The sequence below is a fragment of the Loktanella sp. M215 genome (assembly GCF_021735925.1).
GTDB lineage: Bacteria > Pseudomonadota > Alphaproteobacteria > Rhodobacterales > Rhodobacteraceae > Loktanella.
In genome coordinates this window covers 2,290,098-2,405,440 of record NZ_WMEA01000001.1, presented here as the reverse complement: position 1 = coordinate 2,405,440, position 115,343 = coordinate 2,290,098, and the positions used below count along the sequence as shown (strand labels likewise).

Below are 115,343 nucleotides of genomic sequence, written 5' to 3'. Positions count from 1 at the left end.
CCTGTCTGAAAACCGTCGGCATAGTGACAGGTTAGCAGTGCGCGCGGTCAAGTCACGCGAAAGTTGCAGGACTACAAACGCAACCCAGTGCGGCCGCAGTTGGCTGCGCCAACCGCTTACCCGCACCGGCCTTTATCAGCGCCAAAAATGAACAGCTTAGCTGTCCATTTTCAGTGCGCTAATAAAGGCCTCCTGCGGAATATCGACTTTCCCGAACTGCCGCATCTTCTTCTTGCCCGCCTTCTGCTTGTCCAGCAGCTTGCGTTTCCGCGTCGCGTCGCCGCCGTAGCATTTGGCCGTCACGTCCTTGCGCAGCGCACTCAAAGTCTCGCGCGCGATCACCTTGCCGCCGATGGCCGCCTGGATCGGAATCTTGAACATGTGGCGGGGGATCAGGTCCTTCAGCTTTTCGACCATCGCGCGGCCCCGCATCTCGGCCCGGTCGCGGTGGACCATCATCGACAGCGCGTCCACGGGTTCGTCGTTGACCAGCACCGACATCTTGACCAGCGCGTCCTCTTGATAGCCCGTCAGGTTGTAATCAAAGGACGCATAGCCCTTGGTCACGGATTTCAGGCGGTCGTAGAAGTCGAACACAACCTCGTTCAGCGGCAGGTCATAGACGACCATCGCGCGGCTGCCCGCATAGGTCAGGTCCAGCTGCACGCCGCGGCGGTCCTGGCACAGTTTCAGCACGTCGCCCAAATATTCGTCGGGCACAAGGATCGTCGCCTTGATCCGCGGCTCTTCGATATGGTCGACATAGGTCAGGTCGGGCATGTCGGCGGGGTTGTGCAGGTCCTGCTCTGACCCGTCCTTCATGAAGATGTGGTAAACCACGGACGGCGCGGTGGTGATCAGGTCGATGTTGTATTCCCGCTCGATCCGGTCGCGGATGACCTCCAGATGCAGCAGGCCAAGGAAGCCGCAGCGGAAGCCGAAGCCGAGGGCGGCCGAGGTCTCCATCTCGAAGCTGAAGGAGGCGTCGTTGAGTGCCAGCTTGTCGATCGCGTTGCGCAGATCCTCGAATTCCGAGGAGTCGACGGGGAAAAGACCACAGAACACGACGGGTTGCGCAGGCTTGAAGCCGGGCAGCGCCTGCGTGGCGCCCTTGCGCTCGCTGGTGATCGTGTCACCGACGCGGGTGTCGCGCACCTCTTTGATCTGGGCGGTGAAGAACCCGATCTCTCCGGGCCCGAGTTCGTCCATCGGCAGCATGCCGGGTTTGAACACGCCAAGGCGGTCGATCAGGTGGACGGTGTCGTTCGACATGAACTTCACCCGGTCCTTGAGCTTGATCACCCCGTCGATGATCCGCACCAGCACGACGACGCCGAGGTAGGCATCATACCACGAATCCACCAGCATCGCCTTGAGCGGCGCATCGCGCTCGCCCTTGGGGGCGGGCAGACGGTGGACGACGGCCTCCAGCGTTTCGTGGATGCCGACGCCGGTCTTGGCGCTGACCCGGATCGCCTGGGACGCGTCGATGCCGATCACATCCTCGATCTGCGTCGCCACCCGGTCACATTCGCTGGCGGGCAGGTCGATCTTGTTGAGCACCGGCACGATCTCGTGGTCCGCGTCCAGCGCATGATAGACGTTGGCCAGCGTCTGCGCCTCGACCCCCTGCGTGCTGTCGACGACCAGCAAGGATCCTTCTACGGCGCGCATGGACCGCGACACCTCGTAGGCGAAATCGACGTGACCGGGGGTATCGATCAGGTTGAGGACATACATCTCGCCGTTGTCGGCCTTGTAGTCGATGCGCACGGTCTGCGCCTTGATCGTGATGCCCCGCTCGCGCTCGATATCCATGGAGTCCAGCATCTGCGCCTTCATGTCCCGGTCGGCGACGGTGCCGGTGGACTGGATCAGGCGGTCGGCCAGCGTGGATTTCCCGTGGTCGATATGCGCCACGATCGAGAAATTGCGGATGTGCGAGAGTTCGGTCATGGCGCGGCCCCAAGGGTCTGAATTAGAGACCGTCAATGGCCCGTAAGGCACGATTTTGCAAGGGGCCATGCCATCGCGACGGGCTTGCTTCGGTGACAAACATGTGGCGCAGGCGAAACGACATGGCCACCCCCGGCGGCGCGTCCCCCCCCCCGAGACTGTCACCACCCCCGGCCCGCCGCGCACTGCGGATGCAGGCAGTAGACAACCAGACAACGCAGGATGCGCGAGATGAAGCGTTTGTAGCTACCTGTGACAGCTTCGGCTTTTTGAAAGCAGCCAAAATTCTTATATGTCTGTTCGCTTTAATGGTGCCCAGGGGCGGAATCGAACCACCGACACGAGGATTTTCAATCCACTGCTCTACCCCTGAGCTACCCGGGCACCGGGATGGCCAACGCCATCGGGTAGCGGCGTTCTAGGTCAGCCGCGCGGGGGTGTCCAGAGGGATTTCGCGCAAATCAGTGGGGTTTTTCGGGGTCGTGCCAATCGTCGTCATCCCCCTGCTCTTCCGGCGCGGCTGGGATCGCGTAGGACCCCGTCAGCCACTTTGCCAGATCGACATCGGCGCAGCGACGCGAGCAGAAGGGTTTGTATTTCGGATCGGTATCGCGGTCGCAGATCGGGCAGGTCATGTGGGCAGACCCTGCCACGGCAGCCGCTCGCGTTTGCGCTGCAGTTCGAACAGGCCCATGGTCGTCCAGCCCACGAGGGATGTTTCCACCGTGTCGGCGCGGAAGGCTGCGCGCAGGGATTGTTCGACCTGCTTGCGGTGCGCCTTGGACATCGGCGCGAAGTCCACGGCGATCTGCCCGCCAAAGCCGCGCAGGCGCAACGCGCGCGGCAGCACGCGGGCGGCGGCAAGGTTCACCTTGAGTGCGGCCGCCGGAGAGGTATCGCCACCGGTATTGACGTCAACGGCCACCAGCGCGCGTGTCGCCTCGACATACATCGTGCCGTCGGACAGGGCGATGCGGGGCTGCGAGATATCGTCGATCTGGTCCATGACGCCAAGGCGTTCGAATCCGCCGGGTTCGGTCACGACCTCAGCCGGGATCACCCATTCGCGCCAGGCCAATGCATGCGGGCCGTCGCCTTCGGTCAGGGCTTCGGGCTCGGCCCCCTCGCCCTCGGCCATGATCGCGGCAGCAAGGTCCTGCATCGCACCGATATCCTCGGCAATCTCGTCTTCGGTCGCATGGGCGCAGGAGGAACGCAGGATCAGACCGGCGCCGTCCGCGTCATCGAAAACGCCGTGTGCGACGGCCAAGAGCGCGTTGCGCTGGTCGTCGTCGGTGATCTGGCGGCTGACGTTCACGCCCGGCTTGCCGGGGGTGACAATCGCAAAGCGGCTTTTGAACAGCACGCGGTCGGTGACGGGGACGGCCTTGCCATCCTCGGCGTAGCCCGTGACCTGCACCAGCATCGGCTGCCCGGGGCGCAGGCCCTTGGCGCTGCGCAGGAAGGCTGTGCCGCCTTCGGGCAGGCGCAGCATCATGCCGCCCTGCCCCTTCAGCGGCCGGTCGCAGACGGCGCGATAGATCGCACCGGGGCGCGGCGCGTCGGGCGTGTCGATCAGCAGATCGTCAAGTTGGCCGTCCACCAGCAGGGCGGCGGCCTCAATCCCGTTCAGATCGTCGAGGATGATGGTGCGGCCCTTCATGCGGGGACTCCGTATATGGGATAACCTGCGGCGGTCAGCAGGGTGGCGGTTTCCGCCAGTGGCAGGCCGACGACGGACGTAAAGCTGCCGTTGATCCACGGGATGAACGCACCGGCAGGCCCCTGAATGGCATAGCCCCCCGCCTTGCCGCGCCAGTCGTCCGAGGCGATGTAGGCGTCGACCTCGGCGTCAGAGAGGCGTTTCATCATCACAGTCGTCTGCACGTCGCGGGCCGTCACGCGGCCGTTCCGACGCACCGTCACCGCGGTGATGACCTTGTGACGGCGGCCCGACAGCAGGGCGAGAAAGGCGCGCGCCTCGGCCGCGTCCGCCGGTTTACCCATGATGCGCCGGCCCAGTGCCACGGTCGTATCGGCGCACAGCACGATGGCATCGTCAGGCGCGACAACGGCCGCGACCTTTTCGGCCGCAATCCGTTTGACGTAGTCGCGTGGCAACTCGGCGCGGCGCACCTCCTCGTCGATGTCAGGCGCCGTCACCGCATCCGGCACGACGCCGATCTGCGCCAGCAGTTCCAGCCGCCGGGGCGAGCCGGAGCCTAGGATCAGTTGCGGTCTGTTGATCATGTCATGCACCCGAGTGTTCGTGCCGGGTGTCGGTCGCGGTCTGCTGGACGCAAACCGCAGGCCCGCAAAGGCGCGACACCGCGCCCTTGTTTATTTGAAGCGGTAGTTGATCCGACCCTTGGTCAGATCATAGGGGGTCATTTCGACCTGCACCTTGTCGCCTGCGAGGACACGGATGCGGTTCTTGCGCATCTTGCCAGCCGTATGTGCGATGATTTCATGGCCGTTTTCCAACTCGACCCGGAATGTCGCATTCGGCAGCAGTTCCTTCACGACGCCCGGAAATTCGAGAAGTTCATCCTTGGCCATGTGGTCTCCTGTCTGGATTTTTGCCGCGTCGCAGCGGCTGCGGCGTGTAAATGCGCCTCATTTCCGCAATTTTCAAGGGCAAAAGACGCGTCACTGTTCCCATACCAAAGATGGTTTGGAAAAACCGTGCGTCAGGCGGGCAAGACGGGGGCCTTTGACGTCCCGGCCCAGCCTCGCCAGACCGGTCGGGTGGCGCGGCATATATCAAACCCACGCCAGCACAAGGGCCGCCAGCACGACATACCGCATCCCCTTGGCCAATGTCACCAGCAGCACGAAGGGGATCAGGGGTTCACGCATCACCCCTGCCACAAGCGTCAGCGGATCGCCCACGACCGGCAGCCAGCTGCCCAGCAGGGTCCAGCGCCCATAGCGGCTATACCAGCCTTGCGCGCGGTCAAGCTGCCGGTCGGACGCAGGAAACCAGCGTCGGTGCCTGAACCGCAACAGCGATCGCCCCACGATCCAGTTCACGACAGAGCCGAGCACATTTCCGGCAGTTGCCACCAGAATCAGCGCCAGTGGCGCGTGATCGCCCGCCGCCAGAAGGCCCGCAAGCACCGCCTCGGACTGCAACGGCAGCAGGGTCGCCGCCAGAAAAGCCGCGGTAAACAGGGCAACGAAAGCGATCACTGGGACCTCTGCAGACGATGGCGAGGACACACCCATGGCGCAGGGGTCCACGCGCAATCCATTCCTCTAATCTGTCGGCGGCGGACCGAATCGTTCGGTCAGGCGCGCGATGATCTGATCGCGGGTCTGGCGATACAGCGCCATGCGGGCGTCGCGCTGATCGACCATGCCGGTCGGGTCCAGCACCGGCCAGTATTCGACGTCAAGGTGATAGAACTGCGTCAGATCCAGCGCCCGGCGCTGGCTGGCGGGCGACAGGGCCAGCACCAGATCGAAGGACGACAGGTCATCGCCCCATTGCTCCATCTCGTCGAAACTGCGGGACCGGTGGCGGTGCAGCTCGACGCCGATCTCCTCGCAGACCGCAATGGCGAAACCGTCGATCTCCATGTCGTTGTTCACACCGACGGACTGGATATAGGCACGCGTGCCGTAAAGTTTCTTCATGATGCCCTCGGCCATGGGCGAGCGCACCGCGTTGTGGTCGCAGCAAAACAGAACGGACTGCGGCAGGCGGCCTGCCTTCACTCCGCCGTCATCCGCCAAAATGCAGCACGCAGATCAGGGTGAAGAGGCGGCGCGCGGTATCGATATCCACGTCGGCCTTGCCGTCGAGGCGTTCCTGCAGGACGCGGGCGCCTTCGTTGTGGATGCCGCGCCGGGCCATGTCGATCGTCTCGATCTGGCTGGGTGGCATGGTCTTGACCGCGTCGAAATAGCTTTCGCAGATCTGGAAATAATCTTTCACCACCTGCCGGAACGGGCCGAGCGACAGATGAAAGGCACCGGCATCGCCCAGTTCCGCGTCGGTGATATCAAACACCAGCCGCCGTTCGCGGATCGACAGCTCCAGCCGGTAGGGCCCGGGCGGCACGTCGCGATCGGCGCGCGGCGGCAGGACAAACGTGTTGTCTTCCAGCAGGTCGAAGATCGCGACGCGGCGCTCCTGCTCGATCTCGGGCGATGGCGCGGGAAGCCCGGTATCGTCCAGCGCGATGTGGACGATGCGGCTCATGGCCGGTTCAAACGATCAAGGCGGGCCTGCACGCTCAAGCCATGCGCCTGCAGGCTTTCGGACAGCGCCAGCCGTGCCGCAGTGGGCCCGATCGCGGCCAGTGCGGCGGGGGTCATCCGGGCTAGGGTCGTGCGCTTGATGAAATCCATGACGGACAATCCACTGGAAAACCGGGCCGACCGGGCGGTGGGCAGCACGTGGTTCGGGCCCCCAATGTAGTCACCGATTGCCTCCGGCGTCCAGCCACCGATAAAGATGGCCCCCGCGTGCGCGATCCGCAGGCTCAACGCATCCGCATCGGCCACGCAAAGTTCGAGGTGTTCCGGCGCGATCCGGTCAGATAAGGCGACAGCGGTATCGAGGTCAGGCACCGTGATCACTGCGCCGAAATCGCGCCAGCTTGCCCCGGCGATCTTGCGCCGTTCCAGAGTCTGCAGGCGCACATCGACCGCATCGGACACGGCCCGGCCAAAGGCGGCATCGGTGGTGATCAGGATCGACTGCGCGCTCTCGTCATGCTCCGCCTGCGACAGAAGGTCGAGCGCGATCCAGTCCGGATCATTGTCACCGTCCGCGATGACCAGAATCTCCGACGGCCCCGCAATCATGTCGATCCCGACCTTGCCGAACACCCGCCGCTTGGCCGCCGCGACATAGGCATTGCCCGGTCCCGTGATCTTGTCCACGGGGGCAATGGTTTGCGTGCCGTAAGCCAGCGCCGCAATCGCCTGCGCGCCGCCGATGCGATAGATTTCATCGACGCCCGCGATCCTTGCCGCCAGCAGCACCAGCGGGTTCAGCACGCCGTCCGGTGTCGGCACCACCATGGCCAGCCGTGCCACGCCCGCCACCTTGGCCGGAATCGCGTTCATCAGCACGGACGACGGATAGCTCGCCAACCCGCCCGGCACATAAAGCCCCGCCGCCGACACCGGCGTCCAGCGCCAGCCCAGGTGGGCGCCTGCGTCATCGGTCCACTGCTGGTCCTCCGGCATCTGGCGCGCGTGATAGGCACGGATCCGCGCCGCCGCCAGTTCCAGCGCCGCGCGGTCCTCGGCCCCGACTTCGGCGCAGGCCGCATCGACCTCGGCGGTCGAGATCCGCAGACGGTCCGCTGTCAGGGTCAGGCGATCGAATTTCGCGGTCAGGTCAATCAGCGCCTGATCCCCCCGGCCCCGCACGTCCGCGATGATGGCCGCGACCGCATCGTCCACATCGGGACTGTCCTCGCGCTTGGCACTCAAAAGCGCCTGAAACCGCGCCTCGAAATCCGCGTCTTGCGCGTCCAGAAACTGTGGCATGTCATGTCCTTCCGCTGCGACGAGCAGCCTTTCATCTGACCAGATAAACTCCCGCCGGAGGCTTAGAATCTTTCACGGCGGCCGCAATCAGTCCGGATGTCGCGGCGCCTTGCGCGACGGTGCGACATAGGGCCGAGTCACATCGCGCAGGATGACCTCCAGCGCCTCGACGCTGCAAGAAATCACGCCGTCCCCCGCCAGTGTCATCACGACCTCTCCGGTGCCATCCTCGCCTGGCCGAAACTCCAGCGCCAGCAGCGACAGGATCGTATCGGCATCGCCCTTGGGCACGCCCTGCGACCGCACACCCATCACATCCTCGATCAGCAGCACCGTCTGCACCCGTTCGAAATCGCGACGCCCCTGCGCCTTGGGCGCATCTTCCCACCGGAACCGGTTCAGCAGGATGGCAAAGCGCCGGTCCGCCGGGGTCCAGCGCATTTCGGACGCCGGAAACACCGCATCCTGCGCGAGGGCCGAGATGACCTGCAAATCCTCCGCATCGCGAGCCATCAGGGCCAGCGGGCGATCCACACCGTCTTCGAAACGCGCGTCTTCGGTCATGTGCTGCTTACCCTTTCGATCTGCGCGCCCACGGCACCCAGCTTGTCCTCGACATGCTCGTATCCGCGATCCAGATGATAGACCCGGTTCACGATCGTCTCGCCCTGTGCCGCCAGCCCCGCAAGGATCAGCGAGACGCTGGCCCGCAGGTCGGTGGCCATGACCGGCGCACCTTTCAGCGTCTCGACCCCCTGCACCGTGGCATGGCCGCCATGCACCTCGATCCGCGCCCCCATCCGCACCAGTTCGGGGGCATGCATGAAGCGGTTCTCGAAGATCTTCTCTTCCAGCACCGATGTGCCGTCGGCCAGGCACAGCATCGCCATCATCTGCGCCTGCAGATCTGTCGGAAAGCCTGGGAAGGGTTCCGTGACAACGTCCACCGCCCGCGGTCGGTCGCCGCGCAGCTTGACCTTCAGCCCTTTGTCAGTCTGGGTCACATCGACACCGGCCGCATCCAGCTTTTCAGCAAACGCCGCGACAAGGTCCATGCGCCCGCCGAGACACTCCACTTCGCCGCCGCAGAACACCGGCGCCAGCATGTAGGTGCCCAGTTCGATGCGGTCCGTGACGACAGGGTGCGTCGCAGCGCCAAGCCGGTCCACCCCCTGCACCGTAATCGTCGACGTCCCCTCGCCTTCGATCTGTGCGCCCATCCGGCGCAGGCACTGGGCCAGATCGACGATCTCGGGCTCGCGCGCGGCGTTCTCGATGACTGTGGTACCGCGCGCCAGCGTCGCCGCCATCAGCACGTTTTCAGTAGCCCCGACGCTCGCGAACCGCAGCGGCACCCTTGCCCCTTTCAGCCCGCCGGGCGCCTTGGCATGCAGATAGCCGTCGCGCAGCTCGATCTGCGCGCCCATCGCCTCCAGCGCCGTGACGTGGATGTCCATGGGCCGCGCACCGATGGCACAGCCGCCCGGCAGCGAGACGATCGCCTGATGATGCCGCGCCAGCAGCGGACCTAGCACAAGGTTCGACGCCCGCATCTTGCGCACAATTTCATAATCCGCGGTCGTCGAGGTCATGGCATGGCTCGACAGCACCTGCACCTTGCCGTTCTGCATCGAGGTCACTTCGACCCCCAAGGACTGCAACAGGGCTGTCATCGTCTTGATGTCGGACAGGCGCGGTGCATTGGTCAGGGTCAACGGCTCCTCTGACAGCAGGGTCGCGGGCATTAGGGCCAGCGCCGCGTTCTTGGCCCCGGCAATGGCGATCTGGCCGTGCAGGGCCTTGCCCCCGGTGACGACGATAGAATCCATGATGCAAACTTTCCTGGCTGCGGCCCGTTGGCCGCGGTGTTACCCCGCCTGCCCGGCATCGTCCAGTCGCAGGCGCCGGCACCAACAGTGGCACCTCGCATGCCGGATCCCGGACGGTCCGTCAGCGCCATGATGCCGGACAGACCCTCAGGCCGGGTCGTCTTCCACCTTGCGCGCCTTGGCCTGCGCCTTGCGCTTGGCCATGTTGGCCTTCAGGGCGGCCTTCAGCCGCGCCTCGCGCGCCTCGGCGGCTGTCTTTGGGCGGCGAACGGAAATGTCAGGTTTTTCGGTCATCTGCCATTCCTAGCATTTGCCCAAATTTTGGTCCAGACAGGGCTTGCACCCTGCCAAAAGGTCCGCTAATTCCGCGCCACGGATGCTGTGGTAGCTCAGTGGCAGAGCACACCCTTGGTAAGGGTGAGGTCGAGAGTTCAATCCTCTCTCACAGCACCATCTGGACTCTAGTCAGACCCCAGAAAATAAAGGCCTTCTAACCTTTGTCTTGCGGTGTCTGACCGCAATCAGGGGTGTGCTCTTGCGTTCACCTGTACGCAGTTCGCATGATCCTACGATTTATCTCGGTGGCACAGATCGCTTTCCTACCTTTGATCACCGTGTTTACCCTCCTGCCGATAGAGCGGTAGGCCGTCAGCGTATTTTGGTACCGTGTACCGTAGGTTCGAATCCTACCACCCCAGCCAGCGATCCTCTTAGAAAATCAAAGTGTTACAGGCAGCCTTTTCTTCGGCACGGTGCCGGACATGGCGGCAGTTTACAGTTCAGCTTACAAAGCCCGGTTTGACACCAAAATCTGATATTATCGGACGTTGGACGACATTCACGCGCTGAGAGTTTTTTTGACGCCCGTCATGTATCGCGAAGGTAATGCTGGCAGAAAAGCCAGTTGGCGGAACGGCGATCTTGATGCGCACTGGAAACCGGCGATCGGCGTCACTGGTGGCGGAGATGCGACTTAGAAACCTGAGGGCTTCCAGTCTGGATGTCATGTTCTGTAGGCATCTAACACGCTGCACATTTGCATATTTACTTGAGCTGATTAATCGAAACGTTCTGACTCTAAGAACGATTTAGGAACGCCTTATACGGAGGCTTCGATGGGCGCGAATTCGACGAACACGTGGACGACGCGCACGTTCAATCCATGGTGGGGCTGCACCAAGCTGTCTGCAGGTTGCAAGCACTGCCACGCTGAAGCCTGGGCCGCGAGGGTTGGCCGAAACGTCTGCGGACCCAAAAAGCAGACTCTCGGTTAGCCCATCAGTGGGCGCGGCAAGTAAAATACTGGAGGGGGTTCCAGAATGAAAAATGTCACCTAAGGTACGACGGAAAATGTAGTAGACGGCGATCATGGATGATGAGGCAAAGCTATCTGAGACGCCCGAAGAGTTTCTCGACGCCTTGGGTGAGAGACTTGTCAAGGAAGGTGTTGATAGGAACCTTGCTGGAGTCCTGACGAAACACGTTCTAAAAGCCACTCCTGCGCAGAATGCCGTTGTTCAAGCTAAGGACGCCATTTTGAAACTCGCCTCCGAGCGAGCGGACCCGTCGAAGACGGAGGTGGTCAATGACTGATCCATATTTTTTCCAGTCGTTGGGCCTGACTGGCTTCCGGGCCTATCTCCAGCCGAAGACTTTCGATTTCAGCAAGAAGCGATGTCTGGCGATCTTCGCGCCCAATGGGAGAGGTAAATCAAGCGTCATCGATGCACTTGAGTTCATACTGTCCAAGGACGGCACGCTTGAACGGCTCGGCCAGCGCGCCATCAATAATCAGGCCGGTCCGTTCGCTTTGGCGCACAACCTTGCCGAAGAAGCAAAAATCTCCCCGACCGTGACGATCGGCATCGTCTCAGGCAAGGATATCACGAGTGGAAGTCGCGCGGCGGCAGGTGCAAAGCGGCCGATCCCGCCTGTGGCGACCACCATCAATGCTTGTTTTGCGGTGCCGCCAATCATTCGCGGCCACGCACTCCGCACATTTGTTGAAATCCACACGGCCGAGCAACGTTACGCGGATGTCGCCAATTGGCTGCAACTCGGCCCGCTGGTCGATGTCCAGAAGAACCTTCGTTCATTGCGCACGCAGATCAAGACCGCTGCCGAAGACGAGACAGCGCTCCAGCGTGTTGATACTCAGATCGCCAAGGAGACGAGCCAGGCTGTCAAAATATGGGACGCAGCAATGGTTCTCTCCCACGCCAATATGGTGATCCTCACGCCGCTTGACCCGGCGCTCGTCTTCTCCGCCCTAGCCACGCTTGATCCGGCCTATGTCGAATTGGAGGTGCGCGCCAAAGCGGAGGAGAACAAGATCGGACTCGCCGGCTTACGGCAAATCCGCAGCGCGGCTGCCAGCTTGTGGCTGGAGACGACTGACGCCGATAGCGGTGAAACCGTGGTCAGCGGCGCAGTTCCTACCTTCGATTCCGCCGTCACGACGCTTGCGACGGCCGAAGGCAAGGAAGCAGAGGAGCGCGACAAGGCGGCTGGAGCCGTGTTTCAGGCACTCTGGAAAGCCGCTGAACCGCTATTCGCCGAAGGCGCGCCGATACCAGAGGTTTGCCCAGTCTGCCTCACACCTATCGCGGACACCGCGGCTAGCAGCGCAGAAGCGATCCGAGATCACGTCGCCAAACATCTCGAAGAACTGGCCGACTACGCAGCAGCCAAGAAGATGCGTGATGATGCTAAGACGGCGGCGACCAACGCCCATACCCAACTGGTGGCGTCGCTGCCGGGACTGATTGGCTTGCTTGGCGATAGTGACACGGCGCTTAAAGGCGAGCTGGTCGAGTATCAGGCTTGCGTCGCAGTTTGGGCGAAAAGTGCCGCGCCAGCCTCCGATGGCATTGTCGCCTCGATCTCCAAATTGCTGACGACCCTCGATAAAGCCATTTCCGACATCGAGGCGAAGCAAGGGGATCACACCTATCTCAAAACTAAAGCGAAGATTGATCGCCTGCTGGAGCTACAAGGCGAACGGAATCTGGCGCTGCGGACAAGCGAGGAGTTAGGGAAGTTGTCTGAGGCGCTTACGACGCAGGCGGCAACGATCTCGGCAGAAATCCGCAAAAAGGTCCAGGCGCTGCTCAATAAGCTCCAGACGCCAATGAACGACATCTACAAGATGATCCAAGGCGCGGGCGCCAAGCCGATCCGGCTGGAGCTACCGGGGGAAGACGATAGCAATCAGCAACGCCTCAATCTGCTGATCGATTTTGCTGCGAACCGGACCGGTGTACAGCCGGGCGGCTATTTGAGCGATTCCCAGATCCATTCTGTGGCGCTGGCGCTGCGCATGGCGGCGATCAAGCAGTTCAACGCTGACGCACCCATCATCGCGCTGGACGATATTGTCACGTCTTACGATGCCGATCATCGCCGCACCATTGCCGGGTTGATCGCCACCATGTTCGGCGATTGCCAAGTCCTCATCACCACCCATGACGAACGGTTCTTCAACTATCTAAAGGACCAACTCGAAGCGAAGACGTGGCATTTCACCCGCATCATTAGCCTCGACCCCGCTTCAGGGCCAAGATTCGCTGACCACAAGGTCAGCGACGACATGATCGAGACGCGCTGGGCGGACGGGCAGTCGGCGGCCAATGAAATGCGCCAAGCCGAAGAGGAATGGCTGCTCGGCATATGCCGTGATTTCGGCGTCAGCGTCCGTATCCGACCGCTGGAGAAGGCCTATTCCTATGAGCGTAGCGAGTTGGCATCTGCGCTCGGCGGTTTGCTCAAAGACGCGAAACTGGAACCGGCGCTGGTGCCCGGCGTGAACAACCGTTTCCTCGCGAGCCTTGCAACAGGCACGATCGAAAACTTTGGGAGCCATTTTCAGGACGTCCCTTACGGCGATGGCTCGATTGGCGACGAAAAGGCACGATGGGATGAGTTCAAGACGTTCCGCAGCCAGTTCGCCTGCAAGAAATGCAGCCGCACGAAATTCCAGCGGCCCCTCACGTTGAAGAAGCCAGTATGCGCGCATGGCGGATGTGAGACCCAGTTCGAGTTCGCAGCCGCGGGAGCAGCATAGTGGGAGGGCGATCGAAACCCGTCGAGCTGGCAACGCGCAGCTTTGAAAAGCAAGGCGCCGCGACGGCTTTCTTCAAGGCGATGCTGAACCGCTACCGTCCAGGTGAACGAGTCAACGACGAGGATGCTCTGGACGTCGCGGCTTTGCTCGAACGGCATACGGAATATGTCGCGAAAGTCGGCTGCGGCGTCAGCCACTTCCAAGTGATGATGACTGAACATGGCACGCAGTGTTTCCGCATCATCCGGACGGACGGCAGCGGTACGGATTTCTCCTATCCGCACTGCATCACACAGCGGCCGCCCAGCCGTAAGCAGGAGGTGTCGCAAGCGTTTCGCCGGGCCGTGCGATTTGATCTGTATAAAGCCCGAGACGCTTTCTTCGCGAAGCATGGCGACGCCAACGGCAACGCTACTTGCGCAGCGACGGGTGAGCGGATCACCCGAGAAGATGCCCATATGGATCATCGCCCACCGATGACATTCGAGGTAATCGTGACCACATTTCTTTGCGGTCGGGGCATATCGCTCGACGACGTTCCGCTTACGGCCGGGCAGGACGATCAAGTCTCCCCAGAGGTGACCGACCAGACGTTGTCCGAGGCGTTTCGGTTGTACCACACGTCTTTGGCGCGGCTCGATCTCGTTTGTAAGACCGTCAATCTGGCACAAGCGAGCCGACATCGTCTGAAAGACGGGCGTGTCTCCTTGACCCAATGACGCTGTCTGAGGATTTTGGGTTGGATGGCCGTCCAGTTAGCTAAGTTAAGCGCTTAAAAATAGAGGTCTCTTTGGAAATCAATGAAGAGGAAGCGAAACGAGTAACGGACCCTACACAGGTGGACGGCTCATCGTCGCCATCAGCGCAAGGACCACAAATCGATTATGCTCTTCACACTTTAGGTTGGAAGTCATTTCAAGACCTGTGCGTAGCAATCGCTCAGGAAGTGCTGAAGCGGTCTGTTGAGACATTTCTGCCCTCAAAGGATGGCGGGCGAGATGGTGCATTTCTCGGCCGTTGGTCAAATAAAGATTCAGCCGGTCGCTCGACAATCCAGTGCAAATTTACGAGCAAAGCGGATGCGCCGCTAAGCCTGAGCGCGGTGAAGGGCGAACTGAGCAAGGCCGGAGGGCTCGCAGCCAGAGGGTTGGCTGAAGACTACATCCTTCTCACAAACCACGGCGTATCGGGCTTGCAGGCCGACGCGATCGCTGCGGCGTTCGAAGCGGTGGGCGTGAAGAACTGCGTCATTCTTGGCCGTGACTGGATCTCGCAGCAAATTCGGGAATCTTCACGGCTACGGGTAATGGTGCCGAGGGTCTATGGATTGGGAGACCTTTCCCAGATCCTTGACGAGCGGTCTTATGCGCAATCTCGGGCTATTTTAAGCGCGCTTGGGGACGATCTGGCATGTTTCGTTGTTACAGATGCACATCGTCAGAGCGTGGACGCGCTACTAGATCATAATTTTGTCTTGCTGCTTGGGGATCCAGCTTCCGGGAAATCGACTATCGCCGCGAGCCTTGCTTTGGGAGCGCTTGATCACTGGCACGCGCCGACTATCCGCATAACAAGTCCTGAAGATATAATGCGGCATTGGAATCCCGCTGACCCAAAGCAGTTCTTCTGGATAGATGATGCGTTCGGCGCCACTCAGTACCAACGCCATATTGCCGATGGCTGGAATCGGCAGATGCCCCTGATGGCCGCCGCGCTGCGTAAGGGCGCCCGCTTTTTGCTGACATCCCGCACCTACATCTGGCGATCAGCTTATCGCGATCTCAAAACCAGCGCATTTCCACTTCTCGACAAATCCCAGGTGGTCATCAACGTCCAAGGCTTGGCAACCTCAGAGAAGGCACAAATCCTGTACAATCACATAAAACGTGGTGATCAACCCGCTGCGTTTAAAAAGGCAATTAAGCCTCATTTGGCGAAAGTTGCTGAAGATGCGTCTTTTCTTCCTGAGACAGCTCGTCGCCTTGGGTCCGCATTCTTCACGGCGAAAGTGACACTTGGAGAGGAGGGCTTGCTCGATTTTGCACGGCGACCCGTCGACTTCCTAAAAGACGTTCTGCGTAATCTCGATCGCGGCGAAGCGGCCGCAGTCGCACTCATTTTCATGCACGGCGGGCAACTCGCGTCACCAATCGAGAATGACGACCGTATAGCATTAATCACGGAGCTCTTGGGCGTCACCGCTGCCGAAATCCGGCTTGCGCTGGATTCACTTCGCGGCAGCCTTGCTCTGTTTGTCGATACAACAGAGGGACCAAAATGGACCTTCAAGCACCCAACTATCGGTGATGCCTATGCTGCACTCGTAGCCAATTCACCCGAACTGACCGAAATTTACCTGCGTGGCGCGAAATTCGAACGGTTGCTTGAGGAGGTCGTGTGCGGCGGGGTAGAGTTGCGTGGCGCAAGCGTCCGCGTCGGCCCTACACTGTACCCGGCGCTTCTCAATCGTTTGCTCGTCCATCCTATTGACTACCGCATCCGCTATTTTCTCGGTCAACGCTGCGACGATGCGTTCTTGCGTATGGTTGTAGATCAGGTGCCGAATGTTCTCGATCTCCGCCCTGGTGCGTTCATGGCGTACTCCTCCGAAAATCGACTATTGGCGAAGCTGCATCAGGCGGAACTTTTACCCGACGAAAAGCGCCTCAGCCTCGTAGAACACATTGTCGATACGACTCTTTCGGTCCCTGATGGTGGTGTTTTCTGCGACGAGTCTCTTCGGTCGCTCCTGACCGATGCCGAGTTTGACAATCTTCTCGAACGAGCAAGACGAGACGTTCTTAATCAAATTGACACCCATATTTCTGATTGGAAATCGAATTGCGAGAGTAGCGACCCGGATAGTCACTTCGATGAGTTGTCAAATTTTTTGAGTGGTTTCGAGGATGCGCTTCCGATTGACGACCCTGATCGAGCTAAGATTGATAGTGGACGAATATCTATCGGAAAGGCAATTGAGGACCTGAATGAGACCCGCGACCCTGATGTCGAAGATCGAGTGGAAACGCCGGTCGGCCGAGCCGCCAGCGCACGCTCGAACATCCAGGCAATTTTCGACGACGTAGATCGCTAAATGGTCTTTTTGGGCGTCGACCTGCTCCTCTGAGTGGCCACTTTAGTGAATGCCGCCTCGCGGCATCTCCAGGATCTGAACGGCCGTTGTTGGTCGTTCGCGCAGAACAATTTTTTCTGCTTTTGCAAAATGCTGCGGAACGGCATTCGGTACAGAGGGCTGGAAACAAATTGCCGCTGCAGATTCCACTTACGTCCGGCTTGAATGGGCTTTTCTTTAGACATAACTCGGTGCCACCCCCGCATCAATGGAACAAGTCCAGACCGGATACTCGAAGGCCTCCCCTGCCGGATCGCCTGTCCGGTCTCGACAACCCTTCGCTCAAAACACGTCGTTACACTTATTTCAGTTGTTTCTCCTATTACACTTGCCTGAGATACGTATCACAGCCATATCTGTCTCAAGGTTAGGGAGAACCAAAATGACTGACACGAGAGACCAGGCCGATGCGGCGGGCCTCAACACAAGGCTGCCCACCGCAGAAGAGATTGACAGCGCCGCACACGCTGCAACGGCGATCGCCGTTGCTCTGGACATCGATGGGGTCCTCCGGGTTTCCGGTCAGGATGGCCAAGACGTCCACATCGCGCCTGCCGTGGGCGAGCTCATCATCGAGCTGCTTGGCCACGTAGCCAGCGGCAACATGGTGACGCTGGTGCCAGTCGGCACGATGCTGACGACGCAGGAAGCGGCTGACATGCTGAACGTGTCGCGCCCCCATCTGACGAAGCTCCTCAAGGAGGGTGAGATCGCCTTCGAGCCAGTCGGCAAGCACAGACGCGTCCCCCTGTCCGCCCTCATGGCGTATCGAGACAAGCGCTACGCGGCGCGCAGCGCCGGCCTCAACGAGCTTGCGCGGCTGGGACAGGAATTCGACCGCGGATGAGCTTCAGGTCGAACCCCTTTGTGGCCGTTCTCGACGCCAATGTCTTGTACCCGTACCGGGTGCGGGACGTCCTACTGACATTCTGCCAGGAGGGACTGTTCAGGGCGCGTTTCACGAACCAGATCCTCGATGAGTGGACGCGGAGCGTGATCAGTACCAAGCCCTAGTTCGAGGGCAGCGTAAGGAAACAGGAGGCGATTATCCGCAAGGTTTTCGATGACTGCCTGGTGACAGGTCATGAGCCGTTCATAGACGTAATTGAACTGCCCGATAGAAATGACCGACATGTCCTCGCGGCTGCAATCCGTTCTGGCGCCCAGGTCATTGTGACGGAGAACCTGCGAGACTTCCCCGCAGACAAGCTTGAGGAATACGACATTGAAGCCCTGACGGCTGACGACTTCCTGGTGAATACTTATACACTGTTCAGGTCGGACGGCGCCCGGTCGCTTAGGATGGTCAGGAAAATGTACCAAGCCCCCCCGTTCACGACGGCAGAGTTCATCTTGGACCTTACGAAGTCTGGCTTGCCGAAGCTGGCTGCAGCGGCGCGCGTTGATATCGAGTTCCTTTAGGAATCCTTCTCTGCGTCAAGCCTCTCCCGCCGTTCTACCTTTTCCCGAACGCCATCCGTCATGTCCGGGTCAAGTGCCGCATACTTTTCGACCATCTGTGCTGCGTGTTGATAACCCCACCCCATATGACTTGCGAGCTCAGCAAGGTTACATCCCGCCCTGAGCAATCTTGTGACGGCAGTGCCCCTGGCATCGTACAAGCGTAATTCCTTTCGGATCCCGAGGCGATCCCGCCACTCTGTGATCGCACGGCCCATTGAATCCGAATTCTCGAAATCCTTGCCATCTGCGGCAGTGATAATCCGGCCTTGGTCAAACGGAAGTTTCGCAATCAGAGCGGCCATACGCCAACTGACTGGCACTGTAGCATAGTTTTTGCCGCGGCTCTTCCGCGTTTTCAAAATGATGCGCCCGTCATTGCTGTTTGACTTCTGAAAATCGGATCGCTGTAGCATCTGCAGATCACCCGGACGCAATCCGGTTTCTACCGCTGCGATCAGAATCCTGCTCACATAGCGAGGGGCATCCTTTACCATCAGATCGATCTCCGCTTGTGTCCAGATGATGCTGGCCCGGTTCGACTTCACCTGCTTTTTGATCCTCAGCAAGTAATGCTCGGAAAGCAGACCCCGTTCGTGGGCGAAAGAGACGATCCGCTGCATCGTGGACATCAGGTTGTCGCCTGTTCCAGACGTGAACTTGTCACGCCATCGTAGGATCTCCTGTCGGATCCGCTTGTCCTCGAATGCAGCAATCGGAGCCTTGCCGAATTCCTCCTCGATGCCACCCTTGCGAGCGACATTGCCCCAATTATCCTTCTTCGTCCGGTCTCCCAGCTTGGCAAACTCACTTGAGCCAAAGAATTCATTGATGATGTCTTGGAACGTCCCTTTCGTCACCGTGCGCGCCATAGTGGCATGCCGGAAGGCCTCGACGTATTCGATCGAGTTCTGGCCATAGGCCATCGATTTATCCCAAATCCGGGGACCACCGCGCCATGCATAGTGGTACTCGACCAATGTGCCGCCGGCGAGCGTCTTGCGGACGCGATGGACGCCCTTGAGTTGCACCCTGAGTTTAGCCACGACGGTTAAAATAGTCGTCAGCCAACGAGGCTTTGCAACCAATCGCATCCTGACCAGGCCTGGTCTGAAGTTGAACGCTCTCGCCTTCCACGCTGAAGCTATAGACTGTCAAACCCGCCATCTCGGCAGCACGGATCGCGCGGGTGATATCGGCAGCCGTCGCCTCCTTGCGGTACGGACCACGGCTCTTTGGCTGTGGTGACGGCGCCGCTCCGCCATGAATGTGATGGATATTCGACACGTTGATGTTCCCGATCTAAAGAAGAGGTCAGGCGGGCCGATGGGTTTGTCTGGTCAGAAGTTCGCAGGCCGACGCATCAGGTCCCGCCGCTCAGGCAGGGTGCCTGAGGTATGGAAACATGTCGGCTCATCGTGCGATCGTAGGTCTCAGGATACATGGCTGGCTCCGGTCATATCGGGGGGGCCAGCCACCCGCTGTTCAACGAGAGGTCAGGCGCGAACGCGGCTGGGTACGTGATGAACAGGTATCATGGCGAAGTCTTTCTCTGAGATGGAGAGATTCATGCGGCACCTTAAAGACGAAAGCAAGCATTCTTTCTTTTGGCCTCTTAAATTTGTCCGGGACATTGACGCGGCCGATCCGCAACGCCGCATATCGCCAATCAGCGCTTGGTCGAAAAATAATCAGGCTTGACGCGGCCGCCGGCGATCCGCATGAATATCGGCCATGCTTGGTTTCATTACACTCATACCTGCACGACGCTGAGCGCGCCCGACTGGGAGCATTTCCACGGCCTGTGCAAATTTCACACGACTGATGACCCGCATGACTTTCATTGACCAGACTCCTCGCATCCGCTGCACATTGCGTCGCCGCATACGCTGATCGCGCGTGCCGTGCCTGCTCGGGCACCGTCGCGCCGCGATGCACGTAGATGAGTGGACCGCAGGGCTGCACGGCAGGCTTCGGTCCGGACCCACCACACCCATGATGGACATGCCCATGAAATCTTTCACATTCGTTCGGGCGTCGCTGCCTGCGCCCCGCAACATGGTCGACACCCTGGAAACCCGATTTACGAAATTCCTGACGGCATACCGCAAACGCCATGCCGCGCAGCGGTCACCGTTCGAGGCACTCGCGCTGGACAAGGACTTTGATGGCGAGGTCACCTGCCCCGATTGGGATGAGCCGCCGCCCAATAGTCGCCTCACGGAGGCGCATTTAGCGATGATCACCAAGAGGGCACGGCGGGTGGTTGCCCATATCAACGCCCGGACGGACTGTGCCCACCTCGTCGACGATCAGATCAAGCGCCTCCTCCCGGCCAGCCAAGGCATGCGTCTGGTGCCTCTCCGCGATGCTCAAGCCCCTGACGAGATCGCCGGTGCACTGCATGATGAATTCCCTTGGCTCGCGCCGGCGACCGATGCCGTCTGGCAGGCGCTCCGCTTGTCTGTCGGGCGCGGCACCGAGGGCGTTCGCATCCCGCCCCTGCTGCTGGTCGGCCCTCCAGGCATCGGGAAGACAACATGGGCACGAAAGCTCGGGTCGCTGATCGGTGTGCCGACAGGCATCATCGAGGCGACATCCGAGCCCTCCAGCTTCGCCTTGGTCGGCACGCAGAAGGGTTGGGGTAGTGCCGCATCCGGCAAACCATTGGATCTGATCCTGAGGACCATGGTTGCTAACCCCGTCTTCGTCGTTGACGAGATTGAGAAGGCCGGCCGAACGATGTCGCAGAGTAGCGGCGCATATGACATGACGTCAGGTTTGCTGTCGCTCCTCGAGCGCGAGAGCAGCCAGTCGTGGCAGTGCCCCTACTTCCAGCTGCCGTTCGACATGTCTTGGATCTCGTGGATCCTGACGGCCAACGATGCATCGCGTCTCCCTGCGCCGTTGCGCAGCCGGGTAACCATCATCGACCTGCCAGCCTTGACCATCGCACAGGTCATCGACTTCACCATGAAGGAAGGCGCCCGCCGCAACCTGAGCGCCCCGAGCCTGGATGCGGCAATGATCGCCCTTCAGCGAGCAGCGACCTGCCAGACAGCGCCAAGCCTACGCACCGCACTGCGCGCCCTTGAAAGGGCCGAGGCAATGGAGGCGCGGCCGATGTTGCATTGAAATCCGGCAACGGTTGCGCGAACGGCCGCGCCGTGGATGATAATGGACAAGACGAGATACATGTGGTCAACGCTGTTCTTACCTTCGTCTTTTCTTGCTTTCGTGCTTGGAAGAATGATCGAAGAGCTGTATCGTGACGGAGATGAACAAGATGACAGACGATCGCAGCAAGCTGGCGAACGTGAACTTGAAGGTTACCGAGGATGAGAAGTGGGCCTTTAAGGCGCTCTGCGCCAAGCATCGCATGAGCCAAGTGGACGGCTTTCGGCTGGCGGCGACGCTGCTGGAAGCACACCTTGAAAAGACCGGCGGCGCGTCGGAGTGACAGAACGAAACCCAACCGGAGGCCATGCGTGAGCCGCGATACACTAAACAACCATGCGGCCTTTATCTGGTCGATCGCTGAATTACTCCGTGGTGATTTCAGGCAATCCGAATACGGCAAGATCGTCCTGCCCTTCACAATTCTGCGGCGCCTCGACTGCCTCCTGGAAGCCACGAAGCAAGACGTCCTTGATGCGGCGGCGGATCTGCCGGAAGAGATGGACGATCAAATGCGCATGACCATCCTGACGGATGTGGCGCAGGCCGGCGGGCAGATTTACAACCAGAGCCGGTTCACGTTCGCCAGCCTCCGACAGCAGGATGCCGAGCAACTGCGCGCCAACCTCGTCGACTACCTGACAGGCTTCAGCCCAAACGTGCGCGACATCTTCATCGAGAAATTCAAGTTCACGGAGATCCTGAAGGACCTGGACGACAAGGGCTCGCTCTGGATGGTCTTCGACCGCTTCAGCCAGCTGCCGATCCATCCGGACGAGGTCTCCAATCTCGAGATGGGCTATCTCTTCGAGGAGCTGATCCGCCGCTTCTCGGAAATCTCGAACGAGACGGCCGGTGAACATTTCACCCCGCGCGAGGTCGTCCATCTGCTCGTCGATCTGCTGCTGGCGAACGACGACGACGCCCTTTCCGGCAAGAGCATCATCCGCCGCGTCTACGACCCGGCTTGTGGCACTGGCGGCATGCTGTCGGTGGCTGAAGAGGCCATGAAAGCAATGAACCCGGGCCTCAACGTCGATCTGTTCGGCCAAGAGCTGAACGGCGAGTCCTATGCGATCTGCAAGTCGGACATGCTTGTGAAGGGGCACGACGCTTCGCGCATCGCCTTCGGCAACACGCTGACGCAGGACGCCCACCCCAATGAGACGTTCCACTACATGCTTTCGAACCCGCCCTACGGGGTGGACTGGAAGAAATACGCTGACATGATCCGTGAAGAGCGTGAAGATGATGGCGATGAGGGTCGCTTCGTCGGCGGCCTGCCGCGGATTTCCGACGGCCAGTTCCTGTTCCTGCAGCACATGCTGTCCAAGATGCGCGATGACGGAAACGGATCGCGGATCGGCATCGTCATGAACGGCTCACCGCTGTTCACCGGCGGGGCTGGATCAGGCGAGAGCGAGATCCGCCGCTGGCTGATGGAAGACGATCTGGTTGAAGCGATCATCGCCCTGCCGACGGACATCTTCTACAACACCGGCATCCAGACGTACATCTGGATCCTCACCAACCGGAAAGCCGTCGAGCGTCGCGGCAAGGTGCAGCTGATCGATGCCAGCAGCGCGCGGTTCTGGCAGGCCATGCGAAAGTCTTTAGGCTCCAAGAGGCGCCAGATCGGCGAAGACGCCCGGGCCGAGATCGTGCGCATCTACGGCGAGTATCTGAACGGCGACGCGGGCTTCGGCGATGTGTCAAAGATCTTCAAGACGACCGATTTCGGGTATCGTGAAATCCGCGTGGAGCGGCCGCTGAAGATCAAGGTCGAGGTCACGCTTGATAAGCTGAACCCATTGGTCACGCCATTGAAGGAAATTCACGGCGCGCCGACCCTCTATCTGAAAGGCGTCCAGGACGTCCTGAAGGCCAAGACGGCGGACCAGGCCAGGTTTCTGCTGATGTGGCTGACGGAGAAGGCCGGGGCGAACGAGAAATCCGGGACCGTCTGGATGAGCCGTGATGCTTTCATCGAAGAGCTGGAGGTTGCCGCCAAGGACGATAATGAGGTCACGGGCAAGCTGCCCAAACCGATGGTCACTGCGATCGTTTCATATTTCGGCGACAGCGACCAGGATGCGGAAGTCTGCTTGGATGCCAAGGGCAATGTCGAGGCCGACGCCAAGCTGCGCGATCACGAGCTGGTGCCGCTGGGGGAGGACTGGGAAGCCTATATTGCGCGCGAGGTCACACCCTTCCTGCCAGATGCCTGGGTGGATACATCACACACCGATCCGCGGGATGGCGGCCCGGGCCGCGTGGGATACGAGATCAACTTTAACCGATATTTCTACCAGTATGTGCCACCGCGGCCATTGGCCGAGATCGATGCTGAGTTGAAAACGCTGGAGGCGGAGATTGCCGGACTGCTGAAGGAGGTGGTGGCGTGATGACGTTGCAGCAACGCGTCCATTCCGCAAAGAGACCTGAAGGCTGGACCCTCGACAAACTTCACCGAACACTAAACGTTCGCCGAGGTAATAAAAATTCCGGTATGGTGGACAATAACCTTCTTTCCCTCAGCTACGGCCGCATTATTCCCAAAGACATTAATGCTGATGGCGGATTGCTGCCTGAGAGCTTTGAAACCTATCAAGTTATTGAAGCGGGCGACATCGTCATGCGCTTAACTGACCTGCAAAATGATAAGCGCAGCCTGCGCCAAGGCCTGGCAACGGAACGCGGTATCATCACGTCGGCCTACGACGCACTACATGTGGCTCGAGACAACGATCCGAAATTCTGGTTTTATTCCCTTCTCGCGCTTGACCTTGCGAAATACTATTACTCCATCGGCGGAGGTGTGCGCCAATCGGTGAAGTTTTCAGATTTCCCGAATGAATGGATTTACCGACCCGACCTCCCCACCCAAAAGCGGATCGCCGCATTCCTCGACTGCGAAACATCGCGGATTGATGAGCTGATCTTGAAAAAGGAACGTTTGGTAAGTCTCCTTCAGGAGCGTGGTGACGCAGCGCGAGAAGAATTGCTTTGGGGACAAGGCCCCTCCACCAAACTTGGCCATCACATTTCGATCCTGCCAGGTTATGCATTTGCCAGCACGAATTTTAGCGAGAACCCGAATGATATCCGCCTTCTTCGTGGAGCGAACGTCGGGGCGAACGAGGTGCGTTGGGATGATGTCGTCTATTGGCCGAAGGCAGATATTGCTGGTCTTCAGAGATTTGAACTGAATGCAGGTGATATTGTCATGGGTATGGATCGTCCGTGGATTTCGGGAGGCATCCGAGTTGCAGAAATTACTGAGGATGACCTTCCTTGTCTGCTGCTTCAGCGTGTCTGTAAGATCGCACCTCGCTCAACGTTGAGCGTCCGCTTCTTGAAGGCCATCATCGAGAGCAGAAAGTTTATCGCTTATTTTGAGCCGATCCTGACTGGCGTGAGCGTCCCGCATATCAGCAGTGATCAGATCGCAAACTTCCGTTTTCCTTTCATCGACAAAGATGAACAGGAACGTCGGATGACCAAATTGGAGCGCATCACGCGTTCCATTTTCCCGATCACGCAAGCCACTCAAACATCAATCGATCGCCTGCGTGAATACCGCTCCGCACTGATTGCCGCTGCCGTCACCGGCCAGATCGATGTGGACACCTACGGCAAGGCCGACGCAACCGCGACAATTCTCGACCAGATCGAAGATGAGATGCACGCATGAATACCTTCATCCTCAAGATCAACGGCGACACCCGTTGCCCCGGCGGGATCAATGTCCCCACATCGATCGATGACTGGAAGTCCGGCGAGTTCTTCGCCAAGCGGATCGCGTCTTCCCCATCTAAGTATGTCGACGGGACAGTTGGACCGGAGCCGGTTGCCCGCGATCAAATCTACCTATGGGTGAACGAACATTCTGAAAAAAGCCGTGGTGTCGGTTTGACTGCAGTCGCGTTGATAAAATCGATATCCGCGGAAGCGGACAGCTACCGCATCGCGACCTCGGATCTTGTGTTGCTGGAAAAAGCGATTTCCATGGATCGTGCTCATGCAACCTTGCCTTCTTCGCCGCTGGTCGTCGAAATGAAACGCTATCGCCACGAACGTATCTGGGCGCTTTCAGAGAATGACGTGGGAACGGTCGAAGGCCTGATTGATGGGGCGGGCGGCCTCGGTGAGCGCACGGGGAAGGATTCCCTACTTGAGGCACTGCGCGATGAGGCGCAAAACATCGAGACGGCGTTACAGGAACGTAAGGCGGCGCTGATCAAACCGCGCCCGGGCCAAGCTGCCTTCAGACAGGCAGCCATCGAACGACATGACGGCCGTTGTGTTTTCACCAGAACGAATATTCCCGACGTGTTAGAGGCCGCGCATGTCATTCCGCACACGGGTGCGGTCGAATTTGAGCGCGCTGACAACAGCCTTCTGCTTCGCCGAGATATACACGCGCTCTTTGATCTCTTCTTGCTGAGCATCGATGCTGAATCAGGACAGGTTCTGGTTTCCCCAAAGCTTGATCGATCTCTCTATGCGAAGCTGCGAGGCCGCGTCGTACGGCACAGGCTTGCCCACGCCGCTCTTGATTTTCACGCCAACCAGTTTGCGAAGTTGAGCCAATTATGACCAGCCCCGCCATTTCCCGCGAAAAGCTCCATACCGAAGAGGCCGTCGAAATCCACCTCGTCGACCAGCTTGTGAGCCGTCATGGCTGGCAGGAACGCCCCTACACGGACTTCGACCGCAGGACGGCTCTCGACCCGGAGATGATGGTTGCCTTTGTCCGTACGACGCAGCCTGACGCTTGGAAGCGCCTTTGTGACCAGTATCCCGGCAAGGAACAAGAAACGCTGACCCGCCAGGTTGAGGCGCGCCTGAAGGCCGTCGGCACGCTGGAGGTCCTGAAGCAGGGCATCACGATTGTCCCGGGCATCAAGATCTCGCTCTGCGCCTTCAAGCCGACGTCTGGCCTGAACCCCACCACACTGCGCGCCTACGATGGCAACCTGCTGACGGTCATGCGCCAGGTCCGGTATGCGATGAGCAACGAGAACGCCATCGATGTGGTTCTCTTCGTCAACGGCATTCCGATTGCCACCTTGGAACTGAAAAACACACTAACCGGGTCGACCTACCAGACGGCCGAGACGCAATACCGCAAGGACCGGTCGCCGAACGGCGAGCCCCTGCTGACCTTCAAGCGCGGCGCGTTGGTCCATTTCGCCTTGGATCAGGACAACGTGTCGATGACGACGCACTTGAACAATGGCAAGACACGCTTCCTGCCGTTCAACCGCGGCCGCGACGGCGGCGCCGGCAACCCGGACGTGGCGGACGAATTCCGTATCGCCTACCTCTACCGGGATTTCGGCGCGCGGAAGGCTGCTTTTTCGCGCGAGGTTTTCCTCGACACCCTTAATACCTTCGTGCTCGTCGATGAGGTCGAACAGCCGGGCGGTGCCGTGAAGCGCACCACGATCTGGCCGCGTTTCCAGCAGCTCGATGCCGTGCGCATGCTCGTGCAGGACGCCAAGGCCAACGGGGCCGGCCAGAATTACCTGTTCCAGCACTCGGCCGGTTCGGGCAAGTCGAACACGATCGCCTGGGCGGCGCATCACTTAGCGTCGCTGCATGACGACGCGGACAACCACATCTTCGATACTGTCATCATCGTGACAGACAGGGTCATCCTCGATCGCCAGCTGCAGCAGACGGTGAAATCCTTTGCGCGGACAGCAGGCTACGTCGCTGCCATCGATGGCACATCGCGGCAACTGAAGGCCGCCATAGAGCGTGGCGCGAAAATCATCATCTCCACGATCCACAAGTTCGCCACCGACCAGCTTTCCGTGCTGCGAAACGAGGATGGCAAGCGGTTCGCCATCATCATCGATGAGGCGCACAGTTCCCAGTCCGGCAAGCATGCCGACAGCATGGCGCGTGTGCTGGCCGACGGTGGGATGACAGAAGACGAAGCCGAGATTGACGCGACCGAACAGGCTCTTCTTGAACTGCAGCGCCTGCGCGGTCCGCAGGCCAACCTCTCCTACCTGGCGTTCACGGCGACACCGAAGAACGTGACCATGGAGCGGTTTGGCCGCATGGGGGATGACGGGCCTGCGCCCTTCCACCTCTACTCCATGCGCCAAGCGGTCGAAGAAGGCTTCATCCTCGACGTGCTGAGGAACTACCAGACCTACCGGTCCTACGCGAAGCTGGAGAAGGCGATCGACGAGGATCCACGCCTGCTGGAGCGCAAGTCCTCCCGGAAGGTGGCTCGCTTCATCGATTTCCATGAAACGTCCATGGTCCAGAAGGCTGAGGTCATCGTCGAGCATTTCCGGCGGCATGTCCTGCCCGAGATTGCGGGACAAGCGAAGGCCATGGTCGTCACATCGAGCCGGGAGCACGCTATCCGCACGCACCAGGCGATCAACGCCTACATCGCCAACAACGGCTATACGGACGTGCGGTCGCTGGTCGCCTTCTCGGGTGAGATCACCTTGGACGGCCAGAGCTATACGGAGCCGGGCATGAACGGTTTCAGCGAGACAGAGCTGCCCAAGCAGTTCGACAGCGGGCGCTACAACGTGCTCGTTGTGGCCGACAAATACCAGACTGGCTTCGATCAGCCAAAGCTGGTGGCGATGTATATCGACCGGCGCCTGAGCGGCTTGCAGGCTGTGCAGACGCTGGCGCGCCTGAACCGGATCTATCCGAGCAAGGAGCGCACCTACATTCTCGATTTCCGCAACACGATCGAGGACATCCAGACAGCCTTCAAGCCATATTACAATGTCACCAAGCTGGAAGACATCTCCGACCCGAACCAGGTCTACAACCTCGAGGCCCGTCTGAAGGCCTTCGGCGTACTGGACCAACTGGAGATCGATCGGTTCGTCGACCGCTTCATGACAGCGGCCCGGCGGGGCGATGAGCGCCCCGTGCTCGAAGGCATCGTCCGCCAGGCCGTGACGCGGTTCAGCGAGAATTTGAGCGAGGCCGACCAAGAGGAATTCCGGCAGGTGCTGGCGTCCTTCCTGCGCTTCTACTCCTTCATCGCGCAGGTCGTGAACCTGGGGGACACGAACCTCGAAAAGCTGCACGTCTACGGCTCATGGCTGAAACGGATCCTACCGACGCGCCAAGCACCGCAGGGCGAGGACGTGACCGACGACATGCTAGATATGTCCGCCTACCGTCTTCAGAAGGATGGCGACCCCCAGAATGCCAGCCTAGGAAAGGATGACAACGCGCCCTTGAGCCCGATCGACCGGTTCGGCGCCAACCCCTACACCGAAGAGGAGTCCAAGACCCTCACGGAGATCATCACCGCCTTTAACGCGCGTCACGGCACCGAGTTCTCGGAAGAGGATTACATACGCTTCGAGGCGGTCAACGAAGACATCTTGGGTGACGATGCTTGGGCCGAGATGCTGCGCAACAACGATCCGCGTGATGTCCGGCCGCGGTTTGACGCCGAGTTCATGCGCCGGGCGATTTCGGCGTTCAAGCGCGATGGCGCCATGCGGAACGCGTTCATGCAGGATCAGGAGGCGCGGGACATGTTGATGGCGTTGATGTTCCAGCGGGCGGTGCGCGGAGCGTCGAATGCAGCTTAAAGCTGTGCCAGCACTTGCAACAGTCTGTCAAATAAGCAAAAAGCGCAGCTACGAGCTGCGCTTTTTACATAGGGTGTTTAGACTCTCAAAGTGCGAGGGTAAGACCCCAAGGCTCGCAGCACCCTTGTGCCGCCACGAAGCGAGTGAGACTCAGTTAGCACCATGATGCTTCATAAGCAACCAGAATGCTTCAACGTGGATAACGATTACCTGATGGACCGTACTGCCTCATGACAATTTTTAAACGCGAGATCAGCTTGAGCGAAGTATTGGGCACGTACCTGTGCTACACGCCGGGCACGGCAGAGACGGATGAGTTCAGAGCGGACTTGCGGACCCTAAACCACACGTTGCTTCGCGATTCCATCCAAGAGTGCCACCAAGCCGAAAAGGAAAAAGACACGGCAAATGCCGGTTCCAAGAGGCACCTCATTCATCAAGCCTATACGCGAAAGGTAAAGGAACTTGCTGCATTGTATCCTTTCCTTTTTGCGACTGAAAATGCGCTTCGTGCGATTGCGAGTGAATCATATTCCCAGCTTTTCAAGGATGCCTATTGGTGGCGCGACATCCTGTCCGCAGTCAAAGCGGGACAGACTGAAGCCCACTTTCTGGCCAAGGGGGATGGGAAAAAGAGAGTCAGAAATATCCCCGTCAACTCTGCTTTCGTCAGTGCCTGCTTTTTTGCAACCACCAAATTCAGTGTAAAACAGATGAGAACGCTCGAGGACGCCGAGTGCCCGTCGACAAAGTTCTATGACGAGATGACTATCAGACACCTATTTAACTTGATCGACGCCGATCTGAGTCTTTGCCCCATCGGGAACCTGCAGCGTCAGCAATTCAAGAATCACATGATGATCATATGCGATGCGCGGAACGAGGTTTTTCACGGAAATCCTATCAAAAACAGATCATCATTGTTTACCGCTTGTGAGATAGTTCTCGACGCCGCATGTTTCCATCTGGGTGATTTCGACGAGGCATTGAGAAATGCGACTTACACCAGGCAGACGCCATCAAAAAGACGCAACGCAAAACATCTTTTGCCGCCACGTCCGATCGTGAAGGCCGCACAATAGTCAGCTGCTATTTCCGCCACTTGTCGACCGCAATTTATCCCACCACGCTACCAGATCACCCCCACCCTCCTGCTCCCGCCAGCACTTGTACGCCCGCCCTAAATCCAGCGGCACAAGGTCATACCCGGCGCGCTTCAAAGACATGCTGAGCGACGGATTGGAGAACGGCTTATCGTAGCCTTGGCGGCTCGGGAAGACGTAGCCCTCGGTCACGCCATGTGCGAAGCCCGAGACACGTCTGAGGATCTCGATCAATCCATCATGCAGGGCAACCTCGGCCACGACTCCACCGGCCTTCTGCATGGCCGGAAAGCGCAATATCCGGCCCGCCATATCGATCTGTGACCATGTCGCCAGGCGGCACTCCATCGGGTGGCGTGCGGTCAGCAGGCAGAACCGGATCAGCAGGAACGAGGCCGGTCGCCGCGGGTCCTGCTCGATGCGAGAAAGAAAGGCCGGCAATGCATTTAGCAGGGCGCGCCATTCGTGGGCCTGATCAACGCGCACTGGAACGAGCCCGGGTGCCTGCAGCACTTCATCTGACCGCGCCGGGTTTATCTCTAACAGTCCCTCAGCTTCCGCATCAGTGAAGATTTTCACAAGTTCTGCCCGAACCCACCGGGCCGTCTCGCGGCTTGTCTCTGCCAACGCCTCAAGCAGATCCGCCACGGCATCTGACGTGACCGTCGTCAGTGCGCGCCGGCCGATCACGGGGTTCACATGCTTGCGGATCCTCGCGTAAGTCCGCTCTGCCTCGTCCCGACGCGTAGTGACCGCCCGAAGCCGCCTGTACCGGTTGGCGTTGTAGGCCGCGAAGGTGACAACACGGCCCCTGCCCTCTTTCAGGCGTTCAGGCTGACGTTCATCACGCGCAAGGGGATTGCCGCCTGCACGGACCATGTCCCGGTTCGTAATGGCTGCTTTGCGCGCCTGGGCTGGAGTGATGAGATGGGCCGAACCCAAGCCCACATCGCGCCGCCGGCCGTCTATCGTGATCCGCTGGCTCCAGCTTTTGCCGCCGCCCGGGCTGACCGTCAGGATCAGTCCATCCCGGTCGTAGTAGCGTCCCGGGGTTCGGACGCACCGCAAGAAGGCGAGTGTGAGGGGGCCCGAACCCGTCCGAAGCCAGCGGCTTGCAGATCAAGCCCGTCAACGAATGCGTCGATAAACCGGACCACGTTGTCCGGCCCCACATAGTCGTCCACAGAGTCCGGCAAAAGCAGGAGCTGGGACCGATCATCACCTGAAATATGTGCCATGCGGCGCAGAAACGCCGGGTCACAGGCATCGATGGAATTGGTCGTCCACAGTGTCGGGATCGGATTGGTTTCCAGCAACCGGTTCGTGAAGACCTTGGACATTTGCGGTGCCCGAAAGAAGGCGGAATGCGCCCCTCCGAAGAGATCCTCCATTTCGTCAAGTATGAGGATCGTATCCCGCCGCGTGGCCAGCATGCGCCCGGCGAGTCCAAGATCGGTCAGGCGATCGTGGCGTGACGGCTCCTGCCCTTCGTCGTCAGTTTCCCCGATCGTTCGTAGATGCGCACCAAGGTGCTGGGCCAGCACCTTGCAGAACTCGGTCTTGCCGGTGCCCGAGGGACCATAGAGCAAGATATTCACGCCGGCAGTTCCGGTAGCGAGCGCCCGCTCCATGAGGTCGCGGATCAGATCGGCATCTGCACCGAGCCCTGCGAAGTCGCTCCACGCGGCCACGGGCGGTGGCGCTGCACGGAATACCAGATTGATCAGTTCGTCGACGTCACTGACGTCGATCAGCATCGTCACCGCCAGCCTCTGCGACACCGCATAGGGAATGTCCTTGTCGAACCTGCGGCCCGTATCTCGCTTCAAAAGGCCGGATGTATTCAGCCGTCCCGCCTGTCGCAGCGCCATTCTTATCGCCGCCTGATCGACACCACAGAAGCCCGCAGCCAGAAGCGGCATCGTCACCTCCTTCGTGCGCAGGGCCTGATCGACGACGTGCTCGAACATGTCGAACACCTGATAGTAGGCAAAGAAGGCCAGCAGGCGCGTTTCGACAGGATCGAGTGCAAAGTGGGCGCCGAAGCGCTCAACATTCGCTTCGACTGCGTTACTATCATGCGTATCCTGCTCCTGTCGGAGATCGTCCAGCAGCCTGCGGATCTTGCCCCACCACGGCGCGCCGGGTCGCGTGCGGGGCCGTTCAGGGCACTCGACGTTGGTCAGATACTCGATCCAGTCAGGCACTTCCTGCGCAACTTTGCTGCCGGGGCCGAACCGCCCCGCCAGTTGCGCGACCAGATCGAGGGCGAGGAATTTTTCATGGGACATGCTGTTTCTCCGTTGCTGAAGATACATTCATCTACGAACACGTCAGATTCGGACGTAGGTCAGTCCCGCGGCTCGATTTGGGTCGCTATTTCGGGTGACGCACCGCTTCAACTTGCGGTAGCGTCTGACCAAGGCATTGCTGGAACATTCATTGCAGCCTGCCGCGGGCGTCGTTCACTCAGGCGACCGGATCCATAATAAGACGTCATTTTCAAAGGTTCAGCCATGTTCTATCCGTTCGACGTTGCCGACCCCCAGTCCGGACTGCATTATCGCCTGACCGATACACGCCTCGCGGACCTGTCTCTCGCGCCACTTCCGGAACCCTTTGCGCCAGGCAAGGTCATCGCCGCGCAACCGGACCCGGTCTGGGCCGAGAGCTTTGCCAACGCCCCGAGCGAGACCATCGCCGCCGTGTCAGGCGCCCTGCGGGATGTCATTCTCGGGACTGCCACCCTGCAGCCACCGGTCGTCGACGCACTGCCCGACGGGCGAGCGAAACGGCACTTGTCGGCTCTCGTGGCGCTCTGGCGTGACATGGGCGATGCCCTTCCCGAAGGACTCGCCACGGCGCGACACGTGCTGGACCTGCCACATCGCCAGTTCCTCTCGGACCTGCCGGTCGTGGATGGGTCACTCGACCCACTGGCGCCGCCCGCGATCAAGGCCCTGCATGACCGGCTCAAGGCCGAGTTCGGGTCCGTCTTGGCTAAGCCCATGCCGGCGCAGCGATCCGATCGCCTGATTGACGCGGTTCAGTCCGGGCTGACGCGGCCCGACATGCCTCAACTGGCGCAGGACGCGACGCTGGCCGTCTGGGGCCTGCGGGATCCGGCCGCCTGCGCCGATTTTGCCGCCGCCCGCGCGCGGGCGCTGATCGACGACGGTGTGCCCACCCGCCAGATCGCGGTTCTGACGGCAGGCGATCCGCAGGATCTGGCCCGCGCCTTTGCGGCACAGGGCGTGCCCCTGTCCGGCCTGCCCGACGCCCTGCCGTCCCGCGATGTGGTGGGCGAGACGCTGCTGCATATGCTGCTGGCAAAGCGGCCGCCGACCCCTGCGATGGTGCTGGCCGGGCTGTGCCTAACACCGCTGATGCCGTGGGGCGCGCAGACCGGTCGCGATCTGGCCGAAGACGTGATGGGCGGGCATTTCTCGGGTCGTATCCTGGCTGCAGATCCGGAGCATCACGCGCTCTGGACCGACCTGCGTCAGCCAGCCAGCAGTCTGCCGCAACTGCGGCTGTTGCTCGACTTCATCTGCAACCGGCTGCCGCACTCGGATGCGCTTCGCCAACGGATCCTTTCCATGCAGGCAGTTCTGGCCGGCGACGGGCCGCCCGACTGGGACACGATACTGCGGGCCGTGCAGGTCGATGGTCCCGTTGCGGGCGACCCGGTGCGCACACTCGAAGGCGTCAGCCTCTGGTCTGCCCATGAAAGCCCCTGGCGTCCCTGTAAGCACCTGCTGATCGTGGACTTCAGCGAAGGCCTCTATCCCATGCGACCACGCGCCAACGCGCTGTTTCTCGACAGCGAGATCGCGCAGATCGCCGCCACGACCGGCGTGCAGCTATGTGGCCGCACCGAGGGTCTGAACCGCAGCCTCGCGCTGTTCGAGGCACAGCTGGGTGCGGTATCCGACAGCGTGACCTGCCTCGTCCCCTACCGCGATCTGGCAGGCGGGCGACTGGCGCCCTCGGCGGGCCTGTCGCTGATGGGACGGGCCGTCGCCGAATTGAAGGCCGCATCGGACCTGATCGTGGACATATCGCGCGTGCCGCCCGCCGACTGGCCGGTTGCAACCCACCCCGTCTCGCCCTGCCCTGCCCCGTTGCCGGTGCCGGAGGCTTTGTGGTTCAAGGATCACCTGCTGCTGGAACTGCGCCTCGACGACGATGGCGTGTCCCTGCCCCAGTCGCCCAGCCGTCTGGAAAACCTGCTCGTCAGCCCGCTCGCCTGGCTGCTTGATGAGATCGGCGCGGGCGACATGGGCTGGCAGGCGGAAAGCCTCGACATCATGATAAAGGGCAATATCGCCCACCACGTCTTTGAGCACGTCTTTCTGCCCGCGGTTGATATCCCCGACGCCGCAACCTTGGAAGCCGCCCTGCCGGAGGCGTTCGATGCGGCCCTGCGCAAGACCGCTCCCTTCCTGCGCGCCGGCGTGTGGGAGATGGAGCGGGCAACTCTGTTGCGCGAGATCACGGCCGCGGCCCACCGCTGGCGCATCGATCTGATCGCTTTGAACGCCCGCATCCTCGGGAACGAGACTTGGCTTCACGGCAATGCCCACGGCATCCGAATCCGGGGCAAGGCAGACACGATCCTCGGGCTGACCGATGGCACGGTAATCATCGTCGATCACAAGAAAAGCGGGACCGCCGGACGGCGACGGCGGATGAAAAAGGGATGGGATCTACAGGTCGGCCTTTACGGTGCAATGCTCGCCCTCCCGTTCCGGCGCGACGACGACGGACTGGACGCCGTCATCGGTCGCCCGCTCGGCATTGCCTATCACCTGATGAACGACGGCGGCGTGCTGACCAGCGGTGTTGACCTGACGGCGGCAGCCAAGGCGCGCGACATGGGGGATGAGGTGAACATTCACGCCGTGACGCGCCTGACGGAACGTCTGGAGCAGGTCAAGCGTGGGCAGATTGTCTTGAACACCACCTTTGACGAAGACTTTTTTATTAAGGAGGCCGGCTTTACCCCCTACGCGCTGCAGAACTCCCCCCTGATCGCCGCCTTCATGCGCGAGGATGACCAATGAACGCCCCTACCCCGACGCCCCGCACCGCCGATACAGGTCTGACCATCGTCCCCGCCGGGGCCGGTGCGGGCAAGACCCACCGGATCAAGACGACGCTCGCCGACTGGGTCAAGCGCAAGCTGGTCCGCCCCGACCGCATCCTTGCCGTCACCTTCACCGAAGCCGCCGCGAGCGAATTGCGCGAACGGATCAGGGCCGGGCTTCTGGCCGAAGGCCTCGTCTCGGAGGCTCTCGCGGTCGAGCGGGCCTATGTCTCGACCATTCACGGACTCGGACTGCGCCTGCTGACCGAACATGCGCTGGCGGCGGGCGCGTCGCCGCAACCGCGCCATCTGGGCGATGCAGAGCGTGACCTGCTGATCCGGCAGGCCCTCGCGCATGCAAAGGCGCTGGACCCGGTCAAGGCCGACCCGGAACGGTTCGGCTATGTCAACGACTTCGGACGCAGCATCTCAGCAGAGGACGGGTTGCGCGGACGTGTGCTGGCGATGATCGACCTGTTGCGGGGCCTTGGCGATACCGGGCAGGATCCGGGCCTGATCAAGCCTGCGCTGGACCGGCTGGACGTCATCTATGGCGAGGTGCTGGCTGATCCCGAAGCGGCCCGTCAAACTTTGGTCAAAGCTGTCGCAGCCATGCTGGCCAAGTTTCCCGACGGCGTGGCCGAGACCGTGACGTCCGATACGGCGCGGAGTGCGCTTGAACAGAACCTGTCATGGTTCCGCATGGCGCAGACCGATCCCGACCGTCTGACCACAGACTGGACGCTCTGGCAGCGGCTGCGCCAATTGCGCCGGTCAATGCGCGGCAGCGCCCTGCCGGACGGCTATGACGATCTGGCGACCGCCATCATGGAAGCCGCCGATGTCCTGCCGTCCCATCCCGGCCCCCTTGCGGATGCAAGGCTCCACCTGTCCTGCCTGATCGCCTGCGCGCAGGAGGTCATGACCGCCTACGAGAGCCGGAAACGCGCCCTTGGCCTGATCGACTATGCCGACATGATCGCAGGGGCGGAACGCCTGCTGCGCACCCGGCCCGGTGTCCGCGAGGCCGTGTTGGGCGAGATCGACTGCGTGATCATCGACGAGTTCCAGGACACGAACCCGGTGCAGTTCGCGCTGCTGTGGCAGCTTGGCGCCCGCGCCGACCGGACGCTGCTGGTCGGTGACGTGAAGCAGTCCATCATGGGCTTTCAGGGGGCCGACCCGCGCCTGTCCGCGGCCCTGACCGATGCCCACCCGGACGCGACCGACCCGCTCAGCCAGAACTGGCGGTCGACGCCTGCCGTGATGGACTTCGTGAACGCGATGGGGGCTGCTCTGTTCGGGGCTGGCTACAACCCGCTTGCGCCGACCCGCGGACCCGCCGGCGACGTCTCGCTGGAGGTGATGAACATCACGCAGGGCCGTAGCACCCGCAAATACTCAAAACCCCAGGAACACGTCGCCGAGCGGATCGTCCGCATCCTCAAGGACAAGGAGACGATCACCGACCGGCACAGCGGCGTCACGCGCGCCGCGCGTCCGTCCGACATCGCCTTGCTGGTCTGTCGCCATACCACCGCAGGCCGCTACGCCGAAGAGCTGCGCCTGCGCGGTGTGCCTGTCCGGATCAGCGAAGACGGCTGGAGCACCAGCGCTGTCGTTCAGGCCGCGCGCGCCGCGCTGTCCTATGCGGCGAACCCGACCGATATCCATGCGGCGTTGCTGCTCCGGACGCTCGGCCCCGATCCCCTCAGCTTGCAGGACGCCGTGACGCAGCAGTTGGACGACCGCCTGTCTGAAGATGCTGCGCTGATGCGCCTTGCCGGGCTGTCAGGGTCGCTGGCCAGCCTGCCTGTCGCGACGGGTCTGAACCTGATCCTCGACGCCGCCGATCTGCGCCATTGGGCCGAAAGCCTGCCGGACCCCGCACAGGCCCGCGCCGATCTGCTGCGGCTGGAGGCCGAAGCGCAAGAGTTCGACGGGGCCCACCGGGACCTGAAGGCCGCCGCCGGGTTCCACGGCAGCACGGTCAAGGTCTTCCTCGGCTGGCTCGACAGCCGCACCGGCGACCGCGACGCCGACCGCCGCCCCGATCCCGCCGGCGACAGCGCCGAGGCGGTCGAGATCGTGACATGGCACGGATCAAAGGGCCGCGAATGGCCGATCACCGTCGTGGCAGAGTTCGACCACGCTATCGCAGACTGGCCCGGCACGACGCAGGCCCGGTTTGACGCGCTCGACCGGATCGACGACATGAACGCGGTGCTGGCCTCTGCGGCACTCGTCCATATTCCTGTTCTTGCAGCACCGGAAGCGCAGCGCCGTTTCATCGAGGACCGCCGCGCGGACTTTGAAGCCAACGCGCGCAACCTGCTTTACGTGGCACTGACCCGCGCCCGCGATCGGCTGATCATCGAATGGCCCGGCTTCATAAAGGAACGGCCAGAGGATGCGCCGGAAGCCACCTGCCTGTTCCACGTCTTCGCCGACGCCTGCAGTCCGGCGGTCGGCTCTGGCGCATTGACCCTTGGCAAGATTTCCTGCCCCGCCACGGTCCACCAGATGCCGGAACAGGCGGCGCTGACCGAACGCGACGCCATTGACGGTGCCGACCACCTCCGCTTCGGCACCGCGTTGCCGCTGGAACAGATCGCGACCACGCCGTGGCGTCTGCAGCCGTCAAAGACCACCGCCAGCGCAGCGCCCGACAGCCACACCCATCGGCTGGGCGACGCCTGGCCTTCGACCCTGAGCACGGCGGATCGAGGCACGGCGCTGCATCTGGCCATGGCGACCTGCCTGACCCGGCCCGACCTGATCGAGCGCCTGCCGGATGCGACCGGCCTGCCAGCCGACACCATCGCGCCGATCATGGACCGCGCGACAGCACTGCGGCGATGGCTGTCCGATCAGGGCTACGACGATCTGATCTGCGAAATCCCCGTCCTCGGCCACACCCCTGCCGGGGCCGAGGTGCCGGGCACGATTGACCTGTTAGCGCGGGGGGCCGCAGGCTGTCTGCTGGTCGATCACAAGAGCGGCGGCAGCGGTGCCGGCGTCGGTCCATACTGGGGCCAGCTGTCGGCTTACGCCGATCTCGTCGCTACCCATTTCCCGACTCATCCCATACGCGGTGTCGCTGTTCATTGGATGGACCACGGCACGGTCGAACTTGTCCATATGAGCATCAGCGTGACATCGGGTGCGCAGTAACACACGACTTCGGACAATAGGAAAAGAAGCGGCATGGCATTGATGGAAAGCTGCAGCACCTTAGCCTCAGAAGGACTCGGGTTCCTCCGTCGGCAGCAGGATCTGGGGCTTGGTGGTGGCGTCAGGCATTACAACGATCGGTCGGTGCCGGGCCTCAGTGGCCTCTGGTAGCTTTCGTAGCTCATTCGTGCATTCCTTGAGTGAAACAGCGGCACGTCGCAACCAGCCCACTTCCGTTGCAAGACTTATCTTACAACACAAGCGAAAGTAGCAATTTTACTTCCGGTTGTTCATTTTTAATTTTGAAAAACACGAACCTAAATGGCGATCAGATATGAAAATGGCGACACTCGCCATAGCTTGGATGTGAAAAAATGACGATTAAGTCGATTAAGATGAACAATAAGGAAGTCGACGCGGCAATCTTTCAGCTCGTCGGTGATCAGAGTGGCTGTGTTAAAGCACTCGCCGCGCTGATGAAGGTCGAGACGAAAACGATCAACGACTGGAGCAACAAAAGGCTTCCTCGCAAACGTGCGATCCAGATACTCGCACTGGCTGCTGCGAAGGACGCGAAAGAAGAGCAAGACATTATCTGTGACGGCCGGTACTGGTCCGTCGGCGTGGCAGAATTCCGTGAACGCGATCCCAAGATACTCAATGAGGTTGTCGTTACGCGGTTCAAGAAGCCATCACTCGCGGTGATTTTGTCACAGAGTGAAGTGTCGGGCCCCATGAACACTATCCGGCCAGCATTTAATAAGCCGAAGTATATTTGGCTTTCTGAAAAGCCTGACTCGGCCCTCGCCGAAAAGCTTGAAGCTGCTGGCGAGTGGCGCGCTCGAGAGCACATCTCGAGGATCTCAAACAACAGTCAGTTCAAGTATGCGGTTGAGAGGATGAAGAAACACGCAATTGAGCAAACGGGTTTCGAGCAGCATGACTTCGAGTTGATGAAGCTGGCTGGCATCATGTCCGAAGCTTCAGCGGAAGTCCGGACACCTGAGGGGTTGAAGGCGGAACGCCAGCGCGTCTTGAGTGGTCTCGTCAGTGAGTTGCGTGGCTGTGAAAATGAATCTGTCGATGCGGCCCTTGCCCGAGGTGAGCGGATCGGTGGTTTGCGCGCTGCGATGAAATACCTTGATCTCCTGGATGGTCATAGGGGTGAGTCCATTGATATGTTCGAAAGCGACGTCGCGAAGCTCATGGCGACAAATCAAAGCAGAGATATGTGTGTAGGAAGAGAACGTAAGTGGTGATAAGTCACGGCGGTTCTTGCTATTCGCCAGCTGCATTCATGGCCGCGAGGATCAAGCAGACACAGATGAACGGCGGGACCGCGACCCACCCCGACAGCAACATCAAGATCGACAGCACGAGACCCAACATCGCGATGCCGATGCCGGCGATGAGGAGCAGCATGACAGCAAGGGCGGCGAGTCCATCCAGGCTGAAGGCGACTGACATCATGACGACATGAAAGCCGGTCGCAGCGATGAGCAGCACGAAGGCCAAGGCCAGGCTCCCTCCCCCACCGCCATAACTGTCGTTGCCGATCATGACGCTGTAGTAGTTCGCGAACGCTGCGATGGCTGTCAGCGGCGACAGGGCTGCCGCTAGGTAAGTAAAGACGTAGGTCATGGAACGATCCTTGTATTATTCGCATTATCATGCGCATACGTCTGGCGGTACTGTCAATGCGAAAAAGAAAAGGCGACGCTGAAGCGCCGCCCTTTATCGTTTCACCCGACTTTTGGTCAGGCTGCGTCTTCGCTAAAAACGCTGACCCACTCGGACCGTTTCGCCTCGATGTCGCGGTTTGGGCAGTGCTCGTCGTCAAGAAAGATGTTCGACCGGAATGTGATCCCATGGTCGGGATGGACGATGATCAGCTTCTGCGACGGCTCGTTCGCACGCACCCGCAGCATGCGGACGGCATACTCATCAGGGCCCTTCAGCGACCCGCAGACGGTCACCTCCGGCAGGTCCAGCGACTGGTGCCAATGGCCGATGATCAGATGGCCGACCGGCTTGTCCAGGCTGCTGAGGCTCTTCATCGTCTTTAGGCTGCCGCGCATGATGGGGCCGATCGCACCGATCACGCCATCGCCACCCTTGGCACCTAGCATGTCACCGTGGGTCAGCAGGAACGTCGTGCCATAGACGTTGAAGTGCGTCTTGCCGCTGTCGTTCACCACGACGCAGATCCGGTTGTCATGTATGAAGAAGTCGCGAACCAAGGTGTAGATCAGGTAGTCGATGTTGCGCTTCGCATATCCCTTGGCGCGGGCCTTACGGTCGAATACGCGGCCGTGGTTGCCGACTGCTCAAGGCACGAATACCCGGCCGAATTCGTCGGCCAGCTGTGCGATCGCGTTGACGATCAGATCGCGTGCGGTGTTGTCACCGGATCGCGTTGTTCAGCGTGAACTACTTATAGCTTTATATATTTCACTTCCCCATATTTTGAGGGGTTGGACAGTTCAGTTTCATTTTGACTACAAATTTCTGTAGGGCAAATCACGAAGGCTGCTTATTCGAAGAGATTCTTTCTGACCTCACCCCCGAAACGGAATTCCTGGCGGGAGCCAAACTGCATTGGCTTCATCCACCGGTATCCTCGCACCGTAAAGGATACGCCATTGATGAATCTTTCTACTTCCAGGTAAGTAGTTGGGGTTGCTAATAGATGTGTATTCAAGTCCATCAAGTTTATCTGCCGTCAATTCATAGACGTACTCCGTCGGATTCGGCAAACGTAGAAAGCTATAGATGACCGCGCCACCTGTCATACTGTCCGAGTGAAGTCCTAGGGCCGCTCTGATTTCCAATGCATCCATACCCTTGATAAATTGAGCGACGGTAAAATAACCGTCAACTCCCATACCTGTCCTCCCGACCGGGAGGCGCGGACCGCAAGCAACTTCCGCAGCTTGTACTTTGACCAAACGACTTGGACCGACCAAACACCATCTCTCGCGACGCATTTCAATGTCGATCTCTTTATTATAATCTTCACGGGCCATTATACTCACAGTCATCCAATTGAAAATTCAATGCTCGCGGGCTAAAATTTCAAACCGTAGCCAATTTCCGCGAACATTTGCCCATCTGCGCTGCCGGTGAAGTCGCGTGACACATCGATGGACAAGCTGTCGTTGCCCAGGATCTCGCGGCTGTAGCCCAGTGTGATGTGCTGCGACGAGAGACAAAGAGCGCAGAGGACATCCTTGCCCCCGAACGCCGCGCACTGGACGCGCTGGATCAAATCCCGGGAAACAGGTAGGAAATGTCAGACTCAGAACACTAGGGCATCTCGGCGATCAGCATGCTGCTGGTGACGGTGCCGATCCCGGAAACGGAACGCAGGATTGCGACAGTCGTAGCCAGTTCCTCATCAGAAGCCATAGCCAGCGATAATCGCCTGATTACCAGCAATATCTAAACGTGGATGTTGAAACGCCCGTCCGCTTCAATAGGAATGCGGGTGTCGAAACCGCCAAGACGCTGGTTGGAATGAGAGCCCCAAAGTCTTGTCATTGGACCCGTTGTTTGACCGCCATCAGTTTCGAAATGAAACAGTAGAAAGCCTTTTCCGTATCCGTCATAAATGAATATCTCGCCATTCGGGAAATTATCACCAAACACCTTGCCACTCAATACTATCTGACGGCCGGTGAAATTGGCCGTAACTTCGACCTGAGTGTCGATCTCTGGTGCACCAGGCATCATCGGGTTTGATCCAGCAGACGAAACGTGAAAACGAACACTCTCAATATTTTTCGCGGAGACCTTTACCGAACACTGTACATTTGATGAATGCCTACCAAGAAGCCGTTCGATGCGATTTCCAAGGGCCGGATAGGAAGTGCCAGAGGTTGAGGCAACAGCGGGTCCAACATGACATGGGCCAAAACTGATTCCGAGGGTTGTTCGTGCTGTGTCGCTCATGAGTATCGAAGGACCGGTGCGATTGTCTCCCTCGAACCCGCCACCAAATGTCTTGAACGGCGCATAGCGTCTGCACCACAAGGAATAAATCATTCACGTCGCCCCAAATCCAATATTTGCCAGTCCACAAATTCCGTTCTGGTAGAGCGCAGGGTTCGAAAACTGCCTTCACCGACATTCCCTCGAGTGTCCTGCTATTGGGCGTCAAGAAAGCGTGATTAGGCCAGCAGATCAAGCGTTCTTCGTGTTGATCTGCACTTTATGCAGGCGTGGTGCGCACATTCCAGTGACGGCACTGATTGAAGTGAGAGGGGGTCTGCAGCCAACGCCTTCTCAGCGGTGCGCCGAGGCTCCAGGAAGCTCGGCAGATAGCTGCCTTTACGCAGCTTCGGGATCTCCAGCGAGATCCGCCCCGCACGCGTATCCCAATCCCGTTCCCGGTAACCGTTGCGCTGGACCTCGCGCAGGGGCGAGCGCATGCCCTTTGCCACACCCGTGTGCAGTTCCACCTCCACCTCCATGATCCGCTCAGCTGCGTAGGACAGCATCTCGCGCACCAGATCCGTGTCGGCCTGCTTTTCAATCAGCGCGATCAGCGCCATTCTGTCGTCGGTCATCGTCGTCTTCTCCGGTTATGGTTACAGGTCTCGCAACCCGAACCTTCTCCGAAAATCGGCGGTGACCGCCAGCATTACCGCCGGCCGCGCGCTGCGCTACGCCGGAGGCTCCGCGCGCGGCCTCTTAGGCTGACACACCTTCCAAATCACCCCGTCTCACATCGATCTACCGACGCGCAATTTGTTTGCGCGTCCGATCATGTCTTCACCTTCAAACAGGAGCCGTGTGCAGTGCTGCACGCGGTCAGCTGCGCGATCGAATTGATGATCAGATCACGTGCGGCGATCGCGCTGACGATGACGCCCATCTCGTCGCTCTCCGCCAGCTCCGGATGGATGCCGCCGCTCGCCATGTCGCCACCCAGGGCGCAGATGATGCCCGGGTATTCGAGGTCCGCAAAGGCGTGGCGGGTCAACTCGATCATCCGGTCGATGGTGGCCTGCACGCGCTGTTCAGCGACCGACGTGTTGCACGCGTACCCGCCGGCCTCCGACGGCGTCACAACCTCGCCGAGGTGCCAGTCAGTGAGCACGACGATGGGCGCCGAGGGCGCTTTTAAGTCGAGCTGCCAACATCATCCCGGGTCTAAGCACAATCCGAGACCGGCGTCTCGATGGTGGCGTCGATCACAGATGAGATGCGCAGTTCGTCATTCAGCTGGCGCTCTGCATCCGCATTGCAGCGCTGTGCGGCGTTCAGCTTTTCGCGCATCTTCGTCATGTCGCCTGATGATGAAGTGGCGATGTCTGCGCTGAAGACGTTTTCGTAACGCTCGTACTCGACGCCGATCGACTTGAAGCGCAGCAGCAGGTCGGGTGCGATCCCAAGGTGGATCATGCAGGCGACTGCGCGGTGGAGTGCTTGCTTGCCCAGACCTGAACGGCGTGTCGCTTCGCTCAGGCTGATGATATCCGCATTCAAGGCGGTGATGATCGAGGCTGCGATGCGATCGTCGCTCGCGAAGATGGTGGAGGTCTTGTTCATTGTCGTGCTCCGGTGTGCGGGGTCATTCCCTTGCAACGAGATTCACATTTGCTGAGGATTTGAGCGCGTCGAAGGATGTATCGAAACCGGAAGTTTTTGCGTCAAAACGAACAAAGGGCCGCGAAGGCCCTTTATTTTATAGCGACAATTGATTGTGGAGCTTCCGCATTTAAATGTCGCGTGCGAACCTATTCAGCCAGCGAGACAGAAAACGGGTGCGTGACGGATAGAAGATGTGGCCAAGTACAGACCACTGGCCGCGTTCATCCTCCGGCAGGCTGAGGTGCCAGGCTTTCAGGTGCAGGTAAATTGGGACGGCCGGCAATCCTTTGAAGACGATGTCCAAGTAGTTCACGCTGAACAACACGATCCGGCGACAAGTTAGCAGTTTGCCGGCCTGATCCTGTCCGTTGCGGCGGCGCATAATGCGGTCAGGATGAGGGACAACAAAGCCCTGAGGTGGGCCAGGATCTTGCGGATGTTGTGGCCGCAACCACAGAGCACGGCGAAGACCGCATCGCCGAACGTCCCCTTGAGCGGGCATCGCGACAGACGTCCGTCAGTTTTCATGTGTCCAATCTCTGGTTCTATGGCGCTGCGCCGCCTCAGCAGTGTCTTCAACTTTGGCGTCAGGCCCCGGCGCGTGCCGCTGATCAGCACTTTTGTCGTCGATACACCGTGGCCGCGATAGCCGCGGTCCACGACGGCCAGATCCGGAGACCGACCGGTCAGGATCGCGACCTGCTCCAGGGCTTCGGGCAAAGTATGCCCATCGTAGGGATTGCCCGGCAGGGCGCGCATGCCGACGACGAAGCCCTCGTCGATGGTAGTGGCCAGGCTGACCTTGGTCCCGAACTCATAGCGCTTGCGGGCCTTGCCTTTGGAGATGCAGTCGACCTCGGGTTCATGCAGGGCGTAAATCTTGCCATGGCTCTTTGGGTTCTGATGCAGCAGGCGACTGACGAGCACGAGGGTGTCCAGAGCACGCTCACGGAAGGCGCCACCCGGAATTTTCTCGAGCTGACGGCGGATGTCGCGCAGGATGCGGCCGGTGTAGCCCTTCAACTTTTTTCAGGGCTTTGCGCATGCGCTTGAATTGCCGGGCGTGGGCGTAGCGCCCGATCTGCATTGCGAGGCGGGGTGCCAGTCGATTGTAGTTCTGCCGCAGCGTGATCTCGCCTTCTTGGGCCAAGGCCACAAGCTGGCGACGTGCCTTTTCATACAGGCGCGCATCCGTTGGATGCGCGATGTTCTTCTCCATCACCGTCGTGTCCACGGCAATGCGCGCGAGACTGCGATCCTCCACGGCCCCGGACGTGACCCCAGCTTCAATCGTCTTGGTCAGCAGCCACTCGGCCCCTTCCTCTCCGATCAGCTGACGCCAGCGGGTCAAGCAGGACGGATCGACAGGGGGCGGTGCTGGAAGAATGTCTCACCGGTGAAGTGCTGGTAGTAAGGGTTCTCGACCCATCGGGCGACGACGGCGTCGTCGGACAGACGATAGGCATGTTGGAGATACAGCAGCCCCGCGACCAGGCGCGGCGATGTTGCTGGCCGCCCTGTCGTGGCGGGAAAGAAACTGGCCCATTCGGTTTCGAAGAACTCCCAGTCAATCAGCTTTTCCAGTTTCGCCAATGCGTGGCGAAGATCGATCATCTCAGTCAGGCGGGGACGCAGGAGATCGTCCTGCTCGTCAGTGCGGGGATGAGGCTTCATCTCGGCTCCGGAATTTGCAAGGTTTCGCGACCCAGCATACGAAACCCTGCAATTATCTGCCACAGTTTTTACGAAATCTACGAGCAAAATCATACGCTTGTGACTTATTCAGGGCGAACCAAGTAATAGCCAGCGACCTGCATCATATGCGGATCAACGAGGCCGGCCCGCGGGAGCGTCTTCGCAGCGATCTGCGAAAAAAAGGTGTTCAGGCCCGCTGCGAGGAATCCGAGAACGATCGCCATTGCGAGTGCGCGGGACGCGGGGTCTCGAGCGTACACCACGCGGGGCCAGAAGGCGTAGCAACCGGCGATGGACATGATCCGCAGGACAAGGTTCACGGAGAGAGAAACGAGAGGGCCGATGTCAGCGAGCATGGAGAATGTCTTTCGATGAGTTTATGAAGACGGTGAGCAGGCGGTCGTTTGCGGCGAGCGCACGGTCGAGACGAGCTGTCGACCTTTCAGACATGGAAACCGCGTCCTTGATCTCGTCGCTGACCGGCGCAGCAAAAATGGGTGATAATAGCCAAAGCTTCGTGTGCGGTCACCGCGACCAAGGGTGCGACGGATTTCGTCGGTGAGGGCGCGGTGAGCGTCTGCGAGGGACTGCATGGGCTTGTTAGTGCCGTCTATCGGTGCTGCCAGTTTTTCGCTGTTTGAGGCGTTTTCGATGATCGTCCGGACGAACTCGCCTCGCTGTTCGATCGGGCGAAGGCTATGTGCCTCTTCGATTTGTAGAGATAAATGATCACGAGCAGGGCAATTGCAAGCAGTGCGCCCTGTTGAGCGACAACCATCTTGGCCGGTAGCGACAGCCAGCTTGGCCGGTGGGGCTGAACGGAAGACGGGCTTGCCCGTCTGGAGTGCAGCCCCACCGGCCTGATTGATTTTGGGAATAGGTGCTGGTCGCTGTGGGTTGGTAAACCGGGATCCTCTGCCGTCAAACGGAGGATCCGTATTGGCCTACAAACCCATCACCGACCAGCAAGTGAGATTGTATATGACCGACCTCCAAAATCATAGCCAGCGCACCGCGGCCGCCCGTGCGGGCTTCAGCGAACGGACTGCCCGACGTTTCGATGTCGACCCCACCCTGCCTTCCAACCGCAAGAATATTCACGGACGCACGGTGCCCGATCCTCTTGAAGGTTACTGGAAGACGGAGCTTCTCCCTTTGCTGGAGAAGGATAGTGCATTGCAGGCGGTCACCCTGCTGCGTCACCTTCAGACTGAGCATCCAGTGGCGTTTCCGGACGATCGTATCCGGCGGACTCTGGAGCGGCGAGTGCGGCAGTGGCGGGCGCTGAACGGCCCCGAGCGCGATATCATCTTCCGTCAGACACCCGAGCCGGGATACATGGCACAGTCTGACTTCACCCATGCCGAAGAGCTGGGCATCACGATTGCAGGGCAGCCGTTTCCGCACCTGCTTTACCACTTCGTCATGGTCTACAGCCGCTGGGAGCACGTTGGCGTGGTTCTTGGAGGGGAAAGCTACACAGCGTTGGCCGAGAACCTCCAGCAAGCCCTCTGGTCCCTGGGCGGCGTGCCGCAAAACCACCGCACCGATAGCCTTTCCGCTGCTTTCCGCAACCTGACCGCCGATCAGCGCGAGGACATGACACAGCGCTATGACGCCTTCATTGGCCACTATGGCATGCAAGCCAGCCGCAACAACCGGGGTGAGGCCCACGAGAACGGGGCAGTGGAATCCCAGAACAGGCATCTCAAGAGAGCCATGGATCAGGCTCTGATCCTGCGCGGCAGTCGTGACTTCGTATGCGTCGAAGATTACCGCCGGTTTGTTGATACCTTGGTGGCACGGCGCAACCGTCAGCGGGTCGATGCGGTTCAGGCAGAGCGGACCCACCTGAAGCACCTGCCACAGCGGCGCACGACAGACTTTACCGAGATCGTGGTGCCGGTCACACGGACGGGCGGCTTCCTGGTCAAAAGCATCTTCTACAGCGCACCGTCACAGCTGATCGGTCAGCGCCTGCGTGTTCATCTCTACGATGATCGCATCGAGGCGTTTCTCGGTGGCACCCTGGTCGTCAGTCACCCCCGGGCTCGTCGGCGCGGCGACGGACATCGCGTCCACGTCATCAACTACCATCACGTGATCCATGCCTTGCGGCGCAAACCACAGGCCCTGTGGAATTCGATCTATCGCGATAGCCTGTTTCCACGGACCGAATACGCCGACGCGTGGAAGGTATTGCAGCGGGACCTACCAAGGCAGGAGGCCTGCCGCCGGATGGTCGATCTGCTCTTCATCGCCCATGACCAGGCCTGCGAGGTGGAACTGGCATATCTCCTTGCAGCAGAGCTCGACGCAGGCCTGGTGCCGGATCCTGAGGCGCTGACATTGCGGCTGACTCCAAGGCACATGACGTTGCCTGCGGATGTCGCTGTCGCGCATCCCTCGCTGGACAGCTTCGATGCGCTACTGGGAGCCAGCGCATGACCGCCCGCGAGATCAACATTCACACACTGCCCAGCATGTTGACTGCGTTGCGGTTGCCGAGCTTCCACAAGCTCTGGGCCGAGATCGCGACCCGCGCCGATACTGAAGGCTGGCCCGCCGCCCGTTTCCTTGCCGTGCTGGCGGAATATGAACTGGCGGAGCGGGACATGCGCCGGATCCGGCGCCATCTGAACGAGGCGCAACTCCCCGTAGGCAAAACGCTGGCAACCTTCGACTTCAAAGCCATGCCCACCTTGCCACGTGCCCGCGTCGAAGCCTTAGCGGCCGGGGATTGGTTGGACGGTGGCAGCAACCTGATTGCCATCGGTAATTCCGGTACCGGAAAGACTCATATCTTGTCCGCTGTCGGTCACGCCCTGATCGAAGCCGGGCATCGCGTCTTCTACTCCCGGACCAGCGATCTGGTGCAACGGCTTCAGGCTGCAAGACGCGATCTTGTTCTCGAAGCGGCCCTCGCCAAACTCGACAAGTTCGACCTCATCATCCTCGACGACATCACCTACGCCCACAAGGATCAGGCCGAAACCGGTGTCCTCTTTGAACTGATCGCCCGGCGCTACGAATATCGCAGCATTGCCATCGCAGCCAATCAGCCCTTCAGCGGCTGGGATCAAATCTTCCCTGACAAGGCCATGACCGTCGCGGCTATCGATCGCCTCGTCCATCACGCAAGCATCCTCGAGATGAATGCCGAAAGCTTCCGTCAGCGGGCCGCCGCCTCGAACCAGAGAGCGCAGGCCGAAGCACCAGCGACAACCATTACCGACAACCAAAACGAAGGAGAAACCTAACCCAAAACACTGAACGACACGCCAACCTCAGCGGCTTCAGAACCGGCCAACATGGTTGTCGCTCGCGGACAAGGTGGTTGACGCTCTACAGCGCCCAGCAATCCCGCTTCTGCAATCTGTTCGAGAAAAATCATATAATTGCGGATCTCCGGCGTGTGCTCAACATAGCACACACGATTTTCAAGAAGATCAGGTGCTGCGTGTCGCGCAGTGGTTAAGGTGCCTGCGGCGCTTGGGTCAGGTGGGGTGAAAAATCAGGAGAAGTTTTGATGAGAGTTCTTTAAATTGGCGGGTTGGTTTAGTGGTGAGGCCTGGTTGATTGTGTCTTTTGATATAAAAATGCCACAGTAGGTTCAAGCTTCTTTCCGAGCGAGGGTTTATGGGTAAGTGTCTTGTTTTATTGAAGATTGCACCGTTTTCTTTACCCACCCGCCCTCTAAATCTCGGCCCATGCGTCTTTTTAAGACAGTAATTTGTCACACGCCCCTTGCGCTCAGCTCTTGACAGCCTATCTTTCCACTAGACCTCCTGAACATGTATAGAAGCGATTTAAAAACCAATCAGTCTAAGCTGAATTGGCTTTTTACAATCGCGTTTCGATAAGAAAGAACTAGTAAAAAACCAGTCCGTCTTTCTAATGAAAATCAAAAAAAAATGAAAAAGAAAGGCTGGACCAATATGTGACGGAGATGAAAAAAGTGGGCATGCGGTAGCTGCCCATTTTTTATCCCCGCCCAACGCCGAAGGGGTGGCCAAGCCCCATTCCCCCGGCCCCCACTTTTCCGCCACAAACCATCCACGCCCACCATGCACCCACATCGCGCCAACCGCACTACAGCGCCATGCCAGCCCCCCTGTACCCCGGTCCGCGCGTATATGATGCCCGCATGAAAGCCAGCACCGCCAAACTCGACCGCCTGCTGTCGCTCGTTGATGCGAAGCTGAAGCGCACCGCGTTCGAAATGCGCAAGCAGACACCCACATACCTCACTAAAGCCATCGACAAGCCAGTCCCGTTCACGAGCGGCATCGGCGTCACACGCGTTGACCGCGCATCGACGAGCGGCTCATTGAAGTCGATCAAAGCAACGTTACGCGTCTCACCGTCGATATCGCGAAAATGCGGCATTGAAGGAAAAGGAATGAATAATGAGTAGGGGATACGACTTCACTTTATACGTGCTGCAAGCTATCTCGCTCATCGAACCACCGGTAATTCCGTTAGCCGCGTTTTGTAGAGCGGACTGCGGTGATCAGCTCGTAGCTGCCAAGATCGCGTCATCCCCTCGCTGGCCAAGACCATCGTCTTCTTGCCGAACCGCCCGTTGACCTCATCCAGAGCATGCATCATCGCTGTCGATCCCTCTCGGAGAGTATCAAACAGGGTTAGCTGTCTTTGCTCATAAGGGAGCATCATCCAGCATGACGCCAGCCTTGGTGAACCCGTAAGATGCCGCACCGATTTTCGGCCAAGCTGCCAAGGCACAGCGCTTTGCCGCCCCGACAAGATCGAACGTGTCCGACGACATTGGCGTCAGCCGGGTCGACCGTGAGCCAGCATACTGCGGTCGATCCTGCCGGTGGCGGTTCGTGTGAAAGAACACGGTCAGTGTCCCCGCAACCAGTCCGTGCTGCCGCAGCTTTTCGGCCGCGCGTGTCGCATGCGCTTTGATCCCTTGAAACAGCGTGTCGAAGTCCTTCATCGGCGTGCCTGAAGACCGTGTCACAGCCATGCCCTTTCGCTGCGGCTCCACGTCGTCGAAGGCGATGCAGGGTTCTCCCTGTAGCTCCAACACGGTTCGCTCCAGCACGACGGTGCCGAGGGCGCGCGCCTGGCGCAACGGCATGTCCCGCAACTCGGCCGCCGTGCCGATGCCGATCCACTGCAACTTGGCCTGCGTTTTGCGCCCGATACCCCAGATGTCACCTACGGGCATGAGCGGCAGCAGCCAGTTGGCGAGCGTCTGGTCCATCATGTCGAGCACGCCCGCAAAGATTGGGTTCTTCTAGGCGATGTCGTTGGCGCACTTCGCCAGGGTCTTCGTCGGCGCGATACTGACCCGAACCGGCACGCCAACCCTACCCAGCACATCGCGCCGGAGCGCCTTGGCATGGGCGGTGCGATCCTTGAACCCGGTGAAGTCGAGAAAGCATTCGTCGATCGAGTAGATCTCCACGGTCGGCGTATAGTCCTCGTAAACCTCCACCACCCGTCTGCTGATGTCCCCGTAGAGTTTATAGTTCGACGAGAAAACTCGGATACCGTGTGCCTCGACCTTGTCGCGGATCAGGTGCAGGGGCTCGCCCATCTTGATGCCAAGAGCTTTTGCCTCGTCGCTGCGCGCCACGGCACAGCCATCGTTGTTCGATAACACGATAATCGGCACGATCTTTAGCGTAGGGTCGAATATCCGTTCGGCACTGACGTAGAAGTTCGCCCTGTCGCTGATCGCGATGGGCCGGATCACGCCAAGTCATACCGCCGCACCACGCCGGCAATGACACCCCAGATCTCGCTGTCTTCGGTGAGCTCAATGTCGGGGTATGGCTCCTGGCTATTTGCCGGTGCCAGATAGAACTTGCCGTCGCGCTTGCGCAGAATCTTTGCCATGACGGCCCCCTCGACCACGGCAAGGACAGCGCGCCCCAGTCGCCGCTTGCCGGCGCGGTCGACGGCAATGATGTCGCCGTCCCGGATGCCGACATCCCACAGACAGTCGCCCTCGACGCGCCACCAGAATGTCGAAGATGGATGCCGCACCACCCAGGCAATCGGGTCGATCTCGTCTTCGAGATCATCTCCAGCAGGTGAGGGAAAGCACGCGCTGACCCGCATGGCAGGCAGGCCAATGATCTGTCGCTCTGCCAGGATGGGGGCTTCGATGGGATGGAGGGGCATCCGCGACTCCTGTGTTGTTCTTATTTTGTTCTCCGTCTATCTGCGACCTGCAGCCGACCTGTCAAGCAGTGGCGACGAGTCGGTTAGGTTTTTCGCCACGTCCCCGCACCGCGACAGGTCGCATTGTCTGGCTGGCCCATAAGGATACCATGACCACTCACGTTCCGGAGCTTTTGATGACACAGCAATCACGCGGTCAGGTGCGCGGCATCGAGCGGCTCTACCTCGATTTCGACAGCTTCTTCGCGTCGGTCGAGCAGCATTTCAATCCGGATCTGCGCGGTCGCCCAGTCGGTGTCGTGCCATTGGATGCGTTGCACACCAGCTGCATCGCGGTCAGCCGCCAGGCCAAGGCGCGCGGCATCAAGTCCGGCGCGACAATCCTAAAGGCGCGCGAGATCAGTCCGGACATGATCTTCGTCGTCGCACGACATGACGTCTACGTGCGCCTGCACAGGCGCATCCTCGATGTGATCGAAACGGTCGTGCCCGTGGCCCACGTTAGGTCAATCGACGAAGTTGTCTGCAACCTGCTGCCGTCGGAAAGCGATCGCGGTGAAGATCTTGCCCGCCAACTGAAGACCGCGCTTTCCACCGTGTTCAGCGACGTGCTGACGTGCTCGATTGGGATGGCACCGACGGAACTGCTGGCCAAGATCGCAGCTGAACTGCACAAGCCGGATGGGTTCAGGCTGATCAAAGCTGAGGAATTGCCCCACGCGCTGTCAGGCATCGACCTCGGTGATCTTCCCGGCATCTCGAAAGGCATGCGCGCGCGGCTGGATGCGGCAAGCGTTCACGACTTCGACGGCCTCTGGGCGCTGGCACCCAAACAGGCGCGGGCGATCTGGGGCAGCGTCGAGGGCGAGCGGTTCTGGAACGGCCTCCACGGCTACCACACCGAGCGCCCCGAGACGAAGAAGAGCATGTTCGGTCACAGCCGTATATTGCCCAAGGACTGGCGCAATCCGGAGAAGGTCAAGATCTGCGCGCGCCTTCTGACGGAAAGCGCCGGCCGCCGGGTCCGCCGCGCCGATGTCCGTGCGACGCGGTTGACGCTCAGCTTTAGGGGTGGCGGGGCCAGGAACCCGTCGGGCCGGCGGTCGGACGACAAGCAATGGAGCTGGGAAGGGTCATTCGCACCTGCCCGAGACGACCACACATTTATGACAGCCCTCGGCGCGGGACTTGCAGAGGCAGAACGCAGACAACCTTTCCAGCCACGATCGGTGAGCGTGATGATCCACGGCCTGATTGGCACAGCCGAGGTCATGGGCGACCTGTTCGCGGTATCTCCCGGCGTGTCAGGTGGCGCGTCGGAGACAGAAGACCGCGCCAAGTGGGAGAAGGTCAGCGATCTGATGGACGGTCTGCGTGCAAAGCTCGGACCGCAGGCGCTATCTATGGGACCACAGACAGAGGTGCCCGGTGGCTATGTCGGTGCCAAGATCGCCTTCGGCAGAATACCGGACGACGCGGACTTCAGCGGTCCGCGTGTCGCCGACGAAGACACCCACTTCGTCACGTTTTGAGCCATGGTCAGATCAATCAGGAGCCGAATATGCAGACGCTTCCCATCGAGAACGTTCAGGACTACCCGCGACCGCCCAGCCTTGCGGACGTCCCGCAGCATCGGCGCGTGATGCTTGCCGATCAGGTCGCCGCCGATACCACCAAAGGGCAGCGCGTCCTGGAGACGCACCACGCGCCGACCTACTATTTTCCGCGCGACGACATCCGTGCCCATCTTGTGCCTGTCGGCGGTGGCAGCTTTTGTGAATGGAAAGGGCACGCGCAGTATTTCGATGTCGTTGTGGCCGGAACGGTCGCAAGGCGCGCGGCATGGACCTATGAGCGCCCCTCACCAAGCTTTTCGCGTATCGCAGGCCACGTGGCGTTTTACGCCGGCCTGGTGGACGCTTGTTTCGTAGGGGATGAACGCGTCATCCCGCAACCAGGGGACTTTTATGGCGGCTGGGTGACCGCCAACCTGATAGGCACGCCAAAAGGTAGTCGAGGAACAATGCACTGGTAAAAGCCGGGCTCCCATCTCGCGGCCTTTCGTGACGGTCACCGTCATGCTGACAATTGGGAATTTGTGGTGTCAAGCTCAAGCACCTTCCTACCCCGCCGCAGTCATGCTGCCGCGGTCAGACTTCACTCCCTCGCCGCTCTGGTGGATCACCATGCGCTCCGCCGGGAATGGCTTGATCAGCGCAAAGGCGTCGTCTGGCGTGCCGGTCAGCCACTGCCCATAGTCCTCGGGGGCCAGGATCATCGGCATCCGGTCCGGGTGCGTTTCCTTGACCAGTGCGTTCGGCGTCGTGGTTACCATAGAGCTGGTAAACATCTCGCGCAGCTCGCCGCCACCGTAGTTTCCCTTGTAGGCGCGCCAAACGCCCGCCAAGGCAAAAGGTGGCCGCGCGCCCTGCCCCGTCACACCGAACCACACGTAAGTCGCCGGATTGTGGCCTTTGGCTTCGCAGAAACTGGTCGCGGGGATCAGACAGCGCCGCGCCTCAAAGCTCCGCTTCCAGAAGCGTGACGTGCGCAGCTTGTCGTCGCGCGCGTTGTTTACGGCCTTCGGCTGGATCGGCTTGCCGGTCTTCTTGGACACCTGCGGCATCACGAAGCCCCAATGGGCGGGTCTCAGCCAGCGCGTGCCGTCGGTGTCGGCCCCGACGATCGGCGCCATGCCTTTCGGGAAGATGGCTGTCAGCGGTTCAGCATTGCCAAGCGCGTCATGAGATGCATCGACAGTGAAGAGCTGCCGCATCGCGTCCTTGGCCATCGTGTTGGAGTAGAGATTGCACATACAGTCTAGGATACGCGCTCGGACGCGCAAGGACACCTTTTTTCGACTGTAACCGGAGGAGTGATAGCTGGCATCTTGAATTTGTTCTTGTTATGTTTTATACACAAACTCTAGTTAGCGTTGGAGTTCTGTCATGGAAACATCAGTCTTCGTCCTACCCGCCACGCTGCGTCAGATCGCCTGCGTATTCCGAGGTGATCCGCCCACCGATTCCGATTTGATGCGCCCACCCGTTCCGATTTCATCCGCCCACCGTTTCCGGGGTATGCGCCCACCCCTGTGACGTGCTGCTGCGAGGCAATCTGCAACCGGCTACCTTCCGCCCTTTTGGCACGAAGGAAGCCCGATGAAGAGAATGCCGATGCGGAAGATACGAGACGTGTTACGGCTGTCAGCCGAGGGTCTGTCGACCCGTCAAATTGCGACGAGCCTTGCGATCGGGCGCACCACCCTTCGGGGCTATCTTGATCGTGCCGCTGAGTTGGGCCTGAGCTGGCCGCCACCCCCAAAAGATGTCTGACACGGACCTCGAGCGTCGTCTGTTTTATCGGGCCTGCCAGAACACCCGACGTGTTGCGGCCCAGCCTGACTGGGTGCATGTCCACCGCGAGTTGCGCCGCAAGGGCGTGACCCTGTCATTGCTGTGAGAAGAATATCGCGCCGATCATCCAGATGGTTAGGGCTATTCCCGGTTTTGCGAACTTTACATCCGGTGGGAAGGCAAGCTGTCGCCGGTGATGCGCCAGCGCCATCCGGCGGGCGAGCGGTTGTTTGTCGATTATGCAGGGCACACAATCGACGTGATTGATCCCATGACCGGCGAAGTGCGCACGGTACAACTGTTTGTCGCCACGCTGGGTGCCTCGAATTACACGTATGCTGAGGCGACTTGAACCCAATCACTGCCGGACTGGATCGCGAGCCATGTGCGCGCCTTTGGCTTCTTCGGGGGTGTGACGGCGCAGGTCGTGTCGGACAACCTGAAGGCAGGTGTCACAAAGGCCTGCTTCTACAACCCTGTGATCAACCGGACCTATGCGGATCTGGCAGCGCATTACGACACGGTTGTGGTGCCGGCGCGGCCACACAAACCAAAGGATAAAGCAAAAGTCGAAGGCGCGGTTTTACTGGTTGAGCGCTGGATTCTGGCGCGGCTGCGCAACCGTCAATTCTTCAGCCTCGGGGATGTGAACGCTGCCATTCGCCCGCTTTTGGACCGGCTCAACGACAAGGTCTCGGGTAGTGTCCGAGGACGTGGTAGACTTTCACACTGCGCTGGCAGTGTAACCGGGGTGGCCATCGAAGACGTCGGCTATGGTGGAGTTTGCACACTTCAACCACGCACCGATGGAGACCCCGATGACCGAGACCAATATGGCCCTGATTGAGCTGCTGCAAAAGCACGACGAGGGCGATTTTTTGAGAGCTGTGACCGAGGCTGTGCTTCAGACGCTGATGGAGCACGACGTTGACGGAATGATTGGCGCTGGCCGCTATGAGCGCGGAGAAGGTCGCCAGACCTACCGCAACGGCTATCGCGACCGCGAGCTCAAGACCCGGATGGGGGCATTGAACTTGCGGGTTCCAAAGCTGCGGACGGGATCATATTTCCCAGGCTTCCTCGAGCCGCGTCGGACCTCCGAGAAGGCTTTGGTGGCAGTCATTCAGGAAGCCTGGATTGGAGGCGTCTCGACCCGCAAGGTCGACGACCTTGTTCAAGCCATGGGGCTGTCGGGCATCTCCAAGAGCACGGTGTCGAAGCTGTGCAAGGACATTGACGAACGGCTGCATGAGTTCCTGGATCGGCCACTCACTGGCGAATGGCCCTATCTGTGGCTTGACGCGACCTATCTGAAGGTGCGGCAGGGCGGCAGGATCATATCGGTCGCGGCCATAATCGCTGTGGCCGTGAACACAGACGGGCGGCGTGAGATCATTGGCCTGACCGTGGGACCGTCAGAGGCTGAGACATTCTGGACCGAGTTCCTGCGTAGTCTCAAAAGCCGCGGTCTGGCGGGTCTCAAGCTGGTAATCTCCGATGCGCATTCCGGCCTGAAAGCCGCGATCGCGCGGGTCTTCGATGCGACGTGGCAGCGCTGCCGCGTCCACTGGATGCGCAATGCCCTCGCCCACGTGCCCAAGGGCCAATACACCGTCGTTGCCGCGGCAATCCGGCAGGCCTTCAACCAGCCCGACCAGAAAGGCGCGCAGGAGGTTTGGCGCCACGTCGCGGACCAGCTTCGCCCCCGCTGGCCAAAACTCGCTACGCTGATGGATGAAAGCGAGTCTGATGTTCTGGCCTACATGGCCTTCCCGGCCCAGCACCGCACCAAGCTACACAGCACGGATGTGATCGACAAGACTTTTGTGCCCAGAACAGCTATTCCTTCATTGTGCGGTCGACCTCGTGGCGAAGCGTGGCGCGTCGGCTGGAAGCGTCGCCGGGCAGCCTGTTCAGTCCCTGCCGGTTTGAGGCGGTCGCACACCCACCCTGCTTTGGAGGGTGCGGTCGCCATGACGCAACGAAGTGCTCATAGCTCTCTTGCGCGCGCTCAGCGATCTGCATCTCTTGGTGACGCAACTCTTTCACGTTGTAGGCGTATGCGCCGCCACGCTTGTTGCCCTTCTTCTGGGGCTGCCCAGAGGCCAGTTCCATGGAACGATATTTCTGCGCGACAAGGCTTGGCCGGGCCCAACGGTAGTCCTCCCCTCTTGTTAGCATGTGCCAGCAGAGTGCCGCCAGTTTGCGCGCCACTGCAACGGCCGCGATCTGATGGCCGCGTCGGGCGCGGACGCGAATGAAGAAGGCGCGCAGGGGTCCGGGTGCTTTCGCCGCGGCCCAAGCCGCCTCGACCAACATCGCACGGGCATGGCTGCGTCCCGCCTTGCTGATCCGGCCATGATGGGCAGGACCGAGCCCCGATTGACGTACCCGTGGGTTCAGCCCGAAGTAGCTCACCAGCTTCTGAGGTGATTTGAACCTGTCGATGCTGCCGATCGCCGCCATCAGCCCGGCCGCCACGGCCAGATTGACTCCGGTGATGGTCAGCAACCGTCGGATCGCCTCGTCTTCCAGCGCGTCCTGGGCAATGTCCCGATCGAGCACTGCAAGATCCTCCCCGAGCCGGTCCAGTTCCCGGACATGACGCGCGATCGCGGCCCGCTCGTCCTCCGGAACCGGTTGGCGCGTTAGCCAATCGCGCCCGCGACGGTTGAATAAATCAGCATGAGGGCACTTCGGGATCAGATGCGCATGGAGGATGGCATGCACCTCGTTCTTGATCCGGGTCCGATGCCGAACGACCTGGTAGCGGCGTGCCACAAGCCGGCGCATCCGTTCTGTCGCTGCATCCGGGGTCCAGATCTCCGGCAAATAGCCTGCGGCATATAAGCTCGCCAACGTCGCTGCGTCGACCTTGTCGGTCTTCACATGTGCATGGGCGATGGCCTTTACCTGAAGCGGATTGGCGATCACCACCCGCATCACATGTGGTGACAGAACTCTGGAAACCGCCATGCAGTTTCCAGTCGCCTCGATCACCACTTCGTCCGTCTTCAGAAGTTGCCTACCAAACCCCTCCAAGGCTGTTCGGGTCATATCAACCCGGCCTTCATGTCTGGTCACACCATTCTCCCAGATCACCACCTCCCCAAAGGTGCGGTGAATATCTATTCCAACTACGCGTCGCATATGCGCCTCCCTTGCCAGTGACAAAAAGCGGGAGCGGCGGGCGACACGACAACTACGGATTCGCGCTCTCGGCGCAACCGGGCGAGTCGCAGAGGCGGCCAGCTACTAACTCGAGCTCTCGGCTCATGCTATAAGAACGGCCTGCCCGCACTTTCGTGCTCCCGGTGCCTCCGTCCCGGATGTTCGCAGCATATACCCTAATCCGAGAATCAGGGCCGAACATTGGCACCAGAATCTTCATACCGGTTACGAACCCACTCGAACGCCTGAACAAAGAGGTGAAGCGCCGGGCCGATGTCGTGTCGATCTTTCCAAACGAGGAGTCGATCATCCGCCTGATCGGCGCGGTGCTCTTCGAGCAGAACGACGACTGGCAAAGCCAGCACCGCTACATGCAGGTAGAGGCCTTCAGCCTCATCGATGCCGCTCAGATCGACCCGCTTCTCAGCATCTCAACACAGGCCGCCTGACCGATGTCAGCGAATGGCCATACCCAAATTTACACCAGCTTGACGGACGCTACCAGGTCTCGCGCCATCTCGGCGCCAGCCGCAGACAGCTGTTCTAGCGGTTGGACAAGCCCGCCCTGAAGCCGTTGCCGGTAGCGCCTTATGTCTATGCAGAATGGAAGAAGTGCCGCGCCGGGATCGATTACCACATCGCAATCGACAAGCATTATTACTCCGTGCCCTATCAGTTGCTGAGGAAAGAGCTGTGGGTGCGCATCACCGCCCGAACGGTTGAATTCTTCCACATTGGGCAGCGTGTCGCCTCCCATGTGCGCACCTCTGGCAACGGGCAGCATTCCACGCAGCGCGACCACGTTGAAGAAAAGTTTACCGGCATGCGCTGCCGCGCAATTGCTGCACAAGTCATGAGTGATGACGTGGTCGCGTTGTTTGAGCTAACTTTGCAGGATGACGAGGTAAAGGTCGTCGAAGAGCGTCACCACCGGCTAGTGCCTGCAAAGCAACTCGATCAAAGCGCAATTCGAGATTATCGGGACTAGCTCAAAGAGCACATGAAGTTTTTCTTTGGCTTCCCTGGCGGGCATCATTCTGAAGCGCATTCGGCTCAGAGAAAATTATTGGCTTTTCACGTCTCTTCCATTGAGTCGCAGATCAAGATAACCGAATGTAATCGACGATATTCCGAGGCCAACGATTGAAAGCACAAGCGTTTCAATTTTTTGTTCACCGTGAGCTTGAAAGTCGATGTAGGGAATACCAAGCTCTGTACCATTTATAGTCAGGCTGTAACTCAGAGCGCCATAAACGATGTAAAGTACCAAAGCAGTGCCCGAAGAAATTGATAACTTGCGATACAAGTAGATTGGATTACTGAGGATGATTATAATGAATGCGGCTATTCCGAGAATTGCGCTGGCCAAAGCAATCTGGAGCGGCGAGTAACCGGCAAGCCATACAAAAACCGAACCTGCCAATGCTGCAGCCAAACCAACACCGCCACTTATTGCAGTCCATGACCACCCACGGGGCTCGCTCTTTACACCTAGTTGACTAATCTTTTTACGCGAAAGTGCATCAATAGAGTTGTTAAGATTATCTGAGAAGGTCTCGAAAGCCCTCATGATCGCACGGAACTCGCTCCCGCTAAGCGCCAGGGCTTCCAATATTTCGGAAGCAACCACTACGTCGGCGGTTCTAACTTCTCCGGCCCGTTTGGCAGCCATCTCCCCGACTGCCTGAGGAGCACAACGAAAATCAATGTGCTTTCCATTGATCCGGATATCTACACTGCCTGAAATGATGAAGTAGGCGCAGTCGTCAGGAGCGCCTTGCATGATGACTTTGTCACCCTTCTTGAACGGTAATCTTTTTGCGGATCTTAAGATTTTTTCCGCGATAGACAAATTGCCTGCAACGAGGTCATTATTTAGCAATGTGGATAGCTCGCGTTCACGAATGTCGGACTCGTCTGTCGCTATCCGATTTAAAGAAGGCGCAGCCTCCTCTAGTTTCTTCTTTTCAGGCATCTTTCAATTTCTTCCAAGTTCACGATATTCAAAGAGAAGCTACTCTTGTTGCGGATCATACCCCCATCTACTTCAAGCGGATTAAAGCCATAGAATCGCAAATAGTAAAAGAGCATTGCCTGACGCACTTGAAGCAACAATTCGCCGTCATTCATATCATACTCGACTTCAAGACGTTCCCGCTGTCTCTCAGCAAGGTTTGGGTCGGGCCGCAAACGCAAATACACAATCGTCGACCACTCGTCATCCTCAGGAATTTCTTTGACGTCACTTTCTTTGATTGTGACCTTTTCGATACGTGAGAGAACAAAGTCCGAATGACGTTCCTTATCGCTATCAAATGCCCGCATGTGCCACCTATGGCCATCGCTAGCTATGGCTTGAGGGTACAAAAAGCGGGGAGATTCAGATTCTGAACTGAGGGAAACGTACATGACCTCAACACAATGGCGATTGCGTATCGCCCGTAGCACAGTCTTTAAAATGACCGGATCAGTCTTTCGTGACGACATCCTTACGGCATCGAATTCCGGAACACTGGCAGGCCATATTTCATCCGCAGCGCGGTAGCCGTGATGCAGCATCTCCAAGTGCTGAAGGTACTCGGTCGCCTCTCCCTCAACAAAAGCCGGACGAAAGTTGGACTGCGCTACGTATGTCCTCTGGCGCGGATCGTAAGTCATGTTCTTCGGTTCGAGGTCGAGGTAGGATGTGAGATCCAGCGTCGCTTGCTGCAGAGAGATTTCGAATTTATCCTTCAGCAGCTTTCTTCCTATGGTCCCCTCCCACATGAGCTGAAATTCAATGAATTCGTAGCGTTTTCGTTGGCTTGGCTTGATCGTCTCGTGCTTCATGGCGGCTTTGTCCTCCCTCCCAGATCCTAGCATGTTGACAAATGCTAGGATAGTCCTAAAATATAGGAGTACATTAAAAACTAGAATCGCGTAGCGGGTCATCCGGTGACGCAGAAAGGTAGACCAAGATGGCCTGGAACGAGGCAACCGCGCTAGAGCGCATTAACAAGCTGAAAGAGAAGGCTCCGGCCTTCAATGTTCAGCGCTTTGACGACTACTTGCCCCTCTACGAAGCGGACAGGGCGATCCGGGCGGCTCAAAAGCAACCGGCGACTCCTCCGTTGTTCAGCCTGCCGAAGGGCAAGGCCGTCGTGGTCGATACCGTCCAGATATATATCGCGATCACTAACTACGATGAGTTTCGTCTTGAGGAAGGCCGCGAGACCGAGGCCTCTCACGAACGCGCCATGCGGCTTTTGCATCTCTACTATAGCGCGGCTGATCGTGCGATTGAGAACACTGCGGCCCAGAGGGTTGATTTCCACAGCGGCCGCGTGCACGCCGTGGTGCTGGAGCGCGGAAAGCAGGGCGTCACCCGCGACACACTTTCTCAGGCACTTGCCTTCGTTGACGATTTCAGGCAGGTTGCTGACGCTGCAAACCGCGAGCTTGCCAAGAGCGAATTTAGCGCCAAGTTCCGGGTCGGGATCGATGTAGGCACATGCGTCGCCATCAACAACGGGACGGGCTGTGAGCAGGAGCCTATGTTCCTTGGGAGCGCGGCCAATCACGCAGCGAAGCTGGCTTTCGGCAAGGAGCCGGGCGTCTATGTTTCCGACCGCGTGCGGGCGCTTCTCAGTATCCAAAAATTTGGTGTTATCAACGAGTTTGTTGGCCTCTCCGCTTCAGAAATGGCCGTCAATGCTGCGCGTCAGGATGCCAGCGGGCGTCTGGTATTCGAAGAGCAGGATCGACGGGCGTACACACAAGACGTAGTTTCAAACTGGAAAGAGGAAATCCAGCGCGGCGAATTTCCTGACTTCACAAACCCAAGCTTCAGCTTCTCTCACAGGGAACCACCGCTTCGCGAAATTGATTATGCTGAGCTGTCGCCGAGCCGTTCGATACGTATGTCATTGGTCTCTATGTATGCGGACATCTCCGGGTACACCGATTATATCGATATTGCCGTCGCCTCTGGAGGCATCCGCGATGCGGTGAGAGCGCTCCACGTGATCCGCGAAGAGTTCCAGAACGTGGTGGAGAAGGATTTCGGAGGCAGGAAAGTCAGGTTCATAGGGGACTGCATCCATGCGGTCATCGCTGAAGGCACCCGCACCGAAACCGATGAACGGAAAAGCGTATCCTCGGCGGCGCTGTGTGCTGGCGGGCTGCACTCTTCATTCGGGCTGTGCAAACTTGTTCTTGGGAACTTGGACAGCCTAGGGCTGGCCATCGGAATTGAGCTTGGCCAGACTCCGATTTCCCGGATCGGCATCCGTGGTGATCGGTCTGTGCGTGTGGCGTCCAGCATCGCAACCACGCGCTCAGAGCAAATGCAGCGGGAGTGTGAAGATAACGGTGTGAAGCTTGGCCCTCGCGCCCTACGCGTCGCGCCTGTGGCTCTTGAAGACCTTTTGGATCAGAGCGGCTACACCGCCAACATGGACTATGGCGACGTGTCCGTCTGCCTATCTTCAACTCCCGCCCAGGTCGCCAGCCCGAACTACGCCAGAGCGCATGTTCCGAGCCAGCCCTCTCCGCCACGGGCGCACTTCAAGTCCAAATGAACGCACTTGGCGAACTACTCCAGAATGTTCCGAGCTGGGTAAGTGTTCAGGACCGGCAGAAAGAGTCGGCGATTGTTCTGGCCGCACCGCCCGGCGTCGGCAGCGCGGCCTCCAGCGGCTTCTGGTTGAGGCTAGAAGAGTCGCAGCACGGGGGCATTGCGGTCAGTGAGGTGCAAGACAAGCGTCAGCTCCCGGCCTTCTGTCTTGAACGCCATATCAATCCAGACAGCACATTTTGTGTTTTCTTTCGTTCTGAGCACCCGATGCAAGCCCCTGAGGGCTTTAAGGCGTGGTGGTCTCACTTAGGCGTTTATCTCAATAACCAGAAATACGCCAGTAAGCGAGGCATTTGGCCGCTCGGTTCAGGTCTCAGCCACGGCGAAGCGGCGCATGTTCAGGTCGCAATGGAAGAACTTGCTGATCCATTGGGATGGAAAGACGATCTATGGCAAGCGATGTTTCGTGGCAAAGGATGGCTCGCCCAACGGCTCCCCCGTATATCCAAGAGGCGCGACCGCGTCTTGAATGCGCGTTCTCCTTGCCCTCGCGGCTGCACCTGGAAGCACAAACTTCTTCGAAAAGGCTCTTGCCATACTTCCGTATGCGATCAAGGCTGCGGTCGGCTCCATAAGCCTATATTGCGCGCCGATTGCCCCAATAGGGCGGTCATAGAGAATCTAGTTCTATTAGAAAACGAACGCCAACGCATTGAAGCTAGAATTATTGACGACTTAAGAAGCGAGGGGAAGAAGTGCTGTGGCACAATGAAGCGCTGCCCTCTCAGGGAGCAATGAAATCACCCTGCGGAATTACTTTGGCCATTGAGGATTTCTTGATCTCATTGATCAGGTGTAGCGTCTTCATAAGCAGCCAAGCTAGACGATTTGAACCGCGCCGGGTTTGCCGGAGACCAGTTGCTTCACTTTACGCGACCATATCGAGCGCGGCACGCTGCGCATAGTAGTTGGCTTCAGCCTCGACAGGCGGGATGTTCCCGATGGGTTCAAGCAGCCGGCGGTTATTGAACCAGTCCACCCATTCGAGGGTCGCCATCTCAACGGCCTCAATGTTTTTCCAAGGGCCCCGACGGCGAATGACCTCGGTCTTGTAGAGGCCATTGATCGTCTCGGCCAATGCATTGTCGTAGCTGTCTCCAACGCTTCCAACTGAGGGCTCGATGCCAGCGTCGGCCAAGCGCTCGGTGTAGCGGATGGAAACGTATTGGGACCCGCGATCGCTGTGATGCACCAGGCTGCCGTCACCATCGGGGCGTCGTTTGTAGAGTGCCTGCTCCAACGCATCCAGAACGAAGTCCGTCTTGGCCGACCCTGATACCCGCCAACCAACGATGTGATTGGCGAATGTGTCTATCACGAAGGCCACGTAAACGAAGCCGGCCCAGGTCGAGACGTAGGTGAAGTCGCTCACCCACAGCATGTTCGGTGCCGGTGCCCGGAACTGGCGGTTCACCTTGTCTTGCGGACATGGTGCCGCTGTATCGCTCTGCGTAGTCTTGATGACCTTGCCACGCACAGCCCCACGCAGCCCGATTTGGGTCATCAGCCGCGCCACCGTGCAACGGGCGACATCGAAGCCTTCCCGTCTGAGCTGGTGCCAGGCTTTGCGCACGCCGTAGACTTTGAAGTTGGCGTCCCAGATCCGCTGAATCTCGGGACGCAACGCTGCATCCCTTTGTTGTCGCGCCGACGCCTTGGACGGATCGGCACGGATGGCCAGGTGCGCATAATACGTCGATGGGGCGATCGGCAGAACCCGGCAGATCGGCTCGACCCCATAGACGGCACGATGATCGTCGATAAACCCGATCATCGCTTCAACGGGCGGTCGAGCTCCGCCTGAGCGAAATAAGCTGATGCTTTGCGGAGGATCTCATTCGCCTGACGCAGCTCTCGGTTCTCGCGTTCAAGCAGCTTGATCCGATCGCGCTCGTCGCTACTCGTGCCACCCGCCGCACCAGCGTCCTTTGCGGCCTTCCTCAGCCAGACTGCAAGCGTCTGCGGAATACAGCCGATCTTCGGTGCAATCGCCGCTATCGCGGCGCCCTGCGTTTCATAGGAACTCTGGTGTTCCAGCACCATCCGCACCGCGCGGGCGCGGACCTCCGGTGAATAGCGGTTGGCCATCTTGCTCTTTTCCATGACTCTCATCCTTCTCAGGTTTCAAGTCTCCGGCAAACCCGGCGCGGTTCAATTGGCTTCCCACATCGATCTTTAAAAATGAAATCGCGGATACTGGCGCGCCCTGACGGGCCGAGTTTTCGCGCGCCGCGTCTGTAGTCTCGGCCCTTCGGGCTTCAATCCCTTGCGCGGGCGGGCAGCAGCGCTGCCCTTGAGGCAGAGCGCGGGCGCTTAGGCACCCGCGCGAGTACCTTTTCTTTGATTGGGGGCTGATCGCCCCATCACCCATCAAGACCAAGCCCTGCGCTTTTGCTTTGGGCGAAGGCCATGGGCCGGGCTTGCCTTCGGCTGCGCCCGCACCACTCCCATACCCTTCGGTCTGGACGGTCTCCCCCCTCTCTTCGCCAGAGGGGCAGATCGGTTGCATGCGCAACCGATAGCAGGAGAAAAAGGAAATGAAGACAGATGTTTATCAGAAATTGACCGACAAGATTATTGCCGATCTGGAAAAGGGCGAGCTGAGCTGGCTGAAGCCATGGAGCAGCGGAAATCTGGAAGGCAAGATCACCAAGCCGCTACGGCATAACGGGATGCCCTATAACGGGATCAATATCCCGATGCTGTGGGGCGCATCGGTCGAGGCCGGTTTTCTCTCCCCTTACTGGATGACATTCCGCCAAGCAAAAGAGCTGGGCGCTTATGTAAAGAAGGGCGAGCGAGGTAATCTGGTAGTGTACGCCAACACCATCACCAAGACCGAAGAGCAGGACGACGGCGGCGAGGAAGAGCGCAAAATTTCTTTCATGAAAGGTTACAGCGTTTTCAACGTCGAGCAGATCGAAGGCTTGCGGGTGCACTACTATACCAAGCCGGAATCCATCATTGATCCGGCCTTGCGCATTGAGCATGCGGACGGGTTCTTTGCCGCTACGCGCGCCGACATTCGCCATGGTGGAAATAGTGCCCATTATAGAGGCGGCAGTGGTCATGTGCAGATGCCAGCTTTCGAGACGTTCCGCAGCCCAGAGACATACTATGCGGCCCTTGCCCATGAGCTGACGCACTGGACGAAACACAAGAGCCGTCTTGATCGTGATTTAGGGCGCAAGCGTTGGGGCGATGAAGGCTAAGAGCAAAGCCCAGCGCGCCCCGCGTTGCCGCGGCGGTAGCGGGTTTTTCGGCGGCTAAAACCGGAAGTCGTCAAACTAATTATCGTCAACCATTTCAGTTACGTAGGGTCGTGGCAAATCCAGAATCGGCAATCGCTTCCGGTTTCGATACACCCCCGATTTCGACGAAACACGCGCAGAATGTGAATGTCAGCCCAAGCAACTCAACTTGGGGCACGACAATGAACATCGCAGCTTTCGAAGCGCCACACGCGGACCTGACGGCCGCCTTTCAGCGCCTCGCATCCGTCTCAACGAACAGCAAAACTGTACCGATCCTGAGCCAAATCCTTGTCGAGGCGATGGCCGACAATACGGTCAAGATGACCGCGACGGATCTGGAAACCTGCATCATCACCTCGTTCGACGCAGCCGTCGAGATCCCAGGCTCAGAGAAGATCCGCAGCGTCCGGATGGAGATCGCGAACGACACCATGGTGCTGACGTTGCCGCGGTCGGAATTCGGCGACGCGCGTGAGGAGCTGCACTGCTCTTACGACGGTCCGCCGCTGAGCGTCGGCTTTGCGTCCCTCTATCTGGCCGGCGTGTCAAAGCTCGTCGAGGCCGAGGACCTCGACATGTTTTTCGACGCCGAGCAACCCGCCGAAAAGCCCCTGATCTGCCGCGACGCGTCGGACCCGTCGGCCCTCTTCATGATCACGCCATACCGGATGTGATCCAACCTGCCACCCAACCCCAAACCAAGGATGACGAAAATGACGATGGAAAACAGCAAAGCTGAACTGGAAATGTTCAAATCGCACGATGCCAACACGCTGATGGGCGCTCTCGGCTGGACGGATGGACACGCAACGAAGGAGGGTGCCATCAAGATCGAGAAGAAGGGGTCGAACAGCACTCCGTACACGAAGGATGGAAGGAACGTGCTGGTCTTCAAGGGTCGGACCGGCGCCTACATGATCTCCGAAATCTACCCTGTGAGGCGCACCGTCACGATCATCGATATTGCTAACGAGGTCACCGGATCGCTCGGCAAAACCCGCGTCGAACTCCGCTCACTGATCGGAACTGCAAAAGAAGAATCGTCCCGGATTTCTCCATCCCACCAGACCAATGCGCCGCAGGCACCCGCCCCCGTATCTGCGTCATCCGATACCGTGGAGAAAAAGAGCTCAGATGAAGTGAGGGCTGAGTACGTGTCGGGCTCCGAAGCGTGGACCCCGGCGGCGCGCATGCCAGACTACCTGCTCGATCGGTCGATTTCGTTCATTCCCTTGGTCTACGCAGCTTCGTTCCGCACGTCGCGCGGCGGGACGAACATCCGTTTCCCGTACCTGCATTTCGTTGATGATGTATCAGTGCCCGCTGAGTACGCCGGCGTTGAGACGAAAGCGGACGGCTTCAAGTCATTCACGAAGGGCGGCCGCCCTGGCGCATGGATTGCGGGTCACACCGACCTGGCGAACAAGATCGTCATCTGCGAGAGCCCGATCGACTGCTTTTCCTGGATCATGCAGCGCCCCTTCGAGGATCTGCCGTTTCTCGTCGCGGTCCGTTCTGGCGGCGAGCAGTCTGCGATCAATTTGATCAAGCGCGCCGCAGGCCAGCATGAGAAAGTCACCGTCTTCATCTCGACGGACAACGATCACGCCGGAATGGCCTACGCGAGCAAGATCATGCTCGGAGTCTCGAAGGAGCCGACCGTCTGCGCGAAGTACGTCGCTCCGGACAAGCTGCACAACGACCAGAACAACTACCTTGTCGCTGCACTCGTAGCCGATGACGAGAATGGCGGCACGATGCGGAACGACATGCGCAAGTTGCGCAGGATGATCTTTGACGATTACATTAAGTCTCGTAACGAAAGTGCATCGCCCACCCTCGAAGCCGAACGTCGCGCATCTTCGACTTAAAACAGCAGAATTTCTGAATGTAACGGGACAGGTCACTGAGGTCGCAAGGCGACATCCAGATTTACGAAGCGTCGCCTTGGCCTGATCGTTTTCCGGTGGGTAGTCCCTTTGAGCGTCGCGTTATCTGTATCATAAGTGCGTCAGACACAGAACTGGCTGCCGAATGACACACCGATTACAGCGTTCCGGTGCGGTAGGCGTCTTTGACCACCTTCTCCATGCCCTCACGGATCATAAAGTTTTTCACAGGATTTGAGGTTAGTCCGCTTGCGGCCATCCCCGAAAGCCTCCCAACCGCGGGATTAAAATAGATCATATAAATTCCATCTGCGATCAAACCTGTCCCCAAGCTAACAAAGGATCTTGCCCATCCTTGGTTGATCGCGTTCAGGGGAATCGCGTTTGGAACTGAAGGCGTGATCGGCGGCTCTTGCCTGTGAGGGCGAGATGGATTTTGAACTGGGGATTGCGTTCACGGAGTCCTCATCATCATGCAGATTTTTCTATCCGCCTTTGACGAAGTCCCTGATCCGCGAGCCCTTAACGCCCGCCACGACCTTGGGGAACTGCTCGTCATCACTTTCTTATCGGTCCTGTGCGCGCCATCCTTGCCGCCATTCACCGATCACAAGCGCCACCGTTATGCGCGTGACCGCGATCCAGACCCAAACTGAACGAAAGCGACAGGACAGGTCCGTTCGCCGCGCTGAAAAACTGCGCCGCCGAGCAGGGATGGCCCAGCTTTGCGGTCCAATCAACCCATATTCGGGAGCTCTGACAATTGCAGCAGAGCTTGGGAGGACAAAATTCTTGACCATACGAAAAGATCAGGCAAATCTGACGTCAAGCGACAGGCCACATGGGGAATGTCAATTTCGGAATAAATAAACCTGCGATGTAGCGAGGGAGCGATGGGCAATATCTATGAAAGTGTTGGTAGCCTTGGCCTGAAGGTCGTGGTTCAACAAATCGACGACTTAATGCAAAGTAAGGGGGTAGGCCAGGAAACCCGCAGCGCGGTTACAAATTCATTGGAAATGATGTATGAGTATCAATCATATGCAATCAGACAAGGTAAGAATCCGAGTGACGGCAAGGTTCTTGCTAGTTTTCTCGCCACCAAAGGGAAGCACATGGCTAAATACTTTGGCAACGACTCAGTAAACTGTGGGCTGGCGATAATCGAGCTTCTTAAGTCTACTCGAACCGCCGCTGCTTATTCAAAGACCGGGAATGTCCCACTCGTAACGCTAACTTGGGGTTTAGCAATGCTTGACCTGATCGAGGTGGGAAACAGATGTGAGCCAGCTCAGCAGGCTTTTTATGAAGCAGTTCTCCGAAAATCATCCGTAACCATTAACCCGATCCGAAGCACTATGACCCAGAGCCAGCCGGTACCTATCGCCCTCCCATGAGCGCCCCATGCTGCCGTCCGTTTGTAGATTCAGCAAGAAAACACTGCGTTCGCATTTTCGCGTTGTCTTTCTTTAATTTTAGACTTTTAAACCGTCAATATACTTACATACGGTGCAAATACAGATTTGTGTAATTTTGCAATACTCACGCCCAGGCATTGAACTACGCGTAATCGAAATACCGCGCCAGAACATCCACACTCTTCCACCCGCCTGCGCGCATAATGGCTGCCGTGTCATGGCCCGCGGAGAGCAGATCTTGTGCCGCGCCCAGGCTCTGTTGCGCAAACCAGCTGACAAACGGTTTTCCCCTTTCCCCAGACGGATTTATCCCACGGCTTTCGTGACAGGGATGCCAAGGGCGGTGTAGCCGTTCAGGATCGCGACGCGCACCTGAACCTCGGCGACTTGGCGGTCGAAGTCCCGTGCCATCAGGCGCTGGCCCAACAGCTTTACACAATGCATCTTTGTCTCGACGCGACTTCGGCGGTGGTAGCCGCTCCAATTCCGCCAGAGTGCGCTGCCCAGATATCTTGATGCGCGCAGAGCGTCGTTCCTGGCGATGGCGCCGGCAGTGGTTGGCTTCCACGGCTGGGCATTTTTGCGCGGTGGGATGACTGCGGAGGCTCCACGATCGGCGATGGCGTTATGGCATCGGCGCGTGTCGTAGGCGCCATCCGCAGTCACGCTGCCAATCTCCTGATCGCGCGGGATCTGGTTGAGGAGATGAGGTAGCATCGGCGCGTCGCCGGTGTTGCTGCCCGTGATCTCGACTGCTCTGATTTCCAGTGTTCGCTCATCAATACCGATATGGATCTTGCGCCAGACGCGCCGTTTTGGGCCGTCATGCTTGCGCGCGTTCCATTCGCCTTCCCATTCAACCTTGATCCCTGTGCTGTCGATCAGAAGATGTAACGGGCCCTTCGCGCCGCGATAGGGAATGCTGACTGCAAGCGTCCTCTGACGTCGGCAGATGGTGCTGAAGTCAGGCACGACCCAGTCCAGACCCGTCAGCCGCAGCAGGCTCTCGACGAAGCCCGTCGTTTGGCGAAGCGCCATTCCGAATAGCACTTTCATGGTCAGGCAGGTCTGGATGGCGGCGTCGCTGAAGGTCCGCGATCTGCCCCTCTTGCGGGAAGGTTCGGCATCCCAGTTCATCTCGGGATCGAACCAGATCGTCAGTGATCCGCGGCGCTTCAGCGCCGCGTTATAGTCAGCCCAGTTCGTGGTCTTGTAGGTAGGTGATGTCGGTTTGCTCATGCGGGCCAGCTACCACACTACATTCGCAACATGAATCCCTCACCGGGTTTGTGCAAAAAAGCCAGTGGAAGGCGTATTGCTTTCCTTGATGTCCTGCTCGGCGGTGCCCCGCTGATTGTAGAACCGCATCACCCGATCCGGTTTCATCAGGAGGATGGTGACGATTAAGCTGGCCTTTGGGAATAACTAAATATCGTCTTCTAACTGAACCGATAACGACCTTCACAACTCCCCATTAAGGTCGAAACGCGAGTTTGGGGCCCCTCCGGTCGGGCTATGCCCTTCCTGCGGGCCCCCAAACCCCCGTTCTCATCCTGATTGACAGATGCTCATCTTGATTGTCGCGCTGCACCCGGGCCAGAAGCATACGTTTCAGTAGACCAGAGGCCGACGATGCGCTAACAATTAATGCGGACCACTCGATGGGAGCAGTCCATCACAGCGTGCGATTGAAAGAATACCAATAGAGATGTTCACGTTATCCGTTGAACAAGGAAATCTGCAAAGGTGGGTCGAGCATGCATATAAACGATGCCGACTATCCTGACGGACAGCCCAGCAACGAGGTCAAGCTGAAGGCCCTAGGTTTCGATGCGTCGGGACATAGAGGCGGCGGCATCGAACGTCCACAGGTTAAAGTTTTGCCAACAAATACCGTCTTGTTGAGGTTTCACAACCCTGTCCTAAAAGTCGGTGATCTTCCCGGTGATTTCGGAGCATGGTGGTTCACCCCATTTGAACTCTCGCGGATTTGTGATTACTTTGGCGTCAATGGAAGTGCTCTGATCGTCGATCGATCAAGTGGAAAATCCGCGTTACATGGAATTCTTGCCTTATTACGGGAATGGTATGAGGGCAGTCCAACGCAACTTTCCTACGTAAACGCCGTTCGGCTGAAAGATCCATTTTTAGTCTGTTATGGCGAAGGGGCGCCGGCCAATACGCAAGGCTATGCGCGCACTCTCAAGCCAATTAAACTAGGTGGCTCACGGCCTGCACGTCAGATATATATTCACAATTGCTGGAACTATCAGGCGTCGATGGATCGCCTTCTTGCTCCAAATACGTCGACAGACGCTGTATTCGGCTCGGGGGCTGGACTACCAGCCAGAATAACTCAAGCACCGCGGCTTTCATTTGAGGTGTAAGCGTTTCTGAGCTATTTCCGATGACCGCTGTTTCATTCAGAAAAAGTATTGCTCGACGCCGAAATTGAAGGCGTGCGTGACGAGAAAGATTTCTAGGTGTGCTGCAGTCTGAGCGAGGGTGTAGAGTGGTTGCTGGAAGGGCGTGCGTTATCAGTAAATAACGCCGTTCCTATTATTCGGGATAAGGCTTATTCTTTTCAATCCGGTCGGCCTACATGTTGCCGCGGCGCAGAACTTCGCGCCGTTGGGTTGAGAGGTTGCCCGCATCAGTTTTGAGTGCTTCGCTGATTTACGGGTGGCGGCTTTTGTGGGGAACGAAGGCCTTCAGGCCGCAGCTCAACGAAATCGCGATATGTCGCGGGACCGAGACCAACACCGATCCCGAGCAGCGAGTCGAATGCGCTGCGCATGTGTCGCCGTCGGTTCCAGCGGAACACGAATTCGTCCAGATAGCGCTGCAAATGACGTTTTCTGAGGCCGTGAAAGACACCTTTTGCCCATGCTTTCAGGTTGGAGAACACGCGGTGGACCCAGTGGAGGATCTCGTGTGCCTTCTTGCCGCTGACGACCTTCGCTTAGTGCGTGTTTGCAGGAGGATTTTCGTAACCGAGCCAGCCGTCCGTGATGATGTGTGCGCCGGGTTCTACGACCTGACCAATGAACCCGTGCAGCGTCTTGGCCGCACCGTCGGGAATGTGCTTCATCCTGATCCGGCGCGGCTGGCCGTCATCTGACAACTCGACGGCACAGACGACAAACATCTTTCCGACGGGGCTGCGCCCGCCCTTTGGACGATCCTGTGGATCATGCCGGGACCGGAACGGCATCTCTGTCTCATCAATTTCAACGAGGTCTTTCAGGGGATTGCGTCCAGGATTGACCATGGACCGCCGCAGCTTTTGTAAGAGGTGCCAAGCTGTCTTGTAACTGCCCAGGCCAAGTTGGGCCTGAAGTTGCAGTGCTGACATGCCGTTGGAATGACTGGTAATGATGTGCGCGGCAAGGAACCACGTTCGCAACGGCAAGTGGCTGCTATGCATCACCGTGCCGGCCGTCACCCGCCCTTTGACATCGACTGCAACAATCTAAAACAGACCGATCCGAAGTCGTCGCATTTAAGACGCTATGCTGACGATCGGTCACTCACTGATGGTGACTGTCGCCAGTGAAATCACCCGAGTTAACAGCCTGTGGCGGTCTGCCCCTCTGGCAAGATCAGGGCGTAAGGACGCTGGCGTCGAAGCCGCCGCCGCGCCAGTCGGCGAGGGCGGCCATCAGGCTGGGGCCGGGAACGCCGTCGATCGCCTTGGTATAGAATCCGGCGGCCTTCAGGCGCGTCTGGATGGCCATCAGTGTCGCGGGCGTCCATTCGCCGGCGCTGGCCTGCAGCATGGCATTGATCTCTCCGCTGTCCTCGGCCGCCCCGCGCAGCAGCATGTTCGCCGCGGCATCCGGATCCTTGATCACGCCGCGCCCTTCGTCCAGCAGGATCGCGGCGGCGCGGTAGGCACCGACCTCGCCGCCCGTGGCGGCCCGCTCGAAATAGGCGAGGGCTGCGGCGGGCGTGTCGACTTGCCCCTCCTGCGCCAGAACGCCAAGGTTGAAGGTCGCCTTGGCTGAGCCTTCCGCAGAGGCGCGGCGCAGCAGTCCGATCGCGCGGTCCGGATCCTTGGGCACGCCCTGCCCCTGCAGCAATGACACCGCGAGGTTGATCAGCGCATCCGGGCTGCCGCCCGCCGCGGCACGTTCGTAAAGCGCAAGCGCGATGGCCGGGTCCTGCGGCACGCCATTGCCGCTGTCGTAAAGCTGCGCCAGCGAGACCATCGCGCGCAGGTCGCCCTGATCCGACGCCTGTTGATAGAGTTCGACCGCGCGTCCCAGATCGCCCCCCGCGGCCGTTGCCCGCGCCAGAAGGGCCACGTAGTGCGGCAGGTCCGGGGCCTGTATGACTGCGGCACTGCAGGCCTGAATGGCGGTCAAGGCGTTGCGCTGCAACGTCTCGAACGGGGTGCCCGCGTTGGTTGCAGTGGCATCGCGCGGATGGGTGGCCAGCCGTTCGCAGACCGATCCGGGTGACGCATCGTTCGGGCTGGGAAGGGTCGCCAGCAGTTCCTGCGCCGCGCCTGCGTCAGCGCCGTCGGGATACTTCTGCAGGTAGAATTCCAGCAGGGGCCGCATCCGCGTCCGCCGGGCCAGTGCCCAAAGCCGGTCGGCCTGGGCTGCCGTATCGACGCCGGCGGTCCCCAGCGTGCGGGTGGCAGATGTCTTTTGCTGGTCCAGAAACGCCATGACATCGCCCGTATGGGTGCCTTCGGGATACCGCTGGACGTAAAGGTCCATCAGCTGCGGGTCCTTGGCGCTCGCGGCGACCTGCCACAGCAGCGTCTCCTCTGACGCAGTCGGCGGGGCGGTGTCAAAGCGGAATTGGCGGGTCAGGGAGGAGTTGTCCCACGGGATCTGCTTGCCACCGGTCGCCGCCAGCACGTCGCGCCGCACGTTGATCAGCAGGTCCGAGATGTCCTGACCGGGGGTGTAGATGTGGCTCAGCATCGCCTCGGTGAAGAAGCTGTTCCGCCCGGTGCCGTCGTAGGCCACGTTGTCGGGCTGGGTCGCATAGACGAACATGAAGTTCGCTTCTGTGCCCACGCGGGCAAGACCGTTGCCCAGCCGCGGATCCGACGCCATCGCCGCCCCGAAGGGATTATCGCGGCAGGCATCCAGCATCACCAGTTTCAGCCCGGGCGCGCGGTCCATCGCATTCAGGATGGCCTGAAGTGCGATGGTCTCGCCCGCCACGTCGGCGGGGGTCGCGATGGCCGCATCGATGGGGATCAGGTAGTTCGTCGCATCCACCTGAAAACCGTGCCCGGCATAGTAGAACAGGGCCACGTCCGACATTGCGGCCAGATCGCCGAACTGCCCCGCCATCGCGACCATCTGGTCATGGGTCAGGTTTCGGCCCAGCAGCACCTTAAACCCCAGACCTTCCAGCGCGATGGCGATGTCAGAGGCATCGTTGACCGGATTCTCCAGCTCTCCGACGGTCTGATACGCAGAGTTGCCGACGATGAAGGCGACACGCTCCTCGGCCTGCGCGGCGGTCAGCCACGTCAGGCACAGGGTCAGACCAGCCAGCAGACGCAGCATCACAGGCCGACGGCGCGCGACAATTCGATGCTGACGCTGTCGACGGCAGCGGCGACGGTCGTGATCGTCTCGCGCTGGATCGCGGCCAGTTCCGGGTCTTCTGCCCGGACGAGAGAAATCGCTTTGCGGATTTCCGTCGACGCGATGTCGATGGCTGCGCGGGCCTCCTGAATGGCGTCGCTGCGGATCGCCTGACGTTCGGCATCTGTCGTGGCGCCCGCCAGACGGGTCTCGGCCCGACGTCGGGCCGCATCGACGCCACTGCGCGCGTCCTGCACGATCTGCGCCACATTGGCGAGGCCGGGCGGCAGATCAGCCACGATGGAGTCGAGTTCGCCCGCGAAGTCGTTCAGGGCGTCGGACAGGCAGGCGAGGTAGCGCGAGACGTCCTGATCGCTACCGCTGCAGCTTTGCGCCTTGGCGGTCAGGCTGTCGGCGATGCCCCGCGCCTTTCCGAGGGTTTCTTCCGCCACGGCGCCGGCCGTGCCACTGCCGCTGGCCGCCGCTACGCCTGCGGATCCGGTGACAGGGCCAAGGCCAAGGTCGGTCGACACGCGGTCCTGCGGATTTGGCAGGCCAGAGCCCGGCAGCGGGACTAACGGCGGCGTCACGACGGGTTGTTTCGGGGTAGCGTCGACCGTCAAGGTGCCGCCGATATAGGTAATGTCGTAGTTATCCAGCCGGTTACCAGTCGCATCCGTAGCTGTAATGACGAAGGGGCTGCCTGCCGCAGGCGCCGACGCCGGGGCACCCGCACTTGCCAAGGTGACGCCATTCACACTGTCGCCCGGCACCGCCAGCCCCGTCACGGTGAATTCGGTCCCGTTGAAGATAAAGGTCTGGCCTTCGACCTTGCCCTGATCGTTTGCGGTCACGGTCAGCGTGGCGCGGTCGACGGTCAGCCCGCCGTCCACATAAGTGATATCGTAATTGCCCAGACCGGTCCCCGTCGCGTTCTGCGCCACGATGACGTAGGGCAGCTCCGTCGTCGCGTTGGCGCTGCGGCCTGCACCTGCGCTGCTGACGGTCACCCCGGTCACGCTGTCGCCGGCCACAAGGCCCGTCGGGGCCGTGCCAGTGTCGCGCTGAACGATGACATCGCCGAAACCCAGCGACAGTGTCTCGCCGTAGGTCTTGGTCTGGTCGTTCGCGGTGATGGTCATCGCGCGCGGCGTGACGGACAGGCCGCCATTCACGTAGGTGATATCGTAGTTGCCCAGACCGGTCCCCGTCGCGTCCTGCGCGACGATGGCGTAGGGCAGATCCGTCGTCACGCCTGCTCTGACTGCGGCACCGGCGCTGCCGATGGTGACACCCGTCACGCTGTCGCCGGCCACAAGGCCCGTCGGGGCCGTGCCAGTGTCGCGCTGAACGATGACATCGCCGAAACCCAGCGAAAGTGTCTCGCCGTAGGTCTTGGTCTGGTCGTTCGCGGTGATGGTCATCGCGCGCGGCGTGACGGACAGGCCGCCATTCACGTAGGTGATGTCGTAGTTGCCCAGACCGGTCCCCGTCGCGTCCTGCGCGACGATGGCGTAGGGCAGATCCGTCGTCACGCCTGCTCTGACTGCGGCACCGGCGCTGCCGATGGTGACACCCGTCACGCTGTCGCCGGCCACAAGGCCCGTCGGGGCCGTGCCAGTGTCGCGCTGAACGATGACATCGCCGAAACCCAGCGAAAGTGTCTCGCCGTAGGTCTTGGTCTGGTCGTTCGCGGTGATGGTCATCGCGCGCGGCGTGATGGTTGCGGTGGTTGGCAAATCGACGACACGAAATGCCGGACCACCGGGGACGCTGACGAACTGCACACCGGTCTGCACGGTGGTCGTGCCGACATTTCTGTTGCCGAAGATGAGATTGCCCAGAATATCCTGCGGGTTCAGGTCCGCAGATGTGGCATCGTCGAACACGTAAAGCCTTGGCCCACCGGTAATCGTGCCGGTCGCGGTCGTGGTCCCGGTTTCACCGTAGATCACAGTGACCGGATTGGGCTGCGCAAAGACCACTGCCGATGTCGTATAGAGGGCGGGATCGAATCCCGCCTCGCCGGGAGACCAGACCGCGCCCGTACCGGTAAAGACCCAGCCGTCCGCCCCCGCTTGTACGAGGAACCAAGACGTGTCGCGCAGTTGCGCTGTCGTCAGACCGGTGGCACCAGCACTGTTGGACTGACCGGACCTATCCGTGTCCCAAAAGGCGCCAGTGATCCCGCCGCCAACGTTCTGTGCGGCAAAGCCGCCCGCAGTCGCCAGTTCGGTTCCGGTCGCGGTCGCAGTGACCGCGCCCGCAGCGTAGCCATGAACGATCTCGCTGCCTTCTTCCATCACGCCGACAAAACCGCCGGCGTCAGCCGCGTTGTTGATCGAATCGTTGAAGGAGCCATCATACTCCGTCGTGGCCGTGACGTTCCCTGTCGCATAGGCGTCTTCAATGATGCCGCTGTTATAGCCGACAAAACCGCCGGCCGCGCCATCAATCCCCGACTGGCCCGCGTCGGTCACGCTGACGTCGCCATTGGCATGGCTGCGCGCTACATTGCCGTAATTCTCGCCGATCGCACCGCCGACCGCGACCCTTGTGTTAAAGCAGCAGTCGGAGAAGGCCGACGGCCCGCCGGTGACGGTCACGTTTGCGCGGCTGTCCGTGACGATACCGAAGTTCGTGCCGATCAGACCACCGCCGGAAAATCCCTCGGTCCTGACAGCGCCTGTGACGCTGACCGCGCTGACGGTGCCATTGTTGACGGCCGCGAGGCCTCCGGCCACATTGCCCGAAACATTGACGCCAGTCAGCGTCAGGTTGTGAACTCTGCCATCGGACCCGATATCCCCAAATAGTCCCGCATTACCGCCAATACCCTGATTATCGACCTGATCGACTACCAGCCCTGTGATCATGTGGTGGCCGCCGTCAAGACTTCCCTGAAACGACAAATCGGAACCGAAATTTGGATCGCTAACGAGGTCATCGCCAATCGGGGTGAACCCTACGATACCCGCCGAAGACCCCCGCCAGTTCGCGGTGCTGCTAGCGTCGATGTCGTTGCCCAGGCTGTAGTTTGACGCCAGTAATTCACTGGAGGTGCCGATCCCCTGTAGGCCATAGACATCGACGATCTGATAAGGGGTCGCCCCACCGTCGCCGCTGCGGGCCCGCAGAAAACTGCCCAAAGCAACGTTAAAGCTGCCGGCAGAGAATGCAGGCAGTATGCCGACCTGGCGCCAGTCGCCCCTATCTAGCCGGAAACTGGCCACATTGATGTTCCCGTTCTCGCCAGTTGTGATGTTGCTTCCGGCTGACAACCGGAGGCCGCCGTTCGCGCCATTAATTGCGCCGTTCAATGCAATGTCGTTGCCGGCGTCAAATTCCTGCATCGCTGTGTCGGTCCAGTTGATATCGACGTTTATCGTAATGTTGTTCGATGCAGACAAATTAAGCCCGGCATTGATGTCATTGATCGCGCCGTTCAGCGCGATGTCATTGTCGGATGACAAATTCAGGATTGTTCCAGTCGGCCAATCAACACCGGAATTGATCGTGATGTCATTGCCGCCAGTCGAGAGGACGGTCATTGCCGAAAGGAACAGCCCGCCATTTGCGCCGTTGATCGCGCCGTTCAGCACGATGCTATTGTTAGCGTATAGAGAAAGCGTTGTGCCGGTGGTCCAGTCGATGTCAGCGTTGATTGTGATGTCGCCGAGGTCAGAGCCCTCCCCATTGGTGTTTAGCTCCACATCGGTTGTCAGCAGATCGCTTTCGATTGAGGCTTCAAGTGGGCTGTCGGCATCGACCGTGATGTTGGTTGGGTCCAGCAGCAACATGCCCCAGTCGCCCTGCGGCGCTCGGGTGTCGGCGCTGCCGCTGTAGTTCAGCGTCTGTTTGCTCGACACCTCGATAAAGCCCCCATCGCCGCCGTTGGCCCCGCCGCGTGCGGATATTGCGGCGCCCGATTCGGTAAGCACATCGGACCACAGCACGATACGGCCGCCATCGCCCTGCACAGTTGCATCGGCAGAGAGCGCAGTCGCCGCATCTGCCGTCAGGGTCTGTGCATGGCGCAAGGGCCCTGCCCCGCCGAAATCGCCGCCGACACGGATCGTCCCACCACCGCCGACGCCGTTCGCGTTCAGGGTCGCACCGTCCAGCACGATTGCGGCACCGGTCATCGTGATGTCGCCGCCCAGCGCCGGGCGCGGTTGCGGGCGCAGGGTGGAGGCTACCGCATAGGACCTGCGCGGACGCGGGGCCGCCGCGGCGCGCACCTTGCCACTGACGCTGACCGTGCCACCTGCACCGCCGCCCAATGTGATCATGCCGCCCCGCTGGCTGACCGAGGACGCCTCGGCCACGCCGGTCAGGTTGATCGCCTGACGCACGGCGTTGCGCGCGGTGGCGGCCTGCATCTCGATCCGGCCACCGGCAGCGGTGACGGTGCCAGAATTTTCGATCAGCGCCTTGCCGGTCTTGCCCTTGGCCCCGGTCGGCACCGCGACCTGCATGAAGCCATCGCCGGACAGATCCAGCGTCACACGCTCGCCGGAGGCAAAGCCGACGCGGCCCAGCGGCACGCTGACGGTGCCCGCATTGTCTACATGGCCGCCCAACAGGGCCGCGTAACCGCCGCGCCCGATGGTGATCGTGCCCGCGTTCGTCACCGTCCCCGATGCCCCGGTGCCGCGATAACGGTAAGTGCCCGACGTGAAATCCTGATCCGTGATATCGAGGGTCGAGGCGACAAAGCCGCCGCCCGCCTGCACCATGCCATTTGGTCCGATGAAGATGCCGTTGGGGTTGACGATATGCACCTGACCGTTCGCGGTGAGGCTGCCGTAGATCTCGGTTCCGGTGTTGCCCGTGACGCGGTTCAGGATCGCAGAACTGGCCGACGGCTGGTCGAACCGCACCGACGCGCCGTTCCCCACATCGAAGCTGTTCCAGTTCACGACGGCGGTGTCGGACCCTTGGGTGACCACCATCGCACCGCCGCCCGGCCGCGCGATCTGCACGTTGCCCACGGCGACATGACCGCCCGTCGGCAGATCCTGCGCACACAGCGCCATCGGAGACGTGCAGCACAGGAGTGCGGCCAGCAGCCGCGACACCGGCAGCCGCAGGTCAGAACCGGAAGTTGCCCGAGATGCTGAAGCGTGTGTCATCTTTGCCATCGTCACGATTTCCTTTGCCAAATTCGACACGGATGGTGTCGGCCCGGAAGGGCGTCTCGCCTTGCAGCAGCACATCGAACCCCAGGCCATAGGCGTTCGCGGTCACCCGGTCCTGCTCCAGTGCCGTCGGCCGGGCCAGACTGACCGCACCGAAGCCCGCGAACACATAGGGTGAAAAGACCGAACTGCGGCCAAGCAGCGTCGTATTAATGGGGCGCGCGACCTCGGTCCTCAAGACGTAACCCGAATCGCCGCGCAGGCCGCCGGAGTCGAAGCTCGACAGATCGCCTGCACCGACGATCCCGAACTGTTCTGCTGTCACCACCGCGTCGCCGAATGCGCTTTGCGCCCGGCCCGACAGCGAAAACGTCAGGGTTTCGCCCACAGCACGCTGATAACGGGCGGACAGGTTCAGCTTGGTGAACTCCGGGGCCGCCCCTTGCCGCGACAGCGGCACGGCCCCGGCACGGCGCGCGCCAAAGATGTCCAGCCCGCGCGACAGGGTGATGCCGCCTTCGAGCAGTTGGCCTTCGCCGGTCTGTTTGCTGCCGCTGAGCCCCGCGCGCAGGACGGTGATCTCATCCTCGTAGATCGCCGCGGCGCCGCCGGGCACCAGCAGGTCCTGACTGTCGGTCTGGTGGTCGATGCCGATCTGCGTCGACAGGTTCAACTCGCGCGACCGGATGACCGGATAGATCAGGCGCAGGGACTGCCGGTCAAAGGCCGACCGTGTCGGCGCCACATTCGACTCCGGGTGGGTGCGGCTGCTGGTCACCTCGGCGTTCAGGGTCAGACCCGACGCGCCGACCGGCACCAGCGCCCCAAGCGCCAGCACGCGGTAGCGCGGTTCCCCGGACAGAACGCCCTCTGGCGCAGCCGACAGGCGGCCATAGAGCGTTTCACCGAGACTGAGCGCCGAGTTCACCTCGACCCCCGCATTGATCACCGGGCGGCCCAGATCGGAGGACGCAAAGTTATCGGCCCCGATGAAGCCCGTCACCCGCCGGAAGGCGGCGTCCAGCGCCAGCACGGTGCCGCCGGGCCGTGTGCCCGCGGCCAGCGCCGTGTTCAGCGCAACGCCAGACGCGTCGCCGGCCAGCAGCAACTGGCGTTCCAGCTCGCGCAGGGTGATGCCCGTCCGGTCCAGCAGCGGCACGGTCAGTGAATCGAGGCGCTGACGCACCGGCGCGGGCACCGCTGCGGTATCCACCGTTTCCACAAAGCCGCTGACGACCGTGACACGCAGCACACCGCCGTCGCGCAACGACTGCTGCGGCAACACCACGCGCGTCAGCACGAAGCCTGCGTTGGCATAGGCCTCTTCTAGCGCGGCGGTCGCGTCGAAGAGCTCCGACACCGGCACGCGGCCCTGAGTCAATCGCGTCCGGAACGCCTCGTTGGCCGTCGCCAGCGCCGGTGATGCATTTTCGATGGTGACGCTGGACAGGGTGATGCCGATGGACTCGCTGCCCGGCGGCGCCTGCGTGCCGGGTTGCCCGGTAAAGACAACGGCCCCATTCAGCTTTTGCAGCGGCGGGCGAAAGCTGTCCGGCGTGACCTCGCTTGCGGTCTGCGCGCAGACCGGCGCAGCCAGCACCAACAGCAGCGCAACGATGCGGGCCAGCGGCGATCTGAGATATAAAACCATGCGGTTCCCTGACAGTGGGCCTGTCGGCAGCTTCGGAAAACGGGGCTTACACGCAAAAGTTGAAGTCACTTGGTATTTCGGCTTTTCGTCAGCTTCGAATCTGACGTTACGGCAACGATGAGCGATCTCCGTGCAGGAACCAAGCGAATTGTGAAGATTGTGTTGCTTTCAGGGGCAATGGCGCAGGCATGCATCGCCGGGCGTGACCTGCGGCGGCTGACTGCGTTAGACTGCCAGCAGGATCTGCCACGAAGGATCAAAATGCCCCCGTCCGATCGGACCAAAACGGCCCGGTGCCCGTCCTGCGATGCACCGCTGACAATGGCGCAACGCGATGTCACCGGCCATTGCGGCACGCCCCATTGCGCACGACGCCACGGTGCGACGGTGGCGCGGGCGACCGCACTGCGGCAGCAGGCGCGCGACGACGCGCGGGCCGCGACGATCGCCGCGCCGTTGCGCGCTGCTGCGGCGCGTGCAGTGGGCACCGCCGATGCAGAGGTGCAGATCGTGCGGCTGCCCTATCAGAATGAACCCGTCACCCCCTTGCCGGAGGCCACCCGCACCGCGTTCCTGACGGCGCTGAGGTCGGTCGTGGAGGCCGCCTGCGCGTCCGCCCCGGATCAGGCGCAAGACGACGCCGAGGTCGCGGACATCCCGGCCTCGGGTGTGGATGCGGACCGGGATGCAAGGATCGGGGCGGCCGCCTGCACCGCCTGTCAGGGTCGCTGCTGTCGGCTGGGGCTGCACGAACATGCGTTCCTGCGAGAGCGTGATATCGCGCGCCGCGTCAGACTCCACCCTGACCTGACGCCCGCCGCGATCATGGCACATTACACCGCCGCCCTGCCCGCGCTGTCGTCGGACGGGTCCTGCGTCTATCACGGCGCAACGGGATGCGTCTTGAGCCGGGACTGGCGGTCGGACACCTGCAACGCCTATCGCTGCCCATCCCTGTCCGCCCTCGTGCGCGACAACGCGACGGGCAAGGGACAGGCGTTCTTGTTCGTGGCGCTGAACGCGGATCAGGCGCAGGTTATGGCCTACCGCGACGGCGGACCCGCGATCCCGCTGGACCGCCCGCTGCCACCGGCAAAGACGGATCAGACGACGCCCTAGATCTTGCCCTCGGCCCGCCACGTTTCCAGCATCTGGCGCGAAATCTCGAAATGCATGGAATCCTCGCGGGTGAAACCGGCCCCCCAGACCCACCCTTCCTCGCGGAAGAAATCGGCGAGGATCGTCAGCCCCAGTTGCGTCTTGCCGTCACCCAGCGTGTCGAGCTTGCCGTCGATGTTCAGATCGACCGCCAACCCGAAGGCATGCGTGGACGTACGGCCGATCGTGCCGCGGATTTGCCGCACACACAGCGATCCTGCGGTATTAATCCGGGCATAAAGGTCGGGGTCCGTCGCCGCGACCTTGGCAAACACCCGCTTGAGGCTGTCGATGGCCGGTTGCAGCATCTGGACCCGGATCGGTCCCACATCCTCAACCTTCAGCAGCGCCCGCAGCTTGGGATTTTCCATGGGCTGACAGTCATTGCCCAGAACTGCGCGCGGGCGGCCCAGAAACCCTTCGAGGAAGGTCGGCGTCCCCACGGCAATGCCCGGATTCACGTTCCGCCGGTTCGCGATCAGCACGACCTGCGCATAGGCGTCCAGAATGCTGTTTTCGCCATCGGGGACGTAGCCCTGATCCTGCAACGCCGGCCCGCCTGCACCACCCGGTGCGGGCGCCACGGCGACGGGACGCGCGGCCAACTGCTGCATCTGATCCTGAATCGTCGCGATCTGACCCTGCAACGCCTCGATCTGCTGGCGCAGGCCTTCGATCTCGATCCGGGCGCCGCTGTCGATCGCCGCCCCTACGGCAGTGCCGTCGGTCTGCGCCACCGGGTCCTGCAACGCCTGCAGACCAAGCCAGATCAACGGCACCAGCAGCAGGCAGATTGCGCCCACGATCAGCGGCACGACGCGCATGTGTCCGAAACTCCCGCAAGGCATTGCCACGGGCAACCTGTGGCAAGCGGAAGTCCGAGTCAATTCGGATCGCTTAGTGCGCCGGGCGCTGATTGCGAGTGACATGACGCAACGGAAGCGTGTAGTGTCATCGCATCAGTGATGGATCAGAAAAGGCCACGTCAATGTTGCAACGTCTCGTTCCCATCGTCGCAGTGGCCGCCCTTTCGGCGGGCCTGCTGGTCTCTCCCCTGAACCTTCATGCGGTGGCAGCACAGGCGGCGGATGCGGGCGGCGAGACGGCAGAGCAGATGGCCGAAAAGTTCCGCACCCAGAAGACACGTGGCCTTGTGCTGGCCACGCCGGACGCTGCCGCGTCGGATGCCGCAACGGACGCCGCACCGCAGGGTGCCGATACCGTCGCGGAAATCGCGACCGCCATCCCGCAGCGCGAACAGGTGAACGTCAACGTCTCCTTCGACTTCGATTCCGCCGCCCTGCGCGCCGACCAGAAGCCCAAGCTGGTGACGCTGTGTGGCGCGTTGAAGGCGGCCGACGTGCAGGCGATTCGCATCCTCGGGCATACCGACGCCTCTGGCACCGCGGACTACAACGAACGCCTGTCCAAGCTGCGCGCCGAGGAAGTGAAACGCTTTCTGGCTACCGACTGCGGATTTCCAGAAGACCGGATGGAAGCGCTTGGCGTGGGTGAACGGTTCCCCTTCGATCCGGCCAATCCCAAGGCCGATGCCAATCGCCGCGTCGAATTCCAGGCCCTCAGCTGACGGGGCCGGCGGAGTGATCCGATGACCGGCACGCCCAACCGCGGCATTTTCAATGTCGGCGACGTCCTGAACAACACCTACCGGATCGACAAGGTGCTGGGCCGCGGCGGGACGTCGGAAGTCTACCGCGCCGTCAGCGAGATTTCGGGCCGGGTCGTCGCACTGAAGGCGCTGCGGCTGGAATACTCCCGCAACGAAGATTTCCTCGCGCTGATGACCCGCGAGGAAGAGATGCGCGAAATCCGCCACGATGCCGTCGTGCGGTACTACGACAACCAGCGCACCGATCAGGGGCTTGTCTATCTGGTGATGGACTACGTCGAAGGCCCGGGGCTGGACCAGAAGATCAAGCAGGGCGGGATGCCTGCCGCCGACCTGATGGTGGTGGCGCGGCGTGTGACGCAGGGCCTGATCGCGGCGCACGCCAAGAATATCGTCCACCGCGATCTGTCGCCCGACAACATCATCCTGCGCCACGGCAACCCCGCCGATGCGGTGATCATCGACTTCGGCATCGCCAAGGACACCAACCCCGGCGCGGAAACCATCGTCGGCAACGAATTCGCCGGCAAATACGCCTATGCCGCACCAGAGCAACTGGGCGGCCAGACCGATGCGCGGGTGGATATCTATGCGCTGGGTGCGCTGCTGCTGGCCGCGTTCGAAGGCAAGGCGCCCGACATCGGATCGAATCCGATGGAAGTGATCCAGCGCAAGGCGCAGCCCCTCGACACCGGTCGCGTGCCGGAACCGCTGAAGTCCCTGATCGACAAGATGACCCACCCCGATCGCGACGCCCGGCTGCAAACCGCGCAGGATGTCCTGCAGGAAATCGACCATCCGACCGTCTCGGCGGTCGATGCCGCCCCGCTGGATTTCGGCGACGACGCCGGCGAACACACCGTGATCGCGCCACGCCCCGCCGCCGCGAAAACGCCGCCCACTGTCGCGCCACAGGCCGCCGTCCCGGCAAAGCCGAAAGGCCGTGGCGGGCTGATTGGCGTGGCGGCGGTCGTAGTGGTTCTGGCCGTGGGCGGCGGGCTTTACGGTGCGGGCGTTTTGGGTGGAAGCGGGTCAGTGGCCCCAGCGGACGCCGTATCGCGCGGCGATGCAGCACCCTCCGGGGACAGTGGCACGGCGCTCGCAGATGCGGGAACGGTGACCGACCCTGCGCCCCCGCCCGACACGGCCACCGATGTGGCACCGGTCAGCCCTGCACTGCCTGTGGCGGATCCCTATACATTTGCCGCCGCACGACCCGCTGGCGGCAGCGTCGAAATCGTGGGCAATGTCCCGTCACAGGATGTGCGCGATGCGGTGCAGGCCCTGACCGACGATCTGGGCGGCACGGCGGATCTGACGCTCGCCAGCGGCGACATCGCTGCGAACTGGGGCACCGGGATCGTGGATGTGCTGGGACAGGTGTCAGTCCTGCCGGACTGGAGCATGCTGGCCGACGGCAATGCCCTGCGGATCAGCGGCACGACAGACGACCCCGCCGAGCGTGACCGCCTGATGGCGGCCCTTGCCCCGGACGCCCTGCCCGCCGGCCTGACCGGCACGGCCGAGATTAGCCTGACCCTGTCGATCCTGCAGCCGCCAGCGCTGGAACAGGTGCTGCAGGACCAATCCGACTGCGGCGCACTGCACCTCGTCGATCCCCCCGCCGTCGGTTATGCGGCGGATACGCCCGTTCAGGTGGCAGGCGAGGTCGCCAGCGACGATGCGCTCAGCACGCTGACAGCGGCGCTGACCGCCCGCGCCGGCACGCGGCCTCTGGATCTGAATGTCACCGTCCTCAATCCTGCGCTGTGCCAGATCGCAGCCGTCCTGCCCGCCGCCCCTCCGGGGGGCATCCAGATCACGTTCGGCAACGGTGCCAACGACACTGAAAATCCGACCGGCACTTTCGTCGTCGGCGACAACCCCGTGATCGACGTCACGATTCCCGCGACGATGACGACGGGCTATCTGTTCGTGTCGGCGCTGGACGTCTCTGGCAACGTGTTCCACCTGCTGCCCAACATGCTGACGCCCGACAACGCGGTGACCAGCCTGCGTCAGGGCGGTGACGGTCCGGTCACCCTGCGGGTCGCATGGCCGCTGGCCGCTGCGGCGGACGGCAAGAAGCTGGCCTTTACCGTGGACGACACCACACTGGGCAAGACGCAGATTCTGGCGATCCATGCCGAAGATCAGATCTTCGACGGTTTGCGCCCCACGACGGAAAGCGCGGCGGGCTATGCCACCGCGCTGGCCGCCTCCTCCGGCACCGTGCGGTCACTGGACAGCGCCATCCTGACGACGGCCGCGCGCTGATCCGGGCAGGCCCGCCATTCGGCGGACCGCACGGACCGCAGCCGTCAGCCCTGCGCGACGACGACTTTCGTCGAGAAGTTCGTCACGGTCCAGGACGCCGGAATGCCGACACCGTCGACGGGATAGCAGGTCTGGATCTGCAGGGTGGTGCCACCCGCGCCGCGGTCGATGATCATGTTGATGCTGCAGCTGGCCTGAGTCCGCGTGACGGCGGCATCGTTCTTTGACACCGAGGCATAGGACGGCGCGCCACTGGCCGGCATGAAGCCGAATTCCTTCGTGATCGGAATCGTCATGACGATCCGCAGCGGGGACCCGGCGTGCGTCGCGTCGTCCAGCACCGCCAGTGCCGCCTGACCCGGCACGCTGTTTAGCGCCTGCGTGGCGGCCGATATCTGAAGAACCTGCGTGGCGAAGGCGCCGGTCTTCCCGGTCCCGCCGCGGTTCTTGAACTGGCTGTTGCTTTCGCCGGCGCGCTTGGTCACGCGGTCGAGCATCGCCGTCATCGTCGCGCCTCCAGTGCCACCGGCGGAGGTGGCATGCAGCATACGCGAGTGACCGGCCATCCCGGTCAGGGGTGAGGCCGCACCCTCGGCGCCTCTCAACATCGCGCCGACATCGAATATTTCGTAATACTTGGCAAATGGCATCTCAGTCTTCCTCTGTTTGAGGGGGCAAGAAGCCCCGGTGCGTTGATCCGGCAGGTGGTGGCCGGACATCGGATTCGCGAACGGGGATCACGCCACGTCCACCACGATGACGGAAATGTTGTCGGCCCCACCACCCTCCAGTGCGCGGGCCATCAGCCGTTCCGTCACCGTCTCGATCGGGGTGTCCGACAGCAGGTCACGCAACACGGCAAACCCGGCGTATTTCGTCAAACCGTCAGAGCAGAGCAAGAAGCGGTCGCCGCGCTGCACCTCTCCGCGGATCTTGTCGATGTCCAGCACCTCGCCCACCCCGACGGCGCGAGTGATGGCGTTGGACTGCGGATGGTGTTCCGCGGCATCCCAGCTGAGCTGTCCTGCCAGCACGAGGTCGGCCACGATCGAATGATCTGTCGTCAGCATCTCGATCTCTCCGCCGCGCAGGCGGTAAAGGCGGCTGTCACCGGCCCAGAAGCAGACGAAATGTCCGTCGGCGATCATCAGGGCCACGACTGTCGCACCGATCGTGCCGCCGCCGCGGGCTGCAATCTCTGACAGGATCGCAGCGTGTGCCGTCAGCAAGGCCTGACGCAGCGCCTGCATCTGCGCGGCAGGCGTGTCCGCCAGCGGCATCGTGGCGACGCTGTCCACCACCGTCTGCGATGCGAAATCGCCGGCGGCATGGCCGCCCATGCCGTCGGACACCACGAAGACCTGCGCGTCCGGCAGCGACAGGATGCTGTCCTCATTCACCTTGCGCACGTGGCCCACATGGGTCGCACTGACATGGCGCAGCCTGATCATGCGCGGGCTTCCTGCGGGATGGCACCGGGCCAGCGTGCAGGATCAAAGAAGTCCGCCGCCGCATCGGGTGGCGGCCAACCCGCAAACTGAAAGCGCTGGATGATGCCATCGCAGTGCGCCGTCCAGTGGCTTTGCCCGGATGCCGGTGTGGCAGCAGCGCCCGGCGGCGGTGCAAGGTCATCCAGCGCTGCCATCAGCGTGTCACGCGTCGCAGCGTCGTCCAGCGTCGCAAGCGCCACATCCTCCAGCCGCGCAAACCAGGCGTCGGCGGGAGTGGGTACGTCCTTGGGCAAGATCGCGAACAGGGCCAGCGGGAACTGCCGCCCGACCCGGTCGACCGAAGGCATCATGACACCGGCGACACCCTGTGCCCCGGCCAGCCCCGGCGCCAAGACGAAGCGCCAGATCGGCGCCGACAGATAACACCTCTGCCAATCGGCCCCACAGGCTGTGCGGGCCGCGATCATCGTCTGTTGCAGCCAGCGGTCCCAACGGTCGGTGAAACCGGACGGTGCACCGATGCGGACGAAATCGCCCAAGGCTGCGATCTTGCCGAAGGCAGAAACGGCGCCCACGGTCAGAACGACGTCGGGCAGCGGAAATCGCGCAGCGCCGCCAAGGTGAAGGGATCGATGGACGTGCCGGTCTGCAATTTGAAGATCGCGATCCGCCCCCCCAGATTGAAGATCAGCCGCTTCTTGTCGGGCACGTCGGTATTGCGCAGCTCTGCCACATCGAAGATGCGGAAGAGCGACCATGGACCGCTGCGGACCAGTTCGCTTTCAGACTGGCTCTGAGCGGGCAGGAACGACACCCGCGCGGCACCCACCGATCCGGGCCACAGCATCGCGACCGTGCCGGGGGTGCCCTGCGTGTGGACGAAACCCACGGTCTGCCCGTCGATGTCCAGCACGATGCCGTCGGCCTTGGGGTCCAGCGCCTCGGTCGTCAGCTGGAACGACAGGCCAAGGTTCGCCCCCCCCGAAAAGAACGCCGCCCGGATCAGGGCCGCATTCTCGAACTGGGTCAGCACCGCCGGGGAAATCCCGAGCTCTGTCCCCGGCCCCGGCTTGAAGGTCCAGGGGCTTTGCGACATGTCGACGACCTTTTCGAGGTTCGCCTTAAAGAAGGCGTCGATCTGGCCGCCGGGTTTGAAGAGCTCGCCGAACTCGGCAAGCGAGGCATCGGCGGTCGCGCGCTTTTCGAACGGATAGGTGTTCGTCGTCACCCGCTGGCACAGCGGCAGCACCGCCTGCTGCCACGCCGCATCGATGCCCGCGCGGGTGCCTTCGGTGGCGATCCCCTTCGACCCCACCGTGATCTGCGAGGCCCAGCGCTTGATCGGCCCGTCCTGCACCCGCCCGGCGGCGGCCTGAAACCGTGGCAGTGCGGCGCTGGCATCCTGCGGGTTGCCGATGCCACCCGCGAAGTTCAGGTTCGACAGCTCCTGATAGACGTCCTTCAGGATGTCGATCAGCCCGTCCAGTGCCGAAGGTTGCCCCTCTGCCGCCGCCGTCAATTGATGAAGCCAGGCGAAATGCGCCTCCACCGGGGCGCCGGGGGCCACTGCAGGCTTGCCGGTGCTGGCCGCCTGCGTCTTCATCATCGCTTCAAGGAAAAGCCGGCTTTGCATCGACAGGCGCCGGGTCAGAAGGTTGGCCGCAGGCGCACCGGCGGCTGCGGCGACGGCTGCCGTTCCGTCATCCGTCGCCACGTCCGTCAGCATCGTCTCCGCCGAGACCGCGTTCACCACGTTCGCGATGGGCGAGGTCGGTCCCGACAAGACGTTCGTCACCTCGACGGCGGTTGGCAGGTCCTTCATCGGGATGATGTCCAGATCGCCCAGCAGCGCATCGTACTGCACGTTGAAGTCCTCGTAGTAGAGCGCCAGCACGTCCCTGCTCAGGTTCATCAGCGCGGTTTCGCTCTGTTCCTGTGCCGCTGCCTGCCCCAGCACCCAGCTTTCGCTCTGGATGCGGGCGGCAACGGTCAGCGCCTGTTCGAGGAAAACCTCGTTGAAGCCGGCCTTGGTGAAGATGCCGGGAATCCCGTCGTTCAGCTGCTGGCCCGACGATCTGCTGAAGGCCTTCGCCACCGATGGACCGCCCACGTCCGTCAGCCGCCATGCGGCCAGATCGAGGGCCGCAGGGGAATTGATGATCCCGTTGTAGACGCGTTGCGCCTGCGGCATCTGGGTCAGAGCGCCCTGCGCGGCTTTGACCAGATCGTTGTTGAGTGCGATGGGTTGCAGCGGGCCCGACATCAGCACAGCCAGATGGCCCGCGAGATCGGCGCGCAGCCCCTCGCGGCTGGCATCGGGAAAGGCCGCGTCCCAATCGGCCTGCATCCATTGCTGCACCAGATCGGGGTTCAAGGGCCCCACGCCGCCCAGCGTCAGATAAACCTTCAGCGTCTCGTACAGCAGATCCGGGTCGTTGATGCTGGACTGCATCTGGTTTTCCAGCCGCAGCAGCAGGCGCGGCAGGAAATGGGTGTTGAGGGCGGAGCGATAGGTCAGACGTTCCTCGTTGCCGATCACCCGCCCCTGATACAGCCCGAACCCCAGCGACGCAGGCCGCGATGCGGGCTGTCCAGACGGATTGCCAGACGGATTGCCCGGCAAATCGCGCAGCGTGTTCAGCGCCGGCACGATCGAGATCAGGTCCGTATCGCCGACCGGGCTGGGCGGTATCAGCGCCGCCTGATCGCGGTAATCCGCGATACCCGTCCGGGTCGAATCCAGCAGCGCAAGGTTGCCGGTATAGCTGCGCGCCCAAAGCGACCCCATGCCGATGGCGACCACGGCCACGGCGGCAAAGGACGCCCGCTTGGTCCAGCGATAACGCCGCTCAACCCGGTCGTCGGCGGACACGAGGCCCGCCTCGGGAAAGATCACGCTTTCGAACAGGCGGGTCAGGAAATAGGACCGCCCGGTCCCGCGCCCGGACCCGATGGCCTGCCGCCCGATACCGAAGGTGCGCGACATGCCCATCATCAGACGGTCGATCGGCGTGCCTTCCTGCGTGCCAGAGGTGAAATAGACGCCGCGCAGCATCTGCCGGTGTTCGTAGGTGTTGTCCTGAAAAAGCGCGTCCAGAAAGCTGCGGGCGATGTCCTGCACGGACGCCACCTGAGACGAGAATCCCGCGATCATGCTGCGCCGCTGGGGATCGGTCTCGGTCTGGATGCGTTCCAGCGCCAGCGCATTCAACTGGTCGACCAGCAGGCCGAATTCAGCGTCGAATGCAGCGGCGGGCGGCGTCTTGGTGCCCTTGCGCGGCGCTGGCAGCGTGAAACCCCAGACCTGCTCGCGCTCTTCCTTGCCCAGCCCGTCGAAATATTCCGTGAAGCCCGCGATCAGATCGGCCTTAGTGAACAGGATGTAGACCGGGAAATGCACGCCGAGCCTTTCGCGAAGTTCGTGCAGCCGCCGCCGGATCGCCTGCGCATGCGCCTTCTGCGTGACCTCGTCCTGCAACGACAGGTCCGACAGGCTGATTGCCACGATCGCGCCGTTGATCGGCTGCCGCTTGCGGTGTTTCTTCAGCAGCGCAAGGAAACCCAGCCAAGCGGCATTGTCCGCCTCGGCGTCGCTGTCCTGCGTCGTGTAGCGCCCGGCGGTATCGACCAGCACGGCGTCGTCGGTGAACCACCAGTCGCAGTTGCGCGTTCCGCCTACACCGCCGATGGCAGCGACCTCGCCTTCGTCGGACAGCGGGAATTTCAGACCGGAGTTCACGATGGCCGTCGTCTTGCCCGCCCCCGGCGGGCCGATGATGATGTACCACGGCAATTGATACAGATGCTTGCGCCCGGACTTGGACTTGCGCAGGCCGGTCAGCGCGGCCTTCAGCTTGCTGCGCATTTCGGACAGTTCGGCGGTCACCGCCTCGTCCTCGATGGCGACCGGATCGGCCATCGTGACCATGTCTTCGGTCAGGGCGGTATCCTTGCGGTCGCGGCGCAGCACGATCAACAAGACGATCAGCAGCACGGCGATCCACAGCACTGCCAGCCCCACCAGCCGCCCCGTCACGCTGTCGAAGGGATGCCGGTCGCCGAACCCCAGATACCCGCCGACGAACCACAGACACAGCGAGGCGATGAGGCCGACGATCAGCGTGATGCCGATGCCCGACCCGAAGAACCGCAGGATCTTCATGACTGCTGTTCCTTCACCAGAACGATCTCGATCCGTCGGTTCATGGCCCTGCCCTCTGCGGTATCGTTGGGTGCGATAGGTTCGCGGTCCGACCGGCCTTCGGCCTGAAGGCGCGCGGGGTCGGCGAACTGTCCGGCAATGGAGGTGCGCACCGCCTCGGCCCGGGCCAGCGACAGGTCCATGTTGGACTTGAACCGCGCGCTCTTGATCGGTGAGGAGTCGGAATGGCCCGCGATGATGATCGGCCCCTTCGCCTCTTTCAACGCCTCGGCCACCCGTTGCAGCGGCGCCTCGAAGGCCGGCACCAGCGCATCCGAGGCAGAGCGGAACATGCCGTTGCCCGCAATCCGCACGGTGATCGTGTTTGCGTCATGCAGCACCTTGACCAGCCCTTCGTCGATTTCGGGTTTCAGGAATTCCGTGACCTTCTGCACCGCTGCATCGTCGGTGGCGGCGGGCGGCGGTGCCGGGACCGGGGGCGCGCGCCGTTCCAGCGTGGCAATCCCACCGGGGTCGAGGACGGACAACTGCCCGATCACCGTCTGCGCCTGCGCGTTCAGCAGGTAGGACAGCGTCATGAAACCCGCGACCAGCAGGGCCGCCGTCGCGGCAACCGAGATCCACATCGGCTTCCACGCCGAAAACGTCCGGTGCGGCACATCGAGGCCGGGCCAGTGCGGCGACAGCACCCGGTCCGGGTCGCCGCGCTGGGTGCGGATGATCCGCGCGAGCCCGCGCCGCACCTCCATGTGCTTGTCGGCCCCGCCCTGTTCGACACGCAACCGCCCCTCGAACCCCAGAGACAGGCACATGTAGAGGAATTCCAGCATGTCCAGATTGCGGCCCGGGTCCTGTTCCAGCCGGGCCAGCAGGTCATAGAAGCGATCGCCGCCGACGGTTTCGCGGTGGAAGGTCGCGACCATCGACTGCTGCCCCCATTGCGACGTCCCGCCCCAAGGCGTGTTCAGCACCACGTCGTCCAACGTCGCGCAGATCGCATAGCGCGCAACCTTGATCGCGGCGGGGTCGATGCGATCCTGCAGCGCCTGCGCCTCGAAGGCGCGCACCTCTGCCACGACGGACCGGCGCAGGGCGTCCGGGTCAGGGTGCTGGGCACGGTTGCGGATGCGTCCGACCAGCGCGAAAAGCGTGGCGGCCGCGGCGTTCAGCGGGTTCAGACCCGTCAGCCGGGGCGCGGGTCCCGTATCCCGGGGGGCCGCCGAGGCCTGCAGCGGCGGGGGCGCCGCCGCGGCCGCCGGGGCTGCGGGCATCGGTGCGGCGGGCCGCCGTCCGCCCGGATTGGGGCGGATCACCGTGCGTTCGGTGTCGTCGGGTTCCGCAAAGGGATCGTCGTCAGACATCGTCATCCTATCCTTGCCGGATTGCCCAAAGTTCCATCGTCAGCCCCGGATAATCGCCCGAGACATGCACCGCGATCCCGCCCGAGGTCGTCATCCGGCCCCAGATCGGCGTGTCGCTGTCCAGTTCGAAATAGACCACGTTGGCGCTGTAGGGGATCTGCCGCGGCGCCACCGGCAAGGGCCGCATCGGGATCCCGGGAAGTGCAGAATTGACCAACTGCCGGATTTCCTCGACCGATCCGATCTTGGCTTGACCGGCAAAGTGCCGCCTCAGGTTCTCTGACGGTACGTCCGCACTGACCGCCAGAACGAAACCCGCGGTGTTGATCAGCTTGCGGTCCGCGATCACCCCGACCGAGATGCCGTACTTGCGCGGCTCCAGCGGGATCGACACCGCCGTCTGTTCCAGCACCGCCGACAGGTACTGCCGCAGCACCCGGATCACGCCGGAAAATGTCTGTGTCAGATCGTGGTGCCGGTATGCCGGAAACGCCGGGGGATGCTTCTGCGCCGCCATGAAGGTCGACAACTCTCCGGCCAGCATGACGCAGTCGCGGTAAAGGTGCAGGGGATGCAGGTTCTCGATGTCGAGCGCCAGACGCACGGCGGGCAGCATCCGGTTGATGGTCTGCAGCAGCAGGAAATCCTGTATCTCGGCCGCACCCTTCGTCGTGCCGCTTTGCGCGATGCGGCCCGACAGCGCGGTCATGCGGTGCGCCAACAGACCGTCGAGTTCCTGCACGAAGCCCGCCAGCGGCCCCGCCGCGCGGATGTCGAGGCAAGACGGGATGAACGACCCGTCAAGGATCACTTCCTGATCCGCCCGCACCTCGATGATGCGGGCGACGGGAATCACCAGACGGTCGGCCAGATCGTCGACGGCCAGCGCGAATTGCAGCCGCAAGGTGCCGACGGTCAGCGTCGCACCCTTGCGACCGGCGCCTGCCGTATCCGTCACCTCGATCTCGCCCATGCGCAGGCGGGCGTTCGACAGTTCCGCCCCGGTCTGGTCCGTTTCCGCAGCACCCTGACGGCGCTGCGGCACGGTCAGATAGACGATGCAATCCTTGGTCTCCGACGGCACCTCCAGCGCGGGGGGATGGGTCTCGGCCTCTGGCACGCGAAACACGGTGCCATCCTGCGTCAGCCCGGCGCAGGCTTTCACGGCAAACTGGCCGACCTTCAGCACGTCCATGTCGATCTCGAGCGCGGACACACCCCATGCGTAGGGCGCGACGCGCCGGGCAAGCCCCGCGACCAGCGCCTCAGTGTGACGGTCCGCCTGCTGAAAGTGGTGCGGCTGCAGGAACAACCCTTCCGTCCACAGTACCTTGCTATCCCACGACATTGCCGTCCCCCGGTCGTTCCATCATGTCGCCTTCAGCCGATCCAGCTGCGCCTGATAGGCTCTGGCGAATTCCTTGCTGAACAGGTCGTGAAAATCGTTCTCGGCCTGATCCGAAATCTCTGCGTACTGCGTCTCGAACACGTCCCAGTAGCGGGCCTTCTTGTTGGTCAGCACCGACCGCAGGCTGCTGTCCGACGCAATCCGCTCTGTCAGCCGCTTGGGGTCCAGCCGCCCCAGCACGCCTTTCAGTGCAGCCTCCATCCCGGTCATCATCGCGATCTCGTGGGCCTTGATGTCGTTCAGCGCCTCGGAGGCGGCGGCGGCTGCGGGCAGATAGCCCTTGGTCGCTGGGCGGACCATCGCGGTGATCGCCTGATCGACGCTGACCGAGAATTTCAGCGGGTTGTTCGCACCGGCCGAAATCACGGTCTGCTGCATCCGGAATTCCGACTTGATCGACTGCCGGGTCATCAGGATGTCCCGCAGGCCGCCGATCATGGTGTTCAGCACACCGCCAAGGCGCGCCATCGTCTCGGTCAGCTCCGCGTCGGGAATGTCCAGATCGCCAGCGCCAAGAGCCTCCAGAAACGCGCGGGCTGCGTCGTTGGGCGCCGCCGACGAGGGGGCCGTCGCCGGGGGCACCGTGGCGGCGGGCAGAATCGGTTCGTCGGGAATGACCGGCGCGGCGGCGGGCGGCGCCGGTTGCGTCGGCTCGAACGGTTCACCAAAGGAAAAGTCCGTGCCGCCAAGCAGGTCCAGATCCCAGTTGTCGGGGATCGCGCCGCCCGAGGGCACTGGGGGTGCCGGCTCCACCGCCGCACGCCGTGGCATCGCCTCTGACAGGGACGAAGCGTGCGACGACTGCGCCGGACCATCCGGGACGCGTGCCGGTTTCAGGAAATCCTCATCGTCGCCAAGCGGCGGCAACAGGCCGTCGTCCCCCAGCACATCGCGCCGGACCCCGGCAGGTCCCGCCGTCGGACCGCCGAGCAGATCGTCGAGAAACCCGTCAGCGTCGCCCAGCGGGTCCAGAAAGTCGGACATGTCTGCCGCGCGGGCGGTGGGCGGCGCAGACCGCGCGGGCGCCTGGTCCGGAGCGGTCTGCGCGATGTCGGCAAAGAGATCGGCCGGACCGGGCCCGGTATCGGCGCGCGCAATCTCGACCAGCAGCTCGTAGCGCCCGACCGACAGGATGTCGCCGTCGTTCAGCGGTGTCGGCACCTTGCCCAGAGGGATCTTGCCATAGTTCAGAAACGTACCGTTGGTGCTGAAATCGACGACCACGACGTTGCCGCCATGATCCTCGATCGCGCAGTGGCGGCCGGAAATCGTCTTGTCGGGGTCCGGCAGGACCAGATCGTTCTGATCCGACCGGCCAAGCGTCATCGTCCCCCCCACCATGCGGGCCGGTCTGGCATTGGCCGGCATGGTGCCGGTCGACTGGAAATGGATCGTCACAGGCATGAAACCGGTCTAGCCCCCCACGATCACGGTCAGCGCGCCCGGTCCCACGACCATCCCGCCGTGGGCGCAGGGATCCATCATGATCCGAACGCAGGGCCTGGACCCGACCATGACGGTCGATGACCCCTTCACCAGCGTATCGGGCGGGCCGATGCAGGTGGCCATGTTGCCGATCGGTGCCGCAAACGACCCACTGACGATGACCGTCGGCACGCCGGGCGGCAGGACGGGACCGCCCACGTGCGGGATCGGCGGCACGCCGGGCGTGATCATCGGGCAGAGATGAAAATCTCCGACGCGGGCGCAGGGCATCATGGCAAGGTCTCCTCTGTCGGGCGGGCGGGCAGCGAGATCTGCCCGTTGCCGCCACGGGCAATATCGAGTGCGCGGTCGATCAGCACATGACCATTGGCGGCCATGTCGCCGCCGCTTGTCAGCGCCTTGATGTTCATGGCAAAGACCGCCGCTGACGCCGCCCCCGGCGGCCCGGCATAGGCCGCCAGCTCGCCGGTTCCCAGCTTGTCGTCGCAAAAGATCACGGCCGTGGCACAGAGCACGGTTTCATCATCCACATCCGCCAGATCGACCGCGGTTCGGGCGGCGTCGCGCGTGTCATCGCTGGGGCGGCGGACCCAGGCCTCGGCCAGTTCCAGCGGCAGCGGCAGCTTGTCGACCTTTCCGATCAGATCGCGTGCCGCCAGACAGGCCCACCATGTCCGTTCGCGCGGTGGCAGGGCCACCGACATCAGCCGCAGCATGTCCACGGTGGCCCCGGCCTCTGCCAAGGCCGCCATGACCTCTGACACGCCGGCGCTGGCCGGCAATGACATCGGCGTCTTCAACTTGGCGTTTTCATGGGCAAGCAGACGGGCTGCGGGCTGCGCCGGCACTTTCTTCAGATCGTCGAAACGCTGTGTCATGTTTGCCCCGTCAATTGATCATCGTCATGCTGCCCTTGAGGATCAAGGTCACATCCGCTTTCACCTCGGTCACCGGTGCCTTGGCCTCCAACGCCACCATCCCCTCCAGGCTGACCTTCAGCCCCTTGATCGTCACGCCGCTCTGGTCGATCTTGATCGAACTGCTTCCGACCGTCAGCGTGATCGACTGGGCCGCGGTGATGTCGACCTTTCCGGCCTGCGCATTCATCGTGTAGTTCCCGGCACTCAACGTCAGCTTCTCGTTGCCTGTCGACAGCTTGCGCGTGACGTTGCCGGTATCGATCGTCTCAGTCAGGTTGCCCTTCTTGATGGTCACGGCGGTGTCGCCCGTCACCGTCAAATCGGACTTGCCTTCCACCTTTTCGGTCTTGTCGGTCTTGATGGCCAGCGTCTGGCTGCCGGTCTTGACGGTAAAGCTGTGGTCACCCTTCTCGACGATCTCGTCGAGGTGGTTTTCCACCTCCAGTTTCATGCTGCGCGCGTCCTGCGCCTTGGCGTCGGTCACGTCGCCGTCGTGCTTGTAGCCGACCCGCAGATGCGCCGCGTTCTGCACCACCTGCGTGAAATCGCGCTCCGCCTCCATCCGGATCAGTTCCTTGCCTTTTTTGTCCTCGAACATCAGTTCATTGTAGCCGCCACCGCCCTTGGAGCTGTTGGTCTTCATGCCGCTGCGCGTCGACTGGCCCGGAAGGGGATAGGGCGGCATGGTGTCCGCATTGTAGAGCATGCCGGTGCAGAGCGGACGGTCGGGGTTGCCTTCCTCGAACTGGATGACGACCTCCTGCCCGGCCCGCGGCCACGCGGCCATGCCCCAAGCCTTGCCGGTCCAAGGCATCATGGTGCGCACCCAGCATGTGGCTGCGGCGTCGGACTTCTTTGCCATGTCCCAGTGGAACCGGACGTGAATTCGGCCGTATTTGTCGACGTCGATCTCCTCTCCGTTCGGGGCGGTCACGATCGCCGTCTGGACCCCGGCGATCTGCGGGCGCGGCGGTACGAAGGGGGCACGGTAGGGTTGCGCCTTGGCCACGGCAGTGCAGGACATCGCCACGTGCTGGCCCTCATCGGGCGCTGGCACCTGCAGATCCTGCAGGACCGACTCCGCCCCCGGTTTGGGGTGTGCATCGGAGCGGTAGAACAGCGATACCTGCGTCGCCAGAAATGCGCTCGAGTCGGCCGTGGTATGGCGCGGATGATCCTTGAGCGTGAAAAGCTTGCCCGGAAACAGCAGGACGGTATCCCCCGCCCCGCGCCACGTCCGGAAGTCGGCGGCTTCCGTTTCGCCCATGGCAGCGGCCTTGCTGTCGCCAGCACCCGCATCGGTATACAGCCCCGGATAGCGATAGGCATTGTATTCCTTGTGACCATGCGCGCCCGTCGTCTGCGTGGCCCTGACCGTCAGATCGGCGGTGGGATTTTCGAAGTCGTAGTCGCGCAGGGTGACCTTGCCGGTCACAACCCGCTCTGCCGCCGTCCAGCTGTGAAGGTGCTCGATCCGGCCCGCCCCCATCTGGCCGCGGAACGGGACAACATCGTCCGCCGTCGCGGACACGTGGGCGCTGGCCTGATCGGTGACGACCATGCGCACGCCGTCCTTGCCGTGATCAAAATAGAAATAGTACCCCTCCTCCGCGATCAACCGGGCGACGAAATCGAAATCGCTTTCGCGGTACTGCGTGCAATAGACCCGCGTGGCATCCGTCTGCGTCGGGTTGACCACCAGATCGCGGCTGAAGCCGTGGGCCGACAGGACCTCCTTGACGATCGCCATCGCGGTCATGTCTTGAAAAATGCGGTTGTTGCGCGCCCGCGTCAGGAACCAGGGCCAGGGGCGCAGTTCCAACAGATATCGGCCCATGCCGTCGGTGACGCCCCGCGCCTCGGCGCTGATGACCGTGCCCCAGAACTGCTGCTTCGCCCCCGTTTCCCCGGTCAGCGTCAGTCCGCCATCGGTGCCGACCAGCGTTTCAAAGTCCATCGCCTTGTCCTTTGACGCGAAATCGATGTGCGCCACGGGCACCGCGCCGATCTCGCCTGCAATCAGGGCCGCCGCGACCTGCACGTCAACCGGATCGGTCTCGCCCCGCAGGGTGATGGAGAGTGTGAACGGCGCGGCCATTTATCGGTCCTCTTCGGGTCAGGCGGGACGGCGGGGATCAGTCGAAGGCATAGGTGAATTCATGGTCGGTCACGTCGATGTCCACCTTGGTCACGGCCTTGCCTTCCATCATGCGGTTCAGGAACTCGGCCGAGATGTCGGGAAGCATGGTGTTCGTGACGATGGCGTCGATCATGCGGCCGCCGGATTCCAGTTCCTGACAGCGGCTGACGATTTCTTCGACTACCTTGTCGGAATAGTTAAAGGGCACCTTGTGGTTTTCGGTCACGCGCTTCTTGATCCGGTTCAGTTGCAGGGCGGTGATCTTGCCGATCATGTCCGGCGACAGCGGGTAGTAGGGGATCGTCACCATCCGCCCCAGCAGGGCCGCCGGGAACACCTTCAGCAACGGGTCGCGCATCGCCTTGGTCAGCCCGTCGATGTCGGGCATCAGGTCGGGGTCGCTGCACAGATCCATGATCAGTTCAGATCCCGCGTTTGACGTCAGCAGGATCAGCGTGTTCTTGAAGTCGATCACGCGGCCTTCGCCGTCCTCCATCACACCCTTGTCAAAGACCTGAAAGAACACCTCGTGCACGTCCGGGTGCGCCTTTTCGACTTCGTCCAGCAGCACGACGGAATAGGGCTTGCGCCGCACCGCTTCGGTCAGCACGCCGCCTTCGCCATACCCGACATAACCCGGCGGCGCACCTTTCAGCGACGACACGGTGTGCGCCTCCTGATATTCGCTCATGTTGATGGTGATGACGTTCTGTTCGCCGCCATACAGCACCTCGGCCAGCGCAAGTGCTGTTTCCGTCTTGCCGACGCCAGAGGTGCCGGCCAGCAGGAACACCCCGATCGGCTTGTTCGGGTTATCAAGACCCGCGCGGCTGGTCTGGATGCGCTTCGCGATCATCTGCATCGCGTGATCCTGCCCGATGACCCGCTTGGCCAGATGATCGGCCAGGTTCAGCACAGTGTCGAGTTCGTCCTTCACCATCTTGCCGACGGGAATCCCGGTCCAGTCACCGATGACGGTGGCAACGGCCTGCTGGTCCACAATGGGCAGGATCAGGGCATTTTCGCCCTGCAAATCGTGCAATTCCGCATTCTTGGCCTGCAACTGCGCCATCAGATCGGCACGGTCCGCGCCTGTTGCCGGTTCCTGCGGCGGATCGATGGACACATCGCCCGCTTCTGCTGCAACGGGATCTGTCGGGGTATCGACCGCTGCCCCACCTTCACGCAGCTTGGCGCGCAGATCGAGGATGTCCTTCACGACGGCTTTTTCGGCCTCCCACCGGGCATTCAGTTCCGACAGGCGCTGTTCCTCGGCATCCAGCATCAACTGCACCCCGTCACGGCGGGTCGTCACGTCGAAGCCCGCGGTCTCATCCCGGCCGATGATCTCCAGCTCTGTCGTCAGCGCCTCGATGCGTTTGCGGGCGTCGTCGACCTCGGCCGGGACGGCGTGCTGGCTGATCGCCACGCGGGCGCAGGTGGTATCCAGAACGCTGACCGACTTGTCCGGCAATTGCCGCGCCGGGATGTAGCGGGCCGACAGTTCGACCGCCGCCGCGATGGCCTCGTCCAGAATCTGCACTTTGTGATGCTTTTCCAGCATCGAAGCGATCCCGCGCATCATCATGATGGCCTTCGGGATGCTCGGTTCCTCGACCGCGACGACCTGAAACCGCCGTGTCAGCGCGGGGTCCTTTTCGATGTGCTTCTTGTACTCGGCCCACGTGGTTGCGCCGATGGTCCGCAGGGTGCCACGCGCCAGCGCCGGTTTAAGCAGGTTGGCGGCGTCCCCGGTTCCTGCAGCCCCGCCCGCACCGACCAGCGTATGCGTCTCGTCGATGAACATGATGATCGGCGAGGTCGAGGCCTGCACTTCCTCGATCACCGATTTCAGCCGGTTTTCGAACTCGCCCTTCATGCTGGCCCCGGCCTGCAACAGGCCCACGTCCAGCGCCAGCAACCGCGCGCCCTGAAGCGCGGGCGGCACGTCGCCGCGGGCGATCCGCAGGGCAAAGCCTTCGACGACCGCCGTCTTGCCGACGCCCGCCTCGCCGGTCAGGATCGGGTTGTTCTGGCGACGGCGCATCAGCACGTCGACAACCTGCCGGATCTCCTCGTCGCGGCCGACGATGGGGTCGATCTTGCCGTCCTTAGCCTGCTGGGTCATGTCGGTGCAGAACTGCTTCAGCGCCTCTTCCTTGCCCATCGCGGCGGGCGACATGGCCCCCGATGCCTCGCCCGGGACCGCCCCGCCACCGGTGCTGGACCCGTCCTGCGGCACCAGACGGTCCTCTGGCGAGCCGTCGGTGATGCTGTTGAAGTTGTCCGCCAGATCGTCGGGCAGGATGCGCGCGAACTCCTTGGAAATACCAAGGAAGATGTTGCGCAAATTCTTGGTCTTCATCATCCCCAGCACCAGATGCCCGGTGCGGACCTGTGACGAGGAATAGAGAAGAGAGCCATAGACCCAGGCCCGTTCCATCGCATCCTCCAGATGCTGCGACAGGTCGGAAATAGTACTGGCCCCGCGCGGCAGCGCATCAAGCGCTGCCGTCATGTCGGACGCCAGCCGCGACGGGTCGATCCTGTAGTGATCCATGATCCGCTTGAAGTCGCTGTCGGGCAGTTGCACGATCTGCGCCAGCCAATGCACGATTTCCACGTAGGGATTGCCGCGCATCTTGCAGAACACCGTGGCCCCCTCGATCGCCTTGTAACCGACAGCATTGAGCTTGCCGAACAGGGCGACACGACTGATCTCTGTCATGGGTAAAGTCCTTTGATGACCCGGTGCGGCATGGTCATGCCGCCCGGTGTTTCTGTTGCTGCGGTTCAAGATAAAGGTCGGCGGCATCGGACGCAGTGCGCCGCGCGGCAAGCCAGCTGGTATGCCCAAGGGCGGTGCCCTGCCCCAGCGACGCACGCGGCACGTCGGCGGCGCGCAGAACGACGTTCACGTCGTAATCGAGCGTATCGCCCCCATAGCCGCGCACGATCGCGGCCAGTCTGTCCATCGTCGGCTGGCCGGGCAGCAGGCGGTCGTAATCGGCACGGCCCACCGGCCCCACGATCAGGCGGAACTTGGCGCTGCGGCTCCAGACGCGGGCGCCGAGGCTGCTGGTGCGGCCCAGACCGCCGCCCTGCCCCAGACCGTCCCTGCGCCCCAGTTGCCACTGGTCTTCGGGTTCCAGCGCCAGCCAGCAGCCCACGAGCTCCTGAATGCGGACAGGCACCTTCAGAAAGGCGGACAGGATCGCCAGCAGACCTTCCGCGTTCTTCACGCTTGTCCCCAGAAGCCCCGAAAAGTGACGCTTGGCCAGATCCGGCATCGCATCGCGCCCCTGGAACGCGGCGCCGTGCAGGCCCGCCAGTGCGGCCACATGGTTCGAAAAGGCGGCAGTCCCGCCGCGGTCGAAATCCACCGCCGGCTGCCCGGTGACCCACGCGCGGTACATCAGCGACATCAGCCGATGCGTCAGCATGTCGGCGAAGGCCACGAAGGACGGGTCGCGGCGGTTGATCATCCGTTCGCGCGCGTATTCGGTCAGATGCGCGGGCAATGGGCCGTGCGGGCCGAACATGCCAAAGAACAGGTTGGTCAGCCGCCCCGGCTCGCCCCCCGGCGCACGGAAGCCGCTGATCGTGCTGGGCGGAAAGGCCATGCGCGGTTCCTGCCCCAGCCGCACCGCATCCTCGCGCGGGCGGCGCGACCGGCCCATGCGCGGCGCGGCCGGATACTGCGCCTCGATGATGCGCAGGGCGGCAAAGATGTGGTGGCTCTCGGGTGTCGCGGTCAGCCTCGCAAAATGCGTCAGATGATCCGCTCGAGGCCCGTCTGGGGTCGCCATCGCGCGATTTCTCCGTTTTGCTGGGTGCGCAGCACCGTTTCGGTAAAGCTGTTGATCGTTACGTACTTGCGGAAGAAGCGTTCGAGCACGGCCCCCAGCAGATAGACGCTCGTGCCCTCGAAGAAGCTTTCGTCCAGCACCAGTGTGATTTCGAGGCCGCGCACGGCGGTGGACAGCACGCCGTCGCTGATCCGACGCACGACGGGGCGGCTGGCGACGGACACGATGCCTTCAAGTTGCAGCATCACGCCGCGGTCGCCGGCGGGCGCATAAAGTCCCACGAGTTCGCGCAGCGCCGCGGCCCCCTCCCCCTTGTCGCTGTCGGCGATCGACAAATAATTCAGGCTCAGGTGGCTGATCAGCCGCCATGCTGCGTCGCCCTGCGCCAGCGTCGGACGCGGCCGCGTCTGGCTGACGAGCGTCGTGATCGAGGCGACCGGTCCGCCGCCAGGCAGATAGAACAGGTCCGTCACCCCGGTCGGCAGCAGCATCGGAAGGTCGCGGTTCGTCACCATCGCACGGACCGCAAGCTGATGGATCCGCGCAGGATATGGCGCCTCCGTGCGGTCCACGAGGGTCAGGTAGGTTTCCGACCCCAGATAGCTGGTCCGCGCGCCCTTCAGCCGTTCCTTTTCGGTGCGCTGCCGCATCCGCCGTGACACCGTGTAATAGGCCGCGTGACTGTCCCCGGCAGGCGAGAAGTCGTCGGCGGAATAGAACGGGCGGAACTCCGTGTCTTCCTGCCCTTCGCCGTTGATGCCCTTGACCAGCAGGATCGAATGGACTTCGAAATCCAGCGGACCCGTACGGTCCGCCACGACATGGTGGGCCACATCGCGAGAGGTGACCTGCAGACGGTCCAGCCGCTTTTCGAAGAGGTTGATCGCCGGGACGCAGTTGAGTGAGAAGGCATCGGCGGTGATGCCCGCCGCGATGCCGGGCATTCCGTCGCGCAGCAGGACGTAGACGTCGACGGAATCGCCCGTGGCGCGGGCGATCCCGGCCGACAGCCCGGTCAGTTCCACGAAATGGAACCGTTCCGGCATGGCAAAGTATTCCTGCAGCAGCCGGTAGCCATCGAAACTTTGCCGCGGCGTCGGCAGCAGCGCCTCCTCTGGCGAAAAGCCGCGGGGCATGACGCCGCCCGGCAGACGCACCGTCCAGTCCGAGAGCCGGTCCGTGCTGCGCGCGACAAGCCCGGTGGTCTGCGTGCACAGCAGTTGGTGCAGTTGCCAGCCCCGCATCCCCTTGCCGCCGAGGAACAGCGTCAACCCCTCCAGCGGCAGCGCACCAATGGGCTGGCCGCCGTGTCGCCGCAGCCGCAGCCGCACCGCGGCGCGGGCCTCGGTCTCTCCCGCGACCCCGGCGGCCACAAGCGCGCCGCGCCCGTCGATGTATTCCGCCTCCTCCAGCGCGATCGGCCAGAGCGTCAGATCGGCGGCGGTCGTATAGATGCAGCCTTTGGGCGCGCCTTCGACCAGCCGCGACCGCAACTGCGTCTGGCGCGGCAGCACGAAGCCGCTTTCCAGCGCACTGTTGTCCATGTCCGGGTTCAGCTGCGCAATCAAGGTCGAGGGCGTCGGCGCCAGATAATGCGGATATACGATATCAAGCAGGTGGGTTGTGAACGCCGGATACTGCATCTCCAGTTCCAGCTGCACCCGCGCGGACAGAAAGGCGCTGCCTTCCAGCAGGCGCTCGACATAGGGGTCCAGCACCTCGATCCCGTCCATGCCAAGGCGGGCGGCGATCTTCGGATAGGAGGCGGCGAATTCGGCGCCCATCTCGCGCAGATAAGCCAGTTCGGCCTCGTAGTGCTTGAGAAGGCGGGTATCCATCGGGTCAGGTCCGCTTGTCTAGGGACAGCGCGCCGGTGGTCAGGTCGATCTGCGAGCGCAGATACAGTTCCATCGGCAAGGGCTGCGCCCATAATTCCGCGTGGATGTCGAAATCGACGACAGGGCGTCCCCGGTCGGCGGGGGCCGCCACCATCGACACGTCCAGCGTGCCGGGAATGATGCGCGGCTCGAACCGGCTGATCGCCTGTGCGATGGCGCGGCGGATCGCTTCGGCCCGGTTGCCCGTCGCGAAATCGCCGGAGGTGTCCTGAATGCCGTAATTCAGCGTCGAATTCACCGCATGGGGCGTTTCCTGATCGTCGAGAACCGTATCCAGACTGTTCGCGTTCAGCAGCCAGCCCAGATCGCGGCGCACGATGTCGCGCAGGCGGTTGAGGGTGATGACGCGGGCATCACGGCTTTCGGTCGCATTGTCCGGGTCGTCGTCGGTCAGCCGGTCCAGCAGGGACGGTTGCAGGCGTTCGATGATCGTTCGATCAGCCATCGGTCGCCACCGGGTCCATCACGAGGCTGCGCAGGTCCATGATCGCGGTCTCGCCCGCATCCGTCGCCAGCAGGCGCTGGCCGGTGCCGATCTGCGCGCCGCCGCCCGCGTCCGCCCATGTCGTCGTCCGCGACAGCATCGCGGTCCCATCGCTCGCACCCGTGGTGCCGACATAGCGGGTCGGGATCAGGGCCACGGTGCCGCCGCCGTTGGCCAGCTTCAGGCTGGCCGCAGTCCAGACCGCGTCACGCAGGTCCGCCGGCGGATCGACGGTCAGCGTGCCGATCGCCGAGAACGGCATCCAGAAATAGCGCCCGTTCAAGATGATTTCGAGCAGCGGACCCAGACGCATGTCCGCATCGGCCACCCAGTCGAATTTTTCGCCGTTCAAAGTGCCCGTGGCATCCGGCACGGCACCGAAGGCCCGGTCCCGAAGGTCCGCCGCAGCCGCCGCATCGCCCCGCGCCAGCGCACGGTTCGCCGCGATCATCAGGGCAACCCATTCCAACGGCTCGCCAAAGATCAGCGGGTCCTTTTCGCCGGCAAAGACCTTCTCGCGGTAGACCTCGCAGATGATCGCCTCGCGGTAGGTCTGGGCCATCGGGATCGCAGCGGCATCGAGTTCTGCGCACAGCTTCAATTGTGCGACAGCCCGCTTCCAGTCGCTCATGACGCACAGAAGCTGGAACAGAAAGATGCGCAGCTTGGGGTCGGCCGCGTTCTTGCGGACCTGATCCTGTAACGCCGCCAGCGCGCCGGGCAGATCGTTGGCCTTCAACAGCGCTGTGGCATCGGACGGCATGTGCGGGCTCCGGTCTTAAAGGAAGGTGCCCGCCACCGCGGCATGCGCGGTGACGGGTCAGATGTGGCAAGATCAGGCGACTTCGTTGGCCGCGATGTCGAACGCGAAGGGGACTTCGCTCGCGGTGCCGCCTTTCTTGTCCTGCTCGACATACTTGATGTCGAAGGCCCCGAAGTTGATCGAGAAGTTCACGGTCAGGCGATCCTCGCCACCGCTTCCGCCGGTCGAGACCGAGGTGATGATGCAATCCTTTAGGATATAATTGATGTATTCCAGCGGCTTGTCGCCGGCCTTGCGGCACACCAGCGTGATCTCCCCGTGGTGGGTGCCTTTGGAACAGGACTTCATCAGCTCATGGGTCGATTTTTCGTACCACGACGTGACCGACAGGTCCTGAAAGTTGGCTTTGCCCGCGCCGGACCCGCCGCCCATGTGGGTCGTTCCGGAATTCGACACACCCCACGACCACGCGAGGACGTCGATACACCCCTTGGCGTGCGCCTTGGTGCCCGATTGCGACTCGCCCGGCACGGCGGGTGTGTCGATGAAGAGGAACATGTCTACGGCCATTTGAAAGTCTCCGTTGTTGATTGCGCGGCTCTGTCGACCGCAGGATGGTGATACCTTGCCCGGTCAACCGACCGGCCGGACAAGGCGGCTGTCATTGCTTTTCGCTCGGCAGCTTGGACACCAGCCGGAGCGACACCGTCAGGCCCTCAAGCTGGTAGTGCGGCCGCAGGAAGAATTTCGAGGTGTAATAGCCGGGGTTGCCCTCGACCTCCTCGATCACCACGTCCGCCGCGGCCAGCGGGCGACGCGCCTTGTCCTTTTCGCTGGACGTGGCGGGGTTGCTGTCGACGTACTGGATTATCCAGTCCTTCAGCCAGCGTTCCATTTCGTCGCGGCCCTTGAAGGACCCGACCTTGTCGCGGACCATGCATTTGAGGTAATGCGCGAACCGGCAGCTTGAGAACAGGTAGGGCAGACGCGCGGCCAGTGCTGCGTTGGCCGTCGCATCCGGATCGTCGTATTCCGCCGGACGGTGCAGCGACTGCGCCCCGATGAAGGCGGCCATGTCGGTGTTCTTGCGATGGATCAGCGGCATCAGGCCGCTTTTGGCAAGTTCAGCCTCGCGGCGGTCCGAAATGCCGATCTCGGTCGGGCACTTCATGTCCACGCCGCCGTCGTCGGTGGGGAACGTGTGCGTCGGCAGGTTTTCCACCGTGCCGCCGGATTCCACGCCGCGGATCCGCGTGCACCAGCCATATTCCTTGAACGACCGGTTGATATTCGTGGCCATGCCGTAAGCCGCGTTCACCCAGGAGAAGTTTTCGGACTCGGCATTGCCGACCTCTTCCTCGAAGGCGAATTCCTCAACCGGGTTGGAATTGGCACCGTAGGGTCTGCGGCCGAGGAACCGCGGCATGGTCAGGCCCAGATATTTGCTGTCCTCGGAGTTGCGCAGGGAATTCCACGCCGCGTATTCCGGGGTGCCGGTGATCTTGGTCAGGTCGCGCGGATTGGACAGTTCCTGCCAGCTTTCGAACTGCATCAGGGACGGATCTGCGCCGGTGATGAAGGGGGCGTGGGCGGCGGCCGCAACCTTGGCCATTTCGCCCAGCAGTTCGACGTCGGGCGCCGTGTGGTTGAAGTGGTAGTCCCCCACGAGGCAGCCATAGGGTTCGCCGCCGAACTGGCCGAACTCTTCTTCATACAGCTTCTTGAAGATCGGCGACTGGTCCCAGGCCGCGCCCTTAAACTTGCGCAGGGTCTTGGACAGGTCCTTCTTGGAGATGTTCATCACCCGGATCTTCAGCATCTCGTCGGTTTCGGTGTTGTTCACCAGATGGTGCAGACCCCGCCACGCGCTTTCAAGTTGCTGATATTCTGCGTTGTGGATGATCAGGTTGATCTGCTGGCTCAGCTTCTTGTCGATCTCGGCGATCATCGATTCGATCGAGTGAAGAACGTCATCAGAGATCAGGCCGGTGTTTTCCAGTGCCTGCTGCGCCAGAGTCTTGACCGCAGATTCCACGGCCGTCTTGGCCGTATCCGTGCGCGGCTTGAATTCCTTGTTCAGCAGGCTGGCAAAATCCATTTCCTGCGCCTGGACGGCACCGGCTTCGGCGGCTTTTGCGTCATCGGCCATCATTATTCCTCCGCGTCTTTGGCGGCCGGCGTCGCGGCCAGCGATTTCAGCAGTTCGGGGTTCTTCATCGCGTCAGAGATCAGCTCTTCCGCGCCCGGCTTGCCATCCATGTAGGTCATCAGGTTGCTCAGCTCATTGCGCGCTTCCAGCAGCTTACGCAGCGGCTCGACTTTCTGCGCGATCGCACCCGGCGAGAATTCGTCCATGCTTTCGAACGTCAGGTCGACGGACAGGTTGCCTTCGCCGGTCAGGGCGTTGGGCACCGAAAACGCCGCGCGGGGCTTCATCGCCTTCATGCGGCTGTCGAAGTTGTCGATATCGATTTCAAGGAACTTGCGGTCGGCGATGCCGGGCTGGGCGACCTCGGACTTGCCGGCCAGATCCGACATGACGCCCATGACGAAGGGCAGCTGGACCTTCTTTTCAGCACCATAAAGTTCCACATCATATTCGATCTGAACCCTTGGGGCGCGGTTGCGTGCGATGAACTTCTGCGAACTCGACATTGGTATCTCCGTTTGCTGTATGCGTGCAGTCCGCGAACGGACCCTGTTGTGACGAGCACCGCGCCGGAACGCGGCGTTCAAGTTCAGTCTTCGTCCTCCGGCAGACCCCCGACGATCTTGACCGACTCCATGCCGCCCGGCGCGATGTCCTTCATGATGGTCACGAAGTCCGCGCCCACGAGCCGTTTGGCTCGGTCCAGCAGCAGCGGTAGCGGGCTCGACGGTTCGAAGCGCGCGTAATAGGCGAGGATCCGGTCCAGTGCCACCGACACATCGGCAGAGCTGCTGATGGCACCGGCAGGCGCAGCGGGTGCCGAGACAGGTGCGCTCACGCCGCCGATGACAGGCGCGACATCAGGCGCCGCCTCGGATTTTGCGGTGTGCTCCGCGCCACCGGTCTCCTGCAGCAGTCGCCCGACCGCACGCTGCAGCAACTTCTGCGCCGGTGCCAGATCAGGGCCTTGACCGGGCGTCAGCACATCGAAAACCGCATCGATGCTTTTCAGATCGTCAAGCGCGCCTCGTGCACCGCACAGGATGTCCTGCAAGACCTCGGGCTTCGTGTCACGGAACGCGGCAGACAGGCTCGCGCCGTCGAACGCATCTTCGCCCTCTGCTGGCCTGATGTCGCCGTTGACGATTTCCAGATCACGCAGGCTCGCCATGCCGAAGGCCGCACTACGCGTCAGAGGTGCCAGGCGGATCGCCCGTTGCATCGCAGCGCCTGACAGAGCCAGGACGGCATTGACCCGCATGGTCGGATCGTTGTCGTCATCGGCGTCCAGCTGCGGGTGGCAGGTGTCCCAAAAATCCTCGAGGCACTGGCGCACATAGCCAATCACATCAGCCAGCCCCGGCAGGCCGTTGACATGAATTTGCGCCAGCGCCAGATGTGCCGCAGCCCGCAGATCATGGCTCTGCTCCAGCACAGCGAGAGCTTTGGTGCTCACATCATCATAATCGGGTGGTTCGGCCTCGATGATGGTGTCGCCAGCCTGCCGTTCCTCACCCCCCTGCGCAGCCATTTCCAAGGCCACGAAAATCGGCTCGTATTCAACGTTCGGCCCGCTTGGCGCCGCGTCGTCCAGACTTTCCGGTCTTAGGTCCACAAGCGCCGACTCCCCTGGAAAGATCGGCATAGCATAGCCCGACCTTCCACCTTATCGCCTCACACGAAAACCCTTAAATCCTTGAAAAACAACAGGTCGGATACCACCGACCAACACATGACAAACACTTGATTTGATTGCGGCGGTAACGGGCTCACGACTGCGTGTGACCTTACGGAAAGTTTGTCACTGGTCAACCATTCTTTCACGGTTGCAGTCGTTCGGAGTGGCTTGACGCAGGTCGCAATCTGCGCCCATCCTGCAAGCAACCCCGCCCTGACGGAGCGTTTCATGACGAGATTTCCGATCCTCTGCGTCGCGCTGGTCATGGCTGTCGCGGCACAGCCGACCGGGTCCGCTGCACAAGCGGCGGCACCCGAGCCATCATCCAGCCGTCTGACCGTCGAACTGAACAAGTTCGAGGCGGGCGAAGGTGACAGCTGCCGCGCGTTTTTCCTGTTCCGCAACGGCACCGGCAAAAGCTTTTCGGGGTTTCAGATGTCGCTGGCGATCCTCGACAAGGGCGGCATCATCGACCAGCTTCTGTCGATCGACGCAGCACCCCTGCCCGCCGCCCGCACGACGCTCAAGCTGTTCGAAATCCCCGGCATCGCCTGTGACGCAATCTCACAGGTGCTGCTGCACGATATCCCTGTCTGCAACTTCCAGAACGAGGACGCGACGGACTGCTTTCCACTGGTCGACCTGACCAGCCGGACGGCGGCGGACTTGGTGAAATAGGACCGTGGGCGCACCCTTCGACATGCTGGTCGCCGGCGGGCCGATTGTCTTTCTTCTGCTTGTCATGTCGGTCGGGTCGCTGGCGCTGATTGCCGTGAAGGTCGCCCACCTGCGCGGCGTGACAGCAGGCGAGTCGCGCCGCCACGCGGCGATCGAGGCCTTCGCAACCGGCGACCACCATGCCGCCCAGCGGGCGCTTGAAGGCGCCACCGCCCCCGCCGACCGGATGACACTGACGGCCATGAAGGGGCTTGCGGCGAACCGCCCCCGTGCGGTGCTGGTGGCGGAACTGGAATGGCGCGGCAACGCCGAAATGGCGGTGATGCAGCGCCATATCCGACTGCTGGAACTGATCGCCATGGTCAGCCCGCTGCTGGGGCTGCTGGGCACCGTGCTAGGCATGATCTCGGCGTTCCAGCAACTGGCGCTGGCGCAGGGGGCGGCCAATGCATCCTTGCTGGCGGGCGGCATCTGGACCGCGCTGCTGACGACTGCCGCCGGGTTGCTGGTCGCCATTCCGGCGGCCGTCGGCGCGACCCTTCTGTCGGAATGGGTCGAACGCGCTGGGACTAGGATTGAAACCGACGTCGGCCAGTTGCTGACCCGGTACGACGCGGGCGTCTGAAGCGTGCATCTGCGCCGCCCGCCCCCACCGCCGCGACTGATCTCTCTGGTGTCGATGATCGACGTGCTGCTGATCATGCTGGTCTTCTTCATGGTCACCTCGACCTACCTGAACCTCGACATGATCCCCCTGTCGCGGACCGCGACCGAAGGTGCAGGCACGCCTGCGGACGCCACGCCCGTCATGATCCGCCTCGGCGCTGACGGTCAGACATGGCTGGCGGGCGAAGTGCTCTCTCTCGATGCCCTGTCCGTCCGTCTTGCGGCGCTGCCGGCCGACACGCAGATTCTGATCCTGCCGTCCTTGCGCGGCGACACCCAGTCGCTGGTGTCGTTGATGGACACCATCACCGGCGCCGGCATCAAAAGCCTGCGCGTGGTGCGGGTCGCAGCACCATGAGGCTTGCGCGTGCCACGCGTCGGACCGCGCCGGAAACCATCGTGCCGCTGATCGACGTCGTGTTCTTCCTGCTGGTCTTCTTCATGCTGATCGGCCGCATGGACGCGACCGCCCCGTTCGAGGTCGCACCCGCCGTGGCACGCACGGGGACCGACATGCCCGGGGGCGGACTGACGCTTGCCATTGCCGACGACGGCGCGCTGGCATTGGACGGCACCGCGCTGGACCATGCCGCCCTGATCGCCCAAATCGCGCAGGACCTGACCGTCACACCGGACCGCTTGATCCGCATCAATGCCCATCACGCGGCACCGCTGGCGTCGGTCCTGCCATTGGTCGCCGAACTGGAAAGCCGCGGTGCAACGGACATCGTCCTTGTCGTCACGCCACCCGCGCCATGATCGGCCCTCGCACCCTTGCCGCTGTTGCCGGATCACTGGCCCTGCACGGTGCGGCCATGTCGGGACTGGCCATGGTGCTGTCGCCGCGGTCCATTCCCGATCAGACGCCTCCGCAAACCCGGATCGAGATGATATCGCAGGCCGTGCGCCAGACCGAAGGGCGCCCCGCAGAGACCGGCGGAGAGGCCGCGGCAGAGGGCGAAGCCACCGTGACCACGGCCATACAGGGCCGCGTGCTGCAGACCCGCCCGCGGGCAGAGGCGCCCATCGTGCCGCAGGCCCGCATCGTTGCGACACCGCTGGCGACCGTGGCGCGCCTGCCCACGCCTGATGCGATCGTCGCAGCAAGGCCGAGCCCGGTCCCGGCCCCCGTCGTGGCACTCCCCTCTCCAACGGTCGCCCCGGCGCCATCCACCGCCACACCGGTGGCGTCCACGGTACCAACGGCGCTGCGGGTTGCCGCCGCCGTGCCGACAAGACCGGTCCAGCGCGCCACGCTGGCCAAATCGCGCAGCGCCGCCGCTCTGCCGCCGCAGGGTGCGACCCTCGCTGCAGCAACGGCACCGGCCACGGCTGTCACACCCGGTCCGCCTGCGGCGACCAAAACCATGCCATCGGATCTGCCCTCCGAAGCGGCCACCGATTTGCCCCTGCCCGCAACCGCCCGGATCGCATCACTGGCGTGGTCCGGCGGTGACACGGCACCCCTGACGGCCCAGTCACTGGCCGCCATCGCCGCCTTTTCCACCGAAGGCGATGCCTCTGCCGACGCCAGCAAGGTGCGCGACGGGATAGCGGGGCTGTTGTCGGCAGTGCCATGCGCCCGGTTGCAGACGGTTTTCGACCCCGCAACGGGGACCCTGTCCCTGTCGGGCCATATTCCAGAGGACGCCCTGCGGGGCCCGGTCCTGTCCGCCCTGCGCGCGCAGATGGGTACGGCGATCGCGGTCGCCGACAATCTGAAGATCCTGCCCCGCCCCCAGTGCGGCGCCTTGGCCGGGATCGCGGACGCAGGTCTGCCACAATCGGACGAACAGCTGACGAACCCGAGGGTCATCGGTGCCAACGGCTTTGCCCGCGATTATACCTATACCGACGGCCAGCCCCTGCAGCTTGATCTGGCGGGACCAGACTACGACAGCTTTGTCTATGTCGATTATTTTGCGGCGGACGGCAGCGTGATACACCTGCAACCCAATACCACGGTCCCGCTAGAACCTTTGGCTGCCAAGGCCGCAATGACCGTCGGCCGCCCGCGTAACGGCAAACCTTATCTGACCCTGACCGTCGGCCCCCCCTACGGTCAGGAGATCGCCGCAGCCTTCGCGACATCCGTTCCGCTGTACGACGGGATGCGGCCCGTCACGGAACCAGCGGCACCGTATCTGTCATTTCTGAAGGACAGGATCGCGGCAGCACGCAGGGCGCATTCAGACTTCAAGGGCGAATGGGTCTACTTCTTCGTCACGACGCAACCGGATTGATGTGCGGGGCTGACTGTCGGTGTCGCGATCCGCAACCTGCGGCACGCCTGGTGGGAGGTCATGCCGAAGGGGCGGCCTTATTCCATTCGGCCAACACCGAAGCGCCAGCTGCGTCGGCCCACCAGGCGACGGCGTCTTGCAGGAAGTCGTGCATAGGCAGCATCGCCGCACCGGATAATACTAGCATCAGCCGTGGCACAGTACCGCCTTTGTATAGGCTGAGACACATAAGGCAACTACTCAGACCCGAACCGTGGCCAGACCGGCAAGGGAGGCGCCAAGTATCAGGCCCTGACGCTGACCTGCCAATCCTGCCCTTCGAAGCAAAAATGCTGCCCAAATGCCGACGCCCGCAAGATCACCCGCTAAGAGCATGAAGATGCCCGCCAAGTCGCCCGCGACATCGCGAAGACGGAGCAATACACCGTCTCAATGCGGCTTCGAAAGAAGATTGAGATGCTATTCGCCCACCTCAAGCGCATTCTGCGGCTGGGGCGGCTCCGATTACGTGGTCCGAACGGCGCAAATGACGAATTTCTGCTCGCTGCCACCGCCCAGAACCTCCGGAAATTGGCCAAAATCCTTCCCGCACCGCAGCATGTGCGCCCGGCCTGATAACTAAGGCGTTCGCGCCATCATCGGCGCCTGACTTTCTGCGCGAGGGAACCTTTGTTTTTTCAACAAAATCGGCTCTTTCCGGACCTTCGCTGCGGTTTGCAGGAACGACCGCTTGGCCCCTGCCCCGCTCTTTGGGCGTAACATCGTGCTACAGTCGGCAGTGCGGCTTGCGCCCACTTCGTCCCAACCCATCCTCCCTGTCCGAATGGCCCGCGCCCTGTCTCTCCGAGCCAATGTGCGGGCCTTCGGCAATGGTCGTCGTGGTCCATGCCTCTCCGCCCTTTGGGTTACGATCACTGAGGCAGGAAGTCAGCCAACCGCTCTTTGGGTCAGCCATGTGGCACAAAAGTCGGTTTTGCTTAGCATCTGACACTCGACCGGACCGGAGAATAGAGATCCGCCACGTGTTAATTATGGCGCATGGCAAATCCAGAGCTCAACACAACCGAACATAAGCAAAGCTCTCTAAAAGCCCTCAAGGCCTAGATTTAACGGAGCCTCAACTACGTTTCATATGGCGGCAGTCTGTTGAAGTGCCGCTCCCATGACCTCGTCATAGTTCGCACCAGCGTCGTGACGAATGCTGCATCGATTATCAGGATTCATTGACATGAGACACGGAAGCATAATAATGCGAATGATGCGAATATAATTTGGAGTACGACAGTGGCAGATGAGGAACTTCCAATATGGGCATCAAACTTGAAAAAGCTAACCGCGGCATCCCGGTTGTCACAAGCTGAACTGGCGCGGCGTTCTGGCATGCAGCGTGACAGCTTCGGTCGATATGTCCTCGGCAAAACAATGCCGCCAGATG

Annotated in this window: 95 protein-coding genes, 2 tRNA genes, 9 pseudogenes and 1 other annotated feature (2 of these 107 cut by a window edge); of the genes and pseudogenes, 44 read left to right on the top strand and 62 right to left on the bottom strand. The window is 61.4% G+C overall.

Going from position 1 to position 115,343, the window contains the following annotated elements:
* The 14 genes from GLR48_RS11775 to GLR48_RS11710 form a co-directional block, all read right to left on the bottom strand.
* Positions 1–22: the 5' portion of a DUF4160 domain-containing protein gene (locus GLR48_RS11775; protein ID WP_237061619.1), read on the bottom strand. It extends 221 nt beyond the left edge of the window; only the first 22 of its 243 coding nucleotides appear in the window; its start codon is at positions 20–22; its stop codon lies off the left edge, out of view.
* A 134-nt stretch (positions 23–156) separates the two neighbouring features.
* The gene (gene lepA / locus GLR48_RS11770) at positions 157–1,956 is read right to left on the bottom strand and encodes a translation elongation factor 4 (protein WP_237061618.1); all 1,800 of its coding nucleotides are present in this window, start codon (positions 1,954–1,956) and stop codon (positions 157–159) included.
* A gap of 309 nt (positions 1,957–2,265) precedes the next feature.
* A tRNA-Phe gene (locus GLR48_RS11765) sits at positions 2,266–2,340 on the bottom strand.
* Positions 2,341–2,417: 77 nt separating this feature from the next.
* A complete protein-coding gene (locus GLR48_RS11760) occupies positions 2,418–2,591 on the bottom strand; it encodes a DNA gyrase inhibitor YacG (RefSeq protein WP_237061610.1) in 174 nt (57 codons plus the stop codon).
* On the bottom strand, positions 2,588–3,619 hold the full coding sequence (locus GLR48_RS11755) for a ribonuclease E/G (protein ID WP_237061608.1): 1,032 nt from the start codon (positions 3,617–3,619) through the stop codon (positions 2,588–2,590). The genes GLR48_RS11760 and GLR48_RS11755 overlap by 4 nt, the downstream gene beginning before the upstream one ends.
* The gene (locus GLR48_RS11750) at positions 3,616–4,206 is read right to left on the bottom strand and encodes a Maf family protein (protein ID WP_237061605.1); all 591 of its coding nucleotides are present in this window, start codon (positions 4,204–4,206) and stop codon (positions 3,616–3,618) included. Before GLR48_RS11750 ends, GLR48_RS11755 begins: the two co-directional genes overlap by 4 nt.
* Positions 4,207–4,296: 90 nt before the next feature.
* Complete coding sequence (infA, locus tag GLR48_RS11745; protein ID WP_056038395.1) at positions 4,297–4,515, bottom strand: translation initiation factor IF-1; 219 nt, start codon at positions 4,513–4,515, stop codon at positions 4,297–4,299.
* A gap of 204 nt (positions 4,516–4,719) precedes the next feature.
* Positions 4,720–5,148 carry a YqaA family protein gene (locus GLR48_RS11740; RefSeq protein ID WP_237061604.1) on the bottom strand — a complete coding sequence of 143 codons (429 nt, stop codon included), beginning with the start codon at positions 5,146–5,148 and terminating at the stop codon, positions 4,720–4,722.
* Between the two features lie 66 nt (positions 5,149–5,214).
* A complete protein-coding gene (locus GLR48_RS11735; protein ID WP_336886623.1) occupies positions 5,215–5,676 on the bottom strand; it encodes an arsenate-mycothiol transferase ArsC in 462 nt (153 codons plus the stop codon).
* A 7-nt stretch (positions 5,677–5,683) separates the two neighbouring features.
* Positions 5,684–6,163 (bottom strand): UPF0262 family protein, encoded by a 480-nt coding sequence (locus GLR48_RS11730; RefSeq protein WP_237061603.1) that lies wholly within the window; start codon positions 6,161–6,163, stop codon positions 5,684–5,686.
* Entirely contained in the window at positions 6,160–7,464 is a 1,305-nt protein-coding gene (hisD, locus tag GLR48_RS11725; protein WP_237061601.1) for a histidinol dehydrogenase, read from the bottom strand. Before hisD ends, GLR48_RS11730 begins: the two co-directional genes overlap by 4 nt.
* Before the next feature lie 87 nt (positions 7,465–7,551).
* Positions 7,552–8,028, bottom strand: coding sequence for a DUF2948 family protein (locus GLR48_RS11720; protein WP_237061600.1), 477 nt, complete (start codon positions 8,026–8,028; stop codon positions 7,552–7,554).
* Complete coding sequence (murA, locus tag GLR48_RS11715; RefSeq protein WP_237061599.1) at positions 8,025–9,293, bottom strand: UDP-N-acetylglucosamine 1-carboxyvinyltransferase; 1,269 nt, start codon at positions 9,291–9,293, stop codon at positions 8,025–8,027. The genes GLR48_RS11720 and murA overlap by 4 nt, the downstream gene beginning before the upstream one ends.
* Before the next feature lie 147 nt (positions 9,294–9,440).
* Positions 9,441–9,587 (bottom strand): hypothetical protein, encoded by a 147-nt coding sequence (locus tag GLR48_RS11710; protein WP_237061597.1) that lies wholly within the window; start codon positions 9,585–9,587, stop codon positions 9,441–9,443.
* Positions 9,588–9,671: 84 nt separating this feature from the next.
* Between GLR48_RS11710 and GLR48_RS11705 the strand changes: the two genes are divergently transcribed.
* The 8 genes from GLR48_RS11705 (at position 9,672) to GLR48_RS11675 (ending at position 17,911) form a co-directional block, all read left to right on the top strand.
* Positions 9,672–9,746, top strand: a tRNA-Thr gene (locus GLR48_RS11705).
* Between the two features lie 662 nt (positions 9,747–10,408).
* The gene (locus GLR48_RS25670) at positions 10,409–10,567 is read left to right on the top strand and encodes a DUF5131 family protein (protein WP_272911399.1); all 159 of its coding nucleotides are present in this window, start codon (positions 10,409–10,411) and stop codon (positions 10,565–10,567) included.
* A 94-nt stretch (positions 10,568–10,661) separates the two neighbouring features.
* The gene (locus GLR48_RS11700; protein ID WP_237061595.1) at positions 10,662–10,886 is read left to right on the top strand and encodes a hypothetical protein; all 225 of its coding nucleotides are present in this window, start codon (positions 10,662–10,664) and stop codon (positions 10,884–10,886) included.
* Positions 10,879–13,356, top strand: a complete 2,478-nt coding sequence (locus GLR48_RS11695; protein WP_237061593.1) for an AAA family ATPase — start codon at positions 10,879–10,881, stop codon at positions 13,354–13,356. Before GLR48_RS11700 ends, GLR48_RS11695 begins: the two co-directional genes overlap by 8 nt.
* Entirely contained in the window at positions 13,356–14,075 is a 720-nt protein-coding gene (locus tag GLR48_RS11690; RefSeq protein WP_237061587.1) for a DCL family protein, read from the top strand. Before GLR48_RS11695 ends, GLR48_RS11690 begins: the two co-directional genes overlap by 1 nt.
* A 71-nt stretch (positions 14,076–14,146) precedes the next feature.
* On the top strand, positions 14,147–16,450 hold the full coding sequence (locus GLR48_RS11685) for a hypothetical protein (RefSeq protein WP_237061585.1): 2,304 nt from the start codon (positions 14,147–14,149) through the stop codon (positions 16,448–16,450).
* Between the two features lie 421 nt (positions 16,451–16,871).
* Positions 16,872–17,336: a helix-turn-helix domain-containing protein gene (locus GLR48_RS11680; protein WP_237061583.1), complete on the top strand. Its 465-nt coding sequence runs from the start codon at positions 16,872–16,874 to the stop codon at positions 17,334–17,336.
* A gap of 227 nt (positions 17,337–17,563) precedes the next feature.
* Positions 17,564–17,911, top strand: coding sequence for a PIN domain-containing protein (locus GLR48_RS11675; protein WP_237061581.1), 348 nt, complete (start codon positions 17,564–17,566; stop codon positions 17,909–17,911).
* Here the strand turns inward: GLR48_RS11675 and GLR48_RS11670 are convergent.
* A complete protein-coding gene (locus GLR48_RS11670; RefSeq protein ID WP_237061579.1) occupies positions 17,908–19,044 on the bottom strand; it encodes a tyrosine-type recombinase/integrase in 1,137 nt (378 codons plus the stop codon). The two genes, GLR48_RS11675 and GLR48_RS11670, sit on opposite strands and share 4 nt — an antisense overlap.
* Positions 19,045–19,960: 916 nt before the next feature.
* Here GLR48_RS11670 and GLR48_RS11665 point away from each other — a divergent pair.
* The 7 genes from GLR48_RS11665 (at position 19,961) to GLR48_RS11635 (ending at position 29,804) form a co-directional block, all read left to right on the top strand.
* Positions 19,961–21,085 carry an AAA family ATPase gene (locus tag GLR48_RS11665; protein WP_237061578.1) on the top strand — a complete coding sequence of 375 codons (1,125 nt, stop codon included), beginning with the start codon at positions 19,961–19,963 and terminating at the stop codon, positions 21,083–21,085.
* A gap of 142 nt (positions 21,086–21,227) precedes the next feature.
* Positions 21,228–21,410, top strand: coding sequence for a hypothetical protein (locus tag GLR48_RS11660; protein WP_237064527.1), 183 nt, complete (start codon positions 21,228–21,230; stop codon positions 21,408–21,410).
* Positions 21,411–21,438: 28 nt separating this feature from the next.
* A complete protein-coding gene (locus GLR48_RS11655; protein ID WP_237061576.1) occupies positions 21,439–23,532 on the top strand; it encodes a type I restriction-modification system subunit M in 2,094 nt (697 codons plus the stop codon).
* On the top strand, positions 23,529–24,821 hold the full coding sequence (locus GLR48_RS11650; RefSeq protein ID WP_237061574.1) for a hypothetical protein: 1,293 nt from the start codon (positions 23,529–23,531) through the stop codon (positions 24,819–24,821). Before GLR48_RS11655 ends, GLR48_RS11650 begins: the two co-directional genes overlap by 4 nt.
* Positions 24,818–25,726: an HNH endonuclease gene (locus GLR48_RS11645; protein ID WP_237061572.1), complete on the top strand. Its 909-nt coding sequence runs from the start codon at positions 24,818–24,820 to the stop codon at positions 25,724–25,726. The genes GLR48_RS11650 and GLR48_RS11645 overlap by 4 nt, the downstream gene beginning before the upstream one ends.
* Positions 25,723–28,722 (top strand): type I restriction endonuclease subunit R, encoded by a 3,000-nt coding sequence (locus tag GLR48_RS11640; RefSeq protein WP_237061571.1) that lies wholly within the window; start codon positions 25,723–25,725, stop codon positions 28,720–28,722. The genes GLR48_RS11645 and GLR48_RS11640 overlap by 4 nt, the downstream gene beginning before the upstream one ends.
* Positions 28,723–28,952: 230 nt before the next feature.
* Complete coding sequence (locus tag GLR48_RS11635; protein ID WP_237061568.1) at positions 28,953–29,804, top strand: hypothetical protein; 852 nt, start codon at positions 28,953–28,955, stop codon at positions 29,802–29,804.
* Here the strand turns inward: GLR48_RS11635 and GLR48_RS11630 are convergent, their stop codons facing one another.
* Together GLR48_RS11630 and GLR48_RS26065 are read right to left on the bottom strand one after the other, a co-directional pair.
* Entirely contained in the window at positions 29,805–30,893 is a 1,089-nt protein-coding gene (locus GLR48_RS11630) for a tyrosine-type recombinase/integrase (RefSeq protein WP_237061567.1), read from the bottom strand.
* Positions 30,845–32,143: an AAA family ATPase gene (locus GLR48_RS26065; protein WP_442915788.1), complete on the bottom strand. Its 1,299-nt coding sequence runs from the start codon at positions 32,141–32,143 to the stop codon at positions 30,845–30,847. The genes GLR48_RS11630 and GLR48_RS26065 overlap by 49 nt, the downstream gene beginning before the upstream one ends.
* A gap of 198 nt (positions 32,144–32,341) precedes the next feature.
* Between GLR48_RS26065 and GLR48_RS11620 the strand changes: the two genes are divergently transcribed.
* The 3 genes from GLR48_RS11620 (at position 32,342) to GLR48_RS11610 (ending at position 39,347) form a co-directional block, all read left to right on the top strand.
* A complete protein-coding gene (locus GLR48_RS11620) occupies positions 32,342–34,891 on the top strand; it encodes a PD-(D/E)XK nuclease family protein (RefSeq protein ID WP_237061564.1) in 2,550 nt (849 codons plus the stop codon).
* Positions 34,888–38,088 carry a UvrD-helicase domain-containing protein gene (locus GLR48_RS11615; protein ID WP_237061562.1) on the top strand — a complete coding sequence of 1,067 codons (3,201 nt, stop codon included), beginning with the start codon at positions 34,888–34,890 and terminating at the stop codon, positions 38,086–38,088. The genes GLR48_RS11620 and GLR48_RS11615 overlap by 4 nt, the downstream gene beginning before the upstream one ends.
* Positions 38,089–38,483: 395 nt before the next feature.
* Complete coding sequence (locus GLR48_RS11610) at positions 38,484–39,347, top strand: hypothetical protein (protein WP_237061560.1); 864 nt, start codon at positions 38,484–38,486, stop codon at positions 39,345–39,347.
* 19 nt (positions 39,348–39,366) lie between these two features.
* Here the strand turns inward: GLR48_RS11610 and GLR48_RS11605 are convergent, their stop codons facing one another.
* The 10 genes and pseudogenes from GLR48_RS11605 to GLR48_RS11560 all read right to left on the bottom strand — a co-directional run bounded on the left by GLR48_RS11605 (position 39,367) and on the right by GLR48_RS11560 (position 45,734).
* A complete protein-coding gene (locus GLR48_RS11605; protein WP_237061558.1) occupies positions 39,367–39,729 on the bottom strand; it encodes a hypothetical protein in 363 nt (120 codons plus the stop codon).
* Between the two features lie 116 nt (positions 39,730–39,845).
* Positions 39,846–40,328, bottom strand: coding sequence for a hypothetical protein (locus GLR48_RS11600; protein ID WP_237061557.1), 483 nt, complete (start codon positions 40,326–40,328; stop codon positions 39,846–39,848).
* 318 nt (positions 40,329–40,646) lie between these two features.
* Entirely contained in the window at positions 40,647–41,114 is a 468-nt protein-coding gene (locus GLR48_RS11595; RefSeq protein ID WP_237061556.1) for a hypothetical protein, read from the bottom strand.
* A 41-nt stretch (positions 41,115–41,155) separates the two neighbouring features.
* Positions 41,156–41,356, bottom strand: a complete 201-nt coding sequence (locus tag GLR48_RS11590) for a hypothetical protein (protein ID WP_237061555.1) — start codon at positions 41,354–41,356, stop codon at positions 41,156–41,158.
* A gap of 173 nt (positions 41,357–41,529) precedes the next feature.
* Positions 41,530–42,132 (bottom strand): hypothetical protein, encoded by a 603-nt coding sequence (locus GLR48_RS11585; protein WP_237061553.1) that lies wholly within the window; start codon positions 42,130–42,132, stop codon positions 41,530–41,532.
* A 224-nt stretch (positions 42,133–42,356) separates the two neighbouring features.
* Positions 42,357–42,656, bottom strand: a pseudogene (locus GLR48_RS11580) (transposase); the annotation flags it as partial.
* A gap of 197 nt (positions 42,657–42,853) precedes the next feature.
* Positions 42,854–43,189 carry a hypothetical protein gene (locus GLR48_RS11575; protein ID WP_237061552.1) on the bottom strand — a complete coding sequence of 112 codons (336 nt, stop codon included), beginning with the start codon at positions 43,187–43,189 and terminating at the stop codon, positions 42,854–42,856.
* Positions 43,190–43,242: 53 nt separating this feature from the next.
* Positions 43,243–43,641 (bottom strand): hypothetical protein, encoded by a 399-nt coding sequence (locus tag GLR48_RS11570; protein ID WP_237061551.1) that lies wholly within the window; start codon positions 43,639–43,641, stop codon positions 43,243–43,245.
* A gap of 381 nt (positions 43,642–44,022) precedes the next feature.
* Positions 44,023–45,357: pseudogene (locus GLR48_RS11565) on the bottom strand (IS5 family transposase).
* 104 nt (positions 45,358–45,461) lie between these two features.
* Positions 45,462–45,734 (bottom strand): hypothetical protein, encoded by a 273-nt coding sequence (locus GLR48_RS11560; protein ID WP_237061549.1) that lies wholly within the window; start codon positions 45,732–45,734, stop codon positions 45,462–45,464.
* 583 nt (positions 45,735–46,317) lie between these two features.
* On the opposite strand from GLR48_RS11560, the gene istA (GLR48_RS11555) reads away from it, so the two are divergent.
* The 3 genes from istA (GLR48_RS11555) to GLR48_RS11545 all read left to right on the top strand — a co-directional run bounded on the left by istA (GLR48_RS11555) (position 46,318) and on the right by GLR48_RS11545 (position 49,795).
* A complete protein-coding gene (gene istA, locus GLR48_RS11555) occupies positions 46,318–47,826 on the top strand; it encodes an IS21 family transposase (protein WP_237061547.1) in 1,509 nt (502 codons plus the stop codon).
* A complete protein-coding gene (istB, locus tag GLR48_RS11550) occupies positions 47,823–48,638 on the top strand; it encodes an IS21-like element helper ATPase IstB (protein WP_237061545.1) in 816 nt (271 codons plus the stop codon). Before istA (GLR48_RS11555) ends, istB begins: the two co-directional genes overlap by 4 nt.
* Before the next feature lie 887 nt (positions 48,639–49,525).
* Positions 49,526–49,795 (top strand): hypothetical protein, encoded by a 270-nt coding sequence (locus GLR48_RS11545; RefSeq protein WP_237061543.1) that lies wholly within the window; start codon positions 49,526–49,528, stop codon positions 49,793–49,795.
* 41 nt (positions 49,796–49,836) lie between these two features.
* On the opposite strand, the gene GLR48_RS11540 is transcribed toward GLR48_RS11545, so the two are convergent.
* The 4 genes from GLR48_RS11540 to GLR48_RS11525 form a co-directional block, all read right to left on the bottom strand.
* Positions 49,837–49,941: a DUF4113 domain-containing protein gene (locus GLR48_RS11540; RefSeq protein WP_237064526.1), complete on the bottom strand. Its 105-nt coding sequence runs from the start codon at positions 49,939–49,941 to the stop codon at positions 49,837–49,839.
* A 97-nt stretch (positions 49,942–50,038) separates the two neighbouring features.
* Entirely contained in the window at positions 50,039–50,614 is a 576-nt protein-coding gene (locus tag GLR48_RS11535) for a DinB/UmuC family translesion DNA polymerase (protein WP_237061541.1), read from the bottom strand.
* A gap of 30 nt (positions 50,615–50,644) precedes the next feature.
* Positions 50,645–51,106 carry a Y-family DNA polymerase gene (locus GLR48_RS11530; RefSeq protein ID WP_237061539.1) on the bottom strand — a complete coding sequence of 154 codons (462 nt, stop codon included), beginning with the start codon at positions 51,104–51,106 and terminating at the stop codon, positions 50,645–50,647.
* Positions 51,103–51,537: a LexA family protein gene (locus GLR48_RS11525; RefSeq protein ID WP_237061537.1), complete on the bottom strand. Its 435-nt coding sequence runs from the start codon at positions 51,535–51,537 to the stop codon at positions 51,103–51,105. The genes GLR48_RS11530 and GLR48_RS11525 overlap by 4 nt, the downstream gene beginning before the upstream one ends.
* A 149-nt stretch (positions 51,538–51,686) precedes the next feature.
* Here GLR48_RS11525 and GLR48_RS11520 point away from each other — a divergent pair, with 149 nt between their 5' ends.
* Positions 51,687–53,069: a Y-family DNA polymerase gene (locus GLR48_RS11520; protein ID WP_237061535.1), complete on the top strand. Its 1,383-nt coding sequence runs from the start codon at positions 51,687–51,689 to the stop codon at positions 53,067–53,069.
* Between the two features lie 29 nt (positions 53,070–53,098).
* Complete coding sequence (locus GLR48_RS11515) at positions 53,099–53,572, top strand: DUF427 domain-containing protein (RefSeq protein ID WP_237061534.1); 474 nt, start codon at positions 53,099–53,101, stop codon at positions 53,570–53,572.
* An 87-nt stretch (positions 53,573–53,659) separates the two neighbouring features.
* Here the strand turns inward: GLR48_RS11515 and GLR48_RS11510 are convergent, their stop codons facing one another.
* The gene (locus GLR48_RS11510; protein WP_237061533.1) at positions 53,660–54,352 is read right to left on the bottom strand and encodes an SOS response-associated peptidase; all 693 of its coding nucleotides are present in this window, start codon (positions 54,350–54,352) and stop codon (positions 53,660–53,662) included.
* A gap of 620 nt (positions 54,353–54,972) precedes the next feature.
* On the opposite strand from GLR48_RS11510, the pseudogene istA (GLR48_RS11505) reads away from it, so the two are divergent.
* Positions 54,973–55,584: pseudogene (istA, locus tag GLR48_RS11505) on the top strand (IS21 family transposase); the annotation flags it as partial.
* A gap of 127 nt (positions 55,585–55,711) precedes the next feature.
* Positions 55,712–56,713 (top strand): annotated as a pseudogene (locus tag GLR48_RS11500) (IS256 family transposase); the annotation flags it as partial.
* Positions 56,714–56,846: 133 nt separating this feature from the next.
* Here the strand turns inward: GLR48_RS11500 and GLR48_RS11495 are convergent.
* A pseudogene (locus GLR48_RS11495) lies at positions 56,847–58,025 on the bottom strand (IS110 family transposase); the annotation flags it as partial.
* 266 nt (positions 58,026–58,291) lie between these two features.
* Here GLR48_RS11495 and GLR48_RS11490 point away from each other — a divergent pair.
* Positions 58,292–58,513: pseudogene (locus GLR48_RS11490) on the top strand (transposase); the annotation flags it as partial.
* Between the two features lie 101 nt (positions 58,514–58,614).
* Positions 58,615–58,869 (top strand): annotated as a pseudogene (locus GLR48_RS11485) (Mu transposase domain-containing protein); the annotation flags it as partial.
* A gap of 258 nt (positions 58,870–59,127) precedes the next feature.
* Here GLR48_RS11485 and GLR48_RS11480 read toward each other — a convergent pair.
* Positions 59,128–60,039, bottom strand: a complete 912-nt coding sequence (locus GLR48_RS11480) for a cyclic nucleotide-binding domain-containing protein (protein WP_237061532.1) — start codon at positions 60,037–60,039, stop codon at positions 59,128–59,130.
* Positions 60,018–60,893, bottom strand: coding sequence for a WYL domain-containing protein (locus GLR48_RS11475; protein WP_237061531.1), 876 nt, complete (start codon positions 60,891–60,893; stop codon positions 60,018–60,020). Before GLR48_RS11475 ends, GLR48_RS11480 begins: the two co-directional genes overlap by 22 nt.
* A gap of 128 nt (positions 60,894–61,021) precedes the next feature.
* Between GLR48_RS11475 and GLR48_RS11470 the strand changes: the two genes are divergently transcribed.
* Together GLR48_RS11470 and GLR48_RS11465 are read left to right on the top strand one after the other, a co-directional pair.
* Positions 61,022–62,623: a hypothetical protein gene (locus GLR48_RS11470; protein ID WP_237061530.1), complete on the top strand. Its 1,602-nt coding sequence runs from the start codon at positions 61,022–61,024 to the stop codon at positions 62,621–62,623.
* Positions 62,620–63,417: an E2 domain-associated cysteine-rich protein gene (locus GLR48_RS11465; RefSeq protein WP_237061529.1), complete on the top strand. Its 798-nt coding sequence runs from the start codon at positions 62,620–62,622 to the stop codon at positions 63,415–63,417. Before GLR48_RS11470 ends, GLR48_RS11465 begins: the two co-directional genes overlap by 4 nt.
* Positions 63,418–63,547: 130 nt before the next feature.
* Here the strand turns inward: GLR48_RS11465 and GLR48_RS11460 are convergent.
* Positions 63,548–64,782, bottom strand: a protein-coding gene (locus GLR48_RS11460) for an IS3 family transposase (protein WP_237061527.1) whose coding sequence is annotated in 2 segments (ribosomal slippage) — positions 63,548–64,485 and positions 64,485–64,782 — 1,236 coding nt in all. Because the reading frame shifts where the segments join, the coding sequence is not laid out codon by codon here.
* Positions 64,379–64,495, bottom strand: a sequence feature (AL1L pseudoknot). It overlaps the preceding gene by 117 nt.
* Before the next feature lie 434 nt (positions 64,783–65,216).
* On the opposite strand from GLR48_RS11460, the gene GLR48_RS11455 reads away from it, so the two are divergent.
* From GLR48_RS11455 to GLR48_RS11445, 3 genes are all read left to right on the top strand, one after another.
* A complete protein-coding gene (locus tag GLR48_RS11455; protein WP_237061525.1) occupies positions 65,217–65,891 on the top strand; it encodes an ArdC family protein in 675 nt (224 codons plus the stop codon).
* 221 nt (positions 65,892–66,112) lie between these two features.
* Positions 66,113–66,607, top strand: coding sequence for a hypothetical protein (locus GLR48_RS11450; RefSeq protein ID WP_237061522.1), 495 nt, complete (start codon positions 66,113–66,115; stop codon positions 66,605–66,607).
* Between the two features lie 39 nt (positions 66,608–66,646).
* On the top strand, positions 66,647–67,804 hold the full coding sequence (locus tag GLR48_RS11445) for a toprim domain-containing protein (protein WP_237061521.1): 1,158 nt from the start codon (positions 66,647–66,649) through the stop codon (positions 67,802–67,804).
* 175 nt (positions 67,805–67,979) lie between these two features.
* On the opposite strand, the gene GLR48_RS11440 is transcribed toward GLR48_RS11445, so the two are convergent.
* Positions 67,980–68,120 (bottom strand): hypothetical protein, encoded by a 141-nt coding sequence (locus tag GLR48_RS11440; protein WP_237061520.1) that lies wholly within the window; start codon positions 68,118–68,120, stop codon positions 67,980–67,982.
* 595 nt (positions 68,121–68,715) lie between these two features.
* Here GLR48_RS11440 and GLR48_RS11435 point away from each other — a divergent pair.
* On the top strand, positions 68,716–69,219 hold the full coding sequence (locus tag GLR48_RS11435; RefSeq protein WP_237061518.1) for a hypothetical protein: 504 nt from the start codon (positions 68,716–68,718) through the stop codon (positions 69,217–69,219).
* A 327-nt stretch (positions 69,220–69,546) separates the two neighbouring features.
* Here GLR48_RS11435 and GLR48_RS11430 read toward each other — a convergent pair whose 3' ends face one another.
* Positions 69,547–70,479 carry an IS5 family transposase gene (locus GLR48_RS11430; RefSeq protein ID WP_237061516.1) on the bottom strand — a complete coding sequence of 311 codons (933 nt, stop codon included), beginning with the start codon at positions 70,477–70,479 and terminating at the stop codon, positions 69,547–69,549.
* A 518-nt stretch (positions 70,480–70,997) separates the two neighbouring features.
* On the opposite strand from GLR48_RS11430, the gene GLR48_RS11425 reads away from it, so the two are divergent.
* Positions 70,998–71,627, top strand: a complete 630-nt coding sequence (locus tag GLR48_RS11425; protein ID WP_237061515.1) for a hypothetical protein — start codon at positions 70,998–71,000, stop codon at positions 71,625–71,627.
* A gap of 329 nt (positions 71,628–71,956) precedes the next feature.
* Here the strand turns inward: GLR48_RS11425 and GLR48_RS11420 are convergent.
* The 4 genes and pseudogenes from GLR48_RS11420 to GLR48_RS11405 form a co-directional block, all read right to left on the bottom strand.
* Positions 71,957–72,685 (bottom strand): annotated as a pseudogene (locus GLR48_RS11420) (IS1595 family transposase); the annotation flags it as partial.
* Between the two features lie 157 nt (positions 72,686–72,842).
* Complete coding sequence (locus tag GLR48_RS11415) at positions 72,843–74,774, bottom strand: caspase family protein (protein WP_237061507.1); 1,932 nt, start codon at positions 74,772–74,774, stop codon at positions 72,843–72,845.
* Positions 74,774–79,939 carry a two-partner secretion domain-containing protein gene (locus tag GLR48_RS11410; protein WP_237061505.1) on the bottom strand — a complete coding sequence of 1,722 codons (5,166 nt, stop codon included), beginning with the start codon at positions 79,937–79,939 and terminating at the stop codon, positions 74,774–74,776. Before GLR48_RS11410 ends, GLR48_RS11415 begins: the two co-directional genes overlap by 1 nt.
* Complete coding sequence (locus GLR48_RS11405; RefSeq protein WP_237061503.1) at positions 79,890–81,587, bottom strand: ShlB/FhaC/HecB family hemolysin secretion/activation protein; 1,698 nt, start codon at positions 81,585–81,587, stop codon at positions 79,890–79,892. The genes GLR48_RS11410 and GLR48_RS11405 overlap by 50 nt, the downstream gene beginning before the upstream one ends.
* Positions 81,588–81,848: 261 nt before the next feature.
* Between GLR48_RS11405 and GLR48_RS11400 the strand changes: the two genes are divergently transcribed.
* Complete coding sequence (locus GLR48_RS11400; protein ID WP_237061501.1) at positions 81,849–82,706, top strand: hypothetical protein; 858 nt, start codon at positions 81,849–81,851, stop codon at positions 82,704–82,706.
* On the opposite strand, the gene GLR48_RS11395 is transcribed toward GLR48_RS11400, so the two are convergent.
* On the bottom strand, positions 82,703–83,569 hold the full coding sequence (locus tag GLR48_RS11395; protein ID WP_237061494.1) for a M15 family metallopeptidase: 867 nt from the start codon (positions 83,567–83,569) through the stop codon (positions 82,703–82,705). The two genes, GLR48_RS11400 and GLR48_RS11395, sit on opposite strands and share 4 nt — an antisense overlap.
* Positions 83,570–83,733: 164 nt before the next feature.
* Between GLR48_RS11395 and GLR48_RS11390 the strand changes: the two genes are divergently transcribed.
* Together GLR48_RS11390 and GLR48_RS11385 are read left to right on the top strand one after the other, a co-directional pair.
* Positions 83,734–84,333, top strand: a complete 600-nt coding sequence (locus GLR48_RS11390) for an OmpA family protein (RefSeq protein WP_237061492.1) — start codon at positions 83,734–83,736, stop codon at positions 84,331–84,333.
* A gap of 21 nt (positions 84,334–84,354) precedes the next feature.
* Positions 84,355–86,652, top strand: a complete 2,298-nt coding sequence (locus tag GLR48_RS11385; RefSeq protein WP_237061490.1) for a serine/threonine-protein kinase — start codon at positions 84,355–84,357, stop codon at positions 86,650–86,652.
* 44 nt (positions 86,653–86,696) lie between these two features.
* On the opposite strand, the gene GLR48_RS11380 is transcribed toward GLR48_RS11385, so the two are convergent.
* From GLR48_RS11380 to tssA, 19 genes are all read right to left on the bottom strand, one after another.
* On the bottom strand, positions 86,697–87,302 hold the full coding sequence (locus GLR48_RS11380) for a hypothetical protein (RefSeq protein WP_237061488.1): 606 nt from the start codon (positions 87,300–87,302) through the stop codon (positions 86,697–86,699).
* An 87-nt stretch (positions 87,303–87,389) separates the two neighbouring features.
* A complete protein-coding gene (locus GLR48_RS11375; RefSeq protein WP_237061486.1) occupies positions 87,390–88,103 on the bottom strand; it encodes a PP2C family protein-serine/threonine phosphatase in 714 nt (237 codons plus the stop codon).
* Positions 88,100–88,678, bottom strand: coding sequence for a type VI secretion system-associated protein TagF (tagF, locus tag GLR48_RS11370; RefSeq protein WP_237061484.1), 579 nt, complete (start codon positions 88,676–88,678; stop codon positions 88,100–88,102). The genes GLR48_RS11375 and tagF overlap by 4 nt, the downstream gene beginning before the upstream one ends.
* Positions 88,679–88,680: 2 nt before the next feature.
* Positions 88,681–92,265 carry a type VI secretion system membrane subunit TssM gene (gene tssM, locus GLR48_RS11365; RefSeq protein ID WP_237061483.1) on the bottom strand — a complete coding sequence of 1,195 codons (3,585 nt, stop codon included), beginning with the start codon at positions 92,263–92,265 and terminating at the stop codon, positions 88,681–88,683.
* Positions 92,262–93,632: a type IVB secretion system protein IcmH/DotU gene (icmH, locus tag GLR48_RS11360; protein WP_336886622.1), complete on the bottom strand. Its 1,371-nt coding sequence runs from the start codon at positions 93,630–93,632 to the stop codon at positions 92,262–92,264. The genes tssM and icmH overlap by 4 nt, the downstream gene beginning before the upstream one ends.
* A 1-nt stretch (position 93,633) precedes the next feature.
* The gene (gene tssK, locus GLR48_RS11355; RefSeq protein WP_237061482.1) at positions 93,634–94,974 is read right to left on the bottom strand and encodes a type VI secretion system baseplate subunit TssK; all 1,341 of its coding nucleotides are present in this window, start codon (positions 94,972–94,974) and stop codon (positions 93,634–93,636) included.
* A 21-nt stretch (positions 94,975–94,995) separates the two neighbouring features.
* The gene (tagH, locus tag GLR48_RS11350) at positions 94,996–96,438 is read right to left on the bottom strand and encodes a type VI secretion system-associated FHA domain protein TagH (protein WP_237061478.1); all 1,443 of its coding nucleotides are present in this window, start codon (positions 96,436–96,438) and stop codon (positions 94,996–94,998) included.
* Between the two features lie 9 nt (positions 96,439–96,447).
* Positions 96,448–96,753 (bottom strand): PAAR domain-containing protein, encoded by a 306-nt coding sequence (locus GLR48_RS11345; RefSeq protein WP_237061471.1) that lies wholly within the window; start codon positions 96,751–96,753, stop codon positions 96,448–96,450.
* Positions 96,750–97,358: a DUF6931 family protein gene (locus tag GLR48_RS11340; protein ID WP_237061463.1), complete on the bottom strand. Its 609-nt coding sequence runs from the start codon at positions 97,356–97,358 to the stop codon at positions 96,750–96,752. The genes GLR48_RS11345 and GLR48_RS11340 overlap by 4 nt, the downstream gene beginning before the upstream one ends.
* A gap of 10 nt (positions 97,359–97,368) precedes the next feature.
* Positions 97,369–99,498, bottom strand: a complete 2,130-nt coding sequence (locus GLR48_RS11335) for a type VI secretion system Vgr family protein (protein WP_237061462.1) — start codon at positions 99,496–99,498, stop codon at positions 97,369–97,371.
* Between the two features lie 37 nt (positions 99,499–99,535).
* Positions 99,536–102,268: a type VI secretion system ATPase TssH gene (gene tssH, locus GLR48_RS11330; protein ID WP_237061461.1), complete on the bottom strand. Its 2,733-nt coding sequence runs from the start codon at positions 102,266–102,268 to the stop codon at positions 99,536–99,538.
* 34 nt (positions 102,269–102,302) lie between these two features.
* On the bottom strand, positions 102,303–103,349 hold the full coding sequence (tssG, locus tag GLR48_RS11325; protein ID WP_237061459.1) for a type VI secretion system baseplate subunit TssG: 1,047 nt from the start codon (positions 103,347–103,349) through the stop codon (positions 102,303–102,305).
* On the bottom strand, positions 103,313–105,187 hold the full coding sequence (gene tssF / locus GLR48_RS11320; protein WP_237061457.1) for a type VI secretion system baseplate subunit TssF: 1,875 nt from the start codon (positions 105,185–105,187) through the stop codon (positions 103,313–103,315). The genes tssG and tssF overlap by 37 nt, the downstream gene beginning before the upstream one ends.
* Before the next feature lie 4 nt (positions 105,188–105,191).
* Complete coding sequence (gene tssE, locus GLR48_RS11315; protein ID WP_237061452.1) at positions 105,192–105,692, bottom strand: type VI secretion system baseplate subunit TssE; 501 nt, start codon at positions 105,690–105,692, stop codon at positions 105,192–105,194.
* Positions 105,685–106,494, bottom strand: a complete 810-nt coding sequence (locus GLR48_RS11310; RefSeq protein ID WP_237061450.1) for a type VI secretion system accessory protein TagJ — start codon at positions 106,492–106,494, stop codon at positions 105,685–105,687. Before GLR48_RS11310 ends, tssE begins: the two co-directional genes overlap by 8 nt.
* A 72-nt stretch (positions 106,495–106,566) precedes the next feature.
* Positions 106,567–107,064, bottom strand: coding sequence for an Hcp family type VI secretion system effector (locus GLR48_RS11305; protein ID WP_237061449.1), 498 nt, complete (start codon positions 107,062–107,064; stop codon positions 106,567–106,569).
* Between the two features lie 91 nt (positions 107,065–107,155).
* A complete protein-coding gene (tssC, locus tag GLR48_RS11300; RefSeq protein WP_237061447.1) occupies positions 107,156–108,643 on the bottom strand; it encodes a type VI secretion system contractile sheath large subunit in 1,488 nt (495 codons plus the stop codon).
* A gap of 2 nt (positions 108,644–108,645) precedes the next feature.
* Positions 108,646–109,149, bottom strand: coding sequence for a type VI secretion system contractile sheath small subunit (gene tssB, locus GLR48_RS11295; RefSeq protein ID WP_237061445.1), 504 nt, complete (start codon positions 109,147–109,149; stop codon positions 108,646–108,648).
* 83 nt (positions 109,150–109,232) lie between these two features.
* Positions 109,233–110,258 (bottom strand): type VI secretion system protein TssA, encoded by a 1,026-nt coding sequence (gene tssA / locus GLR48_RS11290; protein ID WP_237061443.1) that lies wholly within the window; start codon positions 110,256–110,258, stop codon positions 109,233–109,235.
* A 291-nt stretch (positions 110,259–110,549) separates the two neighbouring features.
* Between tssA and GLR48_RS11285 the strand changes: the two genes are divergently transcribed.
* The 7 genes and pseudogenes from GLR48_RS11285 to GLR48_RS11255 all read left to right on the top strand — a co-directional run.
* Entirely contained in the window at positions 110,550–110,999 is a 450-nt protein-coding gene (locus tag GLR48_RS11285; protein ID WP_237061441.1) for a hypothetical protein, read from the top strand.
* Between the two features lie 4 nt (positions 111,000–111,003).
* Complete coding sequence (locus GLR48_RS11280) at positions 111,004–111,624, top strand: MotA/TolQ/ExbB proton channel family protein (RefSeq protein ID WP_237061439.1); 621 nt, start codon at positions 111,004–111,006, stop codon at positions 111,622–111,624.
* A gap of 48 nt (positions 111,625–111,672) precedes the next feature.
* Entirely contained in the window at positions 111,673–112,023 is a 351-nt protein-coding gene (locus GLR48_RS11275) for an ExbD/TolR family protein (protein WP_336886621.1), read from the top strand.
* Positions 112,020–112,424, top strand: a complete 405-nt coding sequence (locus tag GLR48_RS11270; protein WP_237061438.1) for an ExbD/TolR family protein — start codon at positions 112,020–112,022, stop codon at positions 112,422–112,424. Before GLR48_RS11275 ends, GLR48_RS11270 begins: the two co-directional genes overlap by 4 nt.
* A complete protein-coding gene (locus GLR48_RS11265; protein WP_237061437.1) occupies positions 112,421–113,908 on the top strand; it encodes a DUF4384 domain-containing protein in 1,488 nt (495 codons plus the stop codon). The genes GLR48_RS11270 and GLR48_RS11265 overlap by 4 nt, the downstream gene beginning before the upstream one ends.
* Before the next feature lie 270 nt (positions 113,909–114,178).
* Positions 114,179–114,523: pseudogene (locus GLR48_RS11260) on the top strand (transposase); the annotation flags it as partial.
* Positions 114,524–115,228: 705 nt separating this feature from the next.
* Positions 115,229–115,343: the start of a helix-turn-helix domain-containing protein gene (locus GLR48_RS11255; RefSeq protein ID WP_237061436.1), read on the top strand. 233 nt of this gene lie beyond the right edge of the window; only the first 115 of its 348 coding nucleotides appear in the window; the start codon lies at positions 115,229–115,231; the stop codon falls past the right edge of the window.

Bases quoted from the DNA above. Each gene is read 5' to 3' on its own strand.
- lepA (WP_237061618.1), bottom strand. From the start codon at position 1,956: ATGACCGAACTCTCGCACATCCGCAATTTCTCGATCGTGGCGCATATC.
- GLR48_RS11760 (WP_237061610.1), bottom strand. From the start codon at position 2,591: ATGACCTGCCCGATCTGCGACCGCGATACCGATCCGAAATACAAACCC.
- GLR48_RS11755 (WP_237061608.1), bottom strand. From the start codon at position 3,619: ATGAAGGGCCGCACCATCATCCTCGACGATCTGAACGGGATTGAGGCC.
- GLR48_RS11750 (WP_237061605.1), bottom strand. From the start codon at position 4,206: ATGATCAACAGACCGCAACTGATCCTAGGCTCCGGCTCGCCCCGGCGG.
- infA (WP_056038395.1), bottom strand. From the start codon at position 4,515: ATGGCCAAGGATGAACTTCTCGAATTTCCGGGCGTCGTGAAGGAACTG.
- GLR48_RS11730 (WP_237061603.1), bottom strand. From the start codon at position 6,163: ATGAGCCGCATCGTCCACATCGCGCTGGACGATACCGGGCTTCCCGCG.
- hisD (WP_237061601.1), bottom strand. From the start codon at position 7,464: ATGCCACAGTTTCTGGACGCGCAAGACGCGGATTTCGAGGCGCGGTTT.
- GLR48_RS11720 (WP_237061600.1), bottom strand. From the start codon at position 8,028: ATGACCGAAGACGCGCGTTTCGAAGACGGTGTGGATCGCCCGCTGGCC.
- murA (WP_237061599.1), bottom strand. From the start codon at position 9,293: ATGGATTCTATCGTCGTCACCGGGGGCAAGGCCCTGCACGGCCAGATC.
- GLR48_RS11710 (WP_237061597.1), bottom strand. From the start codon at position 9,587: ATGACCGAAAAACCTGACATTTCCGTTCGCCGCCCAAAGACAGCCGCC.
- GLR48_RS25670 (WP_272911399.1), top strand. From the start codon at position 10,409: ATGGGCGCGAATTCGACGAACACGTGGACGACGCGCACGTTCAATCCA.
- GLR48_RS11700 (WP_237061595.1), top strand. From the start codon at position 10,662: ATGGATGATGAGGCAAAGCTATCTGAGACGCCCGAAGAGTTTCTCGAC.
- GLR48_RS11695 (WP_237061593.1), top strand. From the start codon at position 10,879: ATGACTGATCCATATTTTTTCCAGTCGTTGGGCCTGACTGGCTTCCGG.
- GLR48_RS11680 (WP_237061583.1), top strand. From the start codon at position 16,872: ATGACTGACACGAGAGACCAGGCCGATGCGGCGGGCCTCAACACAAGG.
- GLR48_RS11670 (WP_237061579.1), bottom strand. From the start codon at position 19,044: ATGCGATTGGTTGCAAAGCCTCGTTGGCTGACGACTATTTTAACCGTC.
- GLR48_RS11665 (WP_237061578.1), top strand. From the start codon at position 19,961: ATGAAATCTTTCACATTCGTTCGGGCGTCGCTGCCTGCGCCCCGCAAC.
- GLR48_RS11660 (WP_237064527.1), top strand. From the start codon at position 21,228: ATGAACAAGATGACAGACGATCGCAGCAAGCTGGCGAACGTGAACTTG.
- GLR48_RS11645 (WP_237061572.1), top strand. From the start codon at position 24,818: ATGAATACCTTCATCCTCAAGATCAACGGCGACACCCGTTGCCCCGGC.
- GLR48_RS11640 (WP_237061571.1), top strand. From the start codon at position 25,723: ATGACCAGCCCCGCCATTTCCCGCGAAAAGCTCCATACCGAAGAGGCC.
- GLR48_RS11635 (WP_237061568.1), top strand. From the start codon at position 28,953: ATGACAATTTTTAAACGCGAGATCAGCTTGAGCGAAGTATTGGGCACG.
- GLR48_RS26065 (WP_442915788.1), bottom strand. From the start codon at position 32,143: ATGTATCTTCAGCAACGGAGAAACAGCATGTCCCATGAAAAATTCCTC.
- GLR48_RS11620 (WP_237061564.1), top strand. From the start codon at position 32,342: ATGTTCTATCCGTTCGACGTTGCCGACCCCCAGTCCGGACTGCATTAT.
- GLR48_RS11615 (WP_237061562.1), top strand. From the start codon at position 34,888: ATGAACGCCCCTACCCCGACGCCCCGCACCGCCGATACAGGTCTGACC.
- GLR48_RS11610 (WP_237061560.1), top strand. From the start codon at position 38,484: ATGAACAATAAGGAAGTCGACGCGGCAATCTTTCAGCTCGTCGGTGAT.
- GLR48_RS11605 (WP_237061558.1), bottom strand. From the start codon at position 39,729: ATGACCTACGTCTTTACTTACCTAGCGGCAGCCCTGTCGCCGCTGACA.
- GLR48_RS11595 (WP_237061556.1), bottom strand. From the start codon at position 41,114: ATGGCCCGTGAAGATTATAATAAAGAGATCGACATTGAAATGCGTCGC.
- GLR48_RS11585 (WP_237061553.1), bottom strand. From the start codon at position 42,132: ATGATTTATTCCTTGTGGTGCAGACGCTATGCGCCGTTCAAGACATTT.
- GLR48_RS11570 (WP_237061551.1), bottom strand. From the start codon at position 43,641: ATGAACAAGACCTCCACCATCTTCGCGAGCGACGATCGCATCGCAGCC.
- GLR48_RS11560 (WP_237061549.1), bottom strand. From the start codon at position 45,734: ATGCTCGCTGACATCGGCCCTCTCGTTTCTCTCTCCGTGAACCTTGTC.
- istB (WP_237061545.1), top strand. From the start codon at position 47,823: ATGACCGCCCGCGAGATCAACATTCACACACTGCCCAGCATGTTGACT.
- GLR48_RS11545 (WP_237061543.1), top strand. From the start codon at position 49,526: ATGAAAGCCAGCACCGCCAAACTCGACCGCCTGCTGTCGCTCGTTGAT.
- GLR48_RS11540 (WP_237064526.1), bottom strand. From the start codon at position 49,941: ATGGTCTTGGCCAGCGAGGGGATGACGCGATCTTGGCAGCTACGAGCT.
- GLR48_RS11535 (WP_237061541.1), bottom strand. From the start codon at position 50,614: ATGATGGACCAGACGCTCGCCAACTGGCTGCTGCCGCTCATGCCCGTA.
- GLR48_RS11525 (WP_237061537.1), bottom strand. From the start codon at position 51,537: ATGCCCCTCCATCCCATCGAAGCCCCCATCCTGGCAGAGCGACAGATC.
- GLR48_RS11520 (WP_237061535.1), top strand. From the start codon at position 51,687: ATGACCACTCACGTTCCGGAGCTTTTGATGACACAGCAATCACGCGGT.
- GLR48_RS11515 (WP_237061534.1), top strand. From the start codon at position 53,099: ATGCAGACGCTTCCCATCGAGAACGTTCAGGACTACCCGCGACCGCCC.
- GLR48_RS11510 (WP_237061533.1), bottom strand. From the start codon at position 54,352: ATGTGCAATCTCTACTCCAACACGATGGCCAAGGACGCGATGCGGCAG.
- GLR48_RS11480 (WP_237061532.1), bottom strand. From the start codon at position 60,039: ATGCCTGAAAAGAAGAAACTAGAGGAGGCTGCGCCTTCTTTAAATCGG.
- GLR48_RS11475 (WP_237061531.1), bottom strand. From the start codon at position 60,893: ATGAAGCACGAGACGATCAAGCCAAGCCAACGAAAACGCTACGAATTC.
- GLR48_RS11470 (WP_237061530.1), top strand. From the start codon at position 61,022: ATGGCCTGGAACGAGGCAACCGCGCTAGAGCGCATTAACAAGCTGAAA.
- GLR48_RS11465 (WP_237061529.1), top strand. From the start codon at position 62,620: ATGAACGCACTTGGCGAACTACTCCAGAATGTTCCGAGCTGGGTAAGT.
- GLR48_RS11455 (WP_237061525.1), top strand. From the start codon at position 65,217: ATGAAGACAGATGTTTATCAGAAATTGACCGACAAGATTATTGCCGAT.
- GLR48_RS11450 (WP_237061522.1), top strand. From the start codon at position 66,113: ATGAACATCGCAGCTTTCGAAGCGCCACACGCGGACCTGACGGCCGCC.
- GLR48_RS11445 (WP_237061521.1), top strand. From the start codon at position 66,647: ATGACGATGGAAAACAGCAAAGCTGAACTGGAAATGTTCAAATCGCAC.
- GLR48_RS11440 (WP_237061520.1), bottom strand. From the start codon at position 68,120: ATGATCTATTTTAATCCCGCGGTTGGGAGGCTTTCGGGGATGGCCGCA.
- GLR48_RS11435 (WP_237061518.1), top strand. From the start codon at position 68,716: ATGGGCAATATCTATGAAAGTGTTGGTAGCCTTGGCCTGAAGGTCGTG.
- GLR48_RS11430 (WP_237061516.1), bottom strand. From the start codon at position 70,479: ATGAGCAAACCGACATCACCTACCTACAAGACCACGAACTGGGCTGAC.
- GLR48_RS11425 (WP_237061515.1), top strand. From the start codon at position 70,998: ATGCATATAAACGATGCCGACTATCCTGACGGACAGCCCAGCAACGAG.
- GLR48_RS11415 (WP_237061507.1), bottom strand. From the start codon at position 74,774: ATGCTGCGTCTGCTGGCTGGTCTGACCCTGTGCCTGACGTGGCTGACC.
- GLR48_RS11410 (WP_237061505.1), bottom strand. From the start codon at position 79,939: ATGGCAAAGATGACACACGCTTCAGCATCTCGGGCAACTTCCGGTTCT.
- GLR48_RS11405 (WP_237061503.1), bottom strand. From the start codon at position 81,587: ATGGTTTTATATCTCAGATCGCCGCTGGCCCGCATCGTTGCGCTGCTG.
- GLR48_RS11400 (WP_237061501.1), top strand. From the start codon at position 81,849: ATGCCCCCGTCCGATCGGACCAAAACGGCCCGGTGCCCGTCCTGCGAT.
- GLR48_RS11395 (WP_237061494.1), bottom strand. From the start codon at position 83,569: ATGCGCGTCGTGCCGCTGATCGTGGGCGCAATCTGCCTGCTGCTGGTG.
- GLR48_RS11390 (WP_237061492.1), top strand. From the start codon at position 83,734: ATGTTGCAACGTCTCGTTCCCATCGTCGCAGTGGCCGCCCTTTCGGCG.
- GLR48_RS11385 (WP_237061490.1), top strand. From the start codon at position 84,355: ATGACCGGCACGCCCAACCGCGGCATTTTCAATGTCGGCGACGTCCTG.
- GLR48_RS11380 (WP_237061488.1), bottom strand. From the start codon at position 87,302: ATGCCATTTGCCAAGTATTACGAAATATTCGATGTCGGCGCGATGTTG.
- GLR48_RS11375 (WP_237061486.1), bottom strand. From the start codon at position 88,103: ATGATCAGGCTGCGCCATGTCAGTGCGACCCATGTGGGCCACGTGCGC.
- tssM (WP_237061483.1), bottom strand. From the start codon at position 92,265: ATGAAGATCCTGCGGTTCTTCGGGTCGGGCATCGGCATCACGCTGATC.
- icmH (WP_336886622.1), bottom strand. From the start codon at position 93,632: ATGACGATGTCTGACGACGATCCCTTTGCGGAACCCGACGACACCGAA.
- tssK (WP_237061482.1), bottom strand. From the start codon at position 94,974: ATGTCGTGGGATAGCAAGGTACTGTGGACGGAAGGGTTGTTCCTGCAG.
- tagH (WP_237061478.1), bottom strand. From the start codon at position 96,438: ATGCCTGTGACGATCCATTTCCAGTCGACCGGCACCATGCCGGCCAAT.
- GLR48_RS11345 (WP_237061471.1), bottom strand. From the start codon at position 96,753: ATGATGCCCTGCGCCCGCGTCGGAGATTTTCATCTCTGCCCGATGATC.
- GLR48_RS11340 (WP_237061463.1), bottom strand. From the start codon at position 97,358: ATGACACAGCGTTTCGACGATCTGAAGAAAGTGCCGGCGCAGCCCGCA.
- GLR48_RS11335 (WP_237061462.1), bottom strand. From the start codon at position 99,498: ATGGCCGCGCCGTTCACACTCTCCATCACCCTGCGGGGCGAGACCGAT.
- tssH (WP_237061461.1), bottom strand. From the start codon at position 102,268: ATGACAGAGATCAGTCGTGTCGCCCTGTTCGGCAAGCTCAATGCTGTC.
- tssG (WP_237061459.1), bottom strand. From the start codon at position 103,349: ATGGCGACCCCAGACGGGCCTCGAGCGGATCATCTGACGCATTTTGCG.
- tssF (WP_237061457.1), bottom strand. From the start codon at position 105,187: ATGGATACCCGCCTTCTCAAGCACTACGAGGCCGAACTGGCTTATCTG.
- tssE (WP_237061452.1), bottom strand. From the start codon at position 105,692: ATGGCTGATCGAACGATCATCGAACGCCTGCAACCGTCCCTGCTGGAC.
- GLR48_RS11310 (WP_237061450.1), bottom strand. From the start codon at position 106,494: ATGCCGTCCGATGCCACAGCGCTGTTGAAGGCCAACGATCTGCCCGGC.
- GLR48_RS11305 (WP_237061449.1), bottom strand. From the start codon at position 107,064: ATGGCCGTAGACATGTTCCTCTTCATCGACACACCCGCCGTGCCGGGC.
- tssC (WP_237061447.1), bottom strand. From the start codon at position 108,643: ATGGCCGATGACGCAAAAGCCGCCGAAGCCGGTGCCGTCCAGGCGCAG.
- tssB (WP_237061445.1), bottom strand. From the start codon at position 109,149: ATGTCGAGTTCGCAGAAGTTCATCGCACGCAACCGCGCCCCAAGGGTT.
- GLR48_RS11285 (WP_237061441.1), top strand. From the start codon at position 110,550: ATGACGAGATTTCCGATCCTCTGCGTCGCGCTGGTCATGGCTGTCGCG.
- GLR48_RS11270 (WP_237061438.1), top strand. From the start codon at position 112,020: ATGAGGCTTGCGCGTGCCACGCGTCGGACCGCGCCGGAAACCATCGTG.
- GLR48_RS11265 (WP_237061437.1), top strand. From the start codon at position 112,421: ATGATCGGCCCTCGCACCCTTGCCGCTGTTGCCGGATCACTGGCCCTG.